This is a genomic window from Sinorhizobium sp. BJ1 (genome assembly GCF_002531555.1).
Classification (GTDB): Bacteria; Pseudomonadota; Alphaproteobacteria; order Rhizobiales; family Rhizobiaceae; genus Sinorhizobium; species Sinorhizobium fredii_B.
Genome location: NZ_NWTH01000003.1, coordinates 283490 through 391439, shown reverse-complemented (window position 1 = coordinate 391439; position 107950 = coordinate 283490). Strand labels below are relative to the sequence as shown.

The following is a 107950-nucleotide window of genomic DNA, read 5'->3' as shown; positions in this document are numbered from 1 at the left end:
GATCTATGGCGCCACCTTCTTCATGGCGACCGGCTTCCACGGTTTCCACGTTCTGGTCGGCACCATCTTCCTGCTGGTCTGCCTGTTCCGGGCGCTGGGCGGCGGCTTCAGCCAGCAGCATCATTTCGGCTTCGAGGCGGCCGCCTGGTACTGGCACTTCGTCGACGTGGTCTGGCTGTTCCTCTTCTTCTCCATCTACATCTGGGGTGGATGGGGCGCGCCGATCGCTCACGGCTAATACCGACGCGGTACGATGATCACGGGGCGGTTGCGGATGCAGCCGCCCTGTTTCGTTAGAGACGGGCGATGAAGAATGCGTATGTGTGGCCGCTTGCTGCGGTGCTAATTTTGACGGGCCTGTCACCGGCGCTCGGTGCCGAGACCGCGGATAGAGTCGTCGTCTACAAGGAACGCCGCCTGCTGCAATTGTTTAAGGGCGAGCGGCTCTTGCGCGAATTTCCGATCGCGCTTGGCGGCAATCCGGTGGGAGACAAGATGCAGGAAGGCGATCGGCGGACGCCGGAGGGGCGTTATGTTCTCGACTGGCGCAACGACGCGAGCAGCTTCTACCGGTCCATGCACATCTCCTATCCCGCGGCCGAGGATGTGCAGGCTGCCGCCGCCAAGGGCGTGGACCCGGGCGGCATGATCATGATCCATGGCCAGCCCAACTATCTCGGCTGGCTGGCCTTTTTGACGCAGATGTTCGATTGGACGGACGGCTGCATTGCCGTTACCAATGCCGAGATGGACGAAATCTGGGACATGGTCCCCAACAACACGGCGGTCGAGATCAACCCATGAATGACGACAAGGCGCTTTACCCGCCGGTTGAGCCGATCATGGCGGGAATTAAAGGAAGGTGCCCGCGCTGCGGCCAAGGCCATCTCTTCGACGGCTTCCTGAAGGTCCGGCCGGCCTGCGAGAATTGTGAACTCGACTATCGCTTTGCCGATTCCGGCGATGGCCCGGTCGTTTTCGTCATCCTCATCGTCGGCTTCATCGTCCTAGGGGCAGCGCTCTGGATGGAGGTCAATGTCAATCCACCACTATGGCTGCACTTCCTGCTCTGGATACCCCTGGCAACGGTTCTCAGCCTGGCGTTGACCAGAATGCTGAAAGGCGCGCTGATCAATCTCCAGTATCGCAACAATGCACGCCCGGGCGAAATCGACCGTGGCTGAAAAGCATAAGCCGGCCTCGCGCGGCCGCCTCGGTCGGATTGGCGGTCTTCTGCTCGTGGCGATCGCCCTCGTCGTACTCGTCTCCCTCGGCACATGGCAGGTTGAGCGGCTGCAGTGGAAGGAAGCGCTGATAGCTGCGATCGCAGAACGCCGGTCGGCGCCGCCGGTCTCCCTCGACGAGATCGAGGCCATGGCTGCGGGCGGTGAGGACATCGACTATCGCACCACCATTGTGTCCGGCGTCTACGACCACCGCAAGGAGCGGCATTTCTTTGCCACCCACGGCGGTCGCACCGGCTACTACGTCTTCACGCCGCTGATGCTCGCGGACGGCCGCGCCCTGTTCGTCAATCGCGGCTTCGTGCCCTTCGAAAAGAAGGACGCCGCGGCGCGGCCCGAGGGGCAGGTTACCGGAAGCATGACGATCAATGGCCTGGCGCGGCCGCGGCTTTCGGAGAAGCCGTCGTCGCTGGTGCCCGACAACGACATCGCAAAAAACATCTTCTACTGGAAGGATCTCGATGCGATGGCCAGGGCAGCCGGCATCGCCGCCGATCGTGTCGTTCCTTTCTTCGTCGACGCGGATGCAACGGAAAACCCGGGTGGCTTGCCGATTGGCGGGGTGACGCAGTTCGACCTGCCAAACAACCACCTCCAATATGCGCTCACCTGGTACGGCCTTGCGGGGGCGCTGGTTGTGGTGAGCGGCACCTATCTCTATCGCCAGCGACGCAGAGATGACTCCGAAAAGTGACAAGGGGAATGAATGGGTATTCTCGCCGCCATCCTGATTGCGCTTACCGCTTTGCTGCACGTCGGGTTCCTCGTGCTCGAAATGTTTCTCTGGACGAAACCCCAGGGGCGGGCTGTCTTCCATATGACGGCGGAGCGGGCCCAAACGACGCGGGTGCTCGCGGCCAATCAGGGGCTCTATAACGGATTTCTCGCCGCTGGTCTTTTCTGGTCGCTGCTCCAGCCGGAGCCGGCATTTGCCCTGCAGTTGAAGGTGTTCTTTCTTGTGTGCGTGATCGTTGCCGCTATATATGGCGCATGGTCGGTCAAGCCCCGTATTCTTCTCATCCAGGGCAGCCCGGCAATGCTCGCGCTCCTGTTCGTTCTACTGGCGTCCTGATTCATGGCCTCATCCACGGCAGCAAAATCCCCGATCACCATACGTCTGTGCGGGCCGCGTGGCTTCTGCGCGGGTGTCGACAGGGCGATCCAGATCGTCGTGCTGGCGCTCAAGGAATTCGGCGCTCCCGTCTATGTCCGGCATGAGATCGTGCACAACCGCTACGTCGTCGAGGGGTTGGAAGCCAAGGGGGCGATCTTCGTCGAGGAACTCGATGAGATTCCGCCGGAGCATCGCAAACAGCCGGTCGTCTTCTCCGCCCATGGCGTGCCGAAGTCCGTGCCGGCTGATGCCGATCAACGCAATCTCTTCTATCTCGACGCCACCTGTCCGTTGGTCTCGAAGGTGCACAAGCAGGCGATGCGCCACCACCGGTTGGGGCGCCACGTGGTGCTGATCGGCCATGCCGGGCATCCGGAGGTCATCGGTACGATGGGGCAATTGCCGGAAGGGGCGGTCTCTCTCATCGAAACGGTGGCGGATGCTGATACCTATGTACCGCCCGATCCGGACAATCTCGGCTTCGTGACGCAGACGACGCTCTCCGTTGACGACACCGCAGGGGTGATCAAGCGCTTGCACGAGCGGTTTCCAAACCTGACGGCGCCGGCGGCCGATTCCATCTGCTACGCCACGACCAACCGGCAGGAGGCGGTCAAGCAGGCAGCCCCCGGCTGCGATCTGTTCCTGATCGTCGGTGCCCCCAACTCGTCCAATTCCAAGCGGCTCGTCGAAGTGGCCTTGCGGGCCGGGGCGAAGCATGCCGTTCTCGTGCAGCGGGCCTCGGATATCGACTGGGATACCCTCGGTGACATTGAGATGGCCGGGCTGTCGGCCGGCGCCTCGGCGCCGGAAGTGATCGTCAACGAGATCATCGAGGCATTCCGCGAACGCTATCACGCGACGGTCGAGCTTGCCGATACGGTCGAGGAAAACGAGAACTTCCTTGTCAACCGCGAACTCCGCCATGTCGAGCTGACCGCCGCCGACATGGCCTTCGTCAACGGTGAATAGAGCGGGGGCGACAAAGCATACCGCTCCAACACCTTGCAATCCTGTTTCCGAAAGTAGCGACCTTGGCAGTTTACACTGATATCACGGAAGATGACTTGATCCGCTTTCTGGCGGACTATGACGTGGGAACGCTCACCTCCTACAAGGGCATCGCCGAAGGTGTGGAGAATTCAAACTTCCTTCTCCATACGACGACGGGTTCCTATATCCTCACGCTGTACGAAAAGCGGGTGAATGCCGATGACCTGCCGTTCTTCCTGGGCCTGATGCATCATCTTGCGGAAAGGGGGCTTTCCTGCCCGCTGCCCTTGCCGCGCGCCGATGGCGCGCTTCTCGGCACGCTGTCGGGCCGGCCGGCCGCCGTCATCTCCTTCCTTGAAGGCATGTGGTTGAGGAAGCCGGGGGCGCAGCACTGCCGTGAAGTGGGCCGGGCGCTCGCGTCGATGCACGAGGCTGGCGATGGATTTGCCTTGAAGCGGCCCAACGCCCTCTCTGTCGGCGGCTGGCGGCCGCTCTGGCGGAATTCCGAGGCCCGCGCCGATGAAGTGCAGGACGGATTGAAGGACGAGATCGCGGCGGAACTCGCCTATCTCGAAGAGCATTGGCCGAAGCGCCTGCCGGAGGGCGTGATCCATGCCGATCTCTTCCCGGACAACGTCTTCTTCCTCGGCGATCGCCTATCCGGGCTCATCGACTTCTATTTCGCCTGCAACGACTTCCTCGCCTACGACATCGCTGTCTGCCTGAACTCCTGGTGCTTCGAGAAGAACGGCTCCTACAACATCACCAAAGGCATGGCCTTGCTTTCGGGCTACGAAAGCGTGCGAAAGCTGACGGCGGAAGAGGTGGCGGTCCTGCCGCTGCTGGCCCGGGGCTCGGCGCTGCGTTTCTTCCTGACGCGCCTCTACGACTGGCTGATGACGCCGGCCGGCGCCCTGGTGGTCAAGAAGGACCCGCTGGAATATCTGACGAAGATCCGCTTCCACCGCGCTGTCGCCTCGAGCGCCGAATACGGCCTCAGACGTGAAGAGACTCCGCGATGAAGCACGTCGAGATCTTTACCGACGGCGCCTGCTCGGGAAACCCCGGGCCCGGCGGCTGGGGGGCGGTGCTGCGCTACGGCGAAGTGGAGAAGGATCTGTTCGGCGGCGAGGCGGAGACCACCAACAACCGCATGGAGCTGATGGCCGCAATCTCGGCCTTGAACGCGCTGAAGCAGCCCTGCGAGGTCGATCTGCACACCGACAGCAAATATGTCATGGACGGCATTTCGAAATGGATTCACGGCTGGAAGCGCAACGGCTGGAAGACCGGTGACAGGAAGCCGGTGAAGAACGGCGAGCTGTGGCAGGCGCTCGATGCGGCGAGGGACCGCCACCAGGTGACCTGGCACTGGGTCAAGGGGCATGCCGGCCATGTGGAGAACGAACGTGCCGACGAGCTCGCGCGCAAGGGTATGGAGCCGTTCAAAAAATCGGGCCGCGCGAAGGTCACCCTGTAGAACGGGCCGGTCGGCCCGTTCCCATGATCATTTGGTTGTCAGCCCGATCAAAGCTGTTCCAGCATCGCTGCCGCGCCGGAAACGGTCGCCTGACCCGGGGCGTCTTCGACATTCAACGCCTTGACCACACCATCCTCGACCAGCATCGAATAGCGCTTAGAGCGGATGCCGAGCGTGCCGGAGGAGAGATCGATATCGAGGCCGAGCGCCTTGGTGAAGGCGGCATTCCAGTCGGACAGGAAATGGATCTTGCCCATGCCGCCTGATGCCGTTGCCCAGGCGCCCATCACATGCAGGTCGTTGACGGCGACCACGGCGATGTCGTCGACGCCGCGCGCGAGGATCGCGTCGCGGTTTTCGAGATAGCCGGGAAGATGGTTGAGCGAGCAGGTCGGGGTGAACGCCCCCGGCACGGCGAAGAGAACGACGCGCTTGCCCTTGAAGAGCTGGTCGGTGGTTACCTCGACCGGTCCGTCGGCGGTCTTTTCCTTGAAGGATGCATTGGGTAGCTTGTCTCCGACAGCGATCGTCACGGGTCTCTCCTCGATTTCACTCGCGGTTCGGCAAAGGGGTTGCCGAGCCTGCGAGCGACTATAGGAACGCGTCAGTCAAAGGCAAGGGTGGTTTCCATGCTGCGATCGCCGGCGCGAACAGTAAGCGCGATCGGTTTGCCGGCAATCGCCCGGTCCTTGCCGGCAGGCTTCACCGGAATGTCCACGCGGCGCTCTGCGCCGGCTAGATGGCCGAAGACCGGTGTTCCGAAGGAGAACCCCGCTGGCCCGGCGAGGAAAATCTCCGGTTTGCCCGCCTCGCGCGGAAGCCGAAGGTCGAGGTGAATGATGCCGGCATCTTCATCGAAGGCGGCCTTCGTAATCCTGAAATCGTTTGACGGTGGCTCCGGAAGTGCTGCGACGGCCTTCTCGATGCGCGCAGCGTCGAGTGGATTGTCGAAATCGCCGTTCTTCAGCGCCAGATCGAGTGTCCCCTGAACCGGGATGCAGATGTCTTCGCAAACGCCGAGGAACACGGACGCCCGGACCGCCAGATCCTTGTCATCGCTTACCCGTTTTAGCACGAGCGGGAATGCAACCGAGCTGTCGTAACCGACATAGTGCCCCGCTCCCTCGCCAAAGGTCTTCGGTGCGGGAAAACGAATCCCCTCCAAAGCTACCCCGCCGGTCGGATCGAGCGTAATCTGCGGCGGTATTCCGCTCGCGCCCGGGTCGCGCCAATAGGTTTTCCAGCCGGGCTCCAGTTTGATTTCGAGAATAGCGGGAATCGAACCATCCGGTTTCGGCTGGGAGGCGACGAGGCGGATCGTCCCGCCGGGGGATGTCAGCCAGTCGCTGGTTACGGCCTGGGACTGGCTCGGCAAAAAAATAGCAACGAGAAGGCTTGCCTTCGCGAGGCACTGAGCCATCTTCTTCCTGGTTCGGCGTCTGATCATGACCTAGCACTAGCGCGTTTCACCATCCGTCTCCAGCCGCCGTGAGAGGTCGGCGATCATATCTGCTTGATCGGCGATGCGGGTGTGATCCCGCCCGAACTGGGCCCCAACTGTGGATTCGTTATCTTCTTGATCGTTGGAGCTCGAATCAACGCGGACGAGCGTCGTGCGTGCAAATTTCGGCCTGCGCCACGTAGGGGCGCTTTTCATTTCGTGCCGAATTGGTAGGCTATCTTCATTATGGCGACAACGGTGCAGCAGAAGATACGCGAACGTGGTTTCCTTGACGGTCAGTTCCTGATCGCCATGCCCAGCATGTTCGATGCCAATTTTGCCCGCACGGTGATCTTCGTCTGTGCCCATTCCGAAGACGGCGCGATGGGCTTCGTGTTGAACCGAGCCCAGCGGCTGACCTTTCCCGATGTGCTCCTGCATCTGCAACTGCTCGACCCCGACGAAGCGATCCGACTGCCTTCGACGGCACGCGAGTTCCAGATCCAGGCAGGCGGCCCGGTCGAGACCGGCCGTGGCTTCGTCCTGCATTCGGATGATTACCTGAGCGATTCGAGCATCCCGGTCAGCGACGATATCTGCCTGACGGCGACGCTCGACATCGTCAAGGCCATTTCGCGGGGCGAGGGCCCTCTCAAGGCCACGATGCTGCTCGGCTATGCCGGATGGGGACCGGGCCAGCTCGAAAACGAAATCTCCAGCAATGGCTGGCTCACGTGCCCGGCGCGCGAAGAGCTGATCTTCAGCCGTGACCTCGATGAGAAATACGATCGGGCGCTTGCGATGATGGGCATCTCTCCAGCTATGCTTTCCCCCGACGCCGGCCACGCCTGATAGACATCCAGCCGATTCCCCGTTACGCCCTCTTCATGAGCGGAAATCGCTCCTTTAGGAGCCGCAGGATCGATTCCGACCCGACGGGCGGGCCGAACAGGAAGCTCTGGCCATAATCGCAGCCCATCTGTGCGAGCTGGATCGCATCCTCCTCCGACTCGATACCTTCGGCGACGATCCGCATGTCCAATTCGCGCGCCATGGCGATCACCGAGCGCAGCACGACGCCGCGCTTGTCGCTTGGATCGCGGACCAGCGCCTTGTCGATCTTGATCGTGTCGAAGGGGAAACGGGTCAGATAGGACAGCGAGGAATGACCGGTGCCGAAATCGTCGAGGGCGAGCCGCAGTCCCGCTTCCCTGAGTTTTTCGAGCACGAGCCGGGCCTGTTCCGGATTTTCCATCACCAGCGATTCGGTCAGCTCCATCTTCACCTTGGCCGGATCGCACCGGTTCTTGTTGAGGATGGCGCGCACGTCATCATAGAGCCCGTTGTTGAGGAGCTGCGCGCTCGAAAGATTGATCGAGACGAAGATAGGCAGATCGCCGGTCTGGATCTGCCATTCGGAAAGATCGCTCGTTGCCTGGTCGAAGGCGAACATGCCGAGCTGGTTGATGATGTCGGAGTTTTCCGCGATCGGGATGAACTCGGTCGGCGAGATATTGCCACGCTTCGGATGGTCCCAACGCATCAGCGCTTCGAAACCGGCGACCTCGGCGTCGCTCAGACGCACGATCGGCTGGTAGACGAGCGACAGTTCCTTGCGTTCGATCGCTCGCTTCAGGTCCGCTTCAAGCTGCAGGCGATCCGATCCGGATGTCCGGAAGGCTGGCCGGAAGGGCTCGACGCGGTTGCCGCCCTCCTTCTTGGCGCGGAACATCGCAAGCTCCGCATCGTCGAGCAGGCTTGCAGCGCTCTGCTCCTGGTCGAGCCAGGATACCAGCCCGATCGACGCGGTAAGGTTAATCTCGCGGTTGCCGTAGTTGAGCGGCACCATGATCGCCTTGCTGACCGCATCGGCGAAATCGGCGATCTTCGCCGGGTCGCGCTCGGACATCAGGATCAGCCCGAACTGGTCGCCGCCGAGGCGGGCCAGTGTGTCCTGCGGGCGCAGCAGCCGGCGCAGCCGCCGCGTCAGCGCGATCAGAATATTGTCGCCGGCCGCGATTCCGAACAGGTCGTTGACCTGCTTGTAGCGGTCGACGTCGATGGCGAGAACGGTCGGTCGCGTCGCAGTGGTGCCGTCGGACATCAGCAGGATCGCCTGCAGACGGTCGAGGAAGACCTGCCGGTTCGGCAGGCCGGTGAGGTTGTCGAGGAGGGCGTTCTGCAACAACCGCTCGACCGAATTGCGCTGTTCGGTAATGTCGACGATGGTGCCGACGCAGCGGATGATCTCGCCATTGGCGCCGAGAACCGGCCGCGCCCGGATCGACAGCCAGTGATAGTGGCCGTCCTCGGCGCGCGCGCGAAATTCATGGTTCAACCGGCCGCGCCTGTGCTCGAGAAGCACGTCCAAGGTCGCCCGGAAACGGTCTCGGTCATCCGGATGCAGCCGCGGCACCCAGTTGCGGACCGGTCCGTTCATCGTGCCGAGCGAGAGGCCGAGTTGGTGCGAAATATCCGGGATCGTCACGACGCGGTCGCGCGCCACGTCCCAGTCCCAGACTGTGTCTCCCGAACCGGTCAGCGCCAGCGCCTGCCGCTCTAGGTCCGAAAAGAGGCCCTGCTGATAGGCGCCGCCGGCAAAGGCGTGCTGCATGACCGTGAAGCCGATCAGCAGGACGATCAGAACGAGGCCGCCGCCGAGCGCCGGCTGGACGATATCATTGGCGAGCTGCCCGGTAACCGCCAGCCACGCGCCGAAAAGCCAGACAAGGATCAGGAGCCAGGCCGGAACGAGAAGGATGGCGCGGTCGTAGCGATTGAGGCCGAGATAGGCGATCAGCACGATGCCAACGGTCGCCGTCAGCGCAAAGGAGAGGCGGGCGATGCCCGATGCGATGGCAGGATCGTAGACGGCGACGCCGAACAGCAATGCCAGGCCGAGAATCCACGCGAGCGTCGCATAGCCGAGATGCTGATGCCAGCGGTTGAGGTTCAGATAGGTGAAAAGGAATATCACCAGGCCTGCCGCCAGGAAGACTTCCGTTCCGGCTCGCCATATGCGTTCGTCACCGGCCGTCACGCTGATCAGCTTCGACAGAAAGCCGAAATCGACGCAGATATAGGCAAGAACGGCCCAGGCGAGCGCCGCCGTCGCCGGCAGCATCGACGTGCCTTTGACGACGAAGAGAATGGTCAAGAACACCGCGAGCAGACCGGCGATCCCGAGCACGATGCCGCGATACAAAGTAAAGGCGTTGACCGTGTCCTTGTAGGCGTCCGGCTGCCAGAGATAGATCTGCGGCAGTTCCGGCGTTGCAAGCTCGGCGACGAAAGTGATGACCGCGCCGGGGTTGAGCGTGATGCGGAACACGTCCGCCTCGTCGCTCGGCTGGCGGTCGAGGGCGAAACCCTCGCTCGGGGTGATCGACAGAATGCGTTGCGAGCCAAGGTCCGGCCAGAACAGCTTCGAATTGACCAGCCGGAAATGCGGCGCGACGATCACCCGCTCGAGCTGCTCTTCGGAAACATTGGCGAGCGCGAAGACGGCCCAATCGCCCTGGTGGTGCTCCGTGCTCGACCTGACCTCGATGCGCCGCACGATGCCGTCCGTTCCGGGGGCGGTGGACACCTGGAAAGCTTCGCCCCGGCCGGAGTAGATTTCCGTCGTGGCGGTCAGGTCGAGCGCCGTGTCCTCGCGCGAAATCTTCACCGGCTCGAGAGCATGGGCAACGCCGCCCGCGACGCCGAAAATGAAAACGGCGAATGCGACCAGAAACGCCGCCAGCCTTGCGACGGGCGCTGCGAACGGCTTGCGGGTCAGGGGCATCAAAGGGGCATATTCCTGCTCGGTACGGCATCCGCGGACAGAAGCGAAAACATCAGGTGATCGCGCCACTTGCCGTTTATCTTCAAGTACTGTCTCAAGTAGCCTTCGCGCTCAAAGCCGGCCTTTTCAAGGAGCCGAATGCTCCGTGTGTTTTCTGGAATACAGGCTGCTTCGATACGGTGCAACTCGAGGGTCGAAAAGATGTAGGGGATCGTCAGCTTCAGTGCCTCGTACATGTGGCCCTGGCCGGCAAATTTCTGCCCCATCCAGTAGCCGATCATGCAGTTTTGCGCCGCGCCCCGGCGGATATGGCCAATCGACAGGCCGCCGAGGAGGGTCTCGTCGGGTTTGCGGAACAGGAACAGCGGCACTGCCTGGCCGGAAGCATATTCCTGTTCGTTGCGAATGACGCGGCTGCGAAACGCCCCCTCCGTCATCTCGTCAGTCCGCCAGGTCGGTTCCCACGGTTCCAGGAAGCTGCGGCTCCCGCTTCGCAATTGATACCATTGCCCATAGTCAGCGTAGCGAGGGAGGCGAAGAAGGTAATCCTTGCTGGCGATCTCGACCGATTCGGGCTGCCGCGACAGGAACCGAAAAACCGATCGTGCCATATATGCCTCCGGGCCAAAACTCGCCTGCCGGCGGGCGGAGATCGGCTTCATGCTCTTCCTCGTCCCGCTCTGGTCAACTTACGCAGCCGGGCCGAAACGCCAGCCCGGATCGCGCCATCATTTCCAAGGATTCCGAAGGCGCTGTCTCATTGCGAAGCGTTGCACAAGTCAGGGGCTAAATCGAATCCGATTTTGGAGATCGTGCAAGAAAACACGGGTCGCGCGGGCGCCCGGACGCGATCCCCGCCAACTGTGATGTGACTTTAACCCGCGAGGGCGTGGACGGCGGCGGGCCCGGCGTTCAAAGACGACAGGATGTCGCTCATCGGGGCGAGGTGTTCGAGGGGGCCGATCGCCGAAAGGGTAGGGGCCGTATCGAAGAAGAGCCGACCGGCGAGATCGGTCAGCCGCTCTATCGTGATGCCGGACAGCCGCTCCATCAGTTCCTCGTTGGGAATGGGGCGCCCGTAGAGCATCATCTGACGGGCGATCTGGCCGGCGCGCGCCGCCGGGCTTTCCTGTCCCATCAGCAGTTGCGCCCGGATCTGTGCGCGGGCACGCTCGATCTCCTGCTGCTCGATGCTGGTCGAGGACTTGCGCAACTCGTCGATGATGACCGGCATCAGTTCGGGAAGGTTTTCGCCCCCCGTTGCGGCATGGATGCCGAAGATGCCGGTATCGGAAAAGCCCCAATGGAAAGCGTAGACCGAATAACAGAGCCCGCGATGTTCGCGTACTTCCTGGAACAGGCGCGAGGACATGCCGCCGCCGAGGATATTGGCAAGGATCTGCGAGCAGTAGAAGTCCCGGGCGTGATAGGCCCTGCCTTCGAAGCCGAGCAGCACCTGGGCGTCCATCAGGTCACGGGTCTCGCGGCCGTCGCCGCCGGTGTACCGCGCCGTATCGAGGACCGGGGGCGACAGCGGCGTGACGGGCAGGGTGGAAAAGCGCTCCTGGACCTGGCGCACGATCGTATCATGGTCGACGGCACCGGCCGCGACGATGAACATTCTGTCGGTCGTGTAATTGCGGCCGAGATAATGACGGATCTGGTCGGGGGTGAACGACATCACCGTTTCCGGCGTACCGAGGATCGGGCGCCCGACCGTCTGGTCGCGATAGGCGGTCTCGGCGAAGCGGTCGAAGACCACGTCATCGGGCGTGTCGTCAGCCGCGCCAATCTCCTGCAGGATGACGTGCTTCTCGCGCCTGAGCTCTTCCTCCTCGAAGGTCGAGTCCGTGAGGATGTCGGCAAGAATATCGATCGCCAGCGGCACGTGGTCCTTGAGCACCCGGGCGTAGTAGGAGGTCGTCTCGGTGGAGGTGGCGGCGTTGACCTCGCCGCCGACATTTTCGATCTCTTCGGCGATCTGGCGGGCGCTGCGCCGTCTCGTCCCCTTGAAAGCCATGTGCTCCAGCAGATGCGCAATTCCGTGTTCATCCACGGTTTCGTTGCGCGAACCGGACTTGATCCAGACCCCGAGCGCCACGCTTTCCAGATGCGGCATTCGCTCGGTTACCACCGTCAGCCCGGAAGGGAGCCGGGTGCACTCAACTTTCATCATTCGTATCTTTCGTTCTATTCCCGAACGCGGGTACGCTCGCCGATGAAGGTTTCGACCTTTTTCAGCTCAGCATCCAGGATATCGAAACGCTCCGCCCTAGTCATGAGATCAGCAAGCCACGTCGGAAGCGTGGGGTCAATACCACTTGCCGATTTTACGGCGTCGGGAAATTTCGCGGGGTGGGCGGTCCCGAGCGTTACCATCGGTGCCGATGGCTTCTCGTGCCTGGCGGCGACGCAGACGCCGATTGCCGTATGCGGATCAAGGAGATAGCCCGATTTCTCGAACGTGTCGCGGATCGTTGCGGCCACCTGCTTTTCCGAGGCGCGGCCGGCGCGAAATTCCTTGCGAATTTTTTTTAGTGCGCCCTCTGCGATTGCAAAGGAACCGGATTGCTTGAGGCTTGCCATTGCGGCGCGCACCCCTTCAGCCTCGCGCCCATAGACCTCGAACAGCAGCCGTTCGAAGTTGGATGAGATCTGAATGTCCATCGAGGGCGAGGTCGTCGCCTTGACCTCGCGCATCTCGTAGCGGCCGGTCTTCAGCGTGCGCGCCAGAATGTCGTTCTCGTTGGTCGCGATGATCAGCTTGTCGACCGGCAGGCCCATGCGTTTGGCGACATAGCCGGCGAAGATGTCGCCAAAATTGCCGGTCGGCACCGTGAAGGAAATCCTCCGGTCAGGGCCGCCAAGCGCGATTGCCGTCGTGAAGTAATAGACGATCTGCGCCATGATGCGCGCCCAGTTGATCGAGTTGACGCCCGAGAGCTTGACGCGGTCGCGAAAGGCCGTGTCGTTGAACATCGCTTTGACGAGATTCTGGCAATCGTCGAAATTTCCCTTGATGGCGATCGCATGCACGTTCGATGCGCCCGCGGTCGTCATCTGCCTCTGCTGTACCGGCGAGACCTTGCCGTGCGGGAAGAGGATGAAGATGTCGGTCCGTTCCCGACCGGCAAAAGCGTCGATCGCGGCTCCTCCCGTATCGCCGGAGGTCGCCCCGACGATCGTCGCCCGTTCGCCGCGCTCGGCAAGCACATGGTCCATGAGGCGGGCCAGCAATTGCATGGCCACGTCCTTGAAGGCGAGCGTCGAACCGTGGAAGAGTTCCATGACGAAAGAGTTGGGGCCGGTCTGGACGAGCGGTGCAATGGCCGGATGGCGGAAGGTGGCGTAGGCCTCGTCGATCATCTCGCGGAACTTGGCCGCCGGGATTTCGCCATTCGTGAAGGGTTCGAGAACGGCGAAAGCGATTTCCTGATAGGATTTGCCGCGCAGCGCCCGGATTTCCTTCTTCGAGAAGGTCGGCCATTCCTTCGGCAGGTAGAGACCACCGTCACGGGCAAGTCCTGCCAGAAGAGCGTCGCAGAAGCCGAGGGGTGCTGCTTCCCCACGCGTCGAAATATACTTCACCTTCTTCATCCTTCGTTACCGCATCTCAGTGTTACAGCGGGACGGACGGTCCGCTTTCCTAGCGCGCTATCACGCCGACGTCGCATATCCTTTAAGGGAGAACCGCCGCCCGGCCACCTATTTGTTCCAGTTCGCCAAAAATCGCGCGGCCATTCTTGTCACCATGGCAAATTTCCGAACATTTCGGAAATTTGGGCTTGCGGCGCCCGACCGGTCGATTTTTCGAATTGCCGCTGCTATAGACGATGCCCGAGGGCCGAGAAAGGCCTTCACCGTTCGTCGGTCTGGAGGAGGAGGGGATTGCGCATGGGTTCCTGCTCCGGCCATGGAAGGGATCGCGACAGCTTCGGCCTAACGCGCCGCAGTTGCTGTGGTCTCAAAGCTTCACCGGTTCAGTAGGGGTCGTGCAACGTGTCTGGCAATGTGTCTCGCCATCTTCTCGCAATGTCTGTCCTTTTGGTCGTCGCAGGCTGTAACAAGACGCAAGACGGCGGCGCCATCGAATCTGGCGGCAACGCGGCCGCGCCGACGCCGGCCGTGATCCAGGCGGCTTGCCCTCCTGTAACGCTGCGGGACGGCACCGCCTCCTATCGCACCTATGCGAAGGGCGGGAAGGATGACCCGACCAAGGTCGTCTATCAGGCGTCCCTTGCCGACACCACGCGGCAATGCGTGCAGAGCGAAGGCGCCCTGACGGTGACGGTGGTCGCTCAGGGCCGCGTCGTGGCCGGTCCCGCCGGTGGTCCGGGCAAGCTGACGATGCCGATCCGTGTGGCAGCGACCGACGGCGAAAAGACGCTCTATTCCGAACTGACGCAATATCCGGTCGAGGTCCCGCCGGGCAGCACCAACACGCAATTCATCTTCACCAAGGCGAATGTCACCCTGCCGGCCGGCGCCGGAACCGATGCCAAGATCTTCGTTGGCTTCGACGAGGGGCCGCAAAAGGCGAAGCAGTAGACCGCATCGCCATCCGCGGAAGAGCGCGTCCCGCTCCAATCCACCGCCCAAAGCCAAACGCCGGGGGGCACTGCCCCGGCGCTGCTCTTCCCGTCGGCACCCGTTACTCGGCCGCGACGCTCTTGCCGGCTTCCCATTTGTAGAGCGAGAAGCTCGGCGAGGTGAGATCGCCGCTTTCGCCATAGGTCAGCTTGCCGATGGCGGTGTCGATCGCCTCGCCGGACTTGATCGCCGTCGCAACCGCGGTTGCATCGTCGGCGGATCCCGCCTTCTCGATGCCTGCCTTGATGACCTGGACGGCGGCGTAGGCATTGAGCGTGAAGGCTTCGGCCGGGATGTTCTTGGCGTTCAGTGCCTCGATCACCGGGGCCGCGGCCGGGTGGCGGGTCGCGTCGCTGGCATTGGTGTAGATCGTGCCCTCGGCGGCGTCTCCGCCGATCGCCCAGAACTCGGTGTTGGAGAGGCCGTCGCCGCCGATCAGCAGCGACTTGACCCCCTGATCGCGCATCTGGCGGACCATCAGGCCGGCCTCGGCGTGATAGCCGCCGAAATAGACGACGTCGACATTCTCGGCCTTAAGACGCGTGACGATGGCGCTGAAATCCTTTTCACCGGGGTTCAGGCCCTCGTAAACGACTTCCGTGATGCCGCCCGCGCTGATTGCAGCCTTGAAGCCGTCGGCGAGCCCCTTGCCGTAAGCACCCTTGTCGTGCAGCACCGCGACGCGCTTGTCCTTGAGGTTCTTGACCACATAGTCGGCGGCGACGACGGCCTGCTGGTCGTCGCGGCCGCAGGTACGCAGCACGTTCCAGAGCCCGCGCGTGGTGAGGTCGGGCGTGGTCGCCGTCGGCGTGACCATCAGGATGCCGTTCTCGGCGAGCACGTCGGATGCCGGCATCGCGGTGCCGGAAAGCACCGGTCCGACGACATAGCGCACGCCTTCGCCGGCAAGCTGGTTCGAGACGGAGACGGATTGCTTCGGTTCACCGGCGTCGTCGACGATCTTGATGACGATCTTCTCGCCCTTAATGCCGCCGGCATTGTTGATGGCTTCGACCGCTGCCTCGGCGCCGTTCTTTACTTGCTCGCCGAAGGCCGCGACCGGGCCGGTGAGAGGGGTGATCACGCCAAGTGTGATGTCGGCATGGGCGAGCGGCGCGAAGACCACGCCGGCAGCCAAGGTCATTCCGGTCAATAGTGAAAGACGCATGGTATTTTCTCCTTGGAATTAACCGCTACAGCGCCCGGATGCACGAAGGCGCTGTGGCACTTTGAACTGCTGCATGCTGCGGAAGCGGAACCATGCAGTGGTCGATCTTGATATAGACCTCGCGCGCCGTCCGAAAACCCGCTGATTCTCGGAGGAGGGCATGCGTCTTCAATGCGGCACGCCGTCCTTCGCGCGCCAAACATGCGCCTGGGTCGTTCGAGGGTTCTTGCGCCGGCGATCGCCGAAGCAAAGCGCAATCAGGCCCGGTGAGGATCAGGCCGTCAGAGCTTCAGACCACTCGGCGAGTGCCGCGATGACGCCCGGCAGGGCGGCCATCCGCGAGACGACGGTCTCGGCGCCGGCCTCCGTCAGCTTGTCGGCATGCGACGGATAGGTGTGCGAGCCGCCCGTGAAACCGACGACGCGCATGCCTGCGGCGCTGGCCGCATGGACACCATGCACCGAATCCTCGATGACGAGAACGCGTGCCGGATCGACGCCGAACTGGGCGGCGCCATGCAGAAAGATATCCGGCTTCGGCTTGACCCGGTCGGGGCCGAGATCGCGCGCCGAATAGATGTGCTTGCCGAAATGCTCCTGAATGCCGACCTTGCCGAGCATCGTCGCGAGCCGCGCCGAGGTCGAGTTCGAGCAGATGCAGTGCGGCAGCGCCAGCTGCAGCAGCACGGGCTTGACGCCGTCGATGATCTTGACGTCGCGGGCGAGCCGCTGGTCGAGAATGGTGTCGACGCGGTCGATCAACGAAGCGGAAAGCGGGATGCTGGCTTCCTTCTCGATTGCCAGCAGCGTGTCGCGCCAGGTCATGCCGGCGAAGCGCTCGCTCATTTCTTCGACGCTGATCGGGTAACCGGCCTCGGTCAGGAGTCCTGCCTCGACTTCCGAGGCGATGATTTCCGAATCGACGAGAACGCCGTCGCAGTCGAAGATGATGAGGTCAAATCCAGTCATTTTGCGTCCTTGGGAGAGGGGCGCCGCTGGCAGGGGAGGGGTCTGGTGCGGCGGGAAAATTGGATCCCGGCAGATTTATACGATGGCAGATCAAAGCTCAACCTTTGGAAATCGTCTTGCGCAGGTTGCGCCTTGCTCGACAGGCCCGGGCAGCACCTCTATCTGTAGTGCATGACAAAGGAACATGACGACACACTTGCAAGCCGGATCAGCCGGGCGCTTGCCGAGAGGATCATCTCCGGCGCCCTGTCACCGGGCGAGCGGTTGCGTCAGGACCATGTCGCCGAGGAATTCGGCGCCAGTCACGTGCCCGTGCGCGAAGCCTTCCGGCGCCTGGAGGCGCAAGGCCTTGCCGTCAGCGAACCGCGCCGCGGCGTGCGCGTCGCCTCCTTCGATCTCAAGGAGGTGCGCGAGGTTGCCGAGATGCGCGCGGCGCTGGAGGTGCTTGCGCTCCGCCATGCCATACCTCACCTGGCGCCCGCCATTCTCGATCGGGCCGAAGCGGCAACGGTTGCGGCGGACAAATCGCGCGACGTGCGCAGCTGGGAGGCAGCAAATCGCGCTTTCCACCGGCTGATCCTCGAGCCCTGCGCCATGCCGCGCCTGCTTGCCGCCATCGACGATCTTCATGCGGCGAGCGCCCGTTTCCTCTTCTCCGCCTGGCGCTCCAGTTGGGAGGCCCGCACCGATCACGACCACCGCGCAATTCTTGCGGCCCTGCGTCAGGGAAGGGGCGAGGAGGCCGCCTCGATACTCGAGCGCCATGTCGGCTGGATCGGCAAGACGCCGGTCAAGACCGCGGGCGGGGAAGTCCGCGACGCCTTTTCTATCGTCGGGTAGCCGCAATCTGTCGTAAACTCCGAATGAGCAAGTTCGTAAGCGGTGAGACCTGCCAATGGTTCGCCTGCGCGGCCATCATCTTCTGTGTCTGCTGACCTTCGTAGGTGAAGGCTATACGCCCGCATTCACTCGCAACTATCTCCGGATCGCCGGCCGCCTTTCGTCCGGCGAGGCGATCGAAATCGTCGAGGGGCCGGACGATATCTGCGCGCCCATGCTGGATGTGCGCGAAGCCCATTGCCGGAACGACAGCGTTCTTGATCGTGACGGGAAGGCCCTTGCTGCCGTCACCGACCTTCTTGGCATTTCGTTGAAAGCCGGCTCGGTACTTGTTCTTGACGGCGATCGCCTGGAGCGCATGCGTGCCTCGTTCGCAGTCGGCACCGTCCGGACCGCCTGCGAGGATTGCGAATGGTCGCCGCTATGCACGCGCATTGCGCGCGACGGCTTCGGCGGCACGCTTGTCCAGGCCAAGCCGTCATCCACCGCGAAACGGCTATAGCGGAAAAAGCGCGAGGAAGGCCTCTTCGCCCCTCTCTGTGAAGCGGATGGCGCGGCTGTCCTTCTCGCGTTTCGCCCAGCCCCTGTCGGTGAAAAGCGTGAGCAGTGCCTCGCCGAGCGAGCCGGCGAGATGCGAACGGCGTTCGCTCCAGTCGAGGCAGGTTCGGCAGATCGGCCGGCGGGATTTCTTGAGTGCCGCATAGTCGATGCCAAGTGCCTCCATTCGGGTGCGGCCGGCATCGGTCAGCGCGAGGTCGTCACCGCCAGCCATCTCGATCTCACGGGCCGCAATCAGGCTGTCCAACATGCGTACGCCGTAGTCGCCGGCGAGATGGTTGTAGCACACGCGCGCCTTACGCAGCGCCGGGTCTCTCGGGCCCGGCCGGTGGCGCGTCAGACCGCGGCTCGCGGCAAAGCCCATGAGGCTTTCGAGCATCAGCCCCACTTCGTCTTCGCTCAAGGCGTAATAACGGTGCCGGCCTTGCTTGCGCTGCGTGACCAGCCCGCCTGCCTCGAGCTTGGCGAGATGCGAGCTAGCGGTCTGCAGCGTGATGCCGGCCACACCTGCAAGCTCCGTCGGCGTTAGCGCCTGACCGCCCATGAGCGCCGTCAGCATGTTGGCGCGCGCAGGATCGCCGATCAGCGATCCGATCAGGGCTATATCCGGACCTTCCTTCATAGTTCGATCGTAATCGAAGCATCGCTGACGGGCAAGCGGGCATAATGGCGCCGATCAACAAGGAGAAAGCCATGATCACCTGCTTCATTCGCTACGAGATCGATCCGTTCCGAAAGGAAGATTTCGCCACCTATGCCCGCAATTGGGGTAAGGCTATTCCACGCTCAGGCGCCGATCTCATCGGCTATTTCGGCCCGCACGAAGGCTCGGCAACGACCGCCTACGGCGTCTACAATATCGAAAGCCTCGCCGCCTACGAGGCCTATCGGGCGCGTCTTGCCGCCGATCCGCTTGGGCGTGAGAATTACGAGTTTGCTCGCCGTGAGCGTTTCATCCTCAAGGAGGACCGTATCTTCCTGAAAAACGTCTCCCTGCCACTGGCAAAGGAATGATGCGATGATTGCGGTGATCTTCGAAGTCCTGCCGGCTGACGGCAAGCGCGACACCTATCTCGGGCTCGCCGCCGACCTGCGTCCGCTTCTGGACGGGATCGACGGCTTCATCTCAATCGAGCGGTTCCAGAGCCTTGCCGATCCGAACAAACTCTTGTCGCTCTCCTTCTGGCGCGACGAGGCGGCGGTGAAGGCGTGGCGTAACGGCGCCGAGCATCGCGCGGCGCAGGCTGCGGGGCGGAATGGCGTTTTCGCCGACTATCGCCTCAGGATCGCCGCGGTCGTCCGGGACTACGGTCTTGACGATCGTGAGGAGGTGCCGGCGGACAGCCGGCAATGGCACGACAAGGACCGTGCCGCCTGAACGAGGGCGGCACCTGCAGCGACGCGAACTTTTCCGGACAGCCTTCAGGCTTTGGTAACCATCTTCGGTAACCATGAGTGCTATAGTCAGTCCCGAGTAAGCGTATTTGCGAGTTGCCCATGTCTTCAGTTGTTTCGCTTGCCGAAATCTCCCGTGCCGCCCGTCCGCTGAGCTGGCTGGACAGCATCATCAAGGGGGATTGCGTGGCCGCGCTGAACGCGCTTCCCGACAATTCGGTCGACGTCGTCTTCGCCGATCCGCCCTACAATCTCCAACTCGGCGGCATGCTGCACCGGCCCGACCAGTCGCTGGTCGATGCGGTCGATGACGAATGGGACCAGTTCGCCTCCTTCGAGGCTTATGATGCCTTCACCCGCGCCTGGCTGCTGGCCTGCCGCCGCGTCCTGAAGCCGACCGGCACGCTGTGGGTGATCGGCTCCTATCACAATATCTTCCGGGTCGGCGCGATCTTGCAGGACCTGCATTTCTGGATCTTGAACGACGTCATCTGGCGCAAGACCAACCCGATGCCGAACTTCAAGGGCCGCCGCTTCCAGAACGCCCATGAGACGCTGATCTGGGCGACGCCGAATGCCAAGGCGAAGGGCTACACCTTCAACTACGAAGCGATGAAGGCCGCCAACGACGATATCCAGATGCGCTCCGACTGGTTGTTCCCGATCTGCTCCGGCTCCGAGCGCCTGAAGGGCGATGACGGCAAGAAGGTGCATCCGACCCAGAAGCCGGAAGCGCTGCTCGCCCGCATCCTGATGGCCTCGACCAAACCCGGCGACGTGGTGCTCGATCCCTTCTTCGGCTCCGGCACCACCGGCGCCGTCGCCAAGCGCCTCGGCCGCCATTTCGTCGGCATCGAGCGCGAGCAGGACTATATCGATGCGGCCGCCGAACGCATCGCCGCGGTCGAACCGCTCGGCAAGGCGACGCTTTCCGTCATGACCGGCAAGAAAGCCGAGCCGCGCGTGGCTTTCAACACGCTCGTCGAAAGCGGGTTGATCAAGCCCGGCACGGTGCTGACGGACGCCAAGCGCCGCTATAGCGCGATCGTCCGCGCCGACGGCACGTTGGCTTCCGGCGGCGAGGCCGGATCGATCCACCGCCTCGGCGCCAAGGTCCAGGGCCTCGACGCCTGCAACGGATGGACCTTCTGGCATTTCGAAGAAGGGAAGACCTTGAAGCCGATCGACGAACTCAGATCCGTCATTCGAAATGACCTGGCAAAACTGAACTGATCAACCAGTTCCGCCTGGGTCTTCGAAAAGCGCTCCGCCCGGTTTTGTACCTTCAGTCCCGGAAGGAGAGCTTTAAACGCCCGGAATCCGTGAGGATTCCGGGCGTTTGTATGAGAAAGCCCCGCCGTGTTCAAGCGGCAGGGCTTAGCATCGGATGTGAAGCGTCAGAGGAAGAAGTCGTCGACCCTCAGGCTGGTGACGCCATTGACCTTGATCTGGAAGTCGGCATAGCCGTCGCCATTGACGTCGCCGGACAGGACGCCGGAGCGGAAATTCAACTGGCCGGCGTCGCCCGAAAAGGCGCTGCCGCCGATGAAGGTGAATTTCTGATTGCCGCTCCAGGTCGTGTCCGCGTCGATCGTCGAAAGGTCGATGACGTCAAATTCGGAACGGTGGAAATCGGTGATCACATCGCGGCGGGAACCGACGGCCGATTCGCCGATCGCGTTGAAATCGAAACTGTCGATGCCGGTGCCGCCGACCAGATAGTCGAAGCCGGTGCCGCCGCGCAGGATGTCGGCACCCGAACCGCCATAGAGGTCGTCGTCGCCGCTGCCGCCGTCGAGGAAATCGTCGCCGCCAAGACCTTCGAGAATGTCGTGGCCACCAAGCCCGCGCAGCGTGTTAGCGACCGAGCTGCCGGTGATGTCGTCATGGCCGTAATTGGTGCCCGTGGCATTCTCGATGCTGATCAGGTCCTCGCGCCGGCCGGTGCCGGTGGTCGCGTATTTGTAGCCGAGGTCGATCGTGACGCCTTTGCCGCGCTCCGAACTCCAGTCGTCCTGGAACTGATAGCTGATCGAGTCGATGCCGGTGCCGCCGTTGAAATAGTTGTTGAAGCCGGCCGAGAGGAAGGTGTCGTTGCCGCTCTCGCCGTAATAGTCGCTGGCATAGCCGTCGATCTCGAAGCGGTCGTTGCCGCTGCCGCCGTAGACGACGTCGTAGGAGCTCGTATCGCGTGACCGGATGTCGGCGACATATATGTCGTTGCCGGCGCCCATGTAGATGTCGTTGCCGCCTTCGTAGGAGTTCACCACGAGGTCGTTGCCATAGCCCGCGTCGACAAAGTTGTAGCCGCCGTAGCTGTCGGTCCTGTTCAGGTAGATGTCATCGTCGCCGTCATAGGCATGGATCTCGACCGAGATATAGCCGTTCTGCTTGAGGATATCGGCGAAGTTCGTACCGTAGATGCGCGTTACCATTGCTAGACCTTTTCAGGGAAGGCGTTGAAATCTAACGCGGATCATGGAGTAAGGAAGCTGAATGGCGGGTGAACCGATTGCGGCGTTTTCGTGAATTCACCGAGCCCGTTCGATGCGAAAATCACGCGATCAGGCCGGTGTCGCCACTGCCGGACCAAGGTCATCAAGATCAGCCAACGGTTGCACGCCATAGGCGGCGAGATCGATTCTCAGCCTTTGGGCATCGGTGAAATGGACGGCATGCCAGCCGGCGGCCCGGGCGCCTTCCACATTGGCCAGGCTGTCGTCGATGAAGATCGTCGCGGCGGGCTCCAGGCCGTAGGTCCGGGCGTGAGTCCTGTAGATCTCGATGTCCGGCTTGATCAGGCCGACGTCGCCGGAAACCGTCACGCCGCGCGGCAGGGTGAGGAACGGAAAGCGCTTCTGCGCCTCGCGAAACGTGTCGGAGGCGAAATTGGTGAGCATCGTCACGTCGCGCCCCTCGGCGATCAGCCTTTCCATCAGTGCGACGCTGTCTCCATAGGCATGCGACACCATTTCGTGCCAGTGCCGCCTGAAGGCGCGAATCTGCTCTTCCCGCTCCGGGTGATCCCGGATCAAGAGCGTCTCGGCTTCCTCCCAGGAACGGCCGCGATCCTGTTCGATATTCCAGTCGTGGGTGCAGACATTGGTGAAGAACCAGCGGCGCTCCGCTTCGTCCGGGATGATCCGGGAGTAGGGGATCTGAGGATCGTAATGGATAAGAACCTTGCCGATGTCGAAAACGATGTGGCGGATGTCGACGCTGCTCATGGGCTATTCCTGAATGACTATGAAAACTGAGCGACCGGCAGGTGAGGTGCCCTGCATTACACCGCTTTGAACGCATGCGGTATAGCCTGCGCGATTGCTTTTTTCATGACGGTCGGCAGCGCCTGCGCCTTCAGCGACGCGATCGGCTCCCACCAGCCTTCGGCGCACGCCCCGGCCTGCGCGACTTTGGCGCGGTAGACCGAGAGGCGCAGCTCGAAATGCGTGAAGACATGGGTGACCGTGCCGCAGGCCTCCCAGGCCGCCGTGAAGGGTTGCGCCTCGATTGAGGTCTCGCCGTCGCGGCGTGCGGTCCAATCGGTGCCCGGCACCTCGGTCATGCCGCCGAGGAGGCCCGTCTCGGCGCGCTTGCGCAGATAGACGGCATCGGCCTTGTCGATCGCCACGAAAGCGGCGCCGAGGCGCAGCGGCCTTTCCTTCTTCGCCGCCTTTCGCGGAAATGTTTCCGGGTCGGCGACAGCGAGCGCAAGACAGCTTGCGCGGAAGGGACAGAGCGCGCAGGCCGGCCGCTTCGGCGTGCAGATCGTCGCACCGAGATCCATCATCGCCTGCGCGAAATCGCCGGGCCGGTCATGGGGCGTTAGTTCCGAGACAAGCCGTCGCATGTCCGGCTTGGCCGCGGGCAGCGGCGTTTCGATCGCGAAAAGGCGGGAGATCACCCGCTCGACATTGCCGTCGAGCACGGCGCTCTGCCGATTGAAGGCGATCGCCGCGATCGCGGCAGCCGTATAGTCGCCGATGCCGGGGAGTAACCTTAACCCCTCTTCGGTATCCGGGAAGCGGCCGCCATGCTCGCGCGCCACCGCCTCGGCGCATTTCTTCAGATTGCGCGCCCGGGCATAGTAGCCGAGGCCGGCCCAGGCCTTCATCACGTCTTCGGCCTCGGCCGCGGCAAGGTCTTCCACCGTCGGCCAGAGCGTCAGAAACTTGTCGAAATAGGCCTTGACCGCCTGCACCGTGGTCTGTTGCAGCATGACTTCGGAGAGCCAGACATGGTAGGGGTCGGCAACGGCGCCGCGAGCGGCCATCGGCGGCGAGACACGCCAAGGCAGATCGCGGTGGTGGCGGTCGTACCAGTCGAGCAGGAGGGGGGCGGCCTCGGTCGCCTTCAAGCTGTTCAGCGTCATTTGCCGGGGAGTCCTTTTCTGGCCTATACTTGGCCGACGCCCGCCCGAGCTTCAAGGCTCGATCGAAGTTGCGAACAGAAAGTCGTTCCGGTGAGTCAACAGAAGTCCCGCAAGGGCGTCGTCCAGATCAGCGAGGTTGCAAACGGACTGATCGATCCGGTGCTGGCCAAGCGCGCCGGCATCAACACGATGCTGCTTGGCTCCTGGGACGAGATCGCCGGCGCGGAATTTGCCGATTGCACGCGGCCGGAAAAGATCGCCTGGCCGCGCCGCGCCTCCGAAATCGGTAGCGATGGCGGCTACCAGCCCGGCGTGCTGACGGTCGCCTGTGAGGGCGCCAGGGCACTCTTCCTCACTCATGCCCAGGGCGAACTGATCCAGCGCATCAACGGCTTCTTCGGCTTCTATGCGATCGGCCAGCTGCGCATCGTCCAGAAGCCGGTCGCGGCTCCGCCCAAGCCCTACCGACGGCCGCGCCCGCTGACCGGCGAACCGGCCCGCCGGCTCGACACCATGGTCGAAGGCATCGAGAGCGAGGCGCTGAGGGCGGCGCTGAAGCGGCTCGGCACGGCCGTAATGTCTGAGCGCCGGAAGTAATTCACCATCAGGTGGTCACATTTCTTTGAATTCAGTTGAGAAACCACCCCTTGCCGCCTTGCGCGCGGCAAGTTATCGAAATCGCACTCCAGTTTTCCCCTCCTAGAACACGGGTCGAATTCATGTCCGCTTCCGAACTGAGCCTTCCGAAACGCCTCCTCAGCGGTGCAGCTGTCGCGGCGATCGCCCTCGTGCTCGCAGCCTGCAGCGACGAACAGAAGGAGGCGGCTTCCAAGGCGCCGACCGAAACGTCGGCGAGTGCGGATGCAACAACCACCGGCTCCACCAATACGGCGCCGGCTGTTAACCCGGCGAAGCCCGCCGGCACCGAAATGGCGCAGGCCGCCGCTCCGGCCGCCAAGGCCGAGCTGCCGCAGGCGGAAGGCAGCGTCGACGTCACGAAGCTGATGGAGCCGGGGGCACTGCCGGAAATGGCGCTGGGCGAGGCCAATGCGCCGGTGACGATCGTCGAATACATGTCGATGACCTGCCCGCACTGCGCCAACTTCCATAACAAGACCTTCGATGCCATCAAGGCGAAATATGTCGACAGCGGCAAGGTGCGCTTCATCGTCCGCGAGTTCCCGTTCGATCCACGCGCCGCGGCGGCCTTCATGCTGGCGCGCTGCGCACCGGAGGGACAGTATTTCCCGATGATCTCCATGCTGTTCAAGCAGCAGGAACAATGGGCCGCCGCGGAAAACGGCCGCGATGCGCTGTTGCAGATGTCGAAACTGGCCGGTTTTACACAGGAGAGCTTCGAGGCCTGCTTGACGAACCAAAAACTTCTGGATGATGTGAACGCAGTCATGCAGCGCGGCGCCAAGGAGTTCGGAGTGAAGTCGACACCGACCTTTTTCGTGAATGGCGAGCACTATTCGGGGGACATGTCGGTTGACGTTCTGTCGGCCCTCATCGACAGCAAGCTCTGATCCATCGCTTTTTCTGACAACGGGCGACGGCGGCGGCCGTGCGCCCGTTTTTTCAATGCCGCACACGGTGAGGTCTCGTCATGCCTCACGCTGACGTCTTTCCGAAAACCCGCGCCAATGCACGTCGTATGCGGGCCTCAATGGCTGAGGCCGAGCTGAAGCTCTGGAACGAATCGCGCGCTCATCGACTGATGGGTCTTTGTTTTCGCCGCCGGGTTCCCATCGCGGGCTACATCGACAATGTATGCAAGCACATCGTGCGGGTGATCGGGAAGGGGGCTTTCGAGTGAGGCGCTCGTGGCTCACCCCCCTCTGCCCTGCCGGGCATCTCCCCCGCAAGGGGGGAGATTCGCAAGCGGTGATGTTCCGGTCGACCAAATACCTTTCGCTTGGATCGACGGCGTCTGCGACCTTAATGTCGCGGAAAGCCGTGCTTCTTGCCGATCTCCCCCCTTGTGGGGGAGATGCCCGGCAGGGCAGAGGGGGGCACTCGCTGTCCACCCCAGTGTCCCGCCCATGAAATTCAACAAGCTTCGCCTGCTCGGCTTCAAGTCCTTCGTCGAACCGACAGAATTCATCATCGAGCGCGGCTTAACCGGCGTCGTCGGCCCGAATGGCTGCGGCAAGTCGAATCTCGTCGAGGCGCTACGCTGGGTGATGGGGGAGAACTCCTACAAGAACATGCGCGCCTCCGGCATGGACGACGTGATCTTTTCCGGATCGGGCAACCGGCCGGCGCGCAACACTGCAGAGGTGGGTCTCTATCTCGACAATGGCGACCGCACCGCGCCGGCCGCCTTCAACGACAGCGACGAAATCCAGGTGACGCGCCGCATCGAGCGCGAGCAGGGTTCGGTCTACCGGATCAACGGCAAGGAGGCGCGGGCCAAGGACGTCCAGCTGCTCTTCGCCGACGCGTCGACCGGCGCCCGTTCGCCGTCGATGGTCGGGCAGGGACGGATCGGCGAGCTGATCGCCGCAAAGCCCCAGGCACGCCGGCAATTGCTCGAAGAGGCGGCCGGCATTTCCGGCCTGCACTCGCGCCGCCATGAGGCCGAACTACGGCTGAAGGGGGCAGAGACCAATCTCGAACGGCTCGACGACGTCACCTCGCAGCTCGAAAGCCAGATCGAAAGCCTGAAGCGCCAGTCGCGCCAGGCCAACCGCTTCAAGATGCTGTCGGCGGAAATCCGCCGGCACGAGGCGATCCTGTTCCACATTCGCTGGGTACAGGCGAAGGAAGCGGAAGCCGAGGCGTCAAGTCAGCTGAACCAGATCACCGCGCTCGTTGCCGAGAAGGCGCAGGCGCAGATGGAGGCGGCCAAGCACCAGGCGATCGCCAGCCTCAAGCTGCCGGAACTGCGCGAGAACGAGGCGAAGCACGCAGCAGCGCTGCAGCGCCTGCAGATCGCCCGTGCGCAGCTCGAGGAGGATGCGGGGCGCATCCTGCGCCGTCGCGACGAATTGCAGCGGCGGCTTTCGCAGCTTGCCGAGGATATCGCCCGCGAGGAGCGGCTCATCGCCGACAATGCCGGCATTCTCGCCCGCCTCGACCAGGAGGAAGATGACCTCAGGGAGGCTCTTGCGGAGGCGGACGATCGCGCCGCGGAGGCGCGCGACAAGCTGGAGGAAGCCAATGAAAGGCTTTCTGGCAGTGAGGCGGATCTGGCCCGGCTGACCGCCGAGCGCGCCGAAGCGCAAGCGGCGCGCAATCAGCTCGACAGGACGCTGCGCGATCTCTCCGAGCGGCAGGGCCGCCTTGCCCGTCAGCTCGCCGAGCAGGCGCGCGACCTCGAAGGCCTCGATCGCCAGATGGCAGCACTCCCCGACCCGCACGAGAAGCAGGGACAGGTGGAGGCGGCGGAAGCGGCGCTGGAGGAGGCCGAGGCGGTGGTGGTCTCCGTCGAGGAGAGCCTTGCCGAAGCGCGAGCCGAGGAAGCGGCCACTCGCGCTCCCGTCGATCAGGCACGGGCACGGCTGAACGGTATCGAGACGGAGGCCCGGACGATTCGCCGGATGCTTGAGGCCACCGGCACCAGCACCTATCCGGCGGTCGTCGAGGACATCAAAGTCGAGCGCGGCTTCGAGACGGCGCTTGGCGCCGCATTGGGCGATGACCTCGATTCGCCGCTGGAGCAGGCGGCAGCCTCCCACTGGCGCATGCCCGGCGACCACGCGGACGATCCTGCCTTGCCCGCGGGCGCGGTGCCGTTGAGCGATTATGTCAGCGCCCCTGAGGCGCTCGGGCGCACGCTCCGCCAGATCGGCATCGTCGAAAGCGAGACGGAGGCCGAGCGCTTGCTGCCGCTCTTGAAGTCCGGCCAGCGGCTGGTGACGAAGGAAGGCGCGGTCTGGCGGTGGGATGGTCACGTGACCGGATCGGAGGCGCCGAGCGCCGCTGCCCTCAGGCTCGCCCAGAAGAACCGCCTTTCCGAGCTCGAGGCGGAGGCCGAGGATGCAGCCGTGGCCTTGCGCCAGGCGGAGGCGGATCTCGCCGCCGCCAGCGCGCGCATTCGCGCCGAGGACGAGCGGCTCCGCCTGTCGCGCGATGCCCAGAGGATGATTTCCAGGCAGCTCGCGGAGGCGCGCGACGCTCTTGCGGCGGCCGAACGCGCCTCGGGCGACCTCGCCCGCCGCCGCGCCGTGCTCGCCGAGACGAAGCTTCAACTCGAGGCCCAGGTCGAAGAGGTGGCCGAGCAAATCGAGGCGGCGAACGATGCGCTGGCCGAGGCGCCCGACCTCTCGGAACTCGAGTTGCGGCTGCGCACCCGGACGGCGGACGTTGCTGCGGACCGTGCCGCGGTCGCCGAAGTGCGTGCGGCGCATGATGGTCTCGCCCGCGAAAACGAGGCGCGTCTGCGCCGGCTCACGGCAATTGCCGGGGAACGCGAGACCTGGCGGGCGCGCGCGGCGAGCGCCGAGGAGCACATCGCCACGCTCCGCGACCGCGAGGCGGAGGCGCGCGAGGAGGTCGAGGAACTTATCGACGCGCCCGACGAGTTCGAGGAGAAGCGTCGCGCCCTGATGAACGAATTGCAGAAGGCGGAGACGGCGCGCCGGCAGGCGGCCGACGTCCTCGCGGAGGCGGAGACCCGCCAGCGTGAAGCCGATCGCCTCGCGGCGACGGCGCTTTCGGAGCTTGCCGAAGGGCGCGAGAAGCGCGGCCGGGCCGAGGAGCGGCTCGTCTCGGCGCGCGAACGGCGCGTCGAGATCGAGGCCCGCATCCTGGAGGCGCTTTCCTGTGCACCACACGAGGCGATGCGCCTGACGGGACTGGCCGTCGACGCGGTGCTGCCCGACATGCGCACCATCGAGCGGGAACTCGAGCGGCTGAAGATCGAGCGGGAGCGCCTCGGCGCCGTCAACCTGCGGGCTGACGAGGAACAAAAGGAGCTTTCCGAACGGCTGGCGGCGCTCCTCAAGGAGCGCGACGACGTCATCGAGGCGATCCGCAAGCTGAGGAGCGCCATCCAGAATCTCAATCGCGAGGGGCGTGAACGGCTGATTGCCGCCTTCGACGTGGTCAATGTCCAGTTCCAGCGGCTCTTCACCCACCTCTTCGGCGGCGGCACGGCGGAGCTGCAGCTGATCGAGAGCGACGATCCGCTCGAGGCCGGTCTCGAAATCCTCGCCCGACCGCCCGGCAAGAAGCCGCAGACGATGACGCTGCTTTCCGGCGGCGAGCAGGCGCTGACGGCGATGGCGCTGATCTTCGCCGTCTTCCTCACCAATCCGGCACCGATCTGCGTGCTCGACGAAGTCGATGCACCGCTCGACGATCATAATGTCGAGCGCTATTGCAACCTGATGGATGAAATGGCGGCCTCGACCCAGACGCGCTTCATCATCATCACCCATAACCCGATCACCATGGCCCGCATGAACCGCCTGTTCGGCGTCACCATGGCCGAACAGGGTGTGTCGCAGCTCGTCTCCGTCGATCTGCAGACGGCCGAGCGCCTGCGCGAAGCAGTCTGACAGCCGCGATCCTTCGAAAATTAGGCATCCGACCACGCGCCGCTGCATTTTTGATGCACTGCAGCAAAAATCTTCGCCGAGTGCATTTTCAGGCCGAACCATATACTGTAGACCGTCATCGAAACTGTTTCTGGGTGGAGAACAGGCATGACGAAATGGGTATACACCTTCGGCGGAGGCAAGGCCGAAGGAAGTGCGGGGGATCGCAACAGGCTCGGAGGCAAGGGCGCGAACCTTGCCGAAATGTGCAATCTCGGCCTGCCCGTTCCCCCCGGCCTGACGATCGTCACGGATGCCTGCAACAGCTATTTCGACAACGGCCGGACGATGCCCGAAGGCCTGCGCGAGCAGGTGCGCGACGGCATTGCCCGAATGGAAGAGATCACCGGACGCGTTTTCGGCGATACCGCCCGTCCGTTGCTTCTCTCCGTTCGTTCCGGCGCCCGCGCCTCTATGCCGGGCATGATGGATACGGTTCTCAATCTCGGCCTCAACGACCAGTCGGTGCACGCCCTGGGGCATGACGCCGGCGACGCGCGCTTCGCCTATGACAGCTACCGCCGCTTCATCCAGATGTATGGTGACGTCGTATTGGGCGTCGATCACGAGATCTTCGAGGAGATCCTCGAGGAAGAGAAGGGGCGGCTCGGCCACGAGCAGGACCCGGAGCTTTCGGCCGTCGAGTGGCAGCATGTCATCTCGCGCTACAAGGAGGCGATCGAGGAGGTGCTCGGCGAACCCTTTCCGCAGGATCCCGAGACCCAGCTCTGGGGCGCGATCGGCGCGGTCTTCTCGAGCTGGATGAACCCGCGCGCCATAACCTACCGCCATCTGCACGGCATTCCGGCCGCCTGGGGCACCGCCGTCAATGTCCAGGCGATGGTGTTCGGCAATCTCGGCAATTCGTCTGCAACCGGCGTCGCCTTTACGCGCAACCCGTCGACCGGCGCGAAGGAGCTTTACGGCGAGTTCCTGGTCAATGCCCAGGGGGAGGACGTCGTCGCCGGCATCCGCACGCCGCAGAACATCACCGAGGCCGCGCGTATCGCGTCCGGCTCGGACAAGCCGTCGCTGGAAAAGCTGATGCCGGAGGGTTTCATCGAGTTCGAAACCATCTGCCAGACGCTAGAGCGCCACTACCGCGACATGCAGGACCTCGAATTCACCATCGAGCGGGGCAAGCTCTGGATGCTGCAGACCCGTTCCGGCAAGCGCACCGCCAAGGCGGCGCTGAAGATCGCCGTCGACATGGCCGAAGAAGGCCTGATCTCGAACGAAGAGGCGGTGGTGCGCATCGATCCGGCATCGCTCGACCAGCTCCTGCATCCGACCATAGACCCGCATGCCCGCCGCGATATCATCGGCTCGGGGTTGCCGGCCTCGCCGGGCGCGGCGACGGGCGAGATCGTCTTCACCTCCGAGGAAGCGGTGCATGCCGTCAAGGAAGGGCGCAAGGTGATCCTGGTTCGCGTCGAGACGAGCCCGGAGGATATCCACGGCATGCATGCGGCTCAGGGCATCCTGACGACGCGGGGCGGCATGACGAGCCACGCCGCCGTCGTCGCCCGCGGCATGGGTACGCCCTGCGTCTCCGGCGCCGGCAGCATCCGCGTCGATCAGCGCGCCGAACTCCTGATCACCGCGAGCGTGACCCTGAAGAAGGGCGACGTGATTACCATCGACGGATCGTCCGGGCAGGTGCTGAAGGGCGAGATTGCCATGCTGCAGCCGGAGCTTTCGGGCGATTTCGGCAAGATCATGCAATGGGCCGATCAAAGCCGCCGCATGACGGTGCGCACCAATGCCGAAACGCCGGCCGACGCGCGCGCCGCCCGCTCCTTCGGAGCCGAAGGCATCGGACTCTGCCGCACAGAGCACATGTTCTTCGAGGACGACCGCATCAATGTGATGCGCGAGATGATCCTCGCCGAGGACGAGGAGGGCCGGCGCGCATCCCTTGCAAAGCTGTTGCCGATGCAGCGCTCCGACTTCGTCGAACTCTTCTCGATCATGCACGGATTGCCGGTGACGATTCGCCTGCTCGATCCGCCGCTGCACGAATTCCTGCCGAAGACCGACGAGGAAATCGCCGAAGTCGCCGGCGTCCTGGGGCTCGATCCGGCGCATCTGCGCCAGCGCGTCGATGCGCTGCACGAGTTCAATCCGATGCTCGGCCATCGCGGCTGCCGCCTGGCCATCTCGCATCCGGAAATCGCCGAAATGCAGGCGCGCGCCATTTTCGAGGCGGCCGTGGAGGCGGCGCGCGTCACCGGCGCACCGGTGGTTCCCGAGATCATGGTGCCGCTCGTCGGGCTGCGCGCGGAACTCGACTATGTCAAGGAACGGATCGATGCGGTCGCCAAGGAGGTGATCGGCGAGTCCGGCATCGGCATCGACTATCTGGTCGGAACAATGATCGAACTGCCGCGGGCGGCTCTGCGCGCCGATGTCATTGCCGAGGCGGCCGACTTCTTCTCCTTCGGCACCAATGACCTGACGCAGACCACCTTCGGCATTTCGCGCGACGACGCGGCCCAGTTTCTCGCCACCTATCAGCAGAAGGGCATCATCGAGCAGGATCCGTTCGTCTCGCTCGACTTCGACGGGGTGGGCGAGCTGATCCAGCTCGCGGCCGAACGCGGTCGCCGCACCAAGAACGGCCTGAAGCTCGGCATTTGTGGTGAGCATGGCGGCGATCCCGCTTCGATCCGCTTCTGCGAGGAGGCCGGTCTCGACTACGTTTCCTGCTCGCCCTTCCGCGTGCCGATCGCCCGGCTGGCGGCCGCACAGGCGGCGATCAACGGCAACGGCAAGGCGGAGACGCTGGCGCTCGCGGCAAGTTGACGGCTTTCTACGCTCGCCTCTGCCTCCAACAGCTTTCGCGTCACTACCAATAATAGGGCCGGCGCATCAGGAAGTCGTTGTCGTAGCGGAAGGCGCGCGACTCGGCGCGACGGTCCAGTTCTATACGCTGCAGGCAGGTCGCAAACGCATCCGTGCCGCGGCGAAAGCCGTAGGAGGCGCAGGTCGTTTCGTCCCTTGCGCGCCGCTCCTGCTGCGTCATCGTCTGACACCCGGCGAGAACCAAGCCTGCCGCGGCGAGTGTCAGCAGTCTCGTTGTCATCATGGTCATTCCTGCCTCCTGATCGGCGCTCGCTCGCGGAACAGAAATCGGCGGGGTGTCACTTCGTCTCTCTGCGTAATGACGTTGCAGCAGAGCGGGACGCATGAGCAACTGTCCGCAGGCGCGATACAACGGAAACAAGAATATCATCCGTCCGCTGCACGATGGCGATCAATCTCGGTTTGCCTCAGATCCGCTCGAGCACGTCGACGAAGGCATCGGCGAAGCTGGTAAGACCGGCGGTGCGCTCGCTCGGCTGCTCAACGCGGATCGAGCTTGCGTCCTCATCGAGGCAGACGAACAGGATCGCCGGCGTCTGGCCATCGGTTTGGCTATGGCGAAGGACGGCGATCGTAAGGCAATTGTCGACGAGGCCGGAGGCAGGCAGGACGAAAAGCAACTCGCCGCCGACATCGTCCGCCACCGTGCGGACAAAGGACGAAAAATCGTCCTTGCTGCCCGAGAAGCGGTCGAGCGAGAGTTCAAGCTCGAGCAGCGCCATTGGAAGGGCAGCATCTCCACCGGGGAGCGGTGGGGCAGGGGCGGCGATCTCCGAGCGTGTCTCCGATGCGGTCATGATCTCTCTCTCCGTTGTCACCGCGCCTCAACTCCCCCGGGCGCTGGCCGATGCCTCCATCCGGCAGGTCAGGACCTCGGCCGGAATGGTCGAGCTGAAATAACTGGTTAACGAGAATGGCGAATTTGCGGCAGAAGTACAACTGCTGCGCTCATACCCTTTTTGGACGAATTCAATGCGTGTGAAGGCTGGTAGTTCCCAGGCAAACGGCCATGGTCTAAGAAGGCGAGGTCTTTGCCGCGGGGATTGATTCCGTTTCATGATGGTCCGGTACGAGCGTCCCTATTCCCATGCTGCCCACTGGGCGCGCAGGTTTGCCCGCATCGGTTTCGTGGTTTTCGTGCTGTCGCTTGCCGCGCACCGCTTCGGTCCGCTGACGACGCCGCATTTTCTGGCGCTCGCCGGCTTCGCCGTTGCCTTTGCCCTGACAGCCGTGCTGCTTGCGGCCGTTGGTCTTACGCGCCTCTGGAAGGTGGCGGCAATCGGCGGGACGGCTTCCGTCTCGGCGCTCTTCTATTCGGCGCTTCCGCTCGGCTTCTTCGGCTATGGCGCCGTGCAATATCTGGCGCGGCCGGCGATCTATGATGTCAGCACCGATACGGTAACGCCGCCGCCCTGGATCAAGACGCCGGTCGCCGAGGAGAGCTGGATCAAGCGCAGGCCTATGGCGGCGCCCGAGGATCGCGAAGCGCAGATCTCTGCCTATCCGGGGCTTACGGGACGGCGCTACGATGGCGCTCTCGACCGCGTTTTCCAGGGCGTCCGCAAGGTCGTCGAGGAGACGCGCATCGGCATTACCGCGGAGCTCGGCGTCGAGAACGCACGCGCCGATCTCGAGGATCTCGCCGTCGGTGCCGGCCCGGGCGCAGATACGAACAGGGAACCGGAGGCCATTCCCGTCCCGGCCACGCGCCCGGAGCCCGACATCGATGGCGGCATTCCCGGGCGGCGCTCGAGCGATATCGTGCTGCAGGGCGAATGGCGCACGCTAATCGTCGGCTTTCGCTTCGACGTGCTGATCCGGCTGCGCGAGGAGGCGGAGACGACGCTTGTCGACCTGCGCGTCGCCTCGCGTTATGGCCAGCACGATCTTGGCATGGGTGCCATGTTTGCGGAAGACTTCCTGCGCGGGCTTGACGCGGAACTCCTGGGGATTGCTGGAGACTAAGCTCGCTCATCCGCCGACCGGTCGGTATTCGCCAAGGAGCGACGGAGCGCCGTTGGTCTCGATGCGGCCCTGCTCGATCAGGTCCTCGATATGGGCGAGCACCGACAGCGCCGCCGCGCCGTGCAGCCGCGGATCGGTCGAGGCGTAGATTACCTTCACCATGTCCGGGATCTTCCGGTCTCCGGCGCGCAGACGTTCCAGCACGGCGCGTTCGCGCATCTTTCGATGCGCTTTGAGCGCCCGCAGGAAGGCGGCAGGGTCGCTGACCGGGCCGCCGTGGCCGGGCAGGTAGAGCCGGTCGTCGCGCAGGAGCAGCTTGTCGAGCGAAGCCATGTAGTCGGCCATGGCACCGTCCGGCGGTGCGACAATGGTCGTCGCCCAGGCCATCACGTGATCGGCGGAGAAGAGAATGCCGGTGCCGCCGAGGCCGAAGGCCATGTGATTGGCGGTGTGTCCCGGCGTGGTGATCGCCGTCAGGCTCCAGCCGTCTCCCTCGATCCGTGCGCCGTCATGAAGGGCGATGTCTGGCACGAACTCCATGTCCGAGCTTTCGGCGAAGGGGTTGGTTTCGCCGGCGTGCAAGGGGCGGGCGGCCCGGTGCGGCCCTTCGCCGACGACAACGGCTCCGGTCGCTTCCCTGAGACGGCGGGCGAGGGGCGAGTGGTCGCGATGGGTGTGGCTGACGGCGATATGCGTCACCTCACGCCCTTCGAGCGCCGTCATCAGCGCATGGAAATGCGCCTCGTCCTCCGGCCCCGGATCGATCACCGCGACCGAGCGGCGACCGACGATGTAGCTATTGGTGCCATGAAAGGTGAAGGGGCCGGGATTGTTGACGGTGATGCGCTCAACGCCCGCGGCCACCGTCACCGCCTCGCCGTGGGCGGGCTTGAAATCGAGGTCGAATTCCGGTCCCTGCATGCGTCTCGCCTTCACTTGTATTCGATCTCGATGAAGGACATCGGTTCGTTGCCCGCATTGACGACATTGTGGGCGACGCCCGCATCGCGCCGGTAGGCGGCGCCCTTTGCGACATCGATCCGGCGGCTGCCGCCTTTCTCTTCCAGCAGGAACGCACAGTCCGTCATCGGCACGACGACATAGCCAAGGCCGTGGACGTGGTGTCCGGTATCGGCACCCGGTTCGAAGTCCCAGCGGACGATCCGCACCACCGGGTCATCGACGAGAACAGTCGGGACGGCAGGCGGGCGGGCGCGAAACTGGCTCATCGAGGTCTCCATTTGCAGGCGACAATAGGCCAAAGCCGGGCGCGAGGAAACGGGCTCAGCCACCGGTTTCATCGCGTTCGACCGCCTTTGGCCTGACGGCTGGCTGCACAGTCAGGTTCCATCATCAAAATATGCACGCAAAGCGAAGTTAAGCATTGTGAGCCTGCACGAGCTTTGCTAATCAGGCGCTCGATCTGGCGAGCTGACGTCTTGCCAGCTTCAAGTTGGGGCGTAGCCAAGCGGTAAGGCAGCGGTTTTTGGTACCGCCATCCCCTGGTTCGAATCCAGGCGCCCCAGCCAAGCTTCCCTTTCAGGTCAAGAATCCAAGGCTTTTTTCTAATTGCCAGACTTCCCAATTTGGGTTCTGTCGCAAAGCAATTGTCGTACACGACTGCCATACGCTGGTAGGCACGTTCCCGTCCGCTGCTTTGTCGTCCGCAACAAGGCGCCTATGGTTGGCGGCGCAACCGTAGAGGGGGGCGGCATTTCTCCGCGATGACGCTGATGAGCCTGCAGCCTTCGACGCTGCGAGGACTCGGCCTTCCATCCTCGTCGCCCTGGCGCTGCAGACCGTTGTGGCAGTCGCTTACTTCCCGCCATGAGCCGAACCTACGATGCAGCGGTGATCTCAGCGGGCTTCACGGGCATTGCCCTCGGCGCGACCCAACGGCGATCGCCAATATGGCGGCGGTTACGAAAAGCCACGGCGCCGCGCCGGCGGCCTTCATCATTCTGCCGTTGGTATCGGCACTTTTCATCGATATCGCCAATGCTGGCATCATCACGTTCATGGTCAGATGAGACTTCCGCGCTTCCGTTGCAAAAAAGCCCGCCGATATAGGCCGGCGGGCTTTGCATACCTCTGCAGCAGGCCCGCGGCGTCCCTTACTCCGCCTTGGCGCCACCCAGGAATTCCTCGCACCAGCTCGGGCCATTGGGGCGCTTGCGGTCGCCGGCGATGCGGATCGAGCGGATGACGTAGTCGGAGGAGACGGTGAGTTTTACGGCGCAACTCAGATATTCGGTGCGGGCGGCCGCGATGCGCTTGCCGCGCTTGCCGTCGGCGGTCCTTTCGTATTCGGCCGGGATCCGGCGGGTCTTGTAGCCGCCCCTCCAGCTATAGACGGTGTCGTTGCCCGTTTCGACGTCGGAAAGCGGCGGGCCGAACTGGGCGAAAAAGGTGCCGGCGGGCTGGCCGAGCCAGCGCTTTTCGACAGCGTTTCGCGCCACCCCCGTCGTCGTCGTGCAGCCGGCAAGGACCAGCGCAATGCCGGCCGCCGTCGTCATGCGGAAATTCATGTCTCTGTCCCTTTGGTCTGTGCTCGAATTCTGCGGCGCGGAAGGCGGGCATTCCCCGGATTTCCTTGCGATCCCGGAGGCTCTAGCGCCAAAAGCGACGAAAGAAAATCGGTGCGCGACCTTGCGATCGAGGAAAATCCGAAGCGTTGCAGAAACGCCCTATTGCCACGCATGGGCGAGAGCCCGAGCGGTCTTCCGCCGGCTATTTTTTTGAGAGGGGCGGGTGCTTTTTTCCGTTAGGCGCTTGTGAAAACGAAAATGCTGTTCTATAGAGGCGCCGCTGGTCACGGAGTGTAGCGCAGTCTGGTAGCGCACCACGTTCGGGACGTGGGGGTCGCAAGTTCGAATCTTGCCACTCCGACCAGCCAAATCAATCACTTAGCTGTCTCTTCGGTCCCCGATGCGATATCGCTCGACGCGAAGATCGACGCGCAATTGGGGCGCGGCAATGCCGAACGCTCCTTTAAGGCGATGCGCCTCCTCCTCCTCCTCCTCCTCCAGCCGGTGCTTTCTGGCGAATGCCTCTATCTTCATCATGCGGCCGTGAAAGGCCTCCTCCGGTGTCTCCTAGCCTGGTGCTCCGGCACCAACGGCGCATGAAAAAGGGGCCGCGCAGGCCCCTTTCTCACGTCTTGGAATTTCCGCTCACTCGTCGATCGTGTCGATGATTTCGATCGCCCTGGCGGCGGTGACCCGGCGAACTTCGGCGTCTTCCCGGCGGTTCGCGAAGGCTTCGGTTGCCATCAGCTGATCGGCGAGGTCGGCCGGTAGTGACAGGATAACGCGGCTATCTTCGGTGTGGATGCCGCCGAGTGCCGCGCGCTTGGCAGTGATCATGCCGCCCGCCACCGTGTTGTTGGTGTCCGGGTCGATCAGGATGAAGGCGCCGGTCGTGCGGTTCTGCTCATAGGCGTCGAAGATCGCCTGCTCGTCGAAGGCGAGGTGCACCTTGCCGATGGCGTTCATCGGCAGCTCGTCGGCGTGGTTCCACTTGCCGGACTTCAAGTCGAGCTGGTTGATCGGCTGCACCTGCACGCGCTGGCGGCGGCTGCCGGACTTCAGCCAGTAGCGCTTGCCCGGCTGGATACCTTCGGGCTGCAGTGCCACGAGCTGCGCGTCGAAGGCAAGCCCTGTCATCGGCTGGCTGTCGATCGTTGCGATCATGTCGCCGCGTGAAACGTCCACCTGACGATCGAGCACGAGGGTGATCGCGTCGCCGGCGACGGCGGCGTTGCGCACCAGGTCGAAGGTGACGATCTTGGTGACGTTGGCGACCATGCCGGACGGCAGGATCACGACGGAATCGCCGGGCTTCACCGAACCGCCTGCCACCGTGCCCTGATAGCCGCGGAAGCTTTCGCCGGGGCGCGAGACGCGCTGTACCGGAAGGCGGAAACCGACGGTCTGCGCCGAGCGGGTGGTCGCGAGTTCCAGCACCTCGATCAGTGTCGGGCCTTCGTACCAGGGCATCGAGGCGCGACCGTTATAGACGACGTTCTCGCCCTTGAGCGCCGAAACCGGGATCGCGGTCACCTGGCGCACGCCGAGCGACAGCGCCAGTTCCTTGAACTCGTGCGAGATCTGATCGAAGCGACTGCGGTCGTAGTTGGTCAGGTCGATCTTGTTGACGGCGAGCACGAACTGGCGGATGCCCATCAGCGTCGCGATTGTCGCGTGCCGGCGCGTCTGCTCCAGCAGGCCGACGCGCGCATCGACGAGCAGCACGGCGAGATCGGCCGTAGAGGCGCCGGTCGCCATGTTGCGGGTATATTGCTCGTGGCCGGGCGTGTCGGCGACGATGAAGGAGCGCTTGTCGGTCGAGAAGTAGCGATAGGCGACGTCGATGGTGATGCCCTGTTCGCGCTCGGCCTGCAGGCCGTCGAGCAGCAGGGCGAAGTCCGGCAGGCCGAGATCGTTCTGCTTGCCCTTGGAATCGCCCTGGAGGCTTGCGGCCTGGTCTTCCTTGACGGCCTTGGTGTCCCAGAGCAGGCGGCCGATCAGCGTCGATTTGCCGTCATCGACACTGCCGCAGGTGAGGAGGCGAAGGGGACGGGTGTCGCACACGACCCGCGCCGTCTCCTGCAGGGGGAGGGCGACGGCGGTTTCGTCCAAGGCTGCGGTCGCTATTGCCGGTGCGGTCATCAGAAATATCCTTCGCGTTTTTTCTTTTCCATCGAGCCGGCCTGGTCGCGGTCGATGGCGCGGCCCTGGCGTTCGGAGACGGTCGCGGTTTCAAGTTCGGAAATGATGTCGTCGAGCGTCGTCGCGCTGGAGCGGATCGCACCCGTCAGCGGGAAGCAGCCGAGCGTGCGGAAGCGGATGACCTCTTCGCGTTTCGCTTCACCGGGAAGCAGTTCGAGGCGCGGGTCCTCGGCGAGGATCATCATGCCGTCGCGCTCGACGATCGGGCGCTTCTTGGCGAAGTAAAGAGGCACGATCGGAATCTCTTCCGCCTGGATGTAGCGCCAGATGTCGACTTCGGTCCAGTTGGACAGCGGGAAGGCGCGCACGCTCTCGCCCTTGCGGACCATGCCGTTGTAGAGATTCCAAAGCTCGGGGCGCTGGTTGCGCGGATCCCAGCGATGGTCCGGCGTACGGAAGGAATAGATGCGCTCCTTGGCGCGGCTCGCTTCCTCGTCGCGGCGTGCGCCGCCGAAGGCCGCATCGTACTGGCCGGCGTCGAGCGCCTGGCGCAGCGCTTCCGTCTTCATGATGTCGGTATAGAGCGCCGAGCCGTGCGTGAACGGCGTGACGTTCTCGGCCGCACCGCGAGGATTGGTGTGGACGACCAGATCGAGATCGTATTTTTCGACCATCTCGTCGCGGAACGCGATCATCTCGCGGAATTTCCAGCCAGTGTCGACGTGCAGCAGTGGGAAGGGGACGCGACCGGGATAGAACGCCTTGCGCGCCAGGTGCAGCAGCACGGAGGAATCCTTGCCGATCGAATAGAGCATCACCGGGCGCTCGAATTCCGCGGCGACCTCACGGAAGATGTGGATCGCTTCGTTTTCCAGGGCCTTCAGATGCGGATCAAGCGGCGGTTTCGTGCTCTGCGGGTTATGCAATTCCGTTTCCGGATGGGTGTGGGGCATTTCGAACTCCGGGGAGAATACTGTCTTTTGGCTGCGGCGCTGCGTCAGGCGGCGCCGCTGGCATTGGGGATGATGGAAGAAGCCGCTTCGGCAACGTGCAGGCCGCATTCGCGCTTCTCGTCGTTCTCCCACCACCAGCGTCCGGCGCGCTCGGGCTCGCCGGGCTTGATGGCGCGTGTGCAGGGCTCGCAGCCGATCGACGGATAGCCGCGGCCGTGCAGCGGGTTGACGGGAATGGCCTCTGCGGCGACATGGGCACGGATCGTCTCGATGTCCCAATCCGCCAGCGGATTAATCTTGATGAGACCGCGCTCGAGGTCGGCTTCGGCAAAGGGCGTCGTGGCACGGTTGCCGGACTGGCCGCGGCGCAGGCCGGTGATCCAGTAGCTTGCTCCTTCGAGCGCCCGCGCCAGCGGCTTCAGCTTGCGTACGCCGCAGCAAGCGTGCCTTGCCTCGACGCTCTCGTAGAAGCCGTTCATGCCATATTGCGCCACATAGGCCTCGATATCGGCCTTTTCCGGGTAATAGCGCTTAATCAGAATGTTGTAGGTTTCCTCGGTCTCCTCGACGAGGGCGACGGTTTCGTTGAAGAGCCGGCCGGTCTTCAGCGTCGCGACCTCGATGTCGAGGCGGTTGATGCCGATGGCGGCGGTGATGACCTGATCCTCGATGCCGAGCGACGTGGTGAAGACCGCCCGACCATCGAGCCCGGCGACCATAGCCAGGCGGCCGGCAAGATCGAGGCTCTCGAGCTTGTCGTTCAGGGCCTTGGCTTCGGCTTCGAGGGATTGCGTCGTCATGGCTGCATCCTGTTGCAATTTGCACGGAATATCGCAGCCGTTTGTGACAAAGGACAGAAAAACGGATTTCTATTGCTCAAGGATCAGAGCAAATATCTCTCTGATCCATAAAGTTCTAAGAAAACCTACTAATTTAGTAGATTATCTCTGGCCGGACAGAAGGATGCGAAGATGCGTTCCTTCGCCAGGGGTCAAGGGGTGCCGGCCGTTCAAGAATTGTTGATGGCACTGTCCTTTCGCGCCGTCTGCCCCAGCTTGTGCTTGATCAATGCGGGAGAATGAAGGGAGACGCAAATGATGCAGTCCTTGTCGAGGCGCGCCGTCCTTGGAAGCGTCCTCGGATTGCTTATGGTGACGGGCGCCTATGCTCACCACGGCTGGTCCTGGGCGGAAGCCGACCAGGTCGAGCTCTCGGGCACGATCCGTGAGATCTCGATGGCGCCGCCGCATCCGACGCTGCGGGTCGAAACGCAGAATGACGGCCTCTGGCTGGTCGAACTCGGCAACCCGCGCCTGACCCAGCGCTCAGGCTTCGTCGAGGGCGTCGCGAAGGTTGGCGACCAGATCGTCGCGCTCGGCAACCGCTCGCTCGATCGCAGCGAGAAGAGAATGAAGGCCGTTCGGATCACGGTGGCCGGAAAAGTCTATGACATCTATCCGGAGCGTATACAGACGAACTGATGGAGGAGGTGCTGACCTGGATCGGGACGCTGCCCTTCGCTCTGGCGATACGGCGCTCCGCGACCCTCTACATCTTCGTCAATGCCTCCCATATCCTGTCGATCGGGATCATCGTCGGCGCGATCCTGCCGCTCGACCTGAGGCTTGTCGGCCTCATCCGGACGGTTCCGGTCGAGGTGGTCGGGCCGTTCCTGTCGCGCGCCGCGGCCGCCGGCGTGGCGCTGGCGGTCGCCACCGGTTTCTGCCTCTTCAGTGTCAATCCGGTTGAATATGCCGGCAATGCCGCGTTCCTGACCAAGATGACGCTGCTCGTCCTCGGCGTCGCCAACGCGGCTTTATTGCACCTGGCGCCGCAGTGGCGCACCGCCGTCAAAGGCGGCCCGATCTCTTTAAGGGTCCGCCTTTCAGCATGGCTTTCGCTGATGATCTGGACCGGTGCCGTCATCGCCGGCCGATGGATCGGCTTCCTGCTCGAGTAATCTTACCGATCGCTGATCGCCCAGCGCGGGTTGATCCAGGGCTCCTGGTTGGAGCGGGCGAGCGGCTGCTTGCCGAGGATATGGTCCGCGGCCTTCTCGCCGGTCATGATCGAGGGCCCGTTGAGATTGCCATAGGTGACATGCGGGAAGATCGAGGAGTCGGCAACACGCAAGCCGTCGACGCCGATCACCCGCGTCTCCGGATCGACGACGGCCGTCGGATCGTCCTTCGAGCCCATCTTGCAGGTGCCGCACGGGTGATAGGCGCTCTCCAGGTGCTCGCGCAGGAAGGCGTCGATCTCCTCGTCCGTCTGTACCTTCTCGCCGGGCTGGATTTCCGGGCCGCGATATTGATCGAAGGCCTTCTGGTTGAAGATTTCGCGCGTCAGGCGTACGCAATGGCGGAACTTCTCCCAATCCTCCGGATGGCTCATATAGTTGAAGCGGATCACCGGATCGGCCTTCGGGTCGGAGGCGCGCAGCGTGACGCTGCCGCGCGACTTCGACAAGTTGTAGCCGACATGCACCTGGAAGCCGTGCGTATTCGCCGCCGCCTTGCCGTCATAGCGGATCGCCACCGGCAGGAAGTGGTACTGGATGTCGGGCTGCTTGACGCCGGCCGCCGAGCGCAGGAACGCGCAGGCCTCGAACTGGTTGGAAATGCCCAGGCCGGACTTGAAGAACAACCACTGCGCGCCCGCCACCCCCTGCCAGAACCATGGCAGCCAGGAATAGAGCGAGACCGGCTTGGTGCTCACCTGCTGGAAATAGAACTCCATGTGGTCCTGCAGGTTTTGGCCGACTCCCGGGCGATCCGCCTTAACGTCGATCCCCATTTCCTTGAGGTGCGAGGCCGGACCGATGCCGGAGAGCATCAACAATTTCGGTGAATTGAAGGAGGAGGCCGAGACGATCACCTCGCGGTTCGCCTTCACCACCTCGATGCGGCCGCCGCGCTCGATCTCGACGCCGGTCGCCCGGCCGTTTTCGATGACGATCTTGCGGGCGAAGCAGCGGATGAGCTCGACATTCGGCCGTTTCAGTGCCGGCTTCAGATAGGCGGAGGCGGCCGACCAGCGACGACCGCGCCAGGTCGTCTGCTCCATGAGCCCGAAGCCTTCCTGCTTGGAGCCGTTGTAATCGTCGGTCATTTCGAAGCCGGCCTGCTTGCCGGCTTCGACGAAAGCGTGGAAGAGCGGGTTCTTGACCGGGCCGCGCTGGACATGCAGCGGCCCATTGGCGCCGCGCCAGCCGTCTTCGCCGCCATGCGAATGCTCCAGTCGCTTGAAATAGGGAAGGACGTCGGCATAGGCCCAGCCTTTTGCCCCGAGATCCTCCCAGCGGTCGAAATCCTCCGCGTGGCCACGCACGTAGACCATGCCGTTGATCGACGAGGAGCCGCCGATCACCTTGCCGCGCGGCGCGGTGATGCGCCGGTTGTTGAGGTGTGGCTCCGGCTCGGAGAGATAGCCCCAATTGTAGCGGTTCATGCTCATCGGCCAGGCGAGTGCCGCGGGCATCTGGATGAACGGGCCGAAATCCGAGCCGCCGAACTCCAGAACGATGACCGAATGCTTGCCGTCCTCCGACAGGCGATAGGCAAGCGCCGAGCCTGCCGAACCGGAACCGATGATGACGAAATCTGCCTGCATGTGTGTGGTCTTTCTTCTGCGTAGCTGCCCCCTCATCCGGCTGCCGCCAGCTTCTCCGGGTTTCACTCCCTTGTGGAGAGGGGTTGGGGAGGGGGCTTCCCCTAGTACGGCGCCTCTACCTTCCCCATGCCGACATAGACGGTCTTGAGCTCGGTATAATGATTGAGCGCCGCGACCGAATTTTCCCGCCCGAAACCGGACTGCTTCGAGCCGCCGAAGGGGATTTCCACGGGTGCCAGATTGTAGGCGTTGATCCACAGCGTGCCGGCTTCGAGCCGATCGGCGACCCGGTGTGCGCGGCTCAGATCGGCGGTGAAGACGCCGGCGGACAGACCGAATTCCGTCGCGTTGGCCCGGGCGACGACCTCCGCCTCGTCGTCGAAGTCGAGCACGCACATGACAGGCCCGAAGATTTCCTCCCGCGCGATCGTCATCTCGTCGGTAACGTCAGCGAAGACGGTCGGCTGGATATAGGTGCCCTCGCTGTTGACGGCGTTCGGGATGCCGCCGCCGGTGATCAGCCGCGCACCTTCCGCCTTGCCCTTCTCGACATAGGACAGGACCTTGTCTCGCTGCGCCTTCGAGACCATCGGCCCTAGCTGCGTCGCCTCGTCCATGGGGTCGCCGATGACGATCGCTTCGGTGCGCTGCTTGAGGCGCGCCAGGAAATCTTCCTTCACCTTCCGCTGCACGAAGACACGGGTGCCGTTCGAGCAGACCTGGCCGGTCGAATAGAAATTGCCGAGCATGGCGCCGCCGATGGCGCTTTCGAGATCGGCGTCGTCGAAGACGATCAGCGGCGACTTGCCGCCGAGCTCCATGGTCACGTGGCGCAGCCCGGCCGCAGCCGCCTCGTAGACCTTGCGGCCGGTCGGGACCGAGCCGGTGAGCGAGACCTTGGCGACATCGGGATGGTTGACGAGGAGAGGGCCGGTCGAGCGGTCGCCCTGGATGACGTTATAGAGTCCCTTAGGAAGGCCGGCTTCAATCAGGATCTCGGCGATCTTCAGCGCTCCGAGCGGCGTGTTTTCGGACGGCTTGAAGACCATGGCATTGCCCGCCACCAGCGCCGGCGCCCCTTTCCAACAGGCGATCTGTTGCGGGTAGTTCCAGGCGCCGATGCCCACGCAGACGCCGAGCGGCACCCGCTTCGTATAGGCAAAATCGCCCCCCAGCGGGATATAGTCGCCATTGAGCGCCGCTGCCGCGACGCCGCCGAAGAACTCGAAACTGTCGGCGCCGGAGGTCGGGTCGGCGACGATCGTCTCCTGGATCGGCTTGCCGGTATCGAGCGTCTCGAGTTCGGAAAGCTCGCGGTTACGCTCGCGCATGATCTCGGCTGCGCGCTTCAGGATACGGCCGCGCGCCGTCGGGCTCATCGCCGCCCATTCCGGTTGCGCCCGCTTGGCGGCGGCGATGGCGCGTTCGACGATCGCTGGCGTTGCCGCATGCAGCCGGGCAATCACCTCGCCGGTCGCCGGATAGATGCTCTCGATCAGCGTGCCGGCCGTGTCCTCGACATATTCGCCGTCGATGAAGTGCGAGGCTTGCGGTTGGGCTTTCATCTCATTCTCCTCGCGGATAGCGTTTGGATTCCTCGAGATTGTCGAGGTTCATGTGGTTGCGCATGTAGCGCTCGGAGGCCTTTTGCAGCGGCTGGTGGTCCCAGGGATAATAGGCGCCGTTGCGGAGCGCCTCGTAGACTACCCAGCGCCGCGCCTGGCTTTCCCGCACCGCGGCGTCGAAGGCCTCCATGTCCCAGTGCGCGGCGCGCATGTCACGGAAGGCGGTGAGCGTGGCGACGTCGACAGGCCCGCGCGGATTTTCCGCAAGATTGGTCAGTTCCAGCGGATCGTCCTCGAGGTCGTAGAGCTGGTCCGGATCGAGCGCGCAGTGGACAAATTTCCACTTGCCTTCGCGGATGGCGACGAGCGGTGCATAGGACGCCTCGGCCGCATATTCCATCAGCACCGGCTCCGTGCGCTCCGCACCGTTGATCATCGGCACAAGGCTGACGCCGTCCGTCCAGGGTTGAACCTCGTCCATCGAAATGCCGGCGAGATCGGCAAGCGTCGGCGTCACGTCGAGATTCGATGTCGGCGTCAGCTGCAGGCCGGGTGCGACCCCGGGCCCGGCGATCATCAGCGGCACGCGCGCCGAGCCTTCGAAGAAGTTCATCTTGAACCACAGGCCACGCTCGCCGAGCATGTCGCCGTGGTCGGAGCAGAAGAGAATGAGCGTATTGTCGAGCATCCTCGTCCGGGTAAGCGTATCGACGAGCTCGCCGACCTTCTCGTCGAGATAGGAGATATTGGCGAAATAGGCGCGGCGCGACTGGCGGATGTTTTCTTCCGTCAATTTGAAGTTCTTGTAGTCGCAGGAGAGCATGATGCGCTGCGAATGCGGATCCTGACGGTCGAAGGGGAGGGCGCCCACTTCAGGCAGCAAATGTTCGCAATCCTCATAAAGGTCCCAGAATTTCCGCCGGGCCACATAGGGATCGTGCGGATGGGTGAAGGAGACCGTGAGGCACCAGGGGCGGCGGCCTTCGTCGTCGTTCTCGCGGGAAAGCTGGTAGAGCTTCTGGTTCGCCAGAAACGCCACCTCGTCGTCATATTCCATCTGATTGGTGATTTCGGCGACACCGGCGCCGGTGACCGAGCCGAGATTGTGGTACCACCAGTCGATCCGCTCGCCGGGCTTGCGATAGTCCGGCGTCCAGCCGAAGTCGGCCGGGTAGATATCGGTGGTCAAACGCTCTTCGAATCCGTGCAATTGATCCGGCCCGACGAAGTGCATCTTGCCGGAGAGCGCGGTGTAATAGCCGGCGCGCCGCAGGTGATGCGCATAGGTCGGGATCGACGACTGGTATTCCGCGGCATTGTCGTAGACGCGGGTGCGGCTCGGCAACTGCCCGGCCATGAAGGACGCGCGGGCGGGAGCGCAGAGTGGCGAGGACGTATAGTTGTTGCGGAAGCGCGCCGACCGGCCCGCAAGCGCCTTGAGGTTGGGCGCATGCAGGAAGTCGGCGGGGCCATCGGGAAAGAGCTTCCCGTTCAGCTGGTCCACCATGATGATCAGGATATTGGGTTTGGCGGTCATGGTGCCCGTCCTTGGCGGCAAAGCTGGTTGAGATGGGTGGTCAAATAGTCTTCCGTCAGCGCGATCGACGCCTCGATGCTGATCGGTGCCGATTTCAGACTTTGCCGTATGTAAAGCCCGTCGATCATCGCAGCCGCGCCCTCGGCGAGGCGTTCCGCGTCATCGGGCGGGCAGAGCGCCCTGAGGTTGGCGAGCAGATTGGAGCGCAGCCGCCGCGCATAGACGACAAGCAGGCGCCGAACGTCCTCGGAGCGCTGCGCTTCCGAATAGAAGGCGAGCCAGGCGGCGACGGTCTCCGGCGCGAACTGGTCGGCCCGGAAGCTGACGCGGATCAACGCGCTCACCTTTTCCCGCGGGGTCGGAGCGGCTTTCAGTGCAGCGACGGCATCGCGGCGCAATTGCCCGAGCAGGCTGCGGATCGTCGCGATCAGCAATTGCTCCTTGCTGCCGAAGTAATGGTGCGCGAGCGCCGCCGAGACGCCGGCCGTCCGGGCGATTTCGGACATGGTGACGGCGAGCGTCCCCTGGTCGCCGATCACCCGCAGCGCCGCGTCCACCAGCGCCTTGCGACGCACCGGCTCCATTCCGACTTTCGGCATCTCCGATGCTCCCTTCGAGGGACAGCTTATTTTTGATTGATGCATCAATCAACAAAAAAGGCAGCGCGCTTTTCCCTTCCTTTTTGCTTGAAAATCCGGCTCAATCACAAGATAGCGCTTGTGCTCATCGCCAGGACGGGAGGTTGAAATGACCAACACGTTCGATCCCGCCGGCAGACAGACCGTGGCAGGAAAGTGGGCATGGTTCGTAGCGCTCGGCGTGCTGCTGATCATGGCCGGCGGCGTTGCCTTCGGCAACCTGCTGGTGGCGACGGTCGCCTCCGTCTATTACGTCGGTCTCATCATGCTGATCGGCGGCCTGCTCAATCTCGCCCAGGCCTATCAGGTCAAGGATTGGGGAGGCTTTCTCTTCTGGGTGCTGAGTGGCGGCCTCTATGCGGTGGCGGGCCTTTTTGCTTTCATCAATCCGGTGCTCGCTTCGTCGTTCCTGACCATTCTCATGGCGGTCGCGCTGATCGTTGCCGGCGCCTTCCGGATGTGGGTCGGTTTCAGGCTCAGCCCCCTCGGTGGCTGGGGCTGGATCGTCATCGGTGGGCTGGTGACGCTGCTTGCCGGTCTCGTTATCGCCGCCGGCTGGCCCGTCAACAGCCTCTGGATTCTCGGCCTGTTCCTTGCGGTCGATCTCGTTATGCAGGGTCTGGCGCTGATCGCTTTCGGCGTACTGGTCAAGAGTTAGTCGGCTGCGTAGCAGCAAGGAAGACTTCACCGCAAACCGACCTTCATAAAACTTTCACATACGCGAAAGACTTCGTTGACGCTTGCCGCCGATGCTGACCCGCGTCCGTATGTCCTATCCTGGAGCCCGGCATGCCCGCCGCCCCTGCAGAAATTCTGTCGCTTCGCCGCTTCGGCGACGACCAGATCGTCACGCTCGCCAAGCTGGTCATCGAAAACGCCTTCCAGCCGATCGTTGAGGCGACCACCGGCGCAGTCTTCGGCTATGAGTCGCTGGTGCGCGGCTTCGAGCGCCTGGGCTTCGCCTCGCCGCTCGAACTCCTCGACAAGGCTGAAAGCGCCGGGCAATTGCTCGCCCTCGAACACCTGATCAACAGCCGCGCCGTTGCCGGCTTCGCGACGCTTCCGGATTTCGCCGCGCGCACGCTGTTCCTGAATTTCGACTCGCGGCTTGTCGGCGGGGAAGGGGATATTGTCGAGCGGCTCGTCAATCATCTGAAGCGCGCCAATATCGCTCCGTCGTCGCTTTGCTTCGAACTCTCTGAGCGCTTCGACAGCGGCAAGATGCCGGACTTCTCGGCCCTGGTCCGGCAATTGCGGCTTGCCGGCTTCAAGCTGGCGATCGATGATTTCGGTGCCGGTTTCAACGGGCTGAAGCTGCTCTGCGATCAGCCGGTCGACTATGTGAAGATCGACCGGCATTTCATTTCCGGCATCGAGCGGGATCCGCGCAAGCGCCATCTCGTACGCCACGCCGTCAACATGGCGCATGTCCTCGGCACCCGGGTGATTGCCGAAGGCGTCGAGACGGAAGCGGAGTTCCTCGTTTGCCGCGATCTCGGCTGCGATCTGATGCAGGGCTATTTCATTGCCCGCCCGACGACGCACTTGAATGAACTGCAGCCGGTCTATCCGCATCTCGAGCCGGGCGGCGCCCGGCGGCTTTCGTCGACGCTGGACAGTATCTTGATCCGCAAGGAGATTGAACAACTGCCGGCGGTCAGGGAAAGCGAAGACCTCGATTCCGCCTTCGATCTCTTCCGGCGCAATCCGCGCCAGGCCTTCTTTCCCGTGTTGAATGCAAACGACGAACCGCGCGGCATCCTGCACGAGTACCATGTGAAGGAGATGATCTATCATCCCTTCGGCCGCGATCTTTTGAAGAACCGCATCTATCAGCGTCGCATCTCGCACTTCGTCACGCCAACGCCGATCGCCGACCTCGACACGCCGGCCGACGAGATGCTGAAGATCTTTGCCGGCATGGACGGCAGCGATTGCGTCATCCTGACGGAAAACATGCGCTATGCCGGTGTTCTTTCGGCTTCGTCGCTCCTGAAGATCATCAACGAGAAACAGCTGAAGTTGGCGCAGGAGCAGAACCCACTGACCGGCCTGCCGGGCAATCGGGCGATCCGCGACTACGTCCAGCACGCCATCCTCGACGGCGATGAAGCACGCTATTTCTGCTATTGCGATTTCGACGACTTCAAACCCTTCAACGACACCTATGGCTTTCAGAAGGGCGACCTGGCGATCACCCTGTTCGCCGCGCTCCTGCGGCGCCACTTCATCGGCGAGGAGAAGTTCCTTGGCCATGTCGGCGGCGACGACTTCTTCGTCGGGGTCGGCGGCCCCACAGAAGCGGATCTTCGCGCCGTCCTGATGCGCCTCATCGATGATTTTCGCTCGGACGTCCGCCAGCTCTATTCGCCGGAGCACCAGGCGGCGGGACGGATCAGCGGCTATGGTCGTGACGGCGGAGCGAAGGACTTTCCGCTGATGCGTTGCTCGATCGCGGTCCTGGTGCTTCCGGAGGGCTTCATCCTTTCCGACAGCCAGACGGTGAGCAAGAGGATCGCGGAGATAAAGGCGCGCGCCAAGGCAAGTGAGACCGGACTCGTGCTGGAACTGGTTGCCCGGGAATAAACGCAGCGAGTGGCGGCTTTCCGGAGCCGCCGGTGGGCTATAGGTATAGACGGCATGCTCCCTTTGCGAGGATTACCGCCATGACCATCCCGACCGAAATGACCTATGTCGACCTGCCGAGTCCCGGTGGCGCGGAAAACATGGTTCTGGCGCGCGGCCCCCTGCCGCAGCTTAGGCCCGGCGAGATTATGATCCGCGTCGAGGCCTTCGGCGTCAACCGGCCGGACATTCTGCAGCGCAAGGGCGACTATCCTCCGCCGCCCGGTGCGAGCCCCATTCTCGGCCTGGAAGTCGCCGGCGAGGTTGTCGACCTCGGCGAGGGGGCGAGTGGTTTCGCGGTCGGCGACAAGGTCTGCGCGCTTGCCAATGGCGGCGGCTATGCCGAATTTTGCGCGGTGCCCGCGACGCAGGCGCTTGCCTGGCCGCAGGGTTACGACGCGGTCAAGGCTGCCGCCCTGCCGGAGACCTTCTTCACCGTATGGGCAAATGTCTTCGACATGGCCGGGCTGAAGGCCGGCGAGACCATCCTCGTTCACGGCGGCTCGAGCGGCATCGGCACGACCGCGATCCAGCTTGCCAGAGCCTTGGGCGCTGAGGTCTTCGCGACGGCCAGCAGTGCGGCGAAGTGCACGGCCTGCGAGACGCTCGGAGCGAAGCGGGCGATCAACTACCGCGAGGAGGATTTCAAGGCCGTGGTGCTCGAAGCGACCGGCGGCCGCGGCGTCGATCTCATCTTGGATATGGTAGGCGGACGCTATTTCGGCCGCAACCTCGCCTCGCTTGCCAAGGACGGACGCCTGTCGATCATCGGCTTTCTCGGTGGCGCGCGCGTCGAGGATGCCAATATCGCAGCGATCCTGACGAAGCGGCTGCATGTCATGGGATCCGCCCTGAGACCGCGGACGGCCGAGGAGAAGCAGGCGATACGCGACGGACTTGCCGCGCGGGTCTGGCCGCTACTGGAAGCGGGCGACGTCGCGCCGGTTGTTCACGCCGTTCTGCCGATGGAAGAAATTGCCGATGCACATCGCCTGATGGAAGAGGGCGACCATATCGGCAAAATCGTGATGCGGATTGTCAGAGATTAGACGATGGTCGCCCTTGTATTGCCGCGGACATGGCCTACGTTGGAAATATCGGCAACAACAGAAAGGAAGGTGATCCAATGTCTAATGAGATTTCGGACCTCGTGACAGGCATCGGAGAGGTGAAGGAGTCGAGGCAGCCCTCGGCTTGATCCCCACCTTCCTTGGGCCCGCCCGGCCCAGCCACTCACAGGGCCAAAACTCATGGAAGGGTCGCTAGCGCGGCCCTTTTCCATTTCTGGCAAAATCAGATTCCGAGGCGGCCGATCGCCGGTATCTTGATGCCCGGTCTGACGATATCGATGCCGGCCACCAGCCCCATGAAATGCAGCTCCAAGCCACTGCGCCAACCGGCTGCGATGCCGGCGAGGCCATAGAGTGTCGCATGGAAGTCGCGCCCATCCGCATCGATCTGGAAAAGCTTGCCCTCCGGCAGGTAATCGCGCCCGACCGCATCCGGCGGCAGCACGGTGTCGAGCTCGGGGACCGAGCGCAGCACATGGGCGACGAAAGTATTGGAGTTGGGTCCTGGCCAGAGGCGGTAGGCGCCGGTCGATGAATAGGGATAGGCGGCAATCGCCCGCTCGATTTTCGGGATCAGCCGCTTGGCTTGCTCGCCAGTGACCACGACGACGATGCGCGGCTCGTTGGAATACCAGCGGCCGTCGGCCCGATAGGCGTTCTTGCGGATCGGCCGGCCCCATCCGACCTTTTCATATCGATTGTAAGCGGACGCGCCTTCTTCCTTGGTGACGATCCATGCGTGGCTCGCCACAGCGCCCTTCATGCCGCCTGTCGTTGCCGAGAAGACATAGATCGCCGCCTCCGGGCTGGCGGGTGTTTCAGGCAGGATGCCGGCCGACGACCAGTCCGCGTCGCGCCAGCTCTGCGGCCGTTCCTTGAAATACCATAGCCCTGCCGACGCCAGCGCCGGAAGCAGGTAGATGATCGCGAAGACGAAGAACAGCCTGCGGAGGATTTTCATCGACAATGTCTTTTCTGCCGGTGGAATCCTGATAGATGCATAGCCCAATGTTGGAAAATTGAGGGCACGGCATGTCGAATCCCGTTCTGGTCGAAGTGACGCGTGGAAACCTGGTCGAAAGCCGCCACCGCGGCACGGTCATCGCGGTCGACGGCGACGGCAACACGCTGTTTGCGCTCGGCGACACGGATGCGGCCGTGTTCCCCCGTTCGGCCTGCAAGGCCATGCAGGCTCTGCCCCTGGTGGAAAGCGGCGCTGCCGACGCCTACGGCTTCGATGACAAGGCGCTGGCACTTGCCTGTTCATCGCATTCCGGCGAGCCGGAACATGTGGCGCTCGCCGGTAAGATGCTTTCCGCCGCCGGTAGGGACCTCAGTGCGCTTGAATGCGGCGCCCATTGGTCCTTCTACCAGAAGAACCTGATCGCGCAGGCTCGCACGCTCGAAAGGCCGAGCGCCCTGCACAACAACTGCTCCGGCAAGCATGCGGGCTTCATCTGCGCCTGCTGCCATTCCGGCACCGAGGTAGAGGGCTATGCCGGCTACGGTCACCCGATCCAGCAGGAGATCCGCGGCATCATGGAAAGCCTGACCGGCACGCTTCTCTCCGGCGATAATTGCGGTGTCGACGGCTGCTCGATCCCAACCTATGCGGTACCCATGAAGGGCCTCGCCCATGGTTTCGCCCGCATGGCGACGGGCGCGGGCCTGGCGTCGGAGCGGGCGCGCGCCTCGAAGCGGCTGATCGAGGCCTGCATGGCCGAGCCCTTCTATGTCGCCGGTACCGATCGCACGTGCACGCGACTGATGAAGGCGGCACCCGGGCGTATCTTCGCCAAGACCGGCGCCGAAGGGGTGTTCTGCGCCGTGATCCCGGAAAAGGGCACCGGCATCGCGGTCAAATGCGAGGACGGCACGACCCGCGCCGCCGAGTCGATGGTCGCGGCGACGCTCGTACGATTCTTCGCGGAAGACCCAGAGGTGCAGGCGGCTTTGATGGCGCAGGCCAATCATTCGATGAGCAACTGGAACGGCATACATGTCGGCGACGTCCGCGTCACGGAGGCTTTCGCCTCGTAGCACCGAAGCCCCCTGCATGGCGCTAAGCCATGATCAGCGAGGCAGTGTCGCTGCGATAGGGCGACAAGGCCTCTGCCGGCATTTCCGAGGGCACGACAAGGCCAGCAAGCTCGCTGACGCATAGAACGCGATGAGGCGAGGCGGCACCGAATTTCTCAGGCGTAGCAAGGACATAGGTCTCCGTGGCTTGCCGGGCGATTGCCCGCTTGATCGCTGCTTCCTCATAGTCTCCGGTCGAAAGCCCATGCGCCGGATGAATGGCCGTGACACCGAGAAAGAAGATGTCCGCGCGGATCTGTTCGATGGCCGCAACCGTCGCCGCGCCGGTCGCCACCATGGAATGCTTGTAGAGCCGGCCGCCGAGCAGGACCACTTCGGCGACATGATGCTCGAGTTCGGCGGCGATTGTCGGGCTGTGCGTGACGATGGTGGCCCGTAGGTCGTGCGGCAGGGCGCGGGCCAGTTCCGCATTGGTCGTACCGCCATCGATAAAGACGATTTGAGCCGGCTTGACGAGTTCCGCCGCCCGGCGGCCGAGGCGGCGCTTGACCTGACTGGCGATGGTCTGACGGGTGGCGAAGTCGGGGAGCGGCGGCGTCAGCGGCAGGGCGCCGCCATGCACCCGCTTCAGCAGGCCTTCGGCCGCCATCTCCCTGAGGTCGCGCCGGATCGTATCCTCCGAAAGCCCCAGCTCGTCGGCGATCGCCTTTGCGACGAGCTGCCCATCGCGCGCAAGCCGCGCCGAGATCATCCCCCGTCTCTGTGTCGTCAGCATCGATTCTCTCCTTGACTATGAACGAAGTTGCATGAATATTCATGAACATTCCAGAAAAATCTGGAATATTCGTGCAATTTCGTGGAGGAAATCATGCTGATTCTGATTGCCGGTCCCTACCGCTCGGGTACGGGCGACGATCCGTCCAAGATGGCGGAGAATCTGAAGCGTCTGGAGGGACCGTCCTACGCCCTCTTCAAGGCCGGACATGTACCGATGATCGGTGAGTGGGTTGCCTTGCCCGTCTGGCACGCGGCGGGTGGAGGCCATGTGGGCGACGACCTCTATGAGGAGATCTTTCATCCCGTCGCCGGCCGGCTGCTTGAGCTTTGCGATGCGGTGCTGAGGTTGCCGGGCGATTCAAAGGGAGCTGACAATGACGTGCGCATCGCGCGAGAGCGCGGCATTCCGGTCTACGACCGTCTCGAAGAGGTGCCCGGCTGCGCCGACATGGCGGCGTAAAGGTGTTGGCGGGATTCCTCCCGCCGGCTGGTCTGCGATCATTCATCCACATGCGGCTCGGCGACGAAGGTCAACGTCGCCGTATAGCCGGTCTCGTCGGCGGCGCTGCTTCCTTCAAGCGGCACCTCGTGGCTGACCGCCAAGACGTTCAGCCCGGCATTGCGGAGCGTCACGTCCGTCTCGCCTTATGCATCGGTCTTTGCCGAGACGAGGTCTGGTAGTCCAACATAGTCCAGCACAACCTGCTTGCCCTCGGGCGGCTTGCCTTCGAAGAGCACCCGGATGCGGTATTTTTGGGAAATTCCTGACCTTGCCAATTCTTTCGATTTCATCTTTTCTGCTGCAGATTGCAGCTTCAGCCGCTGCGCCGGCGGGCAGGATACGAGACATGCGGGGGTCTCCCGCGTCGGCTCGAGAATCACGAATCGAGGACCATGATTATGCTGAAACTCTTCTATACGCCCGGAACCTGCTCCCTCGCATCGCATATCGCGTTGGCGGAAGCGGGCGCCTCCTATGAAGCGCACCGCGTCGACTTTTCAAGGGCCGAGCAGACCAAGCCCGAATATCTCGCCATCAACCCGAAAGGCCGCGTGCCCGCCTTGGTGACGGACCGCGGCACGCTGACCGAAACGCCGGCGATCCTGACCTATATTGCGCAGAGCTTCCCGGATGCGCGGCTCGCGCCGCTTGACGATCCCTTCGAGTTCGCGCGGCTGCAGTCGTTCCTGAGCTATCTCTGCTCGACGGTCCACGTTGCCCATGCGCATTCCCGGCGCGGCGCCCGCTGGGCGGATGATGCGGCATCTCACGAGGCGATGAAGGCGAAGGTGCCGCAGAATATGGCGGATTGTTTCGCTTTGATCGAAGGCACGATGTTTGCCGGTCCCTTCGCCATGGGCGAGACCTATACGATCGCCGATCCCTATCTTTTCACCATCGCTAGCTGGCTGGAAAGCGACGGCGTCGATCCGGCACAGTTTCCGAAAATCCTGGACCACCGCAATCGCATGGCCGAGCGACCCGCCGTCGCGAGGGTGCTGGATGTAGTTCGGGCATAAGGATCCAATCAGCGAGAAGCTGAAGCGTCGAACCGCGCCGCTAGCCGCCGTGGCGCCTTTTCCCGCCAGGCGGCGATCAGCCTCTGTGTCAGCGCCTGATCGTCGATGTTGGAGAGCCGCACGAGCATCGCCGGCCAGCCTTTGTAGTGGTCGGTCTCGAAGAAGAGCGACGGATCGAGTTCCATCAGCATGTCCTTCTCCTCGAGCGCGCACATCACCACGAGCGTATCGGCGTCCTTCATGCGCACGAAGCTCTTGCCTTTGACGAGCAGTGCAGGCGTGCCATAGGACGTCCCGACGGCCGTTTCCGGTAGTCCGGCCGCCTCGGCAAGGCGCCGGACACGCTCGAAGCTTGTTTCGACCTCCTGCACCATCGGTGAGCCGCCGTTTGCCAAAGCCGGATTGCACCCGAACTGTGACCGGGATCAGGCGCCGTCGCAAGTGTTGATTGCGGTCGCACGAGGCCATGGCCAACCGGGGAAGGGCAAGTCCGCGAGTTCGCGCTCCGCCATGCGGGCGAGATCGGGATGCTGCAGCGGATCGCGCAGCCAAACGGCAGACGCTTCGGCCTGATGGTCGCGCCGATTTGCAGCCAGTTTCAGAATAGAGAAAAGCTTCGACATGGCGGGCACTCCATTCGGTGTTCCATGGCATCGTCAATGCGCTCAGATCAATACGCGGTCGACGGCAATGCATTGAGTTGCCACCGGAATTCCTCCACTGATCGAGAGGAGTTATAAGGAGCATCTTCCTGTTCGGATGACTTTGCAATTGAGATTGCCGCTTGCTTCCTTTAGAAAATCTATATGAACGACCTCAACACGATCCATCTGAACGGGCTGCGCGCCGTAGAGGCGGCCGGGCGGCTGGGATCGCTCGCCGCTGCGGCGGAAGAACTCGGCGTGACGCCCGGTGCCGTCAGCCAGCAGATTGCCAAGACGGAGGCGCAGCTTGGGCGGGTGCTCTTCGAGCGCTCGCCGCGCGGGCTTGTCGTAACGGATAGCGCCCGCCCGCTCATGATGCGGCTCTCGAATGCTTTTGCGGAACTCGCCGAAGGCGTCGCGCAGGCGCGTCGTCGCGACGAGTCGGTATTGACGGTGTCGGTGGCGCCGGTCTTTGCGGCTCGCTGGCTGGTCTATCGGCTGAACCGCTTCGCCGAGCGTCATCCGGATATCCGGTTGAGGATCGACGCGACGACGAGACTTGCCAATCTTGAAACGTCCGACGTCGATCTCGCCATCCGCGTCGGGGCGGGCGGCTGGCCGGGTGTGCGTTCCGAACTGCTTCTCGAACAGGAGGTCTTTCCCGTCTGCTCACCGGCGCTCGCTGCCGGACTGCGCGTTCCTGCCGACATTTTGAAGTTGCCGGCCGTCATCGATGAGCATGCGATGTTTTCGTGGGAGGTATGGCTGAAGGCAGCCGGTCTTTCCGGCGCCCAGATGACCGTGCGCCACACGTTCAACGATGCGTCGCTGGCGCTCGACGCGGCCATTGCCGGCCAGGGCGTGATGATTGCCTGGCGGACGCTTGCGGGCTATGCGGTGATGAAGGGCAGTCTGGTGGCGCCGTTCGGCATCCGCGCCAAGACCGGCTTCGCCCATTACTTCGTCACCTCGGCCTCGCGGCGCGAAAGCAAGGCCGTAATTGCTTTCAAGCGATGGGTGCGCGAGGAGGTGGAAGAGGGAATGCGCGAGCTTGACGCTATTCCGGTTCCTTCAGCCGTTCCTCCATCATCGCCTTGAAGGCGGGGCGCGACTGGCACCGCGCCAGCCAAGCCTTCACGCGCGGGTGCCTGTCGAAGAGAGCAGTCTGGCTCATCGTGTAGCGGAAGACTTCCGCCAGGTTCAGGTCGGCGACCGTGAAGCGCTCGCCGACGACATGGTCGCGGCCGGCAAGGTGCCTCTCAAGCACGGCGAAGGCTTTTTCGAGCGACTGTGCGCAGGTATCGATCAGTGCCCGGCCCTCGGGCGTGTTCTCGACGCCGTTGTCATAGGCAAGGACGATCTTGACCCCATGCGGCTCTACCTCGGTCGCCGCCCACATGGTCCAGTTGCCGATCTGCCCTTCCTCGCCGATGTCGGCCGGCGCCAGCGGCCCGCCATATTTGCGGGCGAGATAGAGATTGTTGGCGAGCGATTCCGTCAGTACCAGACCGTCGTCTTCCATTGCCGGGATGAGGCCCATCGGATTGACGGCAAGGAAGTCTGCCGACTTGGTATTCAGAGGAGCCTCGGCGGCCTGCGGATCGCTGAGGCGGCGCGCCTGGATCACCGGCACGGATTTGAAAGGAATGCCGAGTTCGCGCGCCATCCAGTAGTTGCGCGACGCGCGCGAGCGGTAAACTCCATAGATCGTCAGCATTTCCGGCCTCCTCGGTTGGCGACGCCCAAATCCATACGCAATTGCCTACGCCTGCTGAAGCCGCCCGCCTTGATTGTCATATGAAATTTTTTGATGCCAGCCGTTGCTGCCGCCTGGGCGCTCTGAGGCAGCTGACGCTCACGGTTGTAAAGCGCGGTGCCACAATCGTGATTGTATGTTTACTGGCGCAAGCCCCGAATCCAGACGTAAATCCAAGCTTGGAGCGAGATGGCAAAAGCGGTTTTTAGCTTGCGTCCTGCTCCGACTTGTCGATATCGATCACGAGGGTGGTTTTTGCTTCGACGCAAGTTCACCGTGATCTCGTTGCAAGAAGCGGGACGGCGCAAAACGGGCGCCGCGCCGCTCTCCTTCCTCGCTGCACTCAAACCCATCAGAGTTCGATGTCATCGCTGCCTCTCTCCCGCCGCCAGTTTCTCCGCACATCCGGACTCGCAATCGCCTCCGCCGGCCTTGCGGGCTGCACGTCGTCGATGAACACCAATCGTTTTCGCCAGGAAACGATGCCGGTCTATCGCAATCCCGCCCTCGAGAGCCGCTGGGTCGATCCGGGCATGCTCGAAGAGCCGCTGACCGGGCTGCCGCCGCAGGACGCCTATTACGCCGATGTCTACGCGGGCAGGGAGGATGGCGGCTTTCTCATTCCGGCGGTGCCCTACCAGCAAATCGACCCGCGCTTCTATCGCCAGGAGGTCAGCGATCCGTTTGGTGAGGCGCCCGGCACGATCGTCGTCGATACGGCGGATCGCTATCTCTATCTGATTGGGTCTGGCGGCAGCGCCACGCGCTATGGCGTCGGCCTCGGCCGCGAAGGCTTCGCCTGGTCCGGCCGTGGCGTCATCCAGTGGAAGCAGAAGTGGCCGAAATGGACGCCGCCGGATTCGATGATCGCCCGCCAACCGGTGCTTGCCAAATATTCGGCCGACAATGGCGGCATGCCGCCCGGGCTCGACAATCCGCTCGGCTCGCGCGCGCTCTATATCTTCCAGGACGGCCAGGACACGCTCTATCGCGTCCACGGAACGCCGGAATGGCAATCGATCGGCAAGGCGGTGTCATCCGGTTGCGTCCGCATGATCAATCAGGATGTCATCGATCTCTATGCTCGTGTGCGCGGAAAGGCGCCGATTCTCGTCATCTGACGGCGGCGAGCCGCTTGTGACGGATCAATCGGCTTCCTGTCCTTCGCCCTGACTGTCGGCGAGGCGCTGTGTCAGCCGATGCAGCGCCTCGCGCAGTTCGCCGACTTCTGCGAGGCTGCAGCCAGTTGCCCGGCCGATCTCGGCAAGAATCTTGAAAGCCTCGGTCTTCAGGCGCCGGCCGTTCTCTGTGAGGCTGACGATGACCTGCCTTTCGTCGGCCGGGTCGCGGATTCGCCGGACATAGCCTGCCGCTTCCAGCCGCTTGAGCAGGGGCGACAGAGTACCGGAATCGAGACCCAATTCCGCGCCGATCCGCTTCACCGTCATGCCGTCCCGTTGCCAGAGCGCAAGCAGCACGAGATACTGCGGATAGGTGAGCCCGAAGCGGTCGAGGAGCGGCTTATAGGCTCGGTTGAACGCGTGCGTGGCGGAATAGACGGCAAAGCAAAGCTGCTGGCCGAGGGCTAGCGCCCCGTCGGGCAATGCATCTTCAGATTTCGCCGCTTTGGTTGTCATCTCCCTAGTGTCGCAAATTCACGGCCAAAATGCAATTTGCAAAATTAATTTGCCTGCAATTTAATTTTGCGTTATGCAATTCCCATCGGCAACGAAAACCAAGGAAGGAGAACTGCCATGCCTATTCTCTATCGTACCACCGCATCCGCCACCGGGGGCCGCGCCGGCCAGGCCAAGAGCACCGACGGGGTCCTTGACGTGGCCCTTACCGTGCCGAAAGAACTTGGCGGCGATGGGGCACGCGGCACCAATCCGGAGCAGCTTTTTGCCGCCGGCTATTCCGCCTGCTTCCTCGGCGCGCTGAAGTTCGTCGCCGGCAAGGAGAAGGTAAAGCTTCCGGAAGACACGAAAGTGACAGGTACGGTCGGCATCGGTCCGCGTGACGATGGCACGGGTTTCTACATCGATGCGGCACTTGAGATCACTTCGCCCGGCGTCGACAAGGCCGTTCTCGAAGACCTGGTCCAGAAAGCGCACATCGTTTGCCCCTACAGCCATGCGACCCGGGGCAATGTCGACGTGAAACTGTCGGTGGCCTGATAGGCTATCGGGATTATCTTCGGTTGAAGCCCGCAATTGCGGGCTTCAGCTTGTCTTCTCACCCACGTCGGGGCGCACTCAAGCCTTCTTGAGAAATTCGGTGCGCAGCACCAACCCCTTGACCTTTTCGACACGGCATTCGACCTCGTCCGGATTGTCCGTCAGGCGGATGCCTTTCACCAGCGTACCGCGCTTCAGCGTGGTCGAAGTGCCCTTCACCTTCAGGTCCTTGGTCAGAGTTACATTGTCGCCATCCTTGAGGATGGCACCGTTCGAATCCTTGACGTCCATGGCTGGTCCTTTCCGGGCGACAGCCCAGCGGCAGCATTGCCGATGCGGAGTCGCGGCGGCTTCCGTATGCAGGAGAGGGGCGCGGGCGCAAGCCCCACCCGGTTGCTTTTGTCTACAGCGCCGTGCGTCTGAAAAGACGCACGAAGGTCGCTGTAGCACTTTGAATTGCTGCATGTTTATCCTTAATTCGGCTACGATTTAAGGAAACATGCAGTAGCCTATCGCTTGAGGCTGCCGAGAATGCCGCGGACCAACGCCCGTCCCACCTGGGTCGCGACGGAGCGGGCAACCGATTTCATGGCGGCCTCGATGACCGTTTCGCGCTGGTAGCCGGATGAGCGCGGCCGGGACTGCCGACCCGGAGCTGCGTCTTCCGCATCGTCGCCAAAGCCCGGAAGACTCCAGCGGCTCCCGCGGGTCTGTTCTTCGGTTGCCTGCGCTTCGGACTGCTCTGCAGCCTTGGCGGCCTTTTCAGCCCGCTTGACCAGGATCTCGTAGGCGGATTCCCGATCGAAATCCTCGTCGTAGAGACCGCGCACCGGGCTGACATTCATCACGTTCTGCCGCTCGGCCTCCGTCAGCGGACCGAGCCGCGAAGCCGGCGGCCGGATCAGGGTGCGCTCGACGATCGATGGCGAACCCTTGCCCTCGAGCGTCGAAACCAGCGCCTCCCCGGTCCCGAGATTGGTGATCACCTCGGCGCAATTGAAATCCGGATTGGGGCGGAAAGTCTCGGCCGCCGTCTTCACCGCCTTCTGCTCGCGCGGCGTATAGGCGCGCAGCGCATGCTGGACGCGATTGCCAAGCTGTGCGAGCACGGTTTCCGGCACATCGAGCGGGTTCTGGGTGACGAAATAGACGCCGACGCCCTTGGAGCGGATCAGCCGGACCACCTGTTCGACCCGTTCGACCAGCACCTTCGGCGCGTCGTTGAAGAGGAGATGCGCCTCGTCGAAGAAGAACACCAGTTTCGGCTTGTCCGGATCGCCGACCTCCGGCAGTTCCTCGAAAAGCTCCGACAGGAGCCAGAGCAGGAAGGTCGCATAAAGTCGCGGATTCATCATCAGCTTGTCGGCCGCAAGCACCGAGATTGCGCCGCGCCCGTCATTGGTCGTGCGCATGATGTCGGTGATCTTCAGCGCCGGCTCGCCGAAGAAGTGTTCGGCACCCTGCTGCTCGAGGATCAGGAGTTCCCGCTGGATCGAGCCTAAGGAGGACTTGGAGATGAAGCCGAACTGGCTGGAGAGTTCGCTCGCATTCTCGCCCATGTAGTTGAGCAGCGACTGCAGGTCCTTGAGGTCGAGAAGCGGCAGGCCGCCTTCATCGGCGATCTTGAAGGCGATGTTCAGGACGCCCTCCTGGGCGTCGCTGGCATTCATCAACCGCGACAGGAGAAGCGGTCCCATTTCCGAGAGCGTCGTGCGGACCCGGTGGCCCTTTTCTCCGTAGAGATCCCAGAAGATCACCGGGAATTCCTGGAAATCATAAGGCGAGAGGCCGATCTGTTCGGCGCGCTTGACGAGGAAGTCCTTGGGCTCGCCAATGGTGCCGATGCCGGAAAGATCGCCCTTCACGTCGGCGCAGAAGACCGGAACGCCGGCGTTCGAGAAGCCCTCGGCGAGGATTTGCAGCGTCACGGTCTTGCCGGTGCCGGTGGCGCCGGTGACCAGACCATGGCGGTTGCCGAACTTCAGTTCCAGATATTCCGGCTTGTTGATCGAATCGTCCGGCTTGCGGCTGGTCCCGATATAGAGCTTGCCTTCTTGCAGCATGGCCTTCCTCTCCGTCGAATGGATTTTGTCAATGGAACCGGGCATTTGCCGGATTTCTTAGAAAGTCCGTCATCGAAATATTGCTCGGTTCTGTTATAGGCCGTGCACTGCGACCCGGCAACACGGGTTGTAGGGGAGGCAAGGCTCTCGCCAGCCTCTGAACGCCAGATATGTTGACGCAGGACGGATCCGTGTTCGGGTGCTATTGTCATTTCAGAAGCGATATTTTACCTTGACGTTAACGTCAAAACTACACGAGGAGATTTCCATGAGTGAACTGGTCACGCGGGTGGCGGAGAATGTCGGTCTCGAGCCCGCGACGGCAGAGAAGGCGGTGGGCATGATCCTCGGTTTCCTCCAGCGCGAAGCGGCCGAAGGGCCGGTCGCGCGGATGATCGAGGCGATTCCCGGTGCGCCTGAACTGGTCGCTCAGTACAACGGCGAGGGTGGCAATGGCGGTGGCCTGCTCGGCGGGCTCCTGTCGGCGATCGGCGGCGGTGGCGTCATGGCGCTCGGCCAGCAACTGATGAGCCAGGGGCTAGGCATGGGTGAGATCACCGGGCTCGCCAGGGAAACCATCGCCTATGCCAAGGAAAAGGCAGGCGAAGAAGTTGTGGACGAGGTGGTTGCCTCCGTTCCGGGTCTCAGCCAGTTCGTCTGAGCGGCGTCAAGTAATAGCACCTCTGGCCGGTAGGCCAGAGGTGGGAAAGCACCGCCGGTCTCATCTCAATCGTCCCACACCGGCGCAAGACCTGCCGGATTGACGATCCGCCCGTCCGGGCGGGCAAGCCCTCGGATCGCGGCCATTTCCTCTCGCGTCAGCGCGAAATCGAAGATCGCGAAATTTTCCCTGAGCCGCGTCTCGGTGGCGGTTTTCGAGAGCGTGATCACATCCTGCTGCTGCACGAGCCACCGGAGCGCCACCTGCGCCGCGGTCTTGCCGTGGCGGGCGCCGATGTCGTTCAGCAGCCGGTCGGAGGGGACCTTGCCGTTGGCCATGGCGTAATAGGCGGTCAGCGACATGCCGTGCCGTCGGGCCGCCTGCAGCACCTTGGTCTGGTCGAGATAGGGGTGATACTCGACCTGGTTGGTCGCAATCGGCGCATCGCTGAGGCGGACCGCCTCCTCCATCTGCGCCGTGTTGAAGTTGCTGATGCCGATATGGCGCACCTTGCCCGCCTTCTGAACCTCGTTCAGCGCGCCGATGCGCTCGGCCATTGGCACGTCGCTGCCGCCCGGCCAGTGCAAGAGCAGCAGATCGACGTGATCCGTCTTCAGCTTTCTGAGGCTCTCGTCGACCGAAGCGACGAAGTCGCCATGGCGATATTTGTCCACCCAGACCTTGGTCGTCAGGAAGATGTCGGCGCGCGGAATGCCGGAATGGTGGATAGCCTCGCCGACCTCCGCCTCGTTGCCATAGGCCTGCGCTGTGTCCACGTGGCGAAAGCCGATCTTCAGGGCTTCCGGCAGGATCCGAAGCACCTCGGCTCCCGGCATGCGGAACGTGCCGAAACCGAGGGCGGGGATGTTGGCGCCATTGGAGTTGACTGCGTGCATGGATGGCTCCTTGATGGCGGCGGAGAATTGACAGACATGCTCCTATACTTGTCGCGGTCGGTCGCGGCTTCAAGGCGCCCGGGCAAGTCGTCGTGTCGGTTCTAAAGCGTTTTGACGGCGACGATGAATAGGCGGGGGAAGCGCAGCAGCACGCGCCCGTCGGCCATCACCGGATAAGCTCTGCGAATCTTCTCGGCATAGGCGGCGAGGTAATCTTTGCGCCGGCTGGCGGGCAGCGCGTCGAGATAGGGGCGCAAGCCCGTGCCCTTCACCCATTCGACGATCGCATTCGCACTGGCAAGCGGGTGGTAGTAGGTCGTGTGCCAGACTTCGACCCGCGCCGCCTTGGGAGCCAGCCTTTCGACATAGGTCCTCGGCGAGGGCAGGGGCGTTCGTCGGATCGTTTGCCCGCCAATGGCCGCGGCGAATGCCCGCTCCTCGGCCGTTTCCTGCATCAGGAGATGCGACGGCTCATCCAGGTTGTCGGGCATCTGCACCGCAAGCGTGCCGCCGGGCAGCAGCGCGTCGAGGAGCCGCTCGAGCATGTCGACATGCTTCGGTACCCATTGAAAGACGGCGTTGGCGAAGAAAAGCGCTGCCCCTTGCGGCGGTGTCCATCCCGCCAGATCGGCTCTTTCGAAGCGCAGGCCGAGCAGCCGTTTGCGAGCCGCCTCCAGCATATCCTCGTCGCTGTCGATACCGACGAGCGGGTTGTTAGGAAAGCGTTCGAGGATGAGTTGCGTCGAATTGCCCGGTCCGCAGCCGAGGTCGAAGGCGGGGCCGGCTGGCAGGTCAGGAACCTGCGCCAGGAGGTCGCGCGCCGGTCGCGTGCGCTCGTCCTCGAACTTCACATATTGCGCTGCCGACCAGGCCATCGTGGCGCTCCTTCATATGCCGAATTGCAGGCTTTCCAGTGAAGGCAGGATGAGCGAGGGGCCATAGTCCTGGTACTCGTCGGGCACATCGGCGCGGTTGATCCACACCGTACGGAAGCCGAATTTGGTGGCGCCGGCAATGTCGAAGCGGTTCGACGACTGGAACGAAACCGCATGCGGATAGAGCCGATATTGCGTCGTCACCAGGTCGTAGACGGCCGGTGCCGTCTTGAAGGCCTTGACCGCATCGACCGAGAAGACATCGTCGATGATGATGTCGAGGGCGGCATTCTTGACGGCCGAGGCAAGCATGGCCGGCGAGCCGTTCGAAAGAATGGCGATACGGGCGCCGCGCTCCTTCAACCCCTTGAGCACGGCCGGAACCTCCGGATAGCAATCAAGCGCCCAATAGGCGTCGAGCAGTTGCTTCTTGAGTTTCGGATCGGCGGAGGGAAAGCGGGCGAAGGCATAGTCCAGAGATTGCTCGGTCAATTGCCAGAAATCGACATAGGCGCCCATCAGCGAGCGCACCCAGGAATATTCGAGCTGCTTGGCGCGCCAGAGCTCGGAGAAAGCCTGGCCGTCTGGCCCCATTGCCTCGGCGTGTCGGCGCACGGCCGCATGGACATCGAACAGCGTGCCATAGGCATCGAAGACATAGGCCGCATGAGACATTGAACTCTCCCGTCTTGGCCATCGTCTACGACATTCCCGGTTCGGTTGCCGTAACGAAGGTTCTTGCGACGAAGAACGCGCCGCTTCTCCATTTGTTTTTAGGGGATCATGTCAAATTTTTGTGCGCCGCACAATGCACTTCGCCGTCGCCGTGATTTTAGCCTTTCCAGATCTTCGTCGGAAACCGCAGCGCTTGTTTGGCGAGCTTGCCCTTGAGCCCGAGGGTTGCGTCGCAGAGGCCGACCACATGTCGGTTCGGCTTGGCCTCGGGGCGGAGTGCGTGCAGGGCTGCCGCCGCCTCTTCCGGTTCCATATAGCGCGCCAGGATGCCGAGCGTCAGCGCCGTCGAGCGGCCGATGCCCCTCAAACAGTGGATCAGCAGGTCGGCGTCCTGCGGCAGCCCGTCGATGAAGGCGAAGGTCGCCTCGACCGCCTCGGCGCGCGCCGCATCCGGCGCATCCGGATCGGTCGCGTCGCCGAAATAGAGTTCCAGGTGCTGCTCCGGCGGCAGTTCGATCATCGAAAGCAGGCGGGTTGCGGGCGCACGGATCGAGACAAGATGCGTCGGCGCCCAATCCGCACGATTGTGCCGCGCCTCCGTCTGCGAGCTCACGATCACCCGTACCGGCCAGCCGCTCGGATGTGCCGGATTGGTGCCGAGAACGGGCCGGTAGAGTTCGCCTCCCGTGGCTTGAGCGGCAAGCGCCATGACGGGACCTCCCTGATTCGTCTTGCTCGCCGGTAGGATACCAGCGCGGCGGGACGATCGGAATCCCCGATCAGAACCGGGTGATGACGCTGATGCCGAGGTCAGTGGCGCGGTCCATCGCTACCAGCGCCGGCACGGCCTCTTCCAGTGATATCTCGCGGCCGATCAGTCGCTTCGGGTCGAGCTTACCGGCGACGATCATCGCCAGCATCGCGTCATAGCGCCAGGCCTGCATGCCATGGCTACCGTAGATTTCGAGCTCGTGGCCGATCACCTGCGCCATCGGGATCTCGGGCAGCGCGTGCTCCGCGAGCATCAGGCCGACCTGGACGTGACGGCCACGGCGGCGCAGGTTCTTGATCGAGTTGAAGCAGGTGACCGGCGATCCGAGCGCATCGATCGAAACATGCGCGCCACCTCGCGTGATCTCCCTGACGGCGCCGGCGACATCCTCCGTCGCGCGTGCGTTGATCGCGGCGACAGCGCCGAGCGTCCGGGCAAAGTCGAGCTTTTCCTCGGAAATGTCGATGGCGATCGGGTTGGCGCCAAGCGCTGCGGCGATCATGATCGCCGAAAGACCCACGCCGCCGCAGCCGTGCACCGCCACCCATTCGCCGCCCTGAACGCGGGCCTGATCGGCAATCGCCCGGAAGGAGGTGGCGAAGCGGCAGCCGAGGCTGGCCGCCGTCGCAAAGTCCATGCGCTCCGGCAGGTGTACGAGGTTCTGGTCGGCGAAGTCGAGTACCACAAATTCGGCGAAGGAGCCCCAATGGGTGAAGCCCGGCTGGAACTGCGCTTCGCAGACCTGTTGGTTGCCGGAACGGCATTCGCCGCAGCGGCCGCAACCGGAAACGAACGGCACGGTCACCCGGTCGCCGACCTTGTAGCGCATGACGCCGCGCCCGGCGGCGGCAATGGTGCCGGCAAGTTCGTGTCCCGGCACGTGCGGCAGGCGGATGTCCGGGTCGTGCCCCATCCAGCCGTGCCAGTCGCTGCGGCAGAGGCCCGTCGCCTCGACCTCGATGACGACGCCGTTTTCACTCGGGCTCGGATCGGGCAGCGTTCGGATTTCCGGGGTCTTTTCGAAGGCATCGTAATACATCGCTTTCATTGGCGATCAGTCTCCATTGGTATTTTTGGTATTCTGGCACGGCGCCCGGAGTGGCTCCAGAATGGCCGCCATGACATTTTTTGATATACCTATTCACCCCAATGCTGTTTTTTCCGGCTAGATCGGATGCACGCACTTAGCCGAGTAGGAGACACCGATGCCCGTCGATACATCCCCCCGATCCACCACCTGGACCTATGTCGACGGCGAATGGCTTTCCGGCAACCCGCCGCTGATCGGCCCGACTTCGCACGCGATGTGGCTCGGCTCGACGGTATTCGACGGCGCCCGCTGGTTCGACGGCATCGCCCCGGACCTCGACCTTCATTGCCAGCGCGTCAATCGCTCGGCGGAGGCGCTCGGACTGAAGCCTACCATGGCGGCCGAGGAAATCGAGGCGCTGACCTTCGAGGGCGTCAAGAAATTCGACGGCAAGACGGCGCTCTATGTGAAGCCGATGTATTGGGGCGAACATGGCTCCTGGAGTGTCGTGGCGGTCGATCCGGATTCGACCCGTTTCGCCCTCTGCCTGTTCGAGGCGCCGATGGGCAACGCCCATGCCGGCTCGGCGCTGACGCTCTCGCCCTTCCGCCGCCCGACGCTCGAATGCATGCCGACGGACGCCAAGGCCGGCTGCCTCTATCCCAACAATGCCCGCATCCTCAAAGAAGCGCGCTCGCGCGGCTTCGACAATGCGCTGGTGCGCGACATGCTCGGCAACATCGCCGAGACAGGCTCTTCCAATATCTTCATGGTCAAGGACGGCGTCGTCTTCACCCCGGCCGCCAACCGGACCTTCCTCGCCGGCATCACGCGCTCGCGCGTCATGGGCCTGCTGCGCGAGGCGGGTTTCGAGGTGATCGAAACGACCCTGACGATGGCCGATTTCGAGGCGGCCGACGAGATCTTCACCACCGGCAACTATTCGAAGGTCCTGCCGGTGACCCGGCTTGACGACCGCGACCTGCAAGCCGGCCCGCTCACTGCCAAGGCCCGCGATCTCTACATGGACTGGGCGCATTCGAGCGGCGACGTGTAGTGAGACCCTTGCCGACCATCAAATGACGATCGCCCACAGCGAGGCGCTTGAGATCGTCGCCCGCCAGTTCGGGTTCAGCACCTGGAACATCCTGTCGGCGAAAATAGACGCTGCGGGCACCGCTCGAGGCGGTGCGGGAATCGCGTTTGAGCAGGCCGTGCCGATCGTTCGCATCTTCGACGTGGCGAAGGCGCACGAATTCTATCTCGGTTTTCCTCGGCTTCACCGTCGACTGGGAGCACCGTTACGGCGACGATTTTCCGCTGTACACGCAGATCTCGCGAAGCGGACTTAAGCTGCATCTTTCCGAACACGCGGGAGACGCGACGCCCGGTGGGAATATGTGCGTCTACATGAGGGGCATCCATGCGCTCCACAAGGAACTGCTCGCCAAGAACTACCGCTTCATGAGGCCCGGTCTCGAGGACGAGGGCACGCGGCTCGAACTGACGGTCATCGACCCGTTCAGCAATCGCATCCGTTTCATGGAACTCAAGGAATAGGCGTTTATCGATCCGAACGGGAGGCGCGCGGCGCTGTCGAGCGCGCCCGCCCGTTGCGTTCCCGGCGATCGAGCCTCAGGTCCCGACGGGACGGACGACGACATCGGCGGCAGACCGTGTCGTCGGCCCGTGATGGACCGCCTCGACGTTGTTGCCGTCGGGATCGAGGACAAAGGCGGCATAATAGCCCGGATGATAGGGGCGCTCGCCGGGTGCACCGTTGTCCATACCGCCGTTTGCCAAGCCGGCGTCGTAGAAACGCTGGACCGAATCCCGGTCGGCCGCCTGGAAGGCGAGGTGAACGCGGCTGCAGTAGTCATCCGCCTGATCGACGAAGAACTCGTCGAACGCGAAAAATGCGTCGGTCTCGAAGGTGGGCCGATGTCCAAGCGCGCCAAGCACCGCCTCATAGAAGCGCTTGCTGACGGCGAGATCCTGGACGCGCAGATGCACGTGGTCGATGAGACGGCCCTGATGGAATTCCATTCTCTCCTCCTGTGCCGAGGGCGAAGTGAGTTGGCTTGCCCCCCGTAAGATAGGACAGGAATCCTGCGCGTCGACATTCGCGTCAAACGCGCACCGATCGCCGAATGAAAGTATTTTGCGCGGCTTAGGCAAAATTTGGCACCCCATCGGTTGCCTCCCGCCGAGGCGGTGCCTATGTTCCCGCTCACAGATTTCCGTCACGAAATCCAATGCCAAGAGGAGATGCCACAATGGCTTTCGAATTGCCGAACCTTCCCTATGACTATGAAGCGCTCGCGCCCTACATGTCGCGCGAGACCCTCGAATACCATCACGACAAGCATCACCTCGCCTATGTGACGAACGGCAACAAGCTCGCCGAGGAAGCCGGTCTTTCCAATCTTTCGGTGGAAGAGATCGTCAAGAAGTCCTACGGCACCAACCAGCCGCTGTTCAACAATGCCGGCCAGCACTACAACCACATCCACTTCTGGAAGTGGATGAAGAAGGGCGGCGGCGGCACCAGCCTGCCGGGCAAGCTCGACGCGGCCATCAAGTCGGATCTCGGCGGCTACGACAAGTTCCGCACGGATTTCGTCGCCGCCGGCACGGGCCAGTTCGGCTCCGGTTGGGCTTGGCTGTCGGTCAAGAACGGCAAGCTCGAAATCTCGAAGACCCCGAACGGCGAAAACCCGCTCGTGCACGGCGCCTCGCCGATCCTCGGCGTCGACGTCTGGGAGCATTCCTATTACATCGACTACCGCAACGCCCGGCCGAAATACCTCGAGGCTTTCGTCGACAATCTCATCAACTGGGATTACGTCCTCGAAATGTACGAGGCTGCGACGAAGTAACCGTTGGTTGGTTAGACAGGAAATTCGGCCCGGCGCTTGCGTCGGGCCTTTTCGTTTCGGGCCGGGCCGGCTCTATGCGTTCCCCGCCTCGAGCGGCCGCATGGCATTCGTTTTCCAGCCGGCGATCCACAATTGCCTAAGCCTCTCGCCTTCACCGCGGAAGAAAGTCGCGATCGGCTCGCAGTGCTCCACCCGGTCGGCGCGGAAGTTGCGGATGTCCTGGCGCAATTCACACCAGGCCACCATCATCGCATGCTCCGAATAATAGATCAGCGCCAGCGGCCGTACGGTGCGTTCCGTCGCCTGTCCGAGTTCGTCGCGATAGTCGAGCGCGAGCTTTTGTTCGTCGCGGATAGCGCGGCGAATCATGGCGAGGTCGACCGCCGGTGGCGGGGCGGCGATCGTGCCCCAGGCGTGCAGCGCCTGCGACTGGAAAATCTGGCGCAGCGGCTCCGGGACGGCGCCGGTTATTTTCCGGTTGACGCGCTGGGCCGCCGCCTTCAGCTCCGCGTCGCCCGTGCGCGCCAGCAGCGCGAGTGCGAGCACGATCGCTTCCGTCTCTTCGATCGAAAACATCAGCGGCGGCAGGTCGAAGCCGGGCCTCAGGATATAGCCAAGGCCGCGCTCGCCTTCGATCGGCACCCGCATCGCCTGCAGGGCGACGATGTCACGATAGATCGAGCGCGGTGTCACCTCGAGCTTCTCGGCAATCTCGGCGGCGGTGATCGGCTGCCGGGCAAGCCGCAATATCTGGATGATCTCGAAAAGCCGCGCTGCCTTGCGCATCGCAAAAACCCCACCAAACCCGAAAGGCTCCTGACAGAACCCTGTCAGTTGGAGAGAGCTATAGCATTTGCCAACGGATTGAAAAATCGGCGATCCGGACCTCCACCCTTATACAAATCTCGATGAGCAACTGACATGACCTACGCAGAAAACCTCTGGCTGTTCTTCACTCTTCTCTTCGGCATCATCATCGTCCCGGGCATGGACATGGTCTTCGTGCTGGCCAATGCGATAACCGGCGGGCGCACCTCCGGGCTCGCCGCGACGGCGGGCATCATGGCGGGCGGCGTGCTGCACACGCTCTACGCGGCGCTCGGCGTCAGCGTCGTGCTGCACCTGGTGCCGGAGCTCTTCAACGTGCTCCTCGTCGCCGGAGCCGGCTACATCGCCTGGATCGGCTTCTCGCTGCTGCGCAGTGCCATCACCATTGGCGGCGTCGAGGCGGGGGCGAGGCTCTCGCGTTGGGCAAGCTTCCGACAGGGGGCGCTGACGAGCCTGATGAATCCGAAGGCCTATCTCTTCATGCTCGCCGTCTATCCGCAATTCCTGAAGCCGCAATTCGGCCCCGTCTGGTCGCAGGCAGCGGTCATGGCGGTGATGATCGCCGTGACGCAGCTTGCCGTCTATGGCGGGCTGGCGCTTGCCGCCGGCCGCGGCCGGGATCTGCTGGTCGGCAGTCCGGGGGCGACGGTTGCCATCGGCCGCGGTGCCGGCCTGCTGCTTGTCGTAATCGCCGTTTTCACCGTTTGGCAGGGTTGGAGCGGTACCCGCTGAGTTGCCGCTTCGATTAAGTATTATACATGAATATGGAAGTCATGTTATTCGAGTGCGCAAATCCCGCCTTGCCGTCATGTATAGCGCGGCGAATTATGCTGAAATGACAAGCACATCAAGAAAATGTTACTTCCGCCGAAAAGCCAAAATGCCATCATGCCGGCGCCTTCAACAGGAAACCCCAGAAGCGGGTTCAAATGACCGGAGACCATGATGAAGATCAGAGCTTTTGTGCTTGCAGCCGCCCTTGCAGGCTTGGGGATGACCGCCGTCACCGCCGCGGATGAACCTCAGGCGGTCCGTCAGCAGTTGATGAAGAAGGTGGGCCAAGCCGCCGGTGCGCTGAGCGGTATCGCCAAGGGTGAGAAGCCCTATGATGCCGAGATCGTCAAGGCATCGCTGACGACGATCACCGAGACGGTGAAAGTCTTCCCGACTCATTTTCCCGCCGGCTCGGAAACCGGCTCGGAGACCGAGGCAAGCCCGAAGATCTGGGAGAACATGGAAGACTTCAAGGCGAAAGCCGCCAAGCTCGGCACCGACGCCGAGAAGATTCTCGCCGAGTTGCCCGCCGACCAGGCCGGCGTTGGCGCCGCTCTGGGCGTCCTCGGCAAGGATTGCGCCAGCTGTCATGAGAATTATCGCCTGAAGAAAGAGTAACGGAAGGCCATTGGTTCCTTCCTGCGATGCGCCGGTTCGTCCGGCGCGTTCATTTCCGTGTTGAGGACGAAGGAGAGATGATGCGGCGGCGCGCAGGGAAGCTGTTGTCCGGTCTGATTCTACTGGCCGTGGTCGGCGCCGGCGCCTTCTGGTTGCTGACGAAGCCTGCCCCCTGGGACGCCGCGCATTGGGAGGGGCTGGGCGAGCCGGATCTTGCCAATGGCAAGCGGGTCTTCTGGGCCGGCGGCTGCACCAGCTGCCATGCGGCGTCCGGCGCGAAGGACGATGCCCGGCTGGTGCTTTCGGGTGGCCGGCCGCTGAAGAGCCCGTTCGGGACCTTCTATCCTCCGAATATCTCGCCCGACGAAACGGCCGGCATCGGCGGCTGGACGCTCGCCGAGTTCGGCAACGCCATGACGCGCGGGGTCGGAAAGGATGGCGAACATCTTTATCCGTCCTTTCCCTACGGCTCCTATGCGCGGATTTCCGCCAAGGACATCAACGACCTTTACGGCTATATGCGAACGCTGCCGAAGAGCGCTAATGTGGCGCCGCCGCATGATTTGCCGTTCCCGTACAATATCCGCCTGGCGCTCGGCGGCTGGAAGCTCCTGTATCTCAGCGACGAGCCGCGAGTTCAGGTCGATACCGCCGAGCCGAAGCTTGCGCGTGGGCAGTATCTCGTCGAAGGCCCGGGCCATTGCGGCGAGTGCCACACGCCGCGCAATGCGCTGGGCGGCTTCGAAGCAGGTCGGTGGCTGGCCGGTGCGCCGAATCCGGAAGGCGAGGGCCGGATTCCCGACATCACGCCGGGCTCCAAGAGCATCGGCAACTGGAGCGCGTCGGACATCGCCTCCTATCTCGAGACAGGTTTCACCCCCGACTTCGATACCGTCGGGGGTTCGATGGTCGAGGTGCAGAAGAACATGGCAAAGCTTCCCGCATCCGAGCGCGAGGCGATTGCCGCCTATCTGAAGGCGCTGCCTCCGTCATAGGCATCGCTCGCACTCGCCGTCTTGAACCGCGAGACCGGTCTCCTCCGGCTCAGCCGAGCTTCTGCATATAGCGCATGCCGGTCACCGGCCGGGGCACGAAACGCTCCGACTCATAGAAACGATGCGCCTGGAAATTGCCGGTGGCCGCGCTGACCGCCAGGTATTCGCAGCCGGCCATCTTCGCCTGTTCGCGTGCCTTGCCGACGAGATGGCGGCCGATGCCGGTGCCGCGATGGGCGGGGCGCACGAAGAGATGATGCAGTTCCATGCCGCGCGCGCCTTCGGCTGCACGGTACTGGGGAACCAGGACTGCGTAGCCGATCAACTGGCCGCCGGCCTCGGCGACGAGGGCGGTGATCCAGGGGGTGCGTCCGAAGAGATCGCGTTCGAGCTGCTCCGGCGTTAGCGAGGCGACATCGCCGTGATGGGCGGTAAGTTCCGCAATCATCTCGCGCAGTTCGGGAAGATCGCGCGGCTTGGCGCAGCGGATCGTCACCATCGGTGCTCTGACCGACGCGAGCTGGTGGAGGTTGGGGGTGGCGGTCTGCAGCATTCTCGGCTCCTATGGGGTTCCCACCATCAGGTGCCGTGAAAAACAAAAGCCGCCTGATGGCGGCCTTGTTGAATATGATCAGCAGGCCGCTCCTATCGGAACAGCCAAAAATACGCGCGGCAAATGGGTGCGTTCTTGATCATGCGCGTAGATTGTTCATTTCCGCGACTTTGTCAACGGCGATTGTTGAACCCTCAGTGCTCGTTGTCGCACAAGGAATGATCGGCCAGCGCCCGGATGACGTAACAGTCGCCGATCGTGTGATCGCCATGGCAGGCGACGATGCGCTGAAGTTCGTGCTCCAGCTTCGTCAGTCGGGCGATCTTCTCCCGCACCGAAGCCAGATGCTCGCTCGCAATGCGATCCGCCTCGCCGCAGGGTCGTTCCGGGTGTTCGCTCAGCGCCAGCAGATCACGGATTGCCTCGATCGAAAGCCCCAGATCGCGCGCGTGACGGATGAAGGCAAGCCGCTCGAGCTGACGTTTCTCGTAGCGCCGCTGGTTGCCCTCCGAACGTTCCGGCGCCGCGATGAGCCCCATTTGCTCGTAATAGCGGATCGTCGGGATTTTGACGCCGGTCCGCCGGGAAAGGTGGCCGATCGAATACATGTGCGCTCCATAGTTATAGCTTCTGGAGCAATATAGGGAATGCCCCGCGGCCCTCAAGGCACAGACCGAACAAAGGACGCCACTTGGGCGAGGCTTCTGGGCTTCGCGCCGCCCGGAACGAAGGCTGTCGAGCACAAGGCCGCCGCATTCCCCGCCGAGCAGCCGACGTCCATCAGGGCAGCGTATAGGCAATCACATAATCGCCCGGCTTAGTGCCGACCGAGCCGTGCCCGCCGGCGACCATCAGTAGATATTGCCTGTCGCCGACCATGTAGGTCATCGGGGTCGCTTGGCCGCCGGCCGGAAGCCGCGCCTCCCAGAGCTGGTCGCCGGTGGTGACGTCATAGGCTCTCAGGAAATTGTCGACCGTTGCGCCGAGGAAAGCGACGCCGCCCTTGGTGACGATCGGTCCGCCGATACCTGGCACCCCGAGCCGGAAGGGAAGCGGCAGCGGCGTCATGTCGTAGACCGTGCCGTTCTTGTGCTTGTAGGCGATCTTGCCGGTCCTGAGATCGGCGCCCGCGACATAGCCCCAGGGCGGCGCCTGGCAGGGAATCCGCAAGGGGCCGAGGAAAGGACCCATATAGACGCCATAGGGCGCCCCCTCGTTGCGGTTCAGACCTTGCTCGCTGCCCTTTTCGCCTTCGCCCTTCGGCGGGATCTCCTCGCGTGGGACAAGCCGCGAGGTGAAGGCGAGATAGGTGGGCATTCCGAACATCACCTGGCGCTCCGGGTCGACGGCGACCGAGCCCCAGTTGAAAGTGCCGAAATTGCCGGGATAGACGAGCGTTCCTTCGAGCGAAGGCGGCGTATAGCGGCCCTCATACTTCAACGAGAGGAACTCGATCCGGCAGGCAAGCTGGTCGAACATGGTAATCCCCCACATGTCGCGCTCCCTAAGCGGCGGCGGCATGAAGGTGAGGCCGGAGACCGGCTGGGTCGGGGCGGTGAAATCCTCCGCGATGGCGCCGCCGGGGGCGGGCACCTCCTCGACCGGAATGATCGGTTCCCCGCTGCGGCGATCGAGCACATAGACGTCGCCCTGCTTGGTCGGGCCGACCAGCGCCGGCACGACGCTTCCGTCTTGCTTGGTGATGTCGAGCAGGGCCGGCTGCGCCGGCACGTCCATGTCCCAGAGATCGTGGTGTACAGTCTGCCTGACCCAGCGCACCGCGCCCGTATTGATGTCGAGCGCGACGATCGAGGAAGAGTACTTTTCCACATGCTCGCTGCGCCCCGTGCCGAGCTGGTCGGGCACCTGGTTGCCGAGCGGGATATAGATAAGCCCCAGACCCTCGTCGACCGAGGAAACCGACCAGCTGTTCGGCGAATTCGTCGTATAGAACTGGCCCGGCGGCAGCGGAGCCGTCTGCTCGGGATTGCCGCTGTCCCAGTTCCAGAGGAGCGCCCCCGTGTTGATATCAAAGGCACGAATGACGCCGGACTGTTCCTGCGTCGAATAATTGTCGTTGACGGCACCGCCGACGATGATCTTGCCAGCGACGGCGACCGGTGGCGACGTCGAATAGTAATAGCCGGCGGGATTGTACCGCATGCCCTGTTCGAGGTGCAGAGCGCCTTGGTCGGCAAAGTCGGTGCAGACCGTGCCATTTACGGCATCGAGCGCGATCAGGCGGGCGTCCGAGGTCGGCAGGTAGATGCGCTCGGCGCAAGGGCTGCCCGCAGCCGCCGCCGGATCGGCCCAATAGGTGACGCCGCGGCAGGTCTGGTGCTGGCGGTCCGGGTTCAGCCCGGAATTCGAATCATACTTCCACTTCTGCCTGCCGGTCGCGGCATCGAGCGCGATCGCCCAATTATGCGGCGTGCAGAGATAGAGGGTGTCCTTCACCTTCAGGGGCGTCACCTGATAGGTGGTCTCGCCGATATCCTCCGGCAGCTTCACGTCTCCTGTCTGGTATTGCCAGGCGACCTTGAGTGTCGCGACGTTTTCCCGATGGATCTGGGCGAGCGGCGAATAGCGCTGGCCGAACAGCGTGCGGCCGTAGTGATGCCATTCGCCGGCCGGCACATTGCCGCCGAGATCGGGATTGGCCGTGACGATGTCGGTCGGTAGGTCGCCGCGAATGTCATGAATGTCCTGCGTCATCGAGTAGGGCGCGACACCGACCGCGATCAGGCTGGCAAGCCCAAGCGGCCAGGCGCTGGCGCTGTAGCGTTCGCCTGATGGGCTGAGGAAACCGAGCGGTTGCCGGATCCACGGGGTCAGCAGCCAAAGCCCGAGCAGGATGATCACGCCGCCGCGCGGACCGAGCTGCCACCAGTCGAACCCCACTTCCCAAACGGCCCAGGCGAGCGAGCCGAGGACGATCAGCGTATAGACCCAGATCGCCGCGGCGCTCTTGCGATAGAGCAGCAACGCCGTGAGCAGGAAGCTTAGTCCGGTGATGAGATAGTATGGACTGCCGCCGAGCAGGACGAGCCTCGTCCCTCCCGCACCGAGCGCAAGACCGATCAGTGCGAAGAGAAGGGCGGTCAGGACAATGAGCATGAATGCGAACTCCCCGAGTTGAAGACGGCATGCCGGTTCTTGCGGGCAGGCCCGGACGGGCTGCAACGGGAGGCGAAGAACGGCTGCGAAATTCCCGCCGCCAACCTCCGTCTGAACTATGCGCATCGAGCCGCGGCATTCAGCGCCTCGATTGCGAAGGTAACGCGCTACACGTGCCTTTCAATGGCGCACGCTCCGGTTCGGCGCGTCTTTTCGGAAGCACAAAGGAAACGGGTAGCGCTTTGATTTGCTGAGGTTTTCGCTCTCGGATCGGCTTCGATCCACGGCGGCGGCCGAAGCGAGGCTCCGGCTCGTCAGGTGCCGCAGAAGGTTTGCAGCACCTCTTCGCCAGGTTGCGGCGGTGCCGCATAGGCGGCATGTCCCGGTTGGTCCTCATAGGGCCTCGAGGTCACGTCCAGAAGTGCTTCGAAGAGCGAGAAATCTGCGTTTTCGATCGCCGCTTCGATCGCCTGTTCCACACGATGATTGCGTGGAATGAAGGCCGGGTTGACGGCGCGCATGGCTGCCGCACGTTCGGCCGGCTGGCGGGCTTCGCGCTCGAGCCGGCGGCGCCAGTCCTCGAGCCAGGGCGACAGCGCCTCGGGTTCCTGGAAAAGCTTGGCAAACTCGACATCGCCGCCTGCATTTTCCGCGGACGAAGCAAGCGCTCGGAACGCGAGGGTGAAATCCGCTCCCCCCTTATGCATCAGCGCCAGCAATCCTTGTACCAGCTCCAGGTCCCCGTCTTCCGCGGTCGAAAGGCCGATCTTGCGGCGCATGCCGTCGAGCCAGTGATTTTGGAAGATCGTTCCGTATTCGCCGAGAGCGTCATTGGCGAGGTTCACCGCCACGTCCGCCGTCGGATCGAAGAGCGTCACGAGCGTTTCGGCAAGCCTGGCGAGGTTCCACTGGCCGATGGCCGGCTGGTTGGCATAGGCGTAGCGGCCGAACTGATCGATCGAGCTGAAGACCTTCTTCGGATCGTAGGCATCCATGAAGGCACAGGGTCCGAAGTCGATCGTCTCGCCCGAAATCGTCATGTTATCGGTGTTCATCACGCCGTGAATGAAGCCGATGTGCAGCCAGCGTGCGATCAACGCCGCCTGCCGCTCCGCCACCGCCTTGAGGAGGCCTAGATAGGGATTCTCGTCCGCTTTCAATTCCGGGTAGTGTCGGTCGATCACGTAGTCGGCCAGCGTCTTGACCGAGTCCATGTCGCCGCGCGCGGCGAAGAACTGGAACGTGCCGACGCGAATGTGGCTGGATGCAACACGCGTGAAGACTGCTCCGGGAAGGATCTGCTCCCGGTAGACGGGCTGGCCGGTTACCGTTGCGGCAAGCGCGCGGGTGGTCGGTACGCCAAGCGCATGCATCGCCTCGCTGACGATATATTCGCGCAACACGGGCCCAAGCGCTGCACGCCCGTCGCCGCGGCGCGAGTAGGGTGTCTGGCCGGCTCCCTTGAGCTGGATGTCACGGCGCTTCCCGTTGCGGTCCACGACTTCGCCAAGCAGGATGGCGCGGCCGTCGCCGAGTTGCGGAACGAAGGTGCCGAACTGGTGCCCGGCATAGGCCATGGCGAGTGGCTCTGCGCCGGCCGGAACCGTGTTGCCCGAGAAGATCGCCGCGCCATCGCGCTCCAGCGCTGCGATGTCGAGGCCCAGCTCTTCGGCGAGCGGCCGGTTGAGCTTGATCAGCCAGGGCTCCGCCACAGAGGTCGGCTCGACCCGGGCGTAGAAATTCGCAGGCAATCGCGTGTAGCTGTTGTCGAAGGGAAGCGGCGCCGTCGCCGAGCCCGATTGCGGCGGTACGTAATTCATCACATTCCAGCGGCATTGCTCAGGAAATACCAGCCGCCCTTTCCCGGCAAGTCTACACGAGCGGTCCCCTTTTCGCGAGATCGGGATTTGCGGCGATCCACCCGCCCTTGCGGCGGGAGGACCTTTCCGGCGATCAGGCACTGAGCGCAGTCGGTGGCAGGCAGGCCTCGCAGATTGCCGCGATATGGCGGTGGTCGGTGCCGCAGCAGCCGCCGAGGACGCGCAGCTTCGGCAAGCGGCCGGTGAGCGAGCGATAGCGCCGCGCGAGATCACTCATGTCGCCTATGTCCAATGTCTCGCTTTCATCGAGTTCTGCATGGCTCTTCGTCGAGGCGTTGGCGCGGATGCCGCCGATCCGCCGCACCCAGGCCTGATCCTGATCGAGGCTACTCTCGAAATGGCTCGGATGGGCGCAATTGATCATGTAGTAGTGCGGATAGCCCTCGGTTTCCGCGTCCACCGTTTCGATCGCCTCCTGCAGCGAGCGGCCAGTGACGAGCCGGCCGTCGGTCTCGACGGTAAATGAGATGGCGCAGGGCATGCCGTGGCGCTTGGCGGCTCGTGTCACGCCGATCGCCTCCTGGACATTCGTCATGGTGACCGCCGTTACCATGTCTGCTTCGCTGTCAGCGAAGGCGGCGACTTGGGCGGAGTGATACTCCTCCGCTTCCTCGGCATTCATGCGGCCGGCCTTGTAGCCATCGCCGCGCGGACCAATGACGCCATTGAAGACCATCGGGGCCTGCGGCCGCTCGTATTGCGCGCGCAGTTCGGTGAGCAGGTAGACCGCGTCTCGATTGACCTGATTGAGCGCCTCGCCGTCATAGCCAAGTTTCTTGCCCCAGTCGGCGTTGGCGCGCCACGTGGCGGTGTCGAGCACGAAACCGGTGCCGTGACACCGCGCGATTTCGAGATAGCGCGTGTAGTAGCGCAACAGCTGCCTGCGGCCCTCCGGCGAGGCAAGCAGAACGAAGGAGGCGAAATGCGGCAGCTCGGCCCCCTCGTGAAAGATCAGCGCCGTCTCCATGCCGCCGTCGCTGAGGAATGTGCCTCCCCGTAAGAGTGGCAGGTCGTGTCGGTACTTGGCGATTTCATGTTCCATCGTTTCCTCCTGTTCCTTTCGGACGCTCCAGCGCGAGGTCGGAAGAATTTCTGCCGTTTTATGATCTGCTAAACTAGCCGGCTTGCGGTACACTATGGGCCAATAATCCGCATTGCGATGTTACATCAGGAACTTGCCGTAAGATTCAGGCGCCAGGCGAATGGTCCGCCGCTGATTTTCCGAACCGAAAACTTTACCGGCGGTACAGGAGTGCATCATGCGAAAGGGCGAGGAAACGCGCGCGAAGATCCTCGATGTCGCCGAAGCCGCGGTGCTGGCAAAGGGTTTCGGAGGCACTTCGATCGACGAACTGATCGTCGAGACCGGCATCACCAAGAGCGGGTTCTTCTACCATTTTCGCGACAAGAACGAGCTCGCCAAAGCGCTGCTCGAGCGCTACATCGAAAATGACGAGCGCATTTATGACGAAATTTTCGGACGGGCGCGCGAACTTGCGGACGACCCGCTGCAGGCGTTCCTGATCGGCCTGAAGCTGCTTTCAGAATTGCTCTCGGATTTGCCGAACGGTCATCCGGGATGTCTGGTCGCGACGATGTGCACCCAGGAGCGTGCCTTCGATCGGGAAATCCAGGAGATGAACCGCCAGGCGGCGCTGATGTGGCGGCGCCGCTTCGGCGCCATGTTCCGTGACATCATGCAAGTCTATCGGCCGCGGGAAGCGCTCGATGCCGATCAACTTGCCGATATGGTCTCGACCGTCCTCGAGGGCGGCATCGTGCTTTCGAAAGCGCTGAAGGAGCCGAAGAGCCTGCCCGATCAGCTCCTCGTCTTCCGCAGTTTCGTGCGGCTACTGTTCCAGCCCGCCGTCCAGCCGTGAGGCCAATCAGGCGCCTTCGTCCTCGAGAGCCGCGGCCATGTCCGCAAGCTTGCGCACGGTGTTGAGATTGCGTGTCGTGCCGGGCTTCAGCGCCGGCAGCTTGAGCTTCGACCGTCCCGATCCATTCGGGTAGTGGATATAGATCTCCCGTCCGTCGATCTTCACTTCTTCGCCATCCGGTGCGACGAGTTTGTCGAGCGCGTCCGCCGCCGGTGGCTCCGGAAGGAATGCGACGAGCAGGAAATTCGGCTTGGCGTCCGGAAACGGCACCCTTGCCGCGACCGCCTCGAGCTCGCGCCGGCTGCGCAGCAAGACGCCTGGCGCCTTGCCCATCCGTTCGGCCAGCGCCGCCTCAAGTTTGCGCCGAACTTCGGTTTCGGCGAGCTCGGAACGGAACAGCACGTTGCCGCTCTGGATGTAGGTCTTGACGTCGGCGAAGCCGAGACCTTCGCAGACGGCCTTCAGCTCCGCCATCGGAAGCGTACCGGTGCCGCCGACATTGAGGGCCCTTAGCAGCGCGACATAGACCGGCACGGGTGCACCTCTTAGATCTTGCCACCCACCTTGATGGCGAAGGCATATTCGAAGGCGATTTCCTCCAGCCTCTGGAAGCGTCCGGAGGCGCCGCCATGTCCGGCATCCATATTGGTCTTCAACAGGATCGGCTCGCTGCCGGTCGTCCTCTCCCGCAGTCTGGCGACCCATTTCGCCGGTTCCCAATAGGTGACACGCGGATCGGTCAAGCCGCCGAGCGCCAGGATTGCCGGATAGGGCTTGGCTTCAACATTGTCGTAGGGCGAGTAGCCGGCAATGATGTTGTAGAATTCGGCGCTTTCGATCGGATTGCCCCATTCCGGCCACTCCGGCGGCGTCAGCGGCAGCGTGTCGTCCAGCATGGTGTTGAGGACGTCGACGAAGGGGACGGCAGCGATGATGCCCCGGAATTTCTCCGGCGCCATGTTGGCGATCGCCCCCATCAGCATGCCGCCGGCCGAACCGCCCTCGGCGATGATGTTCGCGTAGGATGTGAACTTCTGCTGATTCAGATAGTCAGCCGCGGCGATGAAGTCCCTGAACGTATTGGTCTTCTTCGCCATCTTGCCGTCTTCGTACCACTCAAAGCCCTTGTCCTTGCCGCCGCGGATATGGGCGATGGCATAAACGAAGCCGCGGTCGACGAGCGACAGGCAGTTGGTGTTGAAGCCAGCCGGAATGGTGATGCCGTAGGCGCCGTAGCCGTAGAGCAGGCAGGGCGCCGAACCGTCGAGTGGCGTATCCCTGCGATAGAGGAGCGTTACCGGAACCGCGGCGCCGTCCGGAGCCGGGGCGAAAACGCGGCGGGTCACGTAATCATCCGGAGTGTGGCCGGAGGGCACCTCCTGGGTCTTCAAGAGCGTCCGCTCGCGCGTCGCCATGTTGTAGTCGAAGAGCTGCGAGGGTGTCGTCATCGACGAATAGGAAAAGCGGATGACGTCGGTGTCGTATTCGGCGGCACCGGAAAGTCCGAGCGAATAGGCCTCTTCGGCAAAGGCAATCGCGTGTTCCTCACCGGTTTTCCGGTCGCGAATGACGATCTCCGGCAGGCCCTCGCGGCGCTGCAGCCAGATAAGGTGGCGGGCATAGGCCATGTGGCTGAGGATCAGCGTGCCCGGCCGGTGCGGCACGACCTCGCGCCAGTTTTCCTTCTGCGGCGCTTCCACCGGCGCTTCCATGATCTTGAAATCCTTGGCACCGTCGGCATTGGTGAGAATGTAGAAGACCTCGCCGCCCTCGGTCATGGAATATTCGAGACCGGTCACGCGTTTCGCCACGACCTGTGGCTCGGCCGTCAGGTCTCTGGTCGAAAGCAGCCGATATTCGCTGGTCTCGTGATCATGGATGTCGATATAGATGAAGTCGTCGAGCAGCGACCCGCCGACCGACATGAAGAAGCCGGGGTCCGCTTCCTCATAGACGAGCCGATCTTCCGACTGCGGTTTGCCGACGATGTGGTGGTAAATCCGCGACGGGCGGTGGTTCTCGTCGAGGACGGTGTAGAAGAAGCTCTCGCCGTCGGGTGCCCAGGCGCCGCCGCCACCGGTGTTCTCGACCACGTCGGAAAGATCCTCGCCCGTCGAAAGATCGCGCACCTTCAGCGTGAAATATTCCGATCCCTTGTCGTCATAGCCCCAGATGCCGCGGGCATGGTCGCTCGAATGGTCGAGGCCGGCGATGCGGAAGTAGGCCTTGCCCCCGGCTTCCTTGTCGCCGTCGAGCAGCACTTGGCGGGTCGTTTCGTCGCCGGCGGCTCCATCGCGCGGGATACGGAAATAACGCGGATGCTCGCCGCCTTTCACGTAGAAAGTTCCGTAGGCAAAGGCGCCGTCCTTCATCGGCACGGAGGAATCGTCCTCCTTGATACGGCCGCGCATCTCGGCAAACAGCGCCTTTTGCAGATCCTTGGTGTCCGCCATGGCGGCGTTCATGTAGTCGTTTTCGGCCTCCAGGTGGCGGCGGATCTCCGGATCGAGGATCGTGGGATCCTTGAACATCGCTTGCCAGTTGTCGGCCCTCAGCCACGCGTAATCATCGGTCCGGCTGATGCCGTGGCGCGTATCCGTGAGCGGCTTCTTGTGAGCGACGGGCGCGGCGGGCAGGTTGTTGAAAACGGACAAGGGTCTCTCCGGGATCTCTTCGGTGGGAGATCATGAGATAGAGAGCGCCCGGGCGGCGATCAAGCGGAAAGCACCGCCGGGTGCCGTGGAGAAGGATAACGATGGGCGATAGAGATCACGCGGTGGGCGCGGCGAGATGGAGGCCGATGCCCCACGGGTCGGTGAGGCGGTGGATGCCGCCTTCCTCGCGCACGGGGGTGTGCAGTTCGTCGAGCTTCCGGATCGCCGCGGCGAGCTGGTCGGCCTCCCTGAAGCGGATCGTGTAGTCGGAGAGCCCCGTCATGTTGGCCTGGCGTTTCGCCGCCCCGCGCGAGTTCCAGATATTGGCTGCGACGTGATGGTGATACTTGCCGGAGGCGAAGAAGCTCGCCCCCGGATAGCGCGCCATCAGATCGAGGCCCAGGATGTCGCGGAAGAAGGCGTCCGCCTGCGGTATGTCGGAGACCTGCAGATGGATGTGGCCGATCACGGTGCCGTCGGCAAGGCCGTTCCAGCCCTCTCGCGGTGCCTCGTCATAGAGCGATTGCAGGTCGAGCGGCAACGTGTTCATCGCAACCGTGCCGTCCGCTTCGTAACGCCATTCGCTGCGCGGTCGATCGCGATAGATCTCGATACCGTTGCCCTCCGGGTCGGCGAGATAGATCGCTTCGCTGACGAGGTGGTCGGAGGCGCCCTGGAGGCGGACGCCGTTGTTGGCGGCATGCGCGAGCCACCGTCCAAGTTCCTGCCGGTCGGGGACGAGGAATGCCGTGTGGAAGAGACCGGGTGCGCTGCGCGGCGCCTTTGCCGCGGCCGCTTCCGTCGTCAGCGTCAACAGGGGCCGTCCGGCAACCCCGAGCATCTCGCCCCTTGCGCTCCTCTCGAGCGGAGCGAGGCCGAGCATCTTTTGATACCAGGCGGAGACCATCGGCAGGTCCTGAACGATGAGATGTGCCCGTTCGATATAGGCGGGCATCGCCGCCGCGTGATCTGCAGGGAGGTTGGTCACAGGCTGCGATTGCATTGTCTATTCCTCGAGCTACGCCTTTCGGAGCGCCCACCGGAACCCATAGTACCTCCCGGTGGCACCCTGAACTGTAGCCCAATATGAGCACGTGAAGGAGTTCGGGAAAGCTATTATATTACTTGATGTTGTGTTCGATGAACGTTGACGGTCGCGGCCGTCGCGCTACCTCATTCTAGAGGGTGCAAGCGCGAGAGTGGTGACCGACTTGATTTCGATCATGGTCGGAATTGCCGTCGCCGCTCAATTTCGGCCCAAGAGGGCGAGAAAGGGCGGAAGAGGGCATTCCGGTCAAAGTTTCGCCCTCGGGTCCAAAGGATCGCCTTGCTCTCCAGCGGCGACCGGGAATGCAACGGAAGGAGCGTATCTGTATGTACAGGAAGATTATCGTCCCGATCGCGATGGATCAGCTCGAACACGGCGAATCCGTTCTCGGCATCGCCGAAAAACTGATCGACGAGGGAGGGGAGATCATCCTTCTCAACGTTGTCGAGGATCTCAACGCCTATGCTCAGGGCTATATGATCGTCGATTTCCCGCTCGAGATGATCGAGGAATCGCGCAGGCATGCGGTCAAGACGCTGGAGGCGATGAAGACCAAGCATGGCATCAAAGGCCGGATTGAAATCCGCACCGGCGGGGCGGCCGGCACAATCAACGCGCTCGCCAAGGAAGAGAACGCGGACCTGGTGATCATCGCGTCGCATCGTCCGGGGCTGATAGACTATTTCATCGGTTCGACTGCCAGCCGCGTGGTCAGCCACTGCCCCTGCGCCGTTCTCGTCGATCGCTAACCAACAAGAAGAATGCGGTACGGCTTTGCCGTGCCGCGACCCCAAGGGAGCTCCCGCAATGGACAAATACGCGCTTGATGATTTCCGCGAAAAGCTTCTGCGCCGCAAAGACGAACTCTATGGCCGTCTGGTGAAGATCGAAGAAGACCTGGACCAGCCGATGAATGCCGACGTGCCGGACCGCGTCACAGAGCGGGAAAACGACGAAGTGCTGGAAGGACTCGGCCTGGCAGGCCAGGGCGAGATCCGCGCCATCGATGCGGCGCTCGACCGGATTGCAGCCGGAACCTACGGAATCTGCGCGCGTTGCGGGGACCCCATATCCCAGGAACGGTTGCACGCGGTGCCGCATGCGCCGCTCTGCCAGACCTGCGCCGCCGAAGTTGCTTCCCGCACGCGATGAAGGCGACCCTTCGCGGCGGCGGCATGGGCTCTCGGCCGGGCTGTGGTCACACGTTCCCACCTGATGTGACCGCGTTGGCGGGGACAGGCCAATTGTTGTAATGCGTTGCAGAATTTGATCCTTTCGCCCCAATCCGGTGCTTTGCCGGCAAAGATCTCTGTGGCACGATGTATCCGTGCGTCGGCAGGGGCCACGGGGGGCGAGTTATTCGAGCCAGCTTATTGTGGTCCAGGACCCTTGCTGACATCGGAGCGATGCGGATCTGGAGGGGCCGCGTGGAGAGCAGCGAGGTCAAATGGAGCTATGACCGGTCGGAATTGATCGCCGACGGAATTGTCCACGGCATTGGCCTTTCCGCCGCGCTCGTTGGCGTCACAGCCCTGATTTTCTATGCAACGGTCTGGAGCACCTCTGGACAGCTTGCCGCCGCCTCGATCTATGGTGCGGGTCTGGTCCTCACCCTATCGGTCTCGTTTCTCTACAATCTCTATCCCGTCTGCCGGACGAAGTGGCTGCTGCGTCGCCTGGACCATTCCGCCATCTTCGTGCTGATCGCCGCAACCTACACGCCATTTCTCCAGCGCGGCTGGGACGATCCGTTCCTGTTTTCGATGCTCATAGGCATGTGGGCGGTCGCCCTCCTCGGCATCGCGATCAAGTGTCTTTTACCAGGACGATTCGACCGGTTGGCGATCCTTCTCTACCTGGCCATGGGCTGGGGCGGCGTCCTTGCTGCAAAATCCTTGTTCGCCGCCCTGAGCGCAACGACCTTGGTTCTCGTCGTCGTCGGCGGCCTCATCTATTCGGTCGGCATCATTTTCCACGTCTGGGAGCGGCTACGCTTCCAGAACGCCATCTGGCACGGCTTCGTCGTTGCCGGCTCGGCCGTGCACTATTCCGCCGTCCTCAGCTGCATCAGCGGTGCGTCCGCCGCGTGATCGGGGGATCGGCAGGCTTCCACTCACTCAGGAGCCTGGCAATTGTCCGAGGGGCGCAGCGCCGCAGCCATGCGCGAGATGACGCCGTCGAAGCTCGTCAGCTTCGATTTGCGATACTGCAGCCGGAAATAGGCGGCGCTGCCGTCGCAGAGCGCGATCGCCCGGGTGTAGAAGACCTCCCGGCCACGAGCACCGGAGAAGCTCGCCCAAGCGGGCGTGACGCGCGAGTAGAGAATTCGCCAATCGTCGTCTCTCTCGTAGCCGATCCGGTCGGCGACGTCGGTCTCGAAATCGCCGGCGGGAGGGTGAGTGCCGAACACCATCAGCGTCGCGCCATTGTCGTCGGCATGGAAACTCGCGCCGTCGTTATTGTCGGCCTGCTGGTGCATCTCGAACCCCGGCGGAATCTCGACCGTGTAGCCAAAGCGGGGATTGGAATAGGGATGCCAGTCGTCCTGCGCGGCAGCGGGCAGGAGGGGCCCGAAGAGAAGAGCGATTGCAAAATAGACGCGGCGCATGCGGAGAGCATCCTTTGGTTTCTTACCTGCCGCTTTCCTTCGGAGAGTCGCGCGTTTCACGGGATGCGTAAAGGCCCCTTTGCAAAGACTGTCGGGTATCGCATAGGCTCTTCCCGAGCGCCCCGAGATCGACACCGATTCGATAGTCCTGCCGTCACGCGTTATCTGTTCCCCGCGGAACAGGGACCTGCGTTTCTCAATCTTCCTCGAACGTCATTGCCGTGCCGTTCAGGCAGTAGCGCAAACCGGTCGGCGGAGGGCCGTCGGGGAAGACATGGCCGAGATGGGCATCGCATTCGGCGCAACGGATTTCCGTCCGCACCATGAAATGCGATCGATCGACATACTCGGCAATCGCGTGCGCATCGATCGGAGCGAAATAACTCGGCCAGCCGCAGCTGGAATCGAATTTCGTGTCGGAACGGAAGAGCGCCCGGCCGCAGCAGACGCAGCTATAGGTGCCGTGTCGCTTCTCGTTGAGAAATGGACCGGTGAAGGGGCGTTCCGTGCCATGTTCGCGCGTGACGCGGTATTGTTCCGGTGTCAGCTGGGCCCGCCACTCCGCGTCCGTCTTCTGCATACTCCGCGCTCCGGCGTCGGCCATCGTCAAAACTCCCTTTCGATTGCGGCGATTATATAGGAACGCGGCCGCGCGCCGGCAAACAGAGAAACGGCAGCCGCACACCAGCGGCTATCAACGGCTTTGTTGAATTTTGCGCAGTATAACCGCGCACGAGACTGAGGACTGCGCCGATTTCTCTTGAGGCGAACCGGTCCTTCTTCTATGTCCGGTATCGAATTGACCAGATGATCAAAACGGGAAGGAGCATGCCAAGGCGATGGATGTGACGGCCCTGACATTTCTGGCGCTCGCCCTTCCCTTCGCAGCGGCCCTCGTCGCACCTAGCCTGACGCGCCTACTCGGGCAGAATGCCGCCTGGGTTCTGGCTCTTGCGCCTGCGGCGATTTTCTTGCATTTCCTGCGCTTCCTTCCCGACGTCGCGCGCGGCGAAACTGTCACAGGCGGCTATGCGTGGATACCGTCCTTCAATGTCAGCTTTTCCTGGCTGATCGATGGTTTGTCGCTCACCTTCGTGCTGCTGATTTCCGGCATCGGGGCGCTGATCGTCCTCTATTCGGGCGGCTATTTGAAAGGCCACCCGCAACAGGGACGCTTCTTCTCCTTCATCCTCATGTTCATGGGATCGATGCAGGGGCTCGTCGTCTCCGACAGCTTCCTGATGCTCTTCGTCTTCTGGGAACTGACGTCGATAACCTCCTTCCTGCTGATCGGCTTCGATCACGGCCGCGAGGCCGCGCGCCGTGCCGCCCTGCAGGCCCTGGTCGTGACCGGGGGAGGCGGTCTTCTCCTGCTCGCCGGGCTGCTGATCCTTTGGAATGTCAGCGGTGTCACGCAGCTTTCGCTGCTACTCTCGTTCGGTTCCGAGTTGAAGGAAAGCCCCTTCTATCTCGCCGCACTGCTGCTGGTCCTCGGCGGCGCCTTCACCAAGTCGGCCCAGTTTCCGTTTCACTTCTGGCTGCCGAATGCGATGGAGGCGCCGACACCGGTTTCCGCCTATCTGCATTCGGCGACGATGGTGAAGGCGGGCGTCTATCTGTTGATGCGCCTCAATCCGGTTCTTGGCGGAACGCCGGAATGGCAACTCCTTCTGCCTCTCTTTGGCGGCGCGACGCTGGTGATCGGCGCGGCGCTTGCGGTGCGCGAGAGCGATTTGAAGCTGATGCTGGCCTACACGACGATGGCGTCGCTCGGCTTGCTGGTGATGTTGATTGGGCTCGGCTCGCCGCATGCCATCGAGGCGGCAGCGCTCTATCTCGTGGCACATGCGCTGTTCAAGGGCGCGCTGTTCATGGTGGCTGGTATCCTCGATCACGAAACGGGATCACGTGACCTTTCGCAACTCGGTGGCCTTCGCTCGGCAATGCCGCTGACGTTTGGTGTAGCTCTTGCCGCTGCGCTCTCCATGGGCGGCCTGCCGCCGTTCTTCGGCTTCCTCGCGAAGGAGGAGCTCTATGCCGCATTCTCCGCGTTCGACCTGCGCTCTGGTCTCTTCGCGATGCTGGCGGTCATCGGCAACGCCCTGATGTTTGCCGTCGCCTTCGCGGTCGCGCTGAAGCCCTTCCTGGGGCCCCGGGTCAGCACGCCAAAGCATGTCCACGAGGCGCCGCTGCTTCTCTGGATCGGCCCGGCAATTCTCGCCCTGAAGGGGCTCTCCATCGCGCTCATGTCCGGTCTCGCCCATCGGCTGATTTCGTCGCCAATGGCCTCGGCGATCGCCGGCGAGGCAAGGACGGTCGAGATATCGCTCGAGCCGCATCTCGGTCTGCCGCTCATGCTCTCCGCACTGACGACGGCGCTCGGCGTCGCCTTCTACGTCAATCTCGCCCGCTTGCGCGCGGCGATGACGGCAATCCTCGCCGATATCGGCTGGGGGCCGGACCAGGGCTTCGACCAATTCATGCGCGGCCTCGTGCGCCTTGCGGTCGCGCTGACGCGGCGACTGCAGGGCGGCCGCTTCGAAGTCTATATGACCGCTACCTTTGCGCTCGTCGCCGTCGTTCTGCTGGCAATACCGCTCCTCTACGGCGAGTTCCCGCGTGCTCCCTTCTTCTCAGCGGACGTTCCGGCGCACGAGCTTGCGATCATGGCGATCGCCGTCGCCGGTCTCCTCGCCGTCGTGGCCGCGTCCGACCGCCTCACCGCCATCGTCTCCCTCGGCATCCAGGGTTTTGCCGTCGCCGTGATCTACCTGCTTTACGGTGCGCCGGATCTGTCCTTCACGCAATTCATGATCGAGACCCTGTCGGTCGTCGTACTGGCGCTGGTGATGACCCGTCTGCAGCTCTCGCCCGCCGACCACCGGCCGCTCCCGGAGAAGGTGCGCGATGTGGCCATAGCGCTTGCCTGCGGCTTCGGCTTCGGCCTGTTCCTGCTGAGGGTCACGGCTGTGCCCTTCGACAACACGCTGACGGAGTTCTTCAACCTTTACTCGAAATCGATCGCGCACGGGGCGAATGTCGTCAACGTCATCATCGTCGATTTCCGCGGCACGGACACACTCGGCGAAATTGCCGTGGTGATGACCACCGGTCTCGCGATCCTGGCACTCGTGAGGCTCAGGGCCGGTTCGCTCAAGCGCGCCGTGGCCGCGGAGGTCGTCGCGGATGAACATGCGCCGGAGGAACGGGTATGAAGTCGCTGATCTTCCGCACGGTTGCGCCGGTGCTGACGAGCCTGATGATGCTCTTCTCCATCTTCGTGCTGTTGCGCGGCCATAACGAGCCGGGCGGCGGCTTCATCGGCGGCTTGATCGCCGTTTCGGCTTTGGCGATCTATGGCATGGCACACGGTGTCGAGACGGTAAGGCGGGCCATCTTCTTCCATCCGATGGCAATTGCCGGGGCCGGGCTCTTTACAGCGACGTTTGCGGGCCTGCTCTCGATTGTCGCGGGGGTCCCGTTCATGACGGGGCTGTGGATCTATCCGTCGATCTTCGGCATCGAGGTTCCGCTCTCGACTCCCTTCCTGTTCGATGCTGGCGTCTACCTGGTCGTGGTGGGCGCCATCAGTTCGATCGCGCTGTCGCTCGAAGAGCGGGGAGGTGAGTGATGGAGGCCTGGTTTGCCTTGCTCGTCGGCATCTTCTTCAGCGTTGCCGTCTACCTCATGCTCTCGAAATTCATCATCCGCGTGCTCTTGGGCGTTGCAGTGCTCGGCAATGCGGTGAACTTGCTGATCTTTACGGGAGGCCGTCTGACGCGGGACGTGCCGCCGGTCATACCCGAAGGGGCCGATGCGCTCGCCGCTCCCGCAGCCAACGCACTCCCCCAGGCGTTGATCCTGACGGCAATCGTCATTTCCTTTTCCTTCTTCGCCTTCCTGCTCGTTCTTTCCTGGCGCGCCTATCGCGATCTCGCAACCGACAACACGGACGAAATGCGCGTCGCCGAACCGGTGGATGAACCGGTCCCCCCGCTTGGATATTGACCGCGCCATGGCCGCTTCGATCTCACCTTCCGCCGATCTTTCCGCTGCGCTCGTTCAGGCGCCGCCGACGGTGGCCGCATGGCTGGTGATCCTGCCGGTCGCCTGGTGCCTTGCGATCGGCGCGCTCCTCGTCATGCTGCGCCGCCCGATCGGCATTCATCCGGCCATTACCATCATCGGCCTTGCCGGGCTCGTCCTGGTCAATGGGCTGCTTCTCAAGGAGGTCGCCGAGAACGGGCCGCTTACCATGGTAATGGGGCGCTGGTTGCCTCCCTTCGGCATCGCATTCACCGCCGACCTGACAGGGGCGCTGTTCGCCTTTGCCGCATCGCTTGTCGCGCTCGTGGCCGGCGTCTTCTCGCTTGGCGACATCAATGACAGTGGTCGTCGCTACGGTTTCTATCCGCTGCTGATGCTGCTGATGGCCGGCGTGTCGGGGGCTTTTCTGACCGGCGATATCTTTAATCTCTATGTCTGGTTCGAGGTGCTGCTGATCTCGTCCTTCGGCCTTCTCGTCCTGGGCTCCGAACCGGAGCAGATCGATGGAACAGTAAAATACGGGTTCCTCAATCTGGTCGGCACGACGCTGTTCCTGATAGCGACCGGCTACCTCTACGCCGTGTTCGGGACGCTCAACATGGCGGATATCGCCAGAAAGGCCGAGGGACTGCGCGACAGTGTTCCGCTGGTGACGCTGGCGGGTCTTTTCACGCTCGCCTTTGCCATGAAGGCGGCGGCCTTCCCGGTGAATTTTTGGCTGCCGGCCTCCTACCATACCCCCCGCGTCGTCGTGTCCGCGCTTTTCGGAGGCTTGCTCACCAAGGTCGGCGTCTACGCCCTGGTGCGCGTGATGGTCATGCTCTTCCCGGTGGAAAGGGAAGAACTGAGTTTCATTCTGGCCGTTGCAGGAGCTCTGACGATGATTGTCGGCGTGCTCGGCGCAATGGCGCAGACGGATTTCCGCCGCATTCTCGGCTACCTCATTGTCTCCGGCATCGGCTCGATGCTCGCCGGTATCGCCGTCGGTGGACCCGGCGGCATTGGGGGTGCAATCTTCTATGCGCTGCATTCCATGCTCGTGATAACCGGCCTCTACTTCGCCTCCGGCATCGCCATGCGTCTCGGCGGAAGCGCCTCGATCGCCACCCTTGCCGGCCTTTACCGTCGGCATGCCGGATTTGCCGCGCTCACCTTGATGTTATGTTTTGCCGTCTCGGGGCTCCCGCCCTTTTCCGGCTTCTGGCCAAAGGTCATGCTCGTCAAGGCCGCGCTTGATATCGGCGCCTGGTGGCTTGCCGCGGCGCTTCTTCTTGCTGGCTTCTTGACGACGATTGTCACCGGCCGCCTTTTCCTGTTGGCTTTCTGGCGGGAGGGGACGCGCGCCGGCAGCGAGGCGGTGTCGCTGTCGCCCGCGGCGTTGGCCCCGCTGGCGGTGCTTACCGGGCTGACTTTGTTGATCGGCCTTTACCCCGAGCCGCTGCTGGCGATGATTCAAAACGCGGCAGCAGGCCTTGCGGAGCCGTCGGCCTATGTGAATTCGGTCTTTCCGGGAGGGCCGTGATGAAATTCCTGCAGATCAATCTGCTTTTCACCGTTCTTTGGGGTGCCATCAGCGCCAGTTTCACGCCGGCGAACCTCATGCTCGGCTTTGCTGTCGGCGCTTTGTCCCTGTGGCTGATCCGGCGCGAGCTGCAGCCGGTGACCTATCCCCTCAGACCGTTGCGGCTGGCTCTGCTTGCGGCACTGTTCTTCAAGGAGCTTGCCGTCTCGGCCGTCAAGGTCGCCATCCTCGTCCTGCGCTCGCGCATGGGCTTGAAACCCGGCATCTTCGCCTATCCGCTGACTGCCAAGAGCGATTTCGAGATCACCTTGCTCGCCAATCTTATCACGCTCACGCCCGGCACGCTTTCCGTTGACGTGTCCGAGGACCGCAAGATCCTCTATGTGCACGCGCTCGATTGCGCCGATCCGGGCGCCCTGCGGCAGGACATCGCACGTGGCTTCGAGCGGCGCATCCGGGAGGCTTTCGAACGATGACGCCCGGAACGGTTCTGGCCGCAGCGACTAGTCTCGCGCTCCTGCTCCTGTCTCTCGCTCTCTTGATGACGGTGCTGCGCATTATCCGCGGGCCGACATTGCCGGATCGGGTGCTCGGTCTCGATATGCTGGTCGCGATCGCGATCGGCTTCATCGCGGTCATCGCCATCAAGACCGGCTTCAACCTTTATATCGACATCGGAATCGCCCTTGGTCTCGTCGGCTTCCTCGCGACCGTCGCCTTCGCGCGCTTCATCCTGACACGCGGCCTCGCGCCGGAGCAAACAGGAGAACGCGCAGCCCTGATGGGGGCAAAGGCAGCTGTCAAGCGGGAGGCAACCCGCCGCAAACGCCGGGGAGGCCGCTGATGGGGACCCTTATCGTTGCCGGGATTACATTGCTGGTCGCGATCATCATCGTGGTTGGTGCGTGCTTTTCGCTGTTGGCGGCGCTGGGTCTCCTCCGCTTCCCGGATCTTTACACGCGCATGCACGCGGCCTCGAAAGCGGGCACCGTCGGTTCCGGCCTGCTGTTGGTCGCAGCCGGGCTGCATTCGCTCGACCCTGCCATTTTCATCCGCTCACTTGCCGGCTTCGTTTTTCTGGTGCTGACGGCGCCGATCTCGGCCCATCTGTTGGCGAAGGCTGCACATCAGGCGGGTTACAGGATGACGAAACTGTCGGTTATAGATCAGCTGCCAAAAATGGAAGAGCCGCGGCGGCATTGATGGGCGGCATTTCTGTCTCTGTATTTCGGGACAATTCCGCCACAGGGCACATTTTTAGTGATCTGAAATAGATTTGCTGCTCATTGACAAAAATTATGTTTTGACATTTTGCAGATCAATGTTAAGCCAGTAACCGCAAAGTGTCGTCGTAATCAATACTTTGAACTGGAATTCCAGCTGGAGTTGTGATTGTAACCGTTGCTTTGAGGTGCCGAAGGGTGCGGCATCTTGGTGACGGGTTTCGTTGTTGCGATTCGAGCCTTGATGTTGCGGCGGGGCTATGCTCCCGTCGCGCGGTTATCGCTCAGTTCCTAGGCGGCAAGCGCTGTTCGGCGGCATTTTGGCATTTCCTCCCTCCTGAAACACTGTTTCGGGTTTTGTTGCTGAATTCCGATAGGAGAAAAAAATGAGTGAGAATACGCTCGGTACGAGCAACGAACTCCTGGTTGAGCTGACGGCGGAAATCGTTGCCGCCTATGTGAGCAACCATGTGGTTCCTGTTGCCGAGTTGCCGACGCTGATAGCCGATGTCCATTCGGCGCTCAATAACACGACGGCTCCCACGCCCGTGGTCGTGCCGGTCGAAAAGCCGAAGCCGGCCGTCTCGGTTCGCAAGTCGGTGCAGGACGATCAGATCACCTGCCTCGAATGCGGGGGCACGTTCAAATCGCTGAAGCGCCACTTGATGACCCACCACAATCTTTCGCCGGAAGAGTATCGCGAGAAGTGGGATCTGCCTGCGGACTATCCGATGGTGGCGCCGGCCTATGCGGAAGCCCGCTCGCGCCTCGCCAAGGAAATGGGACTCGGTCAGCGTCGCAAGCGTCGCGGCAAGTAAGCGGATTCGTTCGGCAGCCGACCGGGCGAACTTCGGGGACAGTGACCTTCGGGCACAGTGAACCGATGCCTGAATAGCGGCAGGAGTTACTCACTTGAGGTGGAAGCCGGGCTGTTTCAGTCCGGCTTTTTACTGCATGTTTCCTTACATCATATTCGGTCTAAGGATAAAAACATGCAACGAGTCAAAGTGCTACAGCGACCTTTGTGCGTCTGAAAAGACGCACGGCGCTGTAGTGCCGAAAACTGTCCAACCGTCGGCTCTACTGTAGGTGCGACGATCTTACGCCGGTAGGCGCGTCTCGGCCTCGCCCTTGATTCTCCGGATCATCGAACGCAGCCCGTTGGCGCGCTGCGACGAGAGATGTTCGATAAGGCCGATCTTGCCGAAGATATCGAGGGCATCGATTCTGGCGATCTCGGAGGCGCGCTTGCCCGAAAAGATCGCAAGCGCGATCGCCACTAGGCCACGGACGATATGCGCGTCCGATTCGCCATCGAAAGTCAGGACCGGATCATCCAGATCACCGGACGTATGGGTCGCCAGCCACACCTGGCTGGCGCAGCCCTGCACCTTGTTCTCGCTGGTCCTCCAGACCTCCGGCATTTCCGGCAGGCTTTTGCCCAGTTCGATGACGTAGCGGTAGCGGTCTTCCCATTCGTCGAGAAAGGCGAAATCGTCGATGATCTGGTCAAGTGAAACCATGGCTGATCCGTATGTGGCGCTCTTGCAATCGGCTGCGCCCTGTTTCCCTCCCGCACCAATCCAAGGCCGGGATCTCGTTCACCCTTCATATAGGGGATGCCGGCCGCAAAGAGAACAGCCTATGGCTTCCGAGAAGATTTCATTCCGCGAAAGCTCGATAAATAATTCGCCGCGATATACTGAGCGTCTTCGCGGCGGCACAACTGGTAGTCGAGGCCTTCCGCAAGAACTGTCCTTATTTGGCAGGCGCCGTATGGGGATCGAGGCGTTTTTCCGGGACGGGGGTGCGTTCGAAAACCGGTATGGCTTCATTCGCAGGCTCTACGGCAGAGAGGTTCTCGGCAGGCACCACGGTGCCGGTCATGACCTTGGCGTCGGGCGTTCCGGTCTCCGCAAATTGGCTGTCAAGAAACTCATAGGCGATGCGCGCACCCTCCCGGGCACGATGGCCGAGGGCGACGAAGGTCTCGGCACCTTTCTCGCAGACGTCCGGCTTCTGGATGCAGATAGCACTTAGATAATGGAAGGCCTCGTTGGCGGCGGAGAAGGTGTCGCCGATCTCCACCTTCGGGCCGTTCTCCAGCTTGGCGCTGCTCGACGGGTCGAGGAAGGGCAGCAATACCAGCACAAGCGAAAACCAGAACGTCGCTTTTACGAGAAACCACATGTTCTGCCCATCCTCTGTAAGGCCGCCTTCGCCTCCGGACTTCGAGCCGGATTTGACGCTTTCGGCTGCCCGCTTTCGCCTACGCCTTTTGTCGCCTCGTGCCCAGTGGGTGCGTCGCTCCAATGTGGGCCCGTTCTGTCAGCGACGGTAGAACTGGAATCACAAGACGGCTTTTCCAGAAATGCTGGGATTCGGTTCAAATTTTATCGAACTGGCCGATTCTGAAATTGCCGGCGGGCGTTTGTCCGGCATTTTAACGATCGCCGTTAAGGTTCGTGGCAAGCTGTGTGCCACCGGGCCCGAGCGGCTCGACACCGCCATCGGTACGCTCTGCCCAAATCGTTAACGGGAAGCGGAAAATCCACCAATATCCGCCGCTTACGCCCCGTTAACCACAAGAGACGAAGCTCGCCGGAATTGCTTCGAAATGGGATTTTTCGCCGGTTTCGTGGGCCCGCGCGGGCCCCCCGCTTATTCTTTCATTAAGTCGGGAATGCGAGATTCGGACCATCACGAGGCGGTCCGGTCTATCCGCTTGCGAATCGCGCAGGGACCGTAAGCCTGCCTCGCAAAAACAATAATGGTGGCAGGGCAAGGCGTGAGTGTATTGCGTAACATGGCTGGCAAATGGGCATCCCGCGTGGATGAAGCCGCTGCAGCGTGGTTGCCGCGCCGCCCGGATGGCCCCGTTGCGGAACGCTATGATTTTAAGAGACTACGCGCCGTGGCTGCAGTCTCCTTGACGGCCCTGCCGATTGTGCCGCTCATCCTGTCGGCGGTTCTGCCGGTTTCCGTGGCACTGCCGGCGGGCACGGCGCTCTGGGCATCGGCCTCGTTGCTGGCGGCAGCCGCGAGCCTTGCGGCGCACAGGATGGTGCCGACATCCGCCGGGACGAAGCCGTCGGGCGTGACCGACCTGCCCGATCTTTCTGCGGCCTACGATCTCTTCGCCGGCCTCGTCACCATCCATGACCCGCGTGGGCACGTTCTGTCCGTTCATGGTCGCGATGCCGCCGATCACCTCAAGTTGCTGCGCGACCCTCGCGGATGCGGCTTTATTGAACAGATTCACGTATCCGACCGCATCAGCTTCCTGAAGGCGATCGATGCATTGCGCCAGGGCGGCGAGTGCTCGGCCGTCGACATTCGGCTCGAGCGCCCGTCGACTTCCGCCGATGGCGTGCAATTCGTGCACATGCGATGCGAGATGACGCCCCTTCGCGATGCCGAGGGGCGTCTGATGGCGATCATTGCTCAATCGCGCGATGTCTCGAACGAGGCTCGCCTGAGGGCGGAAGTCGCCGCCAAGGCCGCGCATGCGGAATCGGCCAATGACGCCAAGACGCGGTTCCTGGCGGCTGTGAGTCATGAGTTGCGCACGCCGCTGAATGCCATTCTCGGCTTTTCGGATGTCCTTTCCGGAGAGTATTTCGGCAGGCTGGAGAACGACCGGCAGCGCGAATATGTTTCCTTGATTAACCAGTCCGGCATGCATCTGCTTTCCGTCGTGAACACGATGCTCGACGTGAGCAAGATCGAGGCGGGCCGCTACGAGTTGGTGCCCGAGCCCTTCCGGGTAGCGGACGCGATCGCCGCTTGCGAAGCGATGCTGTCGCATCAGGCGCGCGAAAAGGGTGTGATGCTGGCAAGCCGCGTGACGCGGGCGGTCGGTGAAATCAACGCCGATCGGCGCGCTGTGCAACAGATCCTCATTAATCTCGTCGGCAATGCCGTGAAGTTCACCGACAAGGGCGGCCTCGTAACCATCGATGCGGAAGTCGACGGCGCGCTGCTGAAGTTGACCGTCAGCGATACCGGCATCGGTATTGCCGAAGATAAGCTGGAAATGCTCGGCCAACCTTTCGTCCAGATTCAAAATGACTATACGCGCCGCTACGAGGGCACCGGTCTCGGCCTGTCGCTGGTCAAGGGGCTCGTTGAACTGCATGGCGGCAGGATTTCCATCCGCAGTTCGGAAGGCGAGGGGACAGTAGTCGTGGTCACCATACCGCGGGACGGTACCGGAATTGACGAGCGCGAGCAGGTGAGCACGCGCGGGGCAGTGGAGTTTCCGCCGCGATTGAAGGGGCGCGACGAAACGGCGAGCGATTTGCGGCTGCAGACAGAGGCCTCCGAAGGAACAGTCAAGGAAAGGCGACATGGCGCCGCGCAAGCGAAAACAGCCTGAGCGGAAACGGGGCGGCCGGCCACGGCCGGGCATCGCGTTGCGCGGACTGGCGCTCGCGGGCCAGGGCCTCGGACGTTGCGCTGTGCTTGCCGGCCGGTTGATCGTGCACCACCCGGTGGGAGCCGGCGGGTTGGCAACTTTCGCCGTTGTTTTCAGCTTCGTGGCGGCGAACGCCATGTGGTATCAGCACGGCAACCATCCCTCGCCGCTGTTGCGCACCCGAGTTCCCCTGGTGGGTCCCGAGGTTGCCGAGCGTTTGGCCGCCGCCAATGGCGAGGCCGTCGAGCCGCGCAAGGTGACGACCTTCGTGATCGAGCGCGAAGGCGAGACCAAGTCGGTACAGGTCAAGGACACGGTCGGCGAAAGGGAATCGTCCGAGCAACGCATGCCGCGGTCCCCCGAATCCGTGTCGGACGTGGGCGCTGCCCTTCCACCACCGGCACTCGTCGCCGATGTCCAGAAGGAGCTTGCCCGGCTTGGTCTTTATGTCGGCACGCCGGACGGCCGCAGCGGTCCAAAGACCGAATCCGCTATCCTTCGCTTCGAAAAGCGCGCCGGTCGCAGCGAGACCGGCTTGGCCAGCGTCGATCTCCTTCAAGCGCTCCGTGCAGCGCCGGGCTCGGAGATGGCCATTGTAGCGCCGGACAATCGGCCCTATTCCGACCCGAAATCGACGCCCGCCGAAGTCGATCCCGTCGCCGCCGCAATCCGCACGGCGGAAGAGGATGCAACGCTTACTCCGCGCGCCGAAATTCCGGTATCGAGCGAATTGGTCATGAGTATCCAGAAGGGGCTGAGCAATCTCGCTTACGCGGATATCGTCGTCGACGGCGTCGCCGGCGATCAGACACGGGCGGCGATCCGTCATTTCGAGAAGCACTACCGGCTTCCGCAGACCGGCGAACCGAATGGCAAGGTTCTCGATAAACTTAAGGAAATCGGCGCGCTCTAGGCAATCGCCGAGAAGCCGTGCGACGATCTCCCCCGGGACGGTCATTTGCATATCGATCATCGCGCGTGTATCTGCCTGGAATGCGCGTCAAAACCCATATCTTCGTCGCTTCGCTCCTGCGCCGCGTTTTCGCGAGCGGCGGTTATGCGGCGGTGCTGCGCAAGGGAGCGGAAGAGGCCGGGGCGATCTTCATTCGCCACCGCACCCGCTTGGGGACCGAGACGCTCTATGCGCCGGCGCCGCAGAGCTTCTTCGAGGAGGAGGGCGAAAGCATCCGCAAGTTCGAACTCCGGCTGCGGGACGCGGAGGCGGAAAATGTCGACGGCGCTCTCTCGTCCGAGATCCGCTTCGACCCGGATTGCTGGATCGTCGAGATCGAACTCGACGATTGCAGCGATCTGTTGCATGTCGTCACTGACCCCGGCCGCTGAGTCTGCGGCCCGGAAGACATATGGCGCTGAATAGGCGGCGGCGTTGTTATTTTCGTCCAATCGTCCGCTTGGGCTGTGCCGCACCCGCGGTGGCGCCGGCCGCACGGGCCTCCTGCAGACGCGAATCGCGTGCCCGATTCTCGGCGAAATTGGTCTCGTGCCGGTTCGGCCTTACCTCTCCGTCGGCGCGCAGCCAGGATTCCACGCGCTCGACGCTTGTCTTCCGGTCGATGCTCCTGATCAGCGCCTCGGCATGATCGCCTGAGCCAAGCCTATCGGAAAGATGTGGGTAGAGAGCCACAAGCAGGGCGTGCAGGTCCCGGCCCGGGAAGTCGATCGCCGCGAGTGTGACGGCGAGCTGCTGGCCGGAAACGTCCAGGAGGATTCTCTCAGCAAGCGCGCGGCTCGCCGCCAGGGCGTCGGCAAGAGCCGTCGCAAAGAGGACCGCTTCGTTGTTGCGGGCAAACCGCAAGAGCAGCGCCTGATGGAGCTCGTCGATCGGCTGGAGGCGTGCGCCCTCGGGGAGAGGTCTGGACCCGGCGCGCGCCAGCGTCCTGATCTCCTCGCGCAGCGTGTTTTCGCGCGCCAGGCGCTCGGAGGATGGATGATCGTCGGCCGTTGCCGTTTCGGTCGGGGCGGCCGCAACGGAAATGTCGCCGCGCGGCGCGGCGGCGGTGAACTGGTGGTGCTCGACAAGCGCGTCGACGATCGCCGGTGAAAGATCCTCCCGGTGCGCGATCGCATTGGCATGGGCGGGGCCCTGCTGGCGGATTATCGACATCAGGGTCCGATCGGGGATCGCTTTCGACCGGGTGAGAAAGATCGCGGCAATCGAGATCGGCATGCTGCCGATCAGCAGCGCCACCGATTCGGGCACATGGGCGCATTGCGACAGGGCGGCCGCCGCCTGCCGGCGCGCTTCGTTGCTGGAACCGAGGAAAAGCGGTTCGAAGAGTTCGGCAAACTGCTTCAGGTCGGACTTGCGCGGAACGCGAAGGCTCTCGAAGCCGGTGACGGTCGCCATCAGCACGACGTCCTTCAGCCGGCCCGTCTGCGGCCTTTCCAACTCACGAAAGCGGTTCGTCACGACAAATCCCAGATGCAAAAAGCGTGACGCCATTGCCGATGGCTCGGAACGGCACACGTCTCAAAAAATAGATCGAAAACGTTAGCGTAGCATTAACTATGGCCCTTGAGGCTTTATTCAGGCTTGCGGCATCGGCGTGACGCACGATCGCCAGCGGACGTCATCATGGCGGCGTGACGAGACCCAGCCTTAAAAACTCCACATGCGGCCCTATTGCTTGTTTCGACGGTGAAGGGCGATTTGGCCCGCCGAAGCAGAGGGCCATTGGCCTTCCGATGGGAGAAGTATCTGTGAAGAAAGCGTTCTTGCGGGCGGCTGCTGTTTGTGCGCTCTCGCTCATGCCGTTCGTTGCCGAAGCTGCGGAGGGCTTTGCCACCGCCAATGTCAACATGCGCTCAGGCCCGAGTACCCGTTATCCCGCGGTCACCATTATTCCGGCAGGTGAAGCGGTGGAAATCCACGGATGCCTGGCCGACAGACCCTGGTGCGACGTTTCCTTCTATGACGGACGCGGATGGGTCGCCGGGCAATATGTCCAGGCGCTCTACCGCAGCAATCGGGTCTACCTCGAGCCGGAATATTATCGGCCGCTCGGGATTCCGACGGTCGTCTTCGAATTCGATCGCTATTGGGACCGCAACTATAGGGGACGCGATTTCTATCGTGACCGCGACCGCTGGCGCCGCGGACCCGATTGGGCCGAGGAACGCGACTGGCAGCGGCAGCGCGAAGAGCCGCGCCGCGAATGGCAGCGCAGGCAGGCGACGGAACGCGAGGAATGGGAGCGCGAGCCGGAGCGCCGCGAATGGGAACGCCAGCAGGCCAGAGAACGGCAACGGGCCACAGAGCGCCAAGAGGCGAGAGAACGCCAGCAATGGCAGCGCGAGCGGGAACGCGAGCGTCGGGACTGGCGGGACCGTCGCCGCGATGACGAGCGGCAGGAAGGCGGTTCCGCCGAGAACTATCAAGGTGCTCGCAAGGAAGAGCGGGCGCGCCAACTTCGTGAGCTGCGACGGGACGGTGAAGTCAGAACGGTTCCGAAGTGCGTTTTCAACGATTTCGCCTGTGAAAACGACTGACGCACTGTGCTTTCCGGGAGCGGCCCGGCACCGTCGCGCGAGCGATAGCGGCCCCTCCGATCATGGTTGCGCGAAGGCGGGAGGCGATTTGCCGCCCCCTTTTTCTTGTCTGCATTGGCGAAGCTTTGCGGGAACCAAACCTTGTTCGAGGCGTTGATTTCGCGCGAAAGGTAAGGAGCGGAGACAATGGCGGAAAAGAAGCTGGCAGCGGTGGGCGCCGATATGGACACGGAAAAGACCGCGGCGGACACCCAGGTGGAATTGCAGGCCCAGGTCGCGGAGTTGAGGTCTGAGATCGTAAGGCTGACGGAAACGGTTTCGGCCATCGGCAGCGGCGCCAAGGCGGTCGTGCAGGGGGAAGCGGAACTGATGACGGAACGGCTCAGGGAGCGTGTTCGCGATGATCCGATCTCGACGCTGCTGACCGTCGCGGGCGTCGCGTTCCTCGTCGGCCTGTTCGCGAGGCGCTGAAGGCTCTTTGGCGCGCCTTCAAATACCACCAGAATTGGGTATTGCGCTTGGTTAACGGGCCGTGATCTGGATTAAGAAAGAGTTAACCTAACCAGGCTATGGCTCAATCGAAGCGAGCCCGCTATTATTGGTTCGGATCTGATGTGCATTGAAACTGGAAATCCGGGTAACCGGAAGAAGGAGTGAGTTGAGAACGGCGCGTCTGTCCGGGCCTTCCGGGAATGCGCCAGCCCGCAATCGGGCAGGGTGAAATCTGTGTTCATCCGTCTCATGGAAGTATGGAGACGAGCATGGCAGACGTAATCAGATTGCAGGACCGCAAGGTCAAGATGCCGCGACGGCGGCCCGTCACCGCGGGCGGTGCCAAGGTGTTGTTCTTTACGGGCATCCGTTACGAGCGCCTCGACGGCCGCGGCCCGCAGCCAAGCGCTCCGACAGGGCGGCAGGTCAAGAAGCAGTAGCCGGCCCGCGTATTCGGCTGCAAGCCGCGGGTTGGCCGATGCTCTCCGCTGCGCGGCTCATTCGGCTCTCTAACTCCCTACATTCTTGTCACTGGCGCCGGAATGGCGCGCAGCTCGAGTCCGTCAGGAAATCGCGGACCTGCTCCTCGAAACTGTTAAGCGGCGCCAGGGCGCGCAGGACCGCATAGCCCTCCTCGTCCTTCATCTCGATCATGATCGCTTGGGCGAGCGCTTCCGGCGGCGACTTGCGCAGCTCGACCAACTGGATCGGCGTCGCGACGACCAGATCGAGATCTCCATTGACGGCGGTCTGATCGTTCATGCTGAAGACTTCGTTCGACCCGCTGTCGAAGATCGAAAGCGACCAGAAAGGTACGGAACCACGCGCAATGAAACGCGCCGGCGCATCCGCGACGGAGAAGTTGCAAACGGCGGTGCGTAGAAAAGGGTCGCTATTGTCCAGTCCAGTCGGACCGGGCTCGGCCGTGAGCGGAAAGAAACTGTCCATCTCGAGAAGACCGAGGATACGCGTATAGGCGTCCCGGCCGGTGAACCGCGGCAGGGCAAGGACGATGACTATATGCAGGAGAGCGGCGCCGACGAGCCCGACGAGAAAGGTGAACAGCGCCCTACGCATTCCCGCACCCCGTCTTGACGATCTTCGGCATTGCGAGGTCGATCAGTCCGGATGAGCCGGCCGTTGGCGTATCGAGCAGCGTCAGCACGAGCTGGAAGTTTCCCGTGTGGCGGATGGCGAGCCAGTTGTCCGGCTGTGCGGCCGGCGAGGCGTGAATGACGAAGCTGCTGTCCTTGGCGCGCAGCACCGTCCACGAATTGATCGCCGAAGGCATCTCGGAGCCCGGTCGTAGCGTCGCGCCGTCGGTGGTTGCGGTGTAGAGGGTCCAGAAACGGGCGGGTGGCGTGATCCCGGAAACGTCATAGGAGCAAGCGGCTGAAAGGCGCGCGCCGGTATCGTCGGTAGCCGCTGTGAATTTCAACCCTTCCGCGCCGCCATAGAGCAATTCCCCGACACGAGCGCGGTGCGCCTTTGCATAGGGATCCGCCGCGACGGTTTGCGCCTCGGGGAAGGCCACCCAGGGGCCGATCGCGATCGATCCGAAGCCGACGGTCGCCTTCAGCGCCCATATGGCTGACGTAATGCCGCCGCCGAAGGCGACGATAAGTGCAAGGGCGACGAGGAGAGGAACGCGGAACAAGGGGGGCTCTATCGAATGATGTCTCGTTTATCCTGCCGGCAGTGAATCGATTGTGCGGCGATGGCTGGGCCGCCAGAAAACGGATTTGTCGTGACGAAGTCAATTCTTCGCGGCATCTGTCACCCGCGGCATCGCTGACGTTTCATCAGGCGCTTCGAGCACCGCGACCCGGCCGCCACCCTTTTCCTTGGGCTTCAACGGTGACGCCTGTTCGAATGCATTGCCGATCGACTTCAAGAGGCGGGTCACGTCGGCAGACAGGGATCGCGGCCGGACGAGCGGCGGCAGTGCGTTTTCGTCAGCTTCGGCCTCGGCGACCGCTTCCGGTTTCTTTTGCGTTTCGGCCGGCGGAGCCTCGATGCCCGGGATCGCACGGTGTTCGATGCCCTGCTCGGCATAGTCCATCAGCCGTTTGAAGGTCATCGCGGGGAGGGAGCCACCGGTCATCTCTTCGGTGGACGTGTAGTCGTCATTGCCGAACCAGACGGCCGTCGTGTAGTCGCCGGTGAAGCCCACGAACCAGGCGTCGCGATAGGCTTGCGTCGTTCCCGTCTTTCCGCCCGTCACGACCCCGTTGCTCAGCGCGGCCCTGCGGCCGGTTCCGATGACCGGGATCTGGGTGAGAATTCGATTCATCGACGAGATGGCCTGCTCGCTCAGAACCCGTCGCGCCGGCTGAGCGTCGCGGCCGAAGTCGTAGAGGATATCGCCATCGTAGTTCAGGATCTGACTGATGCCGTGGCGGCGGGATTCCAATCCTCCGGCGGGGAAGACGGCATAGGCGGTCGCCTGGTCGAGCACGGTCACCTCGGACGTGCCGAGCGGCATGGTCTTGTCGGTGCGGATCGGCGTTTCCACGCCCATCCTTTTTGCGGTTTGGGCGATGATCTCGGTGCCGAGCTTGTCCTTGGCGAGGCGGACCGGAACGGTATTGATCGATCTCGCCAGCGCGTTCATCAAGGTGACCCGGCCGGCATATTTGCGGGCGTAGTTCTGCGGCGACCAGCCGCGCCAGGTGATCGGCGCATCGACGACCACCGTCTCGGGCGTCATGCCTTTCTCCATCGCCGCCGCATAGGTATAGACCTTGAAGGAGGAGCCGGGTTGGCGGAGCGCACGGGTGGCCCGGTTGAACTGGCTTTCGCCATAGTCGCGGCCGCCAACCATTGCACGCACGGCACCGCCGTTTTCGATCATGACCAGAGCGCCCTGCTTCACCTTGTAGCTTTCGCCGTATTGCCTGAGGCTCGATTCGATCGATTCTTCGCCCGCCTGCTGCAGCCCCATGTCGATCGTCGTTCTGACGATTAGCGAATGCTGCGCGAAGGGAGCGGCAATGCGCTGAACCTCGTCGAAGGCCCAGTCGAGGAAGAAGTCCGGTGCCTTGACCTGGGCGCGATCGATGACGGTCGCCGGATTGAGACGGGCGGCGAGCACCTGGCCCTCCGTCATCAGGCCGCCCTGGACGAGATTGGACAGCACCTCGTTGGCGCGGGCGCGTGCCGCCGGCAGGTTGACGTGCGGCGCGTATCGCGCCGGGGCCTTGAACAGCCCGGCCAGCATCGCGGACTCGGCGAGGTTGACGTCGGTGATCGCCTTGCCGAAGTAGAATTGAGCCGCCGCCGCCGCACCGAAGGTGCCGCCGCCCATGTAGGCGCGATCGAGATAGAGGCGGAGGATTTCCTTCTTCGAGAGATTGGATTCGAGCCAGACAGCGAGAAAGGCTTCCTTGATCTTGCGCTCGATCGTTCGCTCGTTCGACAGGAACAGGTTCTTGGCAAGCTGCTGCGTCAGCGTGGAGCCGCCCTGAACGACGCCGCCGGCGCGGGCGTTCTCGGTCATGGCGCGCGACAGGCCGAGGAAGTCGATGCCCCAGTGGTCGAAGAAACGGCGGTCCTCCGTCGCCAGGACCGCCTTGATCAAGTGATCCGGCAGTTCGTCGATCGGAACCGAATCCTCGTGGATGATGCCGCGATGGCCGATCTCATTGCCATAGCGATCGAGAAAGGTGACGGCAAAGTCGCTTTGCGCCCGCCAGTTCCCCTTGGTTTCCTCGAAGGCCGGAAGCGCCAGCGCAAGCATCAGCACGGCGCCGGCGGTGCCCCAGGTCATCCCCTCGCCGAGCACCTCGAAAAACGCTCTTTTCCAGCCGCGCATGCGAAAGCGACGGAAGAAGATGGTGGTGTCTTCCCACCATTCCGCCAGACGGAATCCGGCGCTCCACACCGTGGAATCGATCCAGGAATCGATCCGCAGAAAGATGTGTCGCTTCTTCGGCCGGTCTTCCTCTTTTCGCGGTTCCTGCACGGCTTTCCTGTCCCGAAGCTTCCTTGCCACACGACGATATTTGCACGGCGCGGAATTCCAATCTACTTGCATATCGCGCTGTCGGCCTTAAAAAACCGGCAATCTTCTGCAAAGTTTCGATGTCGGCGTGGACGTGACGAAAGTGTGACGCGATGGGCGAGATGCCTTTCTGGAAGACGAAAAGCCTGGACGAGATGAACGACCCCGAGTGGGAAAGCCTCTGCGACGGCTGCGGGCTCTGTTGCCTCAACAAGCTGGAGGATTGGGACACGGGTGAGATTGCCTGGACCTCGATCCGCTGCACGCTGCTCGACGGCGAGAGCTGTCGCTGCAAGGACTATGATAACCGTCAGGCGACGGTTCCCGACTGCGTCCAACTGACCCCGAAGGCGGTGCGTGAGATCAGCTGGCTGCCGCCGACCTGCGGCTATCGTCTGGTCGCCGAGGAACGTGACCTGTATTGGTGGCACCCGCTCGTCTCCGGCGATCCGGACACGGTGCATGCGGCCGGAATCTCCGTGCGCGGGCGCACCACCGCCGAGGACGGCATCGACATCGAAGACTATGAGGAATTCCTGGTGACCTGGCCTCTGGAAGTGGGCCTGGAACCGGCGGAGTAGATCCGCAGTCGTCAGTGACCGCCGTTCTTCCGTACAAGGCTCTTCGGGGCGGCATTTCTCCAGGCCGTCTCCAGCGACTGGCGAATGAGCTCCTCGTCGGCATCCACGAAATAGAGAGATGTCCAGCCACGCGCGCCCCAGCCGCCGTGCACCGCGGCACAGACGCCCGGCTCCAATTCGAGCAGCATGCGCTGCTGATCGGGCGTCAGCTTGAAGACGGCACGGCCGGCTTCCGGCAGGGTCATGAAAATGCGCTTGCCTACCCGGAAGTCGCGCGTTCCGAAATGGGCGTTCTCCTGAGTCCCCGGAAGGCTAAGTGCCAGCTTTTCGATCTCTTCGGTTAGCATCCGAAAAGAGTAGCACGAAATCGGCAATTGACAAAAAACCCGCGCCCGCCGTGCGTCGGCGGGCGTAGACAATGCTGTCAAGGGATGGAGACCGCTACTTCTCGGCGAGTGATAGCCGAGAAGGAGCAATTATTCTGCAGGCGGAACGGGCTTTTGAGCAGTTTCGCTGGCCACGCGCATTTCGCGCCACTCGTTTTCGAAACGATCGAGCAGCGACTGTGGAATCCTGGACTGCGGTGCTACGGGCGGCTTATTCGCGAGTGTCTGCATCCGGTCCTCCTATGCGAGACGGTGGGGATGGCGGACCATTCCATATGGCAAATACTTTGTAAATCAGGCGCTTAAACCATTTAAACGATTGAAGAATCTTTAAATCGATTAATTGTCGCTCTTCCACAGCCGTGCTTCTCATGCCGACGCGAATGGTTTGCCAAAGGCGGCCACGTGCGCGCAGTAGCGCGTAATTTCCGAAATCACTGGTTCGCGGAGAATTGGTTGAGAGCTAAAAGGCATCATCTTCAAAGGCTTGCGAGCAGGCGCGGATTTGCCTTTCAAGCTTCCTCGCTCGATTTCCGGCAATCGGACTCGAATTCTCAGAAAAAGCTTCCAACCGACTCGATCGACTCGCGAATCGGCGACCGCTTGAGCCGCAGGCCAGCGTCTGATTCGGGAAAGTCCGCCGACCAGCCCTCCCGACAGTGTGGAGCAAAGTTCTTAACGGACCGCTGACCACGTCTGGTGACGCGGCAGGCCGAACGGCAATTGCAATTCCCGGTGGATTTCGGCTCGAGGGCTGCCGGCGCCCGCTACGGGATGTCGCGTGTCGCCACGACTGACATTCATTTGCCATTCAGCCTCTATCGGCTAATGATTTTGCATGATCTTCCCAAGTCGAAAGTGCGTTCATGTCTTCATCAGTGACCATAGTCGCGCTCGCCGCAGGCCTCGCAGGTTTTTCGCTGCCTGCCGTTGACGTGCCTAGGGTTGTTGCCCGCGTGGCGGGTGACTGCAGCGCTGCGGCGGCACAAGTCGTCGCCGAGACCGGCGGCGAATTGCTCTCCGCCCAGCCGACAGCCGATGGCAAGTGCGT

General features: G+C 62.9%; 119 protein-coding genes, 2 tRNA genes and 2 pseudogenes (2 of these 123 cut by a window edge). 63 read left to right on the top strand and 60 right to left on the bottom strand.

The window, feature by feature from the left end; genetic code table 11:
- From CO676_RS05295 to rnhA, 8 genes are all read left to right on the top strand, one after another.
- A protein-coding gene (locus CO676_RS05295) for a cytochrome c oxidase subunit 3 (protein WP_014761412.1) crosses the window boundary here: on the top strand, positions 1–238 show its final stretch. It extends 641 nt beyond the left edge of the window; only the last 238 of its 879 coding nucleotides appear in the window; its start codon lies beyond the left edge, outside the window; its stop codon occupies positions 236–238.
- Between the two features lie 68 nt (positions 239–306).
- A complete protein-coding gene (locus CO676_RS05290) occupies positions 307–804 on the top strand; it encodes a L,D-transpeptidase family protein (RefSeq protein ID WP_179875408.1) in 498 nt (165 codons plus the stop codon).
- Complete coding sequence (locus CO676_RS05285) at positions 801–1184, top strand: DUF983 domain-containing protein (RefSeq protein ID WP_014761414.1); 384 nt, start codon at positions 801–803, stop codon at positions 1182–1184. Before CO676_RS05290 ends, CO676_RS05285 begins: the two co-directional genes overlap by 4 nt.
- On the top strand, positions 1153–1938 hold the full coding sequence (locus tag CO676_RS05280) for an SURF1 family protein (protein ID WP_097519839.1): 786 nt from the start codon (positions 1153–1155) through the stop codon (positions 1936–1938). The genes CO676_RS05285 and CO676_RS05280 overlap by 32 nt, the downstream gene beginning before the upstream one ends.
- 12 nt (positions 1939–1950) lie before the next feature.
- Positions 1951–2316, top strand: a complete 366-nt coding sequence (locus tag CO676_RS05275) for a DUF1304 domain-containing protein (protein ID WP_097519838.1) — start codon at positions 1951–1953, stop codon at positions 2314–2316.
- Between the two features lie 3 nt (positions 2317–2319).
- A complete protein-coding gene (ispH, locus tag CO676_RS05270) occupies positions 2320–3330 on the top strand; it encodes a 4-hydroxy-3-methylbut-2-enyl diphosphate reductase (RefSeq protein ID WP_097519837.1) in 1011 nt (336 codons plus the stop codon).
- A gap of 62 nt (positions 3331–3392) precedes the next feature.
- Positions 3393–4373 (top strand): homoserine kinase, encoded by a 981-nt coding sequence (locus CO676_RS05265; RefSeq protein WP_014761418.1) that lies wholly within the window; start codon positions 3393–3395, stop codon positions 4371–4373.
- Positions 4370–4831, top strand: coding sequence for a ribonuclease HI (rnhA, locus tag CO676_RS05260; RefSeq protein ID WP_014761419.1), 462 nt, complete (start codon positions 4370–4372; stop codon positions 4829–4831). Before CO676_RS05265 ends, rnhA begins: the two co-directional genes overlap by 4 nt.
- Positions 4832–4878: 47 nt before the next feature.
- Here rnhA and CO676_RS05255 read toward each other — a convergent pair whose 3' ends face one another.
- Both CO676_RS05255 and CO676_RS05250 read right to left on the bottom strand, forming a co-directional pair.
- Entirely contained in the window at positions 4879–5364 is a 486-nt protein-coding gene (locus CO676_RS05255; RefSeq protein ID WP_097519836.1) for a peroxiredoxin, read from the bottom strand.
- Positions 5365–5435: 71 nt separating this feature from the next.
- The gene (locus CO676_RS05250) at positions 5436–6278 is read right to left on the bottom strand and encodes a protein-disulfide reductase DsbD domain-containing protein (protein WP_179875407.1); all 843 of its coding nucleotides are present in this window, start codon (positions 6276–6278) and stop codon (positions 5436–5438) included.
- 240 nt (positions 6279–6518) lie between these two features.
- Here CO676_RS05250 and CO676_RS05240 point away from each other — a divergent pair, with 240 nt between their 5' ends.
- Complete coding sequence (locus CO676_RS05240; RefSeq protein WP_014761422.1) at positions 6519–7124, top strand: YqgE/AlgH family protein; 606 nt, start codon at positions 6519–6521, stop codon at positions 7122–7124.
- A gap of 22 nt (positions 7125–7146) precedes the next feature.
- On the opposite strand, the gene CO676_RS05235 is transcribed toward CO676_RS05240, so the two are convergent.
- The 4 genes from CO676_RS05235 to thrC all read right to left on the bottom strand — a co-directional run bounded on the left by CO676_RS05235 (position 7147) and on the right by thrC (position 13656).
- Complete coding sequence (locus CO676_RS05235) at positions 7147–10059, bottom strand: EAL domain-containing protein (protein ID WP_014761423.1); 2913 nt, start codon at positions 10057–10059, stop codon at positions 7147–7149.
- Complete coding sequence (locus CO676_RS05230) at positions 10059–10670, bottom strand: GNAT family protein (RefSeq protein ID WP_097519951.1); 612 nt, start codon at positions 10668–10670, stop codon at positions 10059–10061. Before CO676_RS05230 ends, CO676_RS05235 begins: the two co-directional genes overlap by 1 nt.
- A 263-nt stretch (positions 10671–10933) precedes the next feature.
- A complete protein-coding gene (locus CO676_RS05225) occupies positions 10934–12235 on the bottom strand; it encodes a pitrilysin family protein (RefSeq protein WP_097519833.1) in 1302 nt (433 codons plus the stop codon).
- A 14-nt stretch (positions 12236–12249) separates the two neighbouring features.
- A complete protein-coding gene (gene thrC / locus CO676_RS05220; RefSeq protein ID WP_179875406.1) occupies positions 12250–13656 on the bottom strand; it encodes a threonine synthase in 1407 nt (468 codons plus the stop codon).
- 402 nt (positions 13657–14058) lie between these two features.
- Between thrC and CO676_RS05215 the strand changes: the two genes are divergently transcribed.
- Entirely contained in the window at positions 14059–14607 is a 549-nt protein-coding gene (locus CO676_RS05215; RefSeq protein WP_097519832.1) for a hypothetical protein, read from the top strand.
- A gap of 103 nt (positions 14608–14710) precedes the next feature.
- On the opposite strand, the gene CO676_RS05210 is transcribed toward CO676_RS05215, so the two are convergent.
- Complete coding sequence (locus tag CO676_RS05210; RefSeq protein ID WP_097519831.1) at positions 14711–15817, bottom strand: branched-chain amino acid ABC transporter substrate-binding protein; 1107 nt, start codon at positions 15815–15817, stop codon at positions 14711–14713.
- A 273-nt stretch (positions 15818–16090) separates the two neighbouring features.
- On the bottom strand, positions 16091–16786 hold the full coding sequence (locus CO676_RS05205; RefSeq protein WP_014761431.1) for an HAD family phosphatase: 696 nt from the start codon (positions 16784–16786) through the stop codon (positions 16091–16093).
- A gap of 171 nt (positions 16787–16957) precedes the next feature.
- Between CO676_RS05205 and CO676_RS05200 the strand changes: the two genes are divergently transcribed.
- Together CO676_RS05200 and CO676_RS05195 are read left to right on the top strand one after the other, a co-directional pair.
- Positions 16958–17626, top strand: coding sequence for a GntR family transcriptional regulator (locus CO676_RS05200; protein WP_014761432.1), 669 nt, complete (start codon positions 16958–16960; stop codon positions 17624–17626).
- 55 nt (positions 17627–17681) lie between these two features.
- The gene (locus CO676_RS05195) at positions 17682–18128 is read left to right on the top strand and encodes a DUF1284 domain-containing protein (protein WP_014761433.1); all 447 of its coding nucleotides are present in this window, start codon (positions 17682–17684) and stop codon (positions 18126–18128) included.
- Here CO676_RS05195 and CO676_RS05190 read toward each other — a convergent pair.
- Entirely contained in the window at positions 18123–18806 is a 684-nt protein-coding gene (locus tag CO676_RS05190; RefSeq protein WP_014761434.1) for a winged helix-turn-helix domain-containing protein, read from the bottom strand. The genes CO676_RS05195 and CO676_RS05190 overlap by 6 nt on opposite strands.
- Positions 18807–18877: 71 nt before the next feature.
- Between CO676_RS05190 and CO676_RS05185 the strand changes: the two genes are divergently transcribed.
- From CO676_RS05185 to CO676_RS05175, 3 genes are all read left to right on the top strand, one after another.
- Entirely contained in the window at positions 18878–19198 is a 321-nt protein-coding gene (locus tag CO676_RS05185; RefSeq protein ID WP_014761435.1) for an NIPSNAP family protein, read from the top strand.
- 4 nt (positions 19199–19202) lie between these two features.
- Positions 19203–19562 (top strand): antibiotic biosynthesis monooxygenase, encoded by a 360-nt coding sequence (locus CO676_RS05180; RefSeq protein ID WP_097519830.1) that lies wholly within the window; start codon positions 19203–19205, stop codon positions 19560–19562.
- A gap of 119 nt (positions 19563–19681) precedes the next feature.
- Positions 19682–20812 (top strand): site-specific DNA-methyltransferase, encoded by a 1131-nt coding sequence (locus CO676_RS05175; protein WP_097519829.1) that lies wholly within the window; start codon positions 19682–19684, stop codon positions 20810–20812.
- A gap of 164 nt (positions 20813–20976) precedes the next feature.
- Here the strand turns inward: CO676_RS05175 and CO676_RS05170 are convergent, their stop codons facing one another.
- The 3 genes from CO676_RS05170 to mutY all read right to left on the bottom strand — a co-directional run bounded on the left by CO676_RS05170 (position 20977) and on the right by mutY (position 23951).
- Complete coding sequence (locus tag CO676_RS05170; protein WP_014761438.1) at positions 20977–22014, bottom strand: calcium-binding protein; 1038 nt, start codon at positions 22012–22014, stop codon at positions 20977–20979.
- Positions 22015–22143: 129 nt separating this feature from the next.
- Complete coding sequence (locus CO676_RS05165; protein ID WP_014761439.1) at positions 22144–22806, bottom strand: HAD family phosphatase; 663 nt, start codon at positions 22804–22806, stop codon at positions 22144–22146.
- Positions 22807–22862: 56 nt separating this feature from the next.
- Positions 22863–23951, bottom strand: coding sequence for an A/G-specific adenine glycosylase (mutY, locus tag CO676_RS05160; protein WP_097519828.1), 1089 nt, complete (start codon positions 23949–23951; stop codon positions 22863–22865).
- 90 nt (positions 23952–24041) lie between these two features.
- Between mutY and CO676_RS05155 the strand changes: the two genes are divergently transcribed.
- From CO676_RS05155 to ppdK, 5 genes are all read left to right on the top strand, one after another.
- Positions 24042–24548: a DUF721 domain-containing protein gene (locus tag CO676_RS05155; protein WP_041413880.1), complete on the top strand. Its 507-nt coding sequence runs from the start codon at positions 24042–24044 to the stop codon at positions 24546–24548.
- Positions 24549–24670: 122 nt separating this feature from the next.
- A complete protein-coding gene (locus CO676_RS05150) occupies positions 24671–25480 on the top strand; it encodes a DsbA family protein (protein ID WP_014761441.1) in 810 nt (269 codons plus the stop codon).
- A gap of 140 nt (positions 25481–25620) precedes the next feature.
- A complete protein-coding gene (locus CO676_RS05145; RefSeq protein WP_245424256.1) occupies positions 25621–25770 on the top strand; it encodes a DUF559 domain-containing protein in 150 nt (49 codons plus the stop codon).
- Positions 25771–25996: 226 nt separating this feature from the next.
- Complete coding sequence (locus tag CO676_RS05140) at positions 25997–29458, top strand: chromosome segregation SMC family protein (protein ID WP_097519826.1); 3462 nt, start codon at positions 25997–25999, stop codon at positions 29456–29458.
- Between the two features lie 147 nt (positions 29459–29605).
- Entirely contained in the window at positions 29606–32302 is a 2697-nt protein-coding gene (ppdK, locus tag CO676_RS05135) for a pyruvate, phosphate dikinase (protein WP_097519825.1), read from the top strand.
- Positions 32303–32345: 43 nt separating this feature from the next.
- Here the strand turns inward: ppdK and CO676_RS05130 are convergent, their stop codons facing one another.
- Complete coding sequence (locus CO676_RS05130; RefSeq protein WP_014761445.1) at positions 32346–32591, bottom strand: hypothetical protein; 246 nt, start codon at positions 32589–32591, stop codon at positions 32346–32348.
- A 178-nt stretch (positions 32592–32769) separates the two neighbouring features.
- Positions 32770–33159, bottom strand: a complete 390-nt coding sequence (locus CO676_RS05125; protein WP_014761446.1) for a hypothetical protein — start codon at positions 33157–33159, stop codon at positions 32770–32772.
- Between the two features lie 259 nt (positions 33160–33418).
- Here CO676_RS05125 and CO676_RS05120 point away from each other — a divergent pair, with 259 nt between their 5' ends.
- On the top strand, positions 33419–34327 hold the full coding sequence (locus tag CO676_RS05120) for a DUF1499 domain-containing protein (RefSeq protein ID WP_097519824.1): 909 nt from the start codon (positions 33419–33421) through the stop codon (positions 34325–34327).
- Between the two features lie 6 nt (positions 34328–34333).
- Here CO676_RS05120 and CO676_RS05115 read toward each other — a convergent pair whose 3' ends face one another.
- The gene (locus CO676_RS05115; protein ID WP_097519823.1) at positions 34334–35248 is read right to left on the bottom strand and encodes an MBL fold metallo-hydrolase; all 915 of its coding nucleotides are present in this window, start codon (positions 35246–35248) and stop codon (positions 34334–34336) included.
- An 11-nt stretch (positions 35249–35259) separates the two neighbouring features.
- A complete protein-coding gene (locus CO676_RS05110) occupies positions 35260–35556 on the bottom strand; it encodes a cupin domain-containing protein (protein ID WP_097519822.1) in 297 nt (98 codons plus the stop codon).
- Positions 35557–35781: 225 nt separating this feature from the next.
- Here CO676_RS05110 and CO676_RS05105 point away from each other — a divergent pair.
- Positions 35782–35856 (top strand) — tRNA-Gln (locus CO676_RS05105).
- Positions 35857–36042: 186 nt separating this feature from the next.
- Positions 36043–36357, top strand: a pseudogene (locus CO676_RS05100) (sodium/glutamate symporter); the annotation flags it as partial.
- An 84-nt stretch (positions 36358–36441) separates the two neighbouring features.
- Here the strand turns inward: CO676_RS05100 and CO676_RS05095 are convergent.
- Complete coding sequence (locus tag CO676_RS05095) at positions 36442–36855, bottom strand: hypothetical protein (protein WP_097519821.1); 414 nt, start codon at positions 36853–36855, stop codon at positions 36442–36444.
- A gap of 287 nt (positions 36856–37142) precedes the next feature.
- Here CO676_RS05095 and CO676_RS05090 point away from each other — a divergent pair.
- Positions 37143–37219: transfer RNA gene (locus tag CO676_RS05090), tRNA-Pro, on the top strand.
- A 14-nt stretch (positions 37220–37233) separates the two neighbouring features.
- On the opposite strand, the gene CO676_RS35130 is transcribed toward CO676_RS05090, so the two are convergent.
- The 4 genes from CO676_RS35130 to CO676_RS05075 all read right to left on the bottom strand — a co-directional run bounded on the left by CO676_RS35130 (position 37234) and on the right by CO676_RS05075 (position 40780).
- On the bottom strand, positions 37234–37392 hold the full coding sequence (locus CO676_RS35130) for a hypothetical protein (protein WP_179875405.1): 159 nt from the start codon (positions 37390–37392) through the stop codon (positions 37234–37236).
- Positions 37393–37500: 108 nt separating this feature from the next.
- Positions 37501–38997, bottom strand: a complete 1497-nt coding sequence (gene cysN / locus CO676_RS05085) for a sulfate adenylyltransferase subunit CysN (protein WP_097519820.1) — start codon at positions 38995–38997, stop codon at positions 37501–37503.
- Positions 38997–39950: a sulfate adenylyltransferase subunit CysD gene (cysD, locus tag CO676_RS05080; protein ID WP_014761453.1), complete on the bottom strand. Its 954-nt coding sequence runs from the start codon at positions 39948–39950 to the stop codon at positions 38997–38999. Before cysD ends, cysN begins: the two co-directional genes overlap by 1 nt.
- A gap of 44 nt (positions 39951–39994) precedes the next feature.
- Positions 39995–40780 (bottom strand): phosphoadenylyl-sulfate reductase, encoded by a 786-nt coding sequence (locus tag CO676_RS05075; protein ID WP_348628053.1) that lies wholly within the window; start codon positions 40778–40780, stop codon positions 39995–39997.
- 264 nt (positions 40781–41044) lie between these two features.
- On the opposite strand from CO676_RS05075, the gene CO676_RS05070 reads away from it, so the two are divergent.
- Both CO676_RS05070 and CO676_RS05065 read left to right on the top strand, forming a co-directional pair.
- Positions 41045–41431 (top strand): DUF6152 family protein, encoded by a 387-nt coding sequence (locus tag CO676_RS05070; protein WP_097519818.1) that lies wholly within the window; start codon positions 41045–41047, stop codon positions 41429–41431.
- A complete protein-coding gene (locus tag CO676_RS05065) occupies positions 41431–41910 on the top strand; it encodes a DUF6644 family protein (protein WP_097519817.1) in 480 nt (159 codons plus the stop codon). The genes CO676_RS05070 and CO676_RS05065 overlap by 1 nt, the downstream gene beginning before the upstream one ends.
- A gap of 2 nt (positions 41911–41912) precedes the next feature.
- On the opposite strand, the gene betA is transcribed toward CO676_RS05065, so the two are convergent.
- From betA to betI, 4 genes are all read right to left on the bottom strand, one after another.
- Complete coding sequence (gene betA / locus CO676_RS05060; protein ID WP_097519816.1) at positions 41913–43562, bottom strand: choline dehydrogenase; 1650 nt, start codon at positions 43560–43562, stop codon at positions 41913–41915.
- A 101-nt stretch (positions 43563–43663) separates the two neighbouring features.
- Entirely contained in the window at positions 43664–45127 is a 1464-nt protein-coding gene (gene betB, locus CO676_RS05055) for a betaine-aldehyde dehydrogenase (RefSeq protein WP_014761458.1), read from the bottom strand.
- 1 nt (position 45128) lies between these two features.
- A complete protein-coding gene (gene betC, locus CO676_RS05050; RefSeq protein WP_097519949.1) occupies positions 45129–46664 on the bottom strand; it encodes a choline-sulfatase in 1536 nt (511 codons plus the stop codon).
- Complete coding sequence (betI, locus tag CO676_RS05045; protein ID WP_014761460.1) at positions 46661–47263, bottom strand: transcriptional regulator BetI; 603 nt, start codon at positions 47261–47263, stop codon at positions 46661–46663. The genes betC and betI overlap by 4 nt, the downstream gene beginning before the upstream one ends.
- A gap of 148 nt (positions 47264–47411) precedes the next feature.
- Here betI and CO676_RS05040 point away from each other — a divergent pair, with 148 nt between their 5' ends.
- From CO676_RS05040 to CO676_RS05030, 3 genes are all read left to right on the top strand, one after another.
- Positions 47412–47960 (top strand): HdeD family acid-resistance protein, encoded by a 549-nt coding sequence (locus CO676_RS05040; protein WP_097519815.1) that lies wholly within the window; start codon positions 47412–47414, stop codon positions 47958–47960.
- Between the two features lie 131 nt (positions 47961–48091).
- The gene (locus CO676_RS05035; protein ID WP_097519814.1) at positions 48092–49888 is read left to right on the top strand and encodes a GGDEF domain-containing protein; all 1797 of its coding nucleotides are present in this window, start codon (positions 48092–48094) and stop codon (positions 49886–49888) included.
- An 80-nt stretch (positions 49889–49968) separates the two neighbouring features.
- Positions 49969–50976 (top strand): NAD(P)H-quinone oxidoreductase, encoded by a 1008-nt coding sequence (locus CO676_RS05030; RefSeq protein WP_097519813.1) that lies wholly within the window; start codon positions 49969–49971, stop codon positions 50974–50976.
- A 244-nt stretch (positions 50977–51220) separates the two neighbouring features.
- Here the strand turns inward: CO676_RS05030 and CO676_RS05025 are convergent, their stop codons facing one another.
- Positions 51221–51958 (bottom strand): DUF3750 domain-containing protein, encoded by a 738-nt coding sequence (locus tag CO676_RS05025; RefSeq protein WP_097519812.1) that lies wholly within the window; start codon positions 51956–51958, stop codon positions 51221–51223.
- Positions 51959–52029: 71 nt separating this feature from the next.
- Here CO676_RS05025 and CO676_RS05020 point away from each other — a divergent pair, with 71 nt between their 5' ends.
- Positions 52030–53037: an asparaginase gene (locus CO676_RS05020; protein ID WP_097519811.1), complete on the top strand. Its 1008-nt coding sequence runs from the start codon at positions 52030–52032 to the stop codon at positions 53035–53037.
- Between the two features lie 22 nt (positions 53038–53059).
- Here CO676_RS05020 and CO676_RS05015 read toward each other — a convergent pair whose 3' ends face one another.
- On the bottom strand, positions 53060–53812 hold the full coding sequence (locus CO676_RS05015; RefSeq protein WP_097519810.1) for a DeoR/GlpR family DNA-binding transcription regulator: 753 nt from the start codon (positions 53810–53812) through the stop codon (positions 53060–53062).
- Positions 53813–53905: 93 nt separating this feature from the next.
- Between CO676_RS05015 and CO676_RS05010 the strand changes: the two genes are divergently transcribed.
- Positions 53906–54274: a DUF4406 domain-containing protein gene (locus CO676_RS05010; protein WP_097519809.1), complete on the top strand. Its 369-nt coding sequence runs from the start codon at positions 53906–53908 to the stop codon at positions 54272–54274.
- A 38-nt stretch (positions 54275–54312) separates the two neighbouring features.
- Here CO676_RS05010 and CO676_RS36755 read toward each other — a convergent pair whose 3' ends face one another.
- Both CO676_RS36755 and CO676_RS35930 read right to left on the bottom strand, forming a co-directional pair.
- Complete coding sequence (locus CO676_RS36755; protein WP_269845039.1) at positions 54313–54447, bottom strand: hypothetical protein; 135 nt, start codon at positions 54445–54447, stop codon at positions 54313–54315.
- Positions 54448–54459: 12 nt separating this feature from the next.
- Positions 54460–54606, bottom strand: coding sequence for a hypothetical protein (locus CO676_RS35930; RefSeq protein WP_245424254.1), 147 nt, complete (start codon positions 54604–54606; stop codon positions 54460–54462).
- Between the two features lie 108 nt (positions 54607–54714).
- Here CO676_RS35930 and CO676_RS05000 point away from each other — a divergent pair, with 108 nt between their 5' ends.
- The gene (locus CO676_RS05000; protein WP_097519948.1) at positions 54715–55335 is read left to right on the top strand and encodes a glutathione S-transferase family protein; all 621 of its coding nucleotides are present in this window, start codon (positions 54715–54717) and stop codon (positions 55333–55335) included.
- 8 nt (positions 55336–55343) lie between these two features.
- Here the strand turns inward: CO676_RS05000 and CO676_RS04995 are convergent, their stop codons facing one another.
- Together CO676_RS04995 and CO676_RS04990 are read right to left on the bottom strand one after the other, a co-directional pair.
- The gene (locus CO676_RS04995; protein ID WP_097519808.1) at positions 55344–55709 is read right to left on the bottom strand and encodes an MmcQ/YjbR family DNA-binding protein; all 366 of its coding nucleotides are present in this window, start codon (positions 55707–55709) and stop codon (positions 55344–55346) included.
- A gap of 51 nt (positions 55710–55760) precedes the next feature.
- Positions 55761–55958 carry a hypothetical protein gene (locus tag CO676_RS04990; protein WP_014761470.1) on the bottom strand — a complete coding sequence of 66 codons (198 nt, stop codon included), beginning with the start codon at positions 55956–55958 and terminating at the stop codon, positions 55761–55763.
- Positions 55959–56141: 183 nt separating this feature from the next.
- Between CO676_RS04990 and CO676_RS04985 the strand changes: the two genes are divergently transcribed.
- A complete protein-coding gene (locus CO676_RS04985) occupies positions 56142–57077 on the top strand; it encodes a LysR substrate-binding domain-containing protein (RefSeq protein ID WP_097519807.1) in 936 nt (311 codons plus the stop codon).
- On the opposite strand, the gene CO676_RS04980 is transcribed toward CO676_RS04985, so the two are convergent.
- Positions 57037–57696, bottom strand: coding sequence for a glutathione S-transferase family protein (locus tag CO676_RS04980; RefSeq protein WP_097519806.1), 660 nt, complete (start codon positions 57694–57696; stop codon positions 57037–57039). The genes CO676_RS04985 and CO676_RS04980 overlap by 41 nt on opposite strands.
- A gap of 401 nt (positions 57697–58097) precedes the next feature.
- Here CO676_RS04980 and CO676_RS04975 point away from each other — a divergent pair, with 401 nt between their 5' ends.
- The gene (locus tag CO676_RS04975) at positions 58098–58856 is read left to right on the top strand and encodes a L,D-transpeptidase family protein (protein ID WP_041413885.1); all 759 of its coding nucleotides are present in this window, start codon (positions 58098–58100) and stop codon (positions 58854–58856) included.
- A gap of 24 nt (positions 58857–58880) precedes the next feature.
- Here CO676_RS04975 and CO676_RS04970 read toward each other — a convergent pair whose 3' ends face one another.
- Positions 58881–59372 (bottom strand): MarR family transcriptional regulator, encoded by a 492-nt coding sequence (locus tag CO676_RS04970; protein ID WP_097519805.1) that lies wholly within the window; start codon positions 59370–59372, stop codon positions 58881–58883.
- A gap of 117 nt (positions 59373–59489) precedes the next feature.
- On the opposite strand from CO676_RS04970, the gene CO676_RS04965 reads away from it, so the two are divergent.
- Positions 59490–59912, top strand: coding sequence for an organic hydroperoxide resistance protein (locus CO676_RS04965; protein WP_097519804.1), 423 nt, complete (start codon positions 59490–59492; stop codon positions 59910–59912).
- Positions 59913–59990: 78 nt separating this feature from the next.
- Here the strand turns inward: CO676_RS04965 and CO676_RS04960 are convergent, their stop codons facing one another.
- On the bottom strand, positions 59991–60203 hold the full coding sequence (locus CO676_RS04960) for an alkylphosphonate utilization protein (protein ID WP_014761476.1): 213 nt from the start codon (positions 60201–60203) through the stop codon (positions 59991–59993).
- Positions 60204–60421: 218 nt separating this feature from the next.
- Positions 60422–61975 carry a helicase HerA-like C-terminal domain-containing protein gene (locus tag CO676_RS04955; RefSeq protein ID WP_097519947.1) on the bottom strand — a complete coding sequence of 518 codons (1554 nt, stop codon included), beginning with the start codon at positions 61973–61975 and terminating at the stop codon, positions 60422–60424.
- Between the two features lie 268 nt (positions 61976–62243).
- Here CO676_RS04955 and CO676_RS04950 point away from each other — a divergent pair, with 268 nt between their 5' ends.
- On the top strand, positions 62244–62636 hold the full coding sequence (locus CO676_RS04950; RefSeq protein WP_014327670.1) for a DUF2780 domain-containing protein: 393 nt from the start codon (positions 62244–62246) through the stop codon (positions 62634–62636).
- 65 nt (positions 62637–62701) lie between these two features.
- On the opposite strand, the gene CO676_RS04945 is transcribed toward CO676_RS04950, so the two are convergent.
- From CO676_RS04945 to CO676_RS04925, 5 genes are all read right to left on the bottom strand, one after another.
- Entirely contained in the window at positions 62702–63532 is an 831-nt protein-coding gene (locus CO676_RS04945) for an aldo/keto reductase (protein ID WP_097519803.1), read from the bottom strand.
- 101 nt (positions 63533–63633) lie between these two features.
- Positions 63634–64407, bottom strand: a complete 774-nt coding sequence (tam, locus tag CO676_RS04940) for a trans-aconitate 2-methyltransferase (RefSeq protein ID WP_097519802.1) — start codon at positions 64405–64407, stop codon at positions 63634–63636.
- A gap of 12 nt (positions 64408–64419) precedes the next feature.
- Entirely contained in the window at positions 64420–65082 is a 663-nt protein-coding gene (locus tag CO676_RS04935; protein ID WP_097519801.1) for a haloacid dehalogenase type II, read from the bottom strand.
- Positions 65083–65239: 157 nt separating this feature from the next.
- Complete coding sequence (locus CO676_RS04930; protein ID WP_097519800.1) at positions 65240–65791, bottom strand: phosphatase; 552 nt, start codon at positions 65789–65791, stop codon at positions 65240–65242.
- A gap of 70 nt (positions 65792–65861) precedes the next feature.
- A complete protein-coding gene (locus CO676_RS04925; RefSeq protein ID WP_097519799.1) occupies positions 65862–66902 on the bottom strand; it encodes a zinc-dependent alcohol dehydrogenase family protein in 1041 nt (346 codons plus the stop codon).
- Positions 66903–67059: 157 nt separating this feature from the next.
- Here CO676_RS04925 and CO676_RS04920 point away from each other — a divergent pair, with 157 nt between their 5' ends.
- Both CO676_RS04920 and CO676_RS04915 read left to right on the top strand, forming a co-directional pair.
- Positions 67060–67941 (top strand): branched-chain amino acid aminotransferase, encoded by an 882-nt coding sequence (locus CO676_RS04920; protein ID WP_014761483.1) that lies wholly within the window; start codon positions 67060–67062, stop codon positions 67939–67941.
- Positions 67901–68444 (top strand): annotated as a pseudogene (locus tag CO676_RS04915) (glyoxalase superfamily protein). The gene CO676_RS04920 and the pseudogene CO676_RS04915 overlap by 41 nt, the downstream one beginning before the upstream one ends.
- Before the next feature lie 75 nt (positions 68445–68519).
- Here the strand turns inward: CO676_RS04915 and CO676_RS04910 are convergent.
- Positions 68520–68930, bottom strand: coding sequence for a VOC family protein (locus CO676_RS04910; protein ID WP_097519798.1), 411 nt, complete (start codon positions 68928–68930; stop codon positions 68520–68522).
- A gap of 230 nt (positions 68931–69160) precedes the next feature.
- Between CO676_RS04910 and CO676_RS04905 the strand changes: the two genes are divergently transcribed.
- The gene (locus tag CO676_RS04905) at positions 69161–69763 is read left to right on the top strand and encodes a superoxide dismutase (protein WP_097519797.1); all 603 of its coding nucleotides are present in this window, start codon (positions 69161–69163) and stop codon (positions 69761–69763) included.
- 72 nt (positions 69764–69835) lie between these two features.
- Here the strand turns inward: CO676_RS04905 and CO676_RS04900 are convergent, their stop codons facing one another.
- On the bottom strand, positions 69836–70549 hold the full coding sequence (locus CO676_RS04900) for a YafY family protein (protein ID WP_097519796.1): 714 nt from the start codon (positions 70547–70549) through the stop codon (positions 69836–69838).
- A 135-nt stretch (positions 70550–70684) separates the two neighbouring features.
- Here CO676_RS04900 and CO676_RS04895 point away from each other — a divergent pair, with 135 nt between their 5' ends.
- The 3 genes from CO676_RS04895 to CO676_RS04885 all read left to right on the top strand — a co-directional run bounded on the left by CO676_RS04895 (position 70685) and on the right by CO676_RS04885 (position 72978).
- Positions 70685–71323, top strand: coding sequence for a LysE family translocator (locus tag CO676_RS04895; RefSeq protein WP_097519795.1), 639 nt, complete (start codon positions 70685–70687; stop codon positions 71321–71323).
- A 213-nt stretch (positions 71324–71536) separates the two neighbouring features.
- Positions 71537–71983, top strand: a complete 447-nt coding sequence (locus tag CO676_RS04890; protein WP_014761489.1) for a cytochrome c — start codon at positions 71537–71539, stop codon at positions 71981–71983.
- A gap of 80 nt (positions 71984–72063) precedes the next feature.
- A complete protein-coding gene (locus CO676_RS04885; protein ID WP_097519946.1) occupies positions 72064–72978 on the top strand; it encodes a cytochrome c in 915 nt (304 codons plus the stop codon).
- 49 nt (positions 72979–73027) lie between these two features.
- Here the strand turns inward: CO676_RS04885 and CO676_RS04880 are convergent, their stop codons facing one another.
- From CO676_RS04880 to CO676_RS04860, 5 genes are all read right to left on the bottom strand, one after another.
- Positions 73028–73531, bottom strand: a complete 504-nt coding sequence (locus tag CO676_RS04880; RefSeq protein ID WP_097519794.1) for a GNAT family N-acetyltransferase — start codon at positions 73529–73531, stop codon at positions 73028–73030.
- 194 nt (positions 73532–73725) lie between these two features.
- Positions 73726–74139, bottom strand: a complete 414-nt coding sequence (locus CO676_RS04875; protein ID WP_014761492.1) for a helix-turn-helix domain-containing protein — start codon at positions 74137–74139, stop codon at positions 73726–73728.
- Positions 74140–74311: 172 nt separating this feature from the next.
- Positions 74312–76648, bottom strand: coding sequence for a glucose/quinate/shikimate family membrane-bound PQQ-dependent dehydrogenase (locus CO676_RS04870; protein WP_097519945.1), 2337 nt, complete (start codon positions 76646–76648; stop codon positions 74312–74314).
- A gap of 314 nt (positions 76649–76962) precedes the next feature.
- Positions 76963–78468, bottom strand: a complete 1506-nt coding sequence (locus tag CO676_RS04865; protein WP_097519793.1) for a protein adenylyltransferase SelO — start codon at positions 78466–78468, stop codon at positions 76963–76965.
- Positions 78469–78601: 133 nt separating this feature from the next.
- The gene (locus tag CO676_RS04860; protein WP_041414932.1) at positions 78602–79558 is read right to left on the bottom strand and encodes a homocysteine S-methyltransferase family protein; all 957 of its coding nucleotides are present in this window, start codon (positions 79556–79558) and stop codon (positions 78602–78604) included.
- Between the two features lie 229 nt (positions 79559–79787).
- Here CO676_RS04860 and CO676_RS04855 point away from each other — a divergent pair, with 229 nt between their 5' ends.
- A complete protein-coding gene (locus CO676_RS04855) occupies positions 79788–80408 on the top strand; it encodes a TetR/AcrR family transcriptional regulator (RefSeq protein ID WP_014761497.1) in 621 nt (206 codons plus the stop codon).
- 6 nt (positions 80409–80414) lie between these two features.
- Here CO676_RS04855 and CO676_RS04850 read toward each other — a convergent pair whose 3' ends face one another.
- The 3 genes from CO676_RS04850 to CO676_RS04840 all read right to left on the bottom strand — a co-directional run bounded on the left by CO676_RS04850 (position 80415) and on the right by CO676_RS04840 (position 84065).
- Complete coding sequence (locus CO676_RS04850; RefSeq protein WP_014761498.1) at positions 80415–80942, bottom strand: DUF1697 domain-containing protein; 528 nt, start codon at positions 80940–80942, stop codon at positions 80415–80417.
- An 11-nt stretch (positions 80943–80953) separates the two neighbouring features.
- The gene (locus CO676_RS04845) at positions 80954–83062 is read right to left on the bottom strand and encodes a S9 family peptidase (RefSeq protein WP_014761499.1); all 2109 of its coding nucleotides are present in this window, start codon (positions 83060–83062) and stop codon (positions 80954–80956) included.
- Positions 83063–83177: 115 nt separating this feature from the next.
- The gene (locus tag CO676_RS04840) at positions 83178–84065 is read right to left on the bottom strand and encodes a VOC family protein (protein WP_097519792.1); all 888 of its coding nucleotides are present in this window, start codon (positions 84063–84065) and stop codon (positions 83178–83180) included.
- 371 nt (positions 84066–84436) lie between these two features.
- Between CO676_RS04840 and CO676_RS04835 the strand changes: the two genes are divergently transcribed.
- The 3 genes from CO676_RS04835 (at position 84437) to CO676_RS04825 (ending at position 86200) form a co-directional block, all read left to right on the top strand.
- Positions 84437–84859, top strand: a complete 423-nt coding sequence (locus CO676_RS04835) for a universal stress protein (protein WP_014761501.1) — start codon at positions 84437–84439, stop codon at positions 84857–84859.
- Between the two features lie 58 nt (positions 84860–84917).
- Complete coding sequence (locus tag CO676_RS04830) at positions 84918–85262, top strand: TraR/DksA family transcriptional regulator (protein WP_014761502.1); 345 nt, start codon at positions 84918–84920, stop codon at positions 85260–85262.
- 275 nt (positions 85263–85537) lie between these two features.
- Positions 85538–86200 carry a hemolysin III family protein gene (locus tag CO676_RS04825; RefSeq protein ID WP_041413888.1) on the top strand — a complete coding sequence of 221 codons (663 nt, stop codon included), beginning with the start codon at positions 85538–85540 and terminating at the stop codon, positions 86198–86200.
- A gap of 23 nt (positions 86201–86223) precedes the next feature.
- On the opposite strand, the gene CO676_RS04820 is transcribed toward CO676_RS04825, so the two are convergent.
- On the bottom strand, positions 86224–86718 hold the full coding sequence (locus tag CO676_RS04820) for a hypothetical protein (RefSeq protein WP_014761504.1): 495 nt from the start codon (positions 86716–86718) through the stop codon (positions 86224–86226).
- 196 nt (positions 86719–86914) lie between these two features.
- A complete protein-coding gene (msrB, locus tag CO676_RS04815; protein ID WP_097519791.1) occupies positions 86915–87322 on the bottom strand; it encodes a peptide-methionine (R)-S-oxide reductase MsrB in 408 nt (135 codons plus the stop codon).
- 235 nt (positions 87323–87557) lie between these two features.
- Between msrB and CO676_RS04810 the strand changes: the two genes are divergently transcribed.
- The 8 genes from CO676_RS04810 (at position 87558) to mucR (ending at position 94328) form a co-directional block, all read left to right on the top strand.
- On the top strand, positions 87558–89933 hold the full coding sequence (locus tag CO676_RS04810; RefSeq protein ID WP_097519790.1) for a putative monovalent cation/H+ antiporter subunit A: 2376 nt from the start codon (positions 87558–87560) through the stop codon (positions 89931–89933).
- The gene (locus CO676_RS04805; protein WP_097519789.1) at positions 89930–90349 is read left to right on the top strand and encodes a Na+/H+ antiporter subunit B; all 420 of its coding nucleotides are present in this window, start codon (positions 89930–89932) and stop codon (positions 90347–90349) included. Before CO676_RS04810 ends, CO676_RS04805 begins: the two co-directional genes overlap by 4 nt.
- The gene (locus tag CO676_RS04800) at positions 90349–90726 is read left to right on the top strand and encodes a Na+/H+ antiporter subunit C (RefSeq protein WP_097519788.1); all 378 of its coding nucleotides are present in this window, start codon (positions 90349–90351) and stop codon (positions 90724–90726) included. The genes CO676_RS04805 and CO676_RS04800 overlap by 1 nt, the downstream gene beginning before the upstream one ends.
- Positions 90727–90733: 7 nt before the next feature.
- Positions 90734–92287 carry a Na+/H+ antiporter subunit D gene (locus CO676_RS04795; RefSeq protein ID WP_041414933.1) on the top strand — a complete coding sequence of 518 codons (1554 nt, stop codon included), beginning with the start codon at positions 90734–90736 and terminating at the stop codon, positions 92285–92287.
- Entirely contained in the window at positions 92287–92763 is a 477-nt protein-coding gene (locus tag CO676_RS04790) for a Na+/H+ antiporter subunit E (RefSeq protein ID WP_097519787.1), read from the top strand. Before CO676_RS04795 ends, CO676_RS04790 begins: the two co-directional genes overlap by 1 nt.
- Complete coding sequence (locus tag CO676_RS04785) at positions 92760–93131, top strand: cation:proton antiporter (RefSeq protein WP_014761510.1); 372 nt, start codon at positions 92760–92762, stop codon at positions 93129–93131. The genes CO676_RS04790 and CO676_RS04785 overlap by 4 nt, the downstream gene beginning before the upstream one ends.
- On the top strand, positions 93131–93490 hold the full coding sequence (gene mnhG / locus CO676_RS04780) for a monovalent cation/H(+) antiporter subunit G (protein WP_014761511.1): 360 nt from the start codon (positions 93131–93133) through the stop codon (positions 93488–93490). Before CO676_RS04785 ends, mnhG begins: the two co-directional genes overlap by 1 nt.
- A 406-nt stretch (positions 93491–93896) precedes the next feature.
- Positions 93897–94328 (top strand): exopolysaccharide biosynthesis transcriptional regulator MucR, encoded by a 432-nt coding sequence (mucR, locus tag CO676_RS04770; RefSeq protein ID WP_014761512.1) that lies wholly within the window; start codon positions 93897–93899, stop codon positions 94326–94328.
- A gap of 282 nt (positions 94329–94610) precedes the next feature.
- Here the strand turns inward: mucR and CO676_RS04765 are convergent, their stop codons facing one another.
- Together CO676_RS04765 and CO676_RS04760 are read right to left on the bottom strand one after the other, a co-directional pair.
- Positions 94611–95033: a SufE family protein gene (locus tag CO676_RS04765; RefSeq protein ID WP_014761513.1), complete on the bottom strand. Its 423-nt coding sequence runs from the start codon at positions 95031–95033 to the stop codon at positions 94611–94613.
- 235 nt (positions 95034–95268) lie between these two features.
- On the bottom strand, positions 95269–95700 hold the full coding sequence (locus tag CO676_RS04760; RefSeq protein WP_014761514.1) for a DUF5330 domain-containing protein: 432 nt from the start codon (positions 95698–95700) through the stop codon (positions 95269–95271).
- A 181-nt stretch (positions 95701–95881) separates the two neighbouring features.
- Here CO676_RS04760 and CO676_RS35125 point away from each other — a divergent pair, with 181 nt between their 5' ends.
- From CO676_RS35125 to CO676_RS04745, 4 genes are all read left to right on the top strand, one after another.
- Positions 95882–96046, top strand: a complete 165-nt coding sequence (locus CO676_RS35125; RefSeq protein WP_014761515.1) for a hypothetical protein — start codon at positions 95882–95884, stop codon at positions 96044–96046.
- Positions 96047–96316: 270 nt separating this feature from the next.
- A complete protein-coding gene (locus CO676_RS04755) occupies positions 96317–97888 on the top strand; it encodes an ATP-binding protein (RefSeq protein ID WP_041413889.1) in 1572 nt (523 codons plus the stop codon).
- Positions 97860–98840, top strand: a complete 981-nt coding sequence (locus CO676_RS04750; protein WP_097519786.1) for a peptidoglycan-binding domain-containing protein — start codon at positions 97860–97862, stop codon at positions 98838–98840. Before CO676_RS04755 ends, CO676_RS04750 begins: the two co-directional genes overlap by 29 nt.
- A gap of 80 nt (positions 98841–98920) precedes the next feature.
- On the top strand, positions 98921–99271 hold the full coding sequence (locus tag CO676_RS04745) for a DUF1491 family protein (protein ID WP_014761518.1): 351 nt from the start codon (positions 98921–98923) through the stop codon (positions 99269–99271).
- 46 nt (positions 99272–99317) lie between these two features.
- Here the strand turns inward: CO676_RS04745 and CO676_RS04740 are convergent, their stop codons facing one another.
- Complete coding sequence (locus CO676_RS04740) at positions 99318–100391, bottom strand: DUF2336 domain-containing protein (RefSeq protein WP_179875404.1); 1074 nt, start codon at positions 100389–100391, stop codon at positions 99318–99320.
- Between the two features lie 257 nt (positions 100392–100648).
- Between CO676_RS04740 and CO676_RS04735 the strand changes: the two genes are divergently transcribed.
- The 3 genes from CO676_RS04735 (at position 100649) to CO676_RS04725 (ending at position 102369) form a co-directional block, all read left to right on the top strand.
- Entirely contained in the window at positions 100649–101437 is a 789-nt protein-coding gene (locus CO676_RS04735; protein WP_097519785.1) for an SH3 domain-containing protein, read from the top strand.
- A 186-nt stretch (positions 101438–101623) separates the two neighbouring features.
- Positions 101624–101908 carry a hypothetical protein gene (locus CO676_RS04730; protein WP_097519784.1) on the top strand — a complete coding sequence of 95 codons (285 nt, stop codon included), beginning with the start codon at positions 101624–101626 and terminating at the stop codon, positions 101906–101908.
- Positions 101909–102198: 290 nt separating this feature from the next.
- On the top strand, positions 102199–102369 hold the full coding sequence (locus CO676_RS04725; protein WP_014761522.1) for a hypothetical protein: 171 nt from the start codon (positions 102199–102201) through the stop codon (positions 102367–102369).
- 88 nt (positions 102370–102457) lie between these two features.
- On the opposite strand, the gene CO676_RS04720 is transcribed toward CO676_RS04725, so the two are convergent.
- The 3 genes from CO676_RS04720 to CO676_RS04710 all read right to left on the bottom strand — a co-directional run bounded on the left by CO676_RS04720 (position 102458) and on the right by CO676_RS04710 (position 105923).
- Complete coding sequence (locus CO676_RS04720) at positions 102458–103006, bottom strand: membrane protein (protein ID WP_014761523.1); 549 nt, start codon at positions 103004–103006, stop codon at positions 102458–102460.
- Complete coding sequence (locus CO676_RS04715) at positions 102999–103586, bottom strand: DUF1214 domain-containing protein (RefSeq protein ID WP_014761524.1); 588 nt, start codon at positions 103584–103586, stop codon at positions 102999–103001. The genes CO676_RS04720 and CO676_RS04715 overlap by 8 nt, the downstream gene beginning before the upstream one ends.
- A 99-nt stretch (positions 103587–103685) precedes the next feature.
- Positions 103686–105923, bottom strand: coding sequence for a transglycosylase domain-containing protein (locus CO676_RS04710; protein WP_041413891.1), 2238 nt, complete (start codon positions 105921–105923; stop codon positions 103686–103688).
- Positions 105924–106045: 122 nt separating this feature from the next.
- On the opposite strand from CO676_RS04710, the gene CO676_RS04705 reads away from it, so the two are divergent.
- Positions 106046–106513 (top strand): YcgN family cysteine cluster protein, encoded by a 468-nt coding sequence (locus CO676_RS04705; protein WP_097519783.1) that lies wholly within the window; start codon positions 106046–106048, stop codon positions 106511–106513.
- Between the two features lie 11 nt (positions 106514–106524).
- Here CO676_RS04705 and CO676_RS04700 read toward each other — a convergent pair whose 3' ends face one another.
- On the bottom strand, positions 106525–106860 hold the full coding sequence (locus CO676_RS04700) for an MmcQ/YjbR family DNA-binding protein (protein WP_041413892.1): 336 nt from the start codon (positions 106858–106860) through the stop codon (positions 106525–106527).
- A 129-nt stretch (positions 106861–106989) separates the two neighbouring features.
- On the bottom strand, positions 106990–107130 hold the full coding sequence (locus CO676_RS35120) for a hypothetical protein (RefSeq protein WP_162832913.1): 141 nt from the start codon (positions 107128–107130) through the stop codon (positions 106990–106992).
- Positions 107131–107765: 635 nt separating this feature from the next.
- Here CO676_RS35120 and feuN point away from each other — a divergent pair.
- Positions 107766–107950, top strand: partial view of a two-component system FeuPQ modulator FeuN gene (feuN, locus tag CO676_RS04695; protein ID WP_097519782.1) — the 5' portion only. 67 nt of this gene lie beyond the right edge of the window; 185 of the gene's 252 nt are visible here — the first part of the coding sequence; it begins with the start codon at positions 107766–107768; its stop codon lies off the right edge, out of view.

Excerpts from the sequence above, each read along its gene's own strand:
- CO676_RS05290 (WP_179875408.1), top strand. The coding sequence starts at position 307 with ATGAAGAATGCGTATGTGTGGCCGCTTGCTGCGGTGCTAATTTTGACG.
- CO676_RS05285 (WP_014761414.1), top strand. The coding sequence starts at position 801 with ATGAATGACGACAAGGCGCTTTACCCGCCGGTTGAGCCGATCATGGCG.
- CO676_RS05280 (WP_097519839.1), top strand. The coding sequence starts at position 1,153 with ATGCACGCCCGGGCGAAATCGACCGTGGCTGAAAAGCATAAGCCGGCC.
- CO676_RS05275 (WP_097519838.1), top strand. The coding sequence starts at position 1,951 with ATGGGTATTCTCGCCGCCATCCTGATTGCGCTTACCGCTTTGCTGCAC.
- ispH (WP_097519837.1), top strand. The coding sequence starts at position 2,320 with ATGGCCTCATCCACGGCAGCAAAATCCCCGATCACCATACGTCTGTGC.
- rnhA (WP_014761419.1), top strand. The coding sequence starts at position 4,370 with ATGAAGCACGTCGAGATCTTTACCGACGGCGCCTGCTCGGGAAACCCC.
- CO676_RS05250 (WP_179875407.1), bottom strand. The coding sequence starts at position 6,278 with ATGATCAGACGCCGAACCAGGAAGAAGATGGCTCAGTGCCTCGCGAAG.
- CO676_RS05240 (WP_014761422.1), top strand. The coding sequence starts at position 6,519 with ATGGCGACAACGGTGCAGCAGAAGATACGCGAACGTGGTTTCCTTGAC.
- CO676_RS05235 (WP_014761423.1), bottom strand. The coding sequence starts at position 10,059 with ATGCCCCTGACCCGCAAGCCGTTCGCAGCGCCCGTCGCAAGGCTGGCG.
- CO676_RS05230 (WP_097519951.1), bottom strand. The coding sequence starts at position 10,670 with ATGGCACGATCGGTTTTTCGGTTCCTGTCGCGGCAGCCCGAATCGGTC.
- CO676_RS05225 (WP_097519833.1), bottom strand. The coding sequence starts at position 12,235 with ATGATGAAAGTTGAGTGCACCCGGCTCCCTTCCGGGCTGACGGTGGTA.
- thrC (WP_179875406.1), bottom strand. The coding sequence starts at position 13,656 with ATGAAGAAGGTGAAGTATATTTCGACGCGTGGGGAAGCAGCACCCCTC.
- CO676_RS05210 (WP_097519831.1), bottom strand. The coding sequence starts at position 15,817 with ATGCGTCTTTCACTATTGACCGGAATGACCTTGGCTGCCGGCGTGGTC.
- CO676_RS05205 (WP_014761431.1), bottom strand. The coding sequence starts at position 16,786 with ATGACTGGATTTGACCTCATCATCTTCGACTGCGACGGCGTTCTCGTC.
- CO676_RS05200 (WP_014761432.1), top strand. The coding sequence starts at position 16,958 with ATGACAAAGGAACATGACGACACACTTGCAAGCCGGATCAGCCGGGCG.
- CO676_RS05195 (WP_014761433.1), top strand. The coding sequence starts at position 17,682 with ATGGTTCGCCTGCGCGGCCATCATCTTCTGTGTCTGCTGACCTTCGTA.
- CO676_RS05190 (WP_014761434.1), bottom strand. The coding sequence starts at position 18,806 with ATGAAGGAAGGTCCGGATATAGCCCTGATCGGATCGCTGATCGGCGAT.
- CO676_RS05185 (WP_014761435.1), top strand. The coding sequence starts at position 18,878 with ATGATCACCTGCTTCATTCGCTACGAGATCGATCCGTTCCGAAAGGAA.
- CO676_RS05180 (WP_097519830.1), top strand. The coding sequence starts at position 19,203 with ATGATTGCGGTGATCTTCGAAGTCCTGCCGGCTGACGGCAAGCGCGAC.
- CO676_RS05175 (WP_097519829.1), top strand. The coding sequence starts at position 19,682 with ATGTCTTCAGTTGTTTCGCTTGCCGAAATCTCCCGTGCCGCCCGTCCG.
- CO676_RS05170 (WP_014761438.1), bottom strand. The coding sequence starts at position 22,014 with ATGGTAACGCGCATCTACGGTACGAACTTCGCCGATATCCTCAAGCAG.
- CO676_RS05165 (WP_014761439.1), bottom strand. The coding sequence starts at position 22,806 with ATGAGCAGCGTCGACATCCGCCACATCGTTTTCGACATCGGCAAGGTT.
- mutY (WP_097519828.1), bottom strand. The coding sequence starts at position 23,951 with ATGACGCTGAACAGCTTGAAGGCGACCGAGGCCGCCCCCCTCCTGCTC.
- CO676_RS05150 (WP_014761441.1), top strand. The coding sequence starts at position 24,671 with ATGTCCGCTTCCGAACTGAGCCTTCCGAAACGCCTCCTCAGCGGTGCA.
- CO676_RS05145 (WP_245424256.1), top strand. The coding sequence starts at position 25,621 with ATGGCTGAGGCCGAGCTGAAGCTCTGGAACGAATCGCGCGCTCATCGA.
- CO676_RS05140 (WP_097519826.1), top strand. The coding sequence starts at position 25,997 with ATGAAATTCAACAAGCTTCGCCTGCTCGGCTTCAAGTCCTTCGTCGAA.
- ppdK (WP_097519825.1), top strand. The coding sequence starts at position 29,606 with ATGACGAAATGGGTATACACCTTCGGCGGAGGCAAGGCCGAAGGAAGT.
- CO676_RS05130 (WP_014761445.1), bottom strand. The coding sequence starts at position 32,591 with ATGACCATGATGACAACGAGACTGCTGACACTCGCCGCGGCAGGCTTG.
- CO676_RS05125 (WP_014761446.1), bottom strand. The coding sequence starts at position 33,159 with ATGACCGCATCGGAGACACGCTCGGAGATCGCCGCCCCTGCCCCACCG.
- CO676_RS05120 (WP_097519824.1), top strand. The coding sequence starts at position 33,419 with ATGATGGTCCGGTACGAGCGTCCCTATTCCCATGCTGCCCACTGGGCG.
- CO676_RS05115 (WP_097519823.1), bottom strand. The coding sequence starts at position 35,248 with ATGCAGGGACCGGAATTCGACCTCGATTTCAAGCCCGCCCACGGCGAG.
- CO676_RS05110 (WP_097519822.1), bottom strand. The coding sequence starts at position 35,556 with ATGAGCCAGTTTCGCGCCCGCCCGCCTGCCGTCCCGACTGTTCTCGTC.
- CO676_RS05095 (WP_097519821.1), bottom strand. The coding sequence starts at position 36,855 with ATGAATTTCCGCATGACGACGGCGGCCGGCATTGCGCTGGTCCTTGCC.
- CO676_RS35130 (WP_179875405.1), bottom strand. The coding sequence starts at position 37,392 with ATGATGAAGATAGAGGCATTCGCCAGAAAGCACCGGCTGGAGGAGGAG.
- cysN (WP_097519820.1), bottom strand. The coding sequence starts at position 38,997 with ATGACCGCACCGGCAATAGCGACCGCAGCCTTGGACGAAACCGCCGTC.
- cysD (WP_014761453.1), bottom strand. The coding sequence starts at position 39,950 with ATGCCCCACACCCATCCGGAAACGGAATTGCATAACCCGCAGAGCACG.
- CO676_RS05070 (WP_097519818.1), top strand. The coding sequence starts at position 41,045 with ATGATGCAGTCCTTGTCGAGGCGCGCCGTCCTTGGAAGCGTCCTCGGA.
- CO676_RS05065 (WP_097519817.1), top strand. The coding sequence starts at position 41,431 with ATGGAGGAGGTGCTGACCTGGATCGGGACGCTGCCCTTCGCTCTGGCG.
- betA (WP_097519816.1), bottom strand. The coding sequence starts at position 43,562 with ATGCAGGCAGATTTCGTCATCATCGGTTCCGGTTCGGCAGGCTCGGCG.
- betB (WP_014761458.1), bottom strand. The coding sequence starts at position 45,127 with ATGAAAGCCCAACCGCAAGCCTCGCACTTCATCGACGGCGAATATGTC.
- betC (WP_097519949.1), bottom strand. The coding sequence starts at position 46,664 with ATGACCGCCAAACCCAATATCCTGATCATCATGGTGGACCAGCTGAAC.
- betI (WP_014761460.1), bottom strand. The coding sequence starts at position 47,263 with ATGCCGAAAGTCGGAATGGAGCCGGTGCGTCGCAAGGCGCTGGTGGAC.
- CO676_RS05040 (WP_097519815.1), top strand. The coding sequence starts at position 47,412 with ATGACCAACACGTTCGATCCCGCCGGCAGACAGACCGTGGCAGGAAAG.
- CO676_RS05035 (WP_097519814.1), top strand. The coding sequence starts at position 48,092 with ATGCCCGCCGCCCCTGCAGAAATTCTGTCGCTTCGCCGCTTCGGCGAC.
- CO676_RS05030 (WP_097519813.1), top strand. The coding sequence starts at position 49,969 with ATGACCATCCCGACCGAAATGACCTATGTCGACCTGCCGAGTCCCGGT.
- CO676_RS05025 (WP_097519812.1), bottom strand. The coding sequence starts at position 51,958 with ATGAAAATCCTCCGCAGGCTGTTCTTCGTCTTCGCGATCATCTACCTG.
- CO676_RS05020 (WP_097519811.1), top strand. The coding sequence starts at position 52,030 with ATGTCGAATCCCGTTCTGGTCGAAGTGACGCGTGGAAACCTGGTCGAA.
- CO676_RS05015 (WP_097519810.1), bottom strand. The coding sequence starts at position 53,812 with ATGCTGACGACACAGAGACGGGGGATGATCTCGGCGCGGCTTGCGCGC.
- CO676_RS05010 (WP_097519809.1), top strand. The coding sequence starts at position 53,906 with ATGCTGATTCTGATTGCCGGTCCCTACCGCTCGGGTACGGGCGACGAT.
- CO676_RS35930 (WP_245424254.1), bottom strand. The coding sequence starts at position 54,606 with ATGAAATCGAAAGAATTGGCAAGGTCAGGAATTTCCCAAAAATACCGC.
- CO676_RS05000 (WP_097519948.1), top strand. The coding sequence starts at position 54,715 with ATGCTGAAACTCTTCTATACGCCCGGAACCTGCTCCCTCGCATCGCAT.
- CO676_RS04995 (WP_097519808.1), bottom strand. The coding sequence starts at position 55,709 with ATGGTGCAGGAGGTCGAAACAAGCTTCGAGCGTGTCCGGCGCCTTGCC.
- CO676_RS04990 (WP_014761470.1), bottom strand. The coding sequence starts at position 55,958 with ATGTCGAAGCTTTTCTCTATTCTGAAACTGGCTGCAAATCGGCGCGAC.
- CO676_RS04985 (WP_097519807.1), top strand. The coding sequence starts at position 56,142 with ATGAACGACCTCAACACGATCCATCTGAACGGGCTGCGCGCCGTAGAG.
- CO676_RS04980 (WP_097519806.1), bottom strand. The coding sequence starts at position 57,696 with ATGCTGACGATCTATGGAGTTTACCGCTCGCGCGCGTCGCGCAACTAC.
- CO676_RS04975 (WP_041413885.1), top strand. The coding sequence starts at position 58,098 with ATGTCATCGCTGCCTCTCTCCCGCCGCCAGTTTCTCCGCACATCCGGA.
- CO676_RS04970 (WP_097519805.1), bottom strand. The coding sequence starts at position 59,372 with ATGACAACCAAAGCGGCGAAATCTGAAGATGCATTGCCCGACGGGGCG.
- CO676_RS04965 (WP_097519804.1), top strand. The coding sequence starts at position 59,490 with ATGCCTATTCTCTATCGTACCACCGCATCCGCCACCGGGGGCCGCGCC.
- CO676_RS04960 (WP_014761476.1), bottom strand. The coding sequence starts at position 60,203 with ATGGACGTCAAGGATTCGAACGGTGCCATCCTCAAGGATGGCGACAAT.
- CO676_RS04955 (WP_097519947.1), bottom strand. The coding sequence starts at position 61,975 with ATGCTGCAAGAAGGCAAGCTCTATATCGGGACCAGCCGCAAGCCGGAC.
- CO676_RS04950 (WP_014327670.1), top strand. The coding sequence starts at position 62,244 with ATGAGTGAACTGGTCACGCGGGTGGCGGAGAATGTCGGTCTCGAGCCC.
- CO676_RS04945 (WP_097519803.1), bottom strand. The coding sequence starts at position 63,532 with ATGCACGCAGTCAACTCCAATGGCGCCAACATCCCCGCCCTCGGTTTC.
- tam (WP_097519802.1), bottom strand. The coding sequence starts at position 64,407 with ATGGCCTGGTCGGCAGCGCAATATGTGAAGTTCGAGGACGAGCGCACG.
- CO676_RS04935 (WP_097519801.1), bottom strand. The coding sequence starts at position 65,082 with ATGTCTCATGCGGCCTATGTCTTCGATGCCTATGGCACGCTGTTCGAT.
- CO676_RS04930 (WP_097519800.1), bottom strand. The coding sequence starts at position 65,791 with ATGGCGCTTGCCGCTCAAGCCACGGGAGGCGAACTCTACCGGCCCGTT.
- CO676_RS04925 (WP_097519799.1), bottom strand. The coding sequence starts at position 66,902 with ATGAAAGCGATGTATTACGATGCCTTCGAAAAGACCCCGGAAATCCGA.
- CO676_RS04920 (WP_014761483.1), top strand. The coding sequence starts at position 67,060 with ATGCCCGTCGATACATCCCCCCGATCCACCACCTGGACCTATGTCGAC.
- CO676_RS04910 (WP_097519798.1), bottom strand. The coding sequence starts at position 68,930 with ATGGAATTCCATCAGGGCCGTCTCATCGACCACGTGCATCTGCGCGTC.
- CO676_RS04905 (WP_097519797.1), top strand. The coding sequence starts at position 69,161 with ATGGCTTTCGAATTGCCGAACCTTCCCTATGACTATGAAGCGCTCGCG.
- CO676_RS04900 (WP_097519796.1), bottom strand. The coding sequence starts at position 70,549 with ATGCGCAAGGCAGCGCGGCTTTTCGAGATCATCCAGATATTGCGGCTT.
- CO676_RS04895 (WP_097519795.1), top strand. The coding sequence starts at position 70,685 with ATGACCTACGCAGAAAACCTCTGGCTGTTCTTCACTCTTCTCTTCGGC.
- CO676_RS04890 (WP_014761489.1), top strand. The coding sequence starts at position 71,537 with ATGAAGATCAGAGCTTTTGTGCTTGCAGCCGCCCTTGCAGGCTTGGGG.
- CO676_RS04885 (WP_097519946.1), top strand. The coding sequence starts at position 72,064 with ATGCGGCGGCGCGCAGGGAAGCTGTTGTCCGGTCTGATTCTACTGGCC.
- CO676_RS04880 (WP_097519794.1), bottom strand. The coding sequence starts at position 73,531 with ATGCTGCAGACCGCCACCCCCAACCTCCACCAGCTCGCGTCGGTCAGA.
- CO676_RS04875 (WP_014761492.1), bottom strand. The coding sequence starts at position 74,139 with ATGTATTCGATCGGCCACCTTTCCCGGCGGACCGGCGTCAAAATCCCG.
- CO676_RS04870 (WP_097519945.1), bottom strand. The coding sequence starts at position 76,648 with ATGCTCATTGTCCTGACCGCCCTTCTCTTCGCACTGATCGGTCTTGCG.
- CO676_RS04865 (WP_097519793.1), bottom strand. The coding sequence starts at position 78,468 with ATGAATTACGTACCGCCGCAATCGGGCTCGGCGACGGCGCCGCTTCCC.
- CO676_RS04855 (WP_014761497.1), top strand. The coding sequence starts at position 79,788 with ATGCGAAAGGGCGAGGAAACGCGCGCGAAGATCCTCGATGTCGCCGAA.
- CO676_RS04840 (WP_097519792.1), bottom strand. The coding sequence starts at position 84,065 with ATGCAATCGCAGCCTGTGACCAACCTCCCTGCAGATCACGCGGCGGCG.
- CO676_RS04835 (WP_014761501.1), top strand. The coding sequence starts at position 84,437 with ATGTACAGGAAGATTATCGTCCCGATCGCGATGGATCAGCTCGAACAC.
- CO676_RS04830 (WP_014761502.1), top strand. The coding sequence starts at position 84,918 with ATGGACAAATACGCGCTTGATGATTTCCGCGAAAAGCTTCTGCGCCGC.
- CO676_RS04820 (WP_014761504.1), bottom strand. The coding sequence starts at position 86,718 with ATGCGCCGCGTCTATTTTGCAATCGCTCTTCTCTTCGGGCCCCTCCTG.
- msrB (WP_097519791.1), bottom strand. The coding sequence starts at position 87,322 with ATGGCCGACGCCGGAGCGCGGAGTATGCAGAAGACGGACGCGGAGTGG.
- CO676_RS04810 (WP_097519790.1), top strand. The coding sequence starts at position 87,558 with ATGGATGTGACGGCCCTGACATTTCTGGCGCTCGCCCTTCCCTTCGCA.
- CO676_RS04805 (WP_097519789.1), top strand. The coding sequence starts at position 89,930 with ATGAAGTCGCTGATCTTCCGCACGGTTGCGCCGGTGCTGACGAGCCTG.
- CO676_RS04800 (WP_097519788.1), top strand. The coding sequence starts at position 90,349 with ATGGAGGCCTGGTTTGCCTTGCTCGTCGGCATCTTCTTCAGCGTTGCC.
- CO676_RS04795 (WP_041414933.1), top strand. The coding sequence starts at position 90,734 with ATGGCCGCTTCGATCTCACCTTCCGCCGATCTTTCCGCTGCGCTCGTT.
- CO676_RS04790 (WP_097519787.1), top strand. The coding sequence starts at position 92,287 with ATGAAATTCCTGCAGATCAATCTGCTTTTCACCGTTCTTTGGGGTGCC.
- CO676_RS04785 (WP_014761510.1), top strand. The coding sequence starts at position 92,760 with ATGACGCCCGGAACGGTTCTGGCCGCAGCGACTAGTCTCGCGCTCCTG.
- mnhG (WP_014761511.1), top strand. The coding sequence starts at position 93,131 with ATGGGGACCCTTATCGTTGCCGGGATTACATTGCTGGTCGCGATCATC.
- mucR (WP_014761512.1), top strand. The coding sequence starts at position 93,897 with ATGAGTGAGAATACGCTCGGTACGAGCAACGAACTCCTGGTTGAGCTG.
- CO676_RS04765 (WP_014761513.1), bottom strand. The coding sequence starts at position 95,033 with ATGGTTTCACTTGACCAGATCATCGACGATTTCGCCTTTCTCGACGAA.
- CO676_RS04760 (WP_014761514.1), bottom strand. The coding sequence starts at position 95,700 with ATGTGGTTTCTCGTAAAAGCGACGTTCTGGTTTTCGCTTGTGCTGGTA.
- CO676_RS35125 (WP_014761515.1), top strand. The coding sequence starts at position 95,882 with ATGCTGGGATTCGGTTCAAATTTTATCGAACTGGCCGATTCTGAAATT.
- CO676_RS04755 (WP_041413889.1), top strand. The coding sequence starts at position 96,317 with ATGGCTGGCAAATGGGCATCCCGCGTGGATGAAGCCGCTGCAGCGTGG.
- CO676_RS04750 (WP_097519786.1), top strand. The coding sequence starts at position 97,860 with ATGGCGCCGCGCAAGCGAAAACAGCCTGAGCGGAAACGGGGCGGCCGG.
- CO676_RS04745 (WP_014761518.1), top strand. The coding sequence starts at position 98,921 with ATGCGCGTCAAAACCCATATCTTCGTCGCTTCGCTCCTGCGCCGCGTT.
- CO676_RS04740 (WP_179875404.1), bottom strand. The coding sequence starts at position 100,391 with ATGGCGTCACGCTTTTTGCATCTGGGATTTGTCGTGACGAACCGCTTT.
- CO676_RS04730 (WP_097519784.1), top strand. The coding sequence starts at position 101,624 with ATGGCGGAAAAGAAGCTGGCAGCGGTGGGCGCCGATATGGACACGGAA.
- CO676_RS04725 (WP_014761522.1), top strand. The coding sequence starts at position 102,199 with ATGGCAGACGTAATCAGATTGCAGGACCGCAAGGTCAAGATGCCGCGA.
- CO676_RS04720 (WP_014761523.1), bottom strand. The coding sequence starts at position 103,006 with ATGCGTAGGGCGCTGTTCACCTTTCTCGTCGGGCTCGTCGGCGCCGCT.
- CO676_RS04705 (WP_097519783.1), top strand. The coding sequence starts at position 106,046 with ATGGGCGAGATGCCTTTCTGGAAGACGAAAAGCCTGGACGAGATGAAC.
- CO676_RS04700 (WP_041413892.1), bottom strand. The coding sequence starts at position 106,860 with ATGCTAACCGAAGAGATCGAAAAGCTGGCACTTAGCCTTCCGGGGACT.
- CO676_RS35120 (WP_162832913.1), bottom strand. The coding sequence starts at position 107,130 with ATGCAGACACTCGCGAATAAGCCGCCCGTAGCACCGCAGTCCAGGATT.